The sequence below is a fragment of the Mesorhizobium sp. M0185 genome, assembly GCF_040322175.1.
Classification (GTDB): domain Bacteria; phylum Pseudomonadota; class Alphaproteobacteria; order Rhizobiales; family Rhizobiaceae; genus Mesorhizobium.
Window position 1 is genome coordinate 57,447 of record NZ_JAMYSY010000005.1, and the last position, 113,612, is coordinate 171,058.

Genomic DNA, 113,612 nt, shown 5'->3' on the forward strand with positions numbered 1-113,612 from the left:
AACATCGCCGTGCCCGCAAGCATGGTGATGAAGGAATAGGTGTAGAGCACCAGTGCGAAGGGCTGGAACAGCATCAGGAAGCCGATGGCGATGATCGCGGTGGCGACGTTTTCCATCAGCCCGCGCCTGGCCCAGACGGGCCAGCGCGATTTGCGTTTTGCGATCATGCTCATTTACGCACCGCGCCAAAGGTGATGCCGCGCAGCAATTGCTTGCGAAGCAGGATGGTGAAGACCAGGATTGGCACCAGGAAGATCGTCGTGCCGGCCGCGACCGCCGGCCAGTCCTGACCGCCTTCGCCGATGATGGTCGGGATGAAGGGCGGCGCGGTCTGCGCCGTGCCCGAGGTCAGTAGCGCAGCGAAGGCATATTCGTTCCAGGCAAAGATCAGGCAGAAGATGGCGGTTGCGGCAATACCGGTGGTCGCCTGCGGCAGTACCGTGCGCCAGAACGCCTGCAGCCTGGTGTAGCCGTCGATCATCGCCGCTTCTTCATATTCGCGCGGGATCTCGTCGATGAAGCCTTTCAGCAGCCACACCGCCAAGGACACGTTGACCGCCGTATAAAGCAGGATCATGCCGAGAGCCGTGTCCGACAGGCCAAGCTCCCGGTACATCAGGTAGATCGGGATGGCGACGGCGATCGGCGGCATCATCCGCGTCGACAGGATGAAGAACAGAAGGTCGTCGGCGAGCGGCACCTTGAAGCGCGAAAAACCATAGGCCGACAGCGTGCCGAGGAACACCGCGCAAAACGTCGAGCCGAACGCGATGATCAGCGAATTGACGAAGCGCGGCATGAAGTTGGACGGGCCGGCGATCACCATGTTGCGCTTGCGCACCGTCTCGTCGCACAGGCCCGTCGCCGGTCCCAGCGAGTTGATGTATTCCGGTGTTTGCCGAGTCCGGGTCGAGAACAGGTTGCAGTAGCCCTCGAGGCTGGGCTGGAACAGGATCTTCGGCGGATAGGCGATCGAATCCGGCGGCGTCTTGAAGCTGGTGGCGAAGATCCACAGCAGCGGCACGATCGAGATCAGCGCGTAGGCGACGATGATCGTGCCGGCGACGCGCTTCGACGTGGCCGACGGCGCGACAACGGAATGGGCTGACGTCAGGCTCATCTCTGCTTCACCTTGTTGAGCGCCTTGACGTAGATGTTTGCGAGGCCAAACACTGCGACGAACAGGATGATGGCGAAGGCCGAGGAATAGCCCGTCCGCCAGCTTTCGAAGGCCTGCCGCTTCAGCGTGATCGAGGCCACTTCGGTGGTCGATCCCGGCCCGCCGCCGGTGAGCAAATTGACCATGTCGAACATCTTGAAGTTCTCGATGCCGCGAAACAGCACCGCCAGCATGATGAAGGGCAGCGCCATCGGCAGCGTGATCGACCAGAACTGCCGCCAGTTGGAGGCGCGGTCGACCTCGGCCGCTTCGTAGATGTATTCGGGGATCGAGCGCAGGCCGGCGAGGCAGATCAGCATCACGTAAGGCGTCCACATCCAGGTGTCGACGATGATGATCGACCATGGCGCCAGTGACACGTTGGAGAGCATGCTGATTTCGGTTGCCGGAATGCCGGTGACGAACGAAACGGCATAGGCGAACAGCCCGATCTGCGGCTCGTAGAGGAAGCGCCAGAAATTACCGACCACCGCCGGCGACAGCATCATCGGCACCAGGATGATTGTCGTCCAGAAGGCGTGGCCGCGAAACTTGCGGTCGATCAGCCAAGCCAGCGTGAAGCCGATCAGCGTCTGCAGCAGGATGGTCCAGAACACGAAATGCGCCGTCGTCTGCATGGCGATCCAGATGTCCTGGTCGGCGAGGATGCGCTTGTAGTTTGCCAGCCCAAGGTTCTTCACAACCTCGTTGGGCCGATTGGCGCGAAAATTGGTGAAGGACAGATAGATTGCCCAGAACAGCGGAAAGATGTTGATAGCTAAAAGCAACAGGATCGTCGGCGAGATGAACAGCCAGGCGAGGCCCTTGTCGCTGATGCCCCGGACCTTGCGGGCCAACGGCTCGGGCGTAGCCCGGGCAACGCTGTCCGCCGTCCGATTGAGCATGGTCAGTCCTGCTTCGGTCACTTGGCTCGTCTCGACAATGGAATTTATCTGAACTGTGTCCCGTGCCAAGTGGCACGGGACGGTTCGGTCACGGGCTCGGGAGGAGCCGGTTACATCTTGCCCCGGCTACATCTTGCCATCGTCCTGGAAGACCTCGGTCCAGTCCTTGACGAGGCCGTCGAGCGCATCCTTGGCTGAGCCTTGCCCGGCAACGACATAGTCGTGGAAGCGCTTCTGCGATGCCTGCAACAGCGGGGCATAGCTCGGCTCGGCCCAGAAGTCCTTCACGATGGCCATCGAGTCGAGGAAGGTCTGCGCGTAGGGCTGGCTGGCCGGGAAGGCCGGGTCCTTGACGACCGCGTTGAGGCAGGAATAGCCGCCGAGCGACCACCATTTGGACTGCACGTCCTTGTTGGCGAACCATTTGATGTATTTGAGCGCGGCTTCCTGCTTGTCGGAATAGGAGACCACCGAGATGCCTTGGCCGCCGAGCTGGGCGAACTGGTCCCCGTCCGGACCTTTGGGATTGACGAAATAGCCGATCTTGTCGCCGCCGACATTCTCGTCCTTCTGCAGGCCTGGCCAGGTGAAGGCGAAGTTCATGTGCATCGCCACCTGGCCGGATTTGAAGGCATCGACGCCTTCGCCCATGTAGCTGTTCGAGGCGCCGGGAGGGGTGCAGCAATCGTAGAGGGCTTTGTAGAACTCCAGGCCCTTCACCGATTTATCGGAGTTGACGAAGCCTTCCATCTCGTAGGGCTTTTTCGGGTTTTCGTACTGGAAGCCGAAGCTGTAGAGCACGTCCATGGCGCCCATGGTGATGCCTTCCGAGCCGCGCTCGGTGTAGATCGACGCGCCATAGACGGTCTTGCCGTCGATGTCGCGCTTCTGGAAGAATTCGGCGATCTGCTTCAATTGGTCGAAGGTCGTCGGCGGGCCGAGATCCCAGCCGTACTTTTCCTTGAATTCCTTCTGCAGCTCCGGCTTGGAGAACCAGTCCTTGCGGTAAGTCCAACCGACGACGTCACCCATGGCCGGCAGCGCCCAGTAATTCGGCGAGTTCTTCGGCCATTCCGAATAGCCGACGACGGTCGCCGGCACGAAATCGTCCATGCTGATCTTCTCCTTGTCGAAGAAGTCGTTCAGCTTGACGTAATGGCCGTTCTCGGCGGCACCGCCGATCCACTGGCTGTCGCCGATGATGAGGTCGCACAGCTTGCCGTGCGAATTCAGCTCGTTGAGAAAGCGATCGGCATAGTTGGTCCACGGCACGAATTCGAATTTCATGCCGATGCCGGTTTCCTTGGTGAAGTCCTTGGACAATTCCACAAGCGCGTTGGCCGGGTCCCAGGCTGCCCAGCAAAGCGTCAGATCTTCTGCCTGCGCGACATTCGAAACGGCTGTCGACGCAAAGAGTGTCGATGCCAGTCCCAACGCCAATTTCAAGGTCGATTTCATGCCTTCCTCCCATTTGCGAAACGCGTCCGGATGACGGTTTCAAGAGCCCGCTAAACCCCTCCTCCGGGGCCCAAACACAACGACGCGGCGGCGCACCGGATGTTTAGTAATTTGTTTAGTGATGCAATTTTTACTAAACAAGGCAAGCGAATTCGTTGCTGCATCGCAGCATGCTGGATAGGAAAGCAACGTGAGAAGTTGCGGCGACCTGCCTAGGTCACCGTCTTGTTGCTGACGGCCACCGGACGGATCACTGGGGCCGGCGGCAGCAGCGCGCGGATATCGGCGAAGGGGAAGACTGGCTCGAAGCGGAAGGCCTCGGCGAACGATCCGGCTGGGCCGTTGCACTGGCCGGCGCGAAAGGCGTTCTGCGTGCGCGCCGCGTCGACGAAACGCTCGGGATCCTGCGACTGGTGCGCCCGGATCGCCTCCGCCTTGAGATCGAAATGCCTGGAGGTATCGACGTAGTGCGTTGGCGAAAACCCGGTGCCGCCGAACGTGTCGGCATGTAGCACCGGCACCGAGAATGACGCTGCGATGCGCACGCCATCCGACAGCGCGCGGTGGTCGCCATGATAGTCGTTCGGCGCATGCGTTATCACCAGATCCGGCCCTATCTCGCCGATCAGTGCTTTGAGCGCCCCGATCAGCGCGGCATCCGCGACCAGCCCGCCATCGGGAAAGTCGAGGAAGCGCGGCGTCACGCCAAGCAGGCCGGCCGCCGCCGTCGCCTCCTTGCGGCGCGTGCGGGCAAGTGCGGCCGGATCGCCATAGCCGCCCCTGGCGCCATCCGTGGCTATGGCAAAAAAGAGTTCTGCGCCTTGCGCGGCATAGGCGGCCATCGTACCGAACATGAAGATCTCGATGTCGTCCGGATGCGCGCCAAGCGCCAATATCTTCACTCTCATCTCTCCCGGAAATGGAAAAACGTGCCCAACGGAATTCTGCTCGCGCTCATCGCCTATGCAAGCTATTCGTGCAGCGACGCGGTTGTCAAAAGCCTGGGCGGGCAGTTCAACGTCTTCGAGATCGGCTTCTTCTCGACATTGTTTGCCGGCTGCTTTCTGCTCTTTGCCAGGCCGGCAGGCGAGCGCTGGCTCGATTTCTGGCGCACCAACCGGCCCTGGGCGGTACAGGCCCGGGCCTGGGCCGGCATCGCCTCGGGCGTGCTCAGCGTCTATGCCTTCACCACCATCCCGCTGGCGGAAGTCTATGCGCTCATCTTTCTGGCGCCGCTGTTCGTCACTATCCTGGCCACGCTGGTCCTCAAGGAAAAGGTCGGCCCATGGCGGTGGCTGGCGGTCGTCGCCGGCTTTGCCGGGGTCATGCTGGTCGTCAGGCCGGGGTTTCGCGAATTGCATCTTGGTCATCTGGCGGCGTTCACCATCGCCTTCCTGGCCGCCACCAATGTCATCCTGATGCGTTCGCTCGCCGCGCAGGAAAAGCGCACAACGATGCTCGGCGTGCTGATCGGCTACGGCCTGCTCTTCAACGGCGTCGGTGCGGCGGCTACCTCGTTCTCGCTGCCGGATGGCAGGCAATGGGCCTGGCTGGTGCTGGCCGGCGGCTTTACCGCCGGCGGCCAGCTGCTGCATCTGCTGGCGGTCAAATACGCGCCGGCCAACCGCATCGCGCCGACGCATTACTCGCAGATCGTCTGGGCGGTGGTTCTAGGTGCGCTGTTCTTCAGGGAATATCCGGATTTTCTGTCGCTGGTCGGCTTGGCCGTGGTCGGCGGTTCCGGCCTGCTGACGATGGTGCGCGAGGAGGTGCGGCTCGGCACGGTGCGCTGGAACCCGTTTTCGCGGACCAGGCTTTGAGTCGGCGCCGAGGTTGCGTCGCGACCGCCACCGCTGATATGCGGTCGCTGCCAACTGGCTGCACAGCATAGCACAATGACGACAAAACCCTTGCCGGACCTGCCGGTCTCCGTTGTCTTGCCGGCGCTCAATGAAACGCTGAGCCATGGTAACAGCGCCGTGCTGGTGGCGCCGCCCGGTGCCGGCAAGACGACGCTGGTTCCACTGGCGCTGCTCGACGCTGAATGGCTCGGCGCCGGAAAGATCATCCTGCTCGAGCCGCGCCGCCTCGCCGCCCGCGCTGCCGCCCGCCGCATGGCCGAATTGCTCGGCCAAGAGCCCGGCGAAACCGTCGGCTATGCCATGCGCATGGAAAACCGCAGTTCCGCAAAGACCAGGATTCTCGTCGTCACCGAAGGCGTGCTGTCCCGCATGATCCTCGACGACCCGGAACTGCCTGGTGTCGCGGCGGTGCTATTCGACGAGTTCCACGAACGCTCGCTCGACGGCGATTTCGGGTTGGCGCTGGCGCTCGACGTGCAAGGTGCGCTGAGGCCCGATCTCAGATTGCTGGTGATGTCGGCAACGCTCGACGGCGCGCGTGTCGCAAAATTGCTGTCCGGCACGCCGGTGATCGAGAGCGCAGGCCGCGCCTTCCCGGTCGACATCCGCTATGACGAGCGGCCGGCCGGCGTCACCATCGAGGACGCCATGGCCAAGGCGATCCGCTCGGCGCTTGCCGGGGAGGAGGGCAGCGTGCTCGCTTTCCTGCCCGGCCAGCGCGAGATCGAGCGCACCGCCGAGCGGCTGGCGGGCAAGGTCGGCGCCGATACCGACATCGTGCCGCTCTATGGTATGCTCGACAACAAGGCGCAGGACGCTGCGATCAAGCCGGCGCCGCTCGGCCGCCGCAAGGTCGTGCTGGCGACGTCGATCGCCGAAACCTCCATCACCATCGACGGTGTGCGCGTCGTCATCGATTCCGGCCTGTCGCGGCTGCCGCGCTATGAGCCGGCGAGCGGCCTGACGCGGCTGGAGACGGTAGGTGCTTCCCGCGCTTCCGCCGACCAGCGCGCCGGCCGTGCCGGGCGCACGCAGCCGGGCGTCGCCATCCGGTTGTGGCGGGCCGAGCAGACGGCGGCCCTGCCGGCCTTCACGCCGCCGGAAATCCTCGAGGCCGATCTTTCCGGCCTGTTGCTCGATAGCGCGGCGTTCGGCGTCGCCGATCCGACCAGCCTGTCCTTCCTCGACCCCCCGCCGGCTCCGGCGCTCACCGAGGCGAGGGTACTGCTACGTGCGCTCGATGCTGTCGATGCGGCAGGACGCCTGACGGATGCCGGTGCCGCGATGCGCAGGCTGGCGCTACCGGTGCGGCTCGCCCACATGGTCGCCGAGGCGGCAAGGACCGGAGAGGCGCTCGAGGCGGCGATGCTCGCCGTATTGTTGACCGAGCGTGGCCTTGGCGGCGATGGTGCCGATCTCGAACGGCGGCTGCTGCGCTTTCGCGCCGAAAGATCGCCGCGCGCCACCGCCGCCCGGCAGCTGGCTGAGAGGCTGGCAAAGCAGGCTTCACCCTCCCCCTCGAGGGGAGGGTCGGCGAGCGAGCCGAGCGCAGCGAGACGAGGGAGACGGGGCGGGGTCGTCGATGGCGTGCCCGAACCGACCCCACCCCGATCCGCTACGCGGATCGACGCGCCGGGGCGAGCCACGGGTCTCGCCCGTCCTTCCGACCCGCTCAAGGGGGAGGGCAGCACAGCCGGCGCTCTCCTCATCCATGCCTGGCCGGATCGGGTCGCCAAAGCGCGCGGCGAGCGTGGCCGCTTCGTGCTTGCCAACGGCTCGGGCGCCATGCTCGACGCCTCCGATCCGCTGGCCGGCGAGACCTGGCTCGTCGTCGCCGACCTGCAGGGCAAGGCACAGAACGCCCGCATCACCGCAGCGGCAGCCATCGATGAGGCCGACATCCGCACTGCGCTGGCGGAAAAGATCGAGACCCGCCGCGAGGTGAGCTTCGATCGCGACAGGCGCGCGGTGCGGGTGCGCGAAACGGTTCGCCTCGGCGCCATCACGCTGTCCGAACGCATGCTGCCGGCGCCGACCGGAGCCGACGCGGATCGCGCCATCCTCGACGCCTTGCACGAACACGGCCTGTCCCTGTTGCCGTGGAACAGGGAGGCGGAGATGTTGCGGCAGCGGCTCGGCTGGCTGCATCGCGGCCTCGGCGTGCCATGGCCCGATGTCTCCGATGCCGCGCTCGTCGAGCGCCTCGACGACTGGCTGCTGCCGTTCCTTTCCGGCGCGGCATCCTTTGCGGCAATCGATCCCAGCGTGCTTTCGCAAGGCCTGATGACGCTGGTGCCGCACGAATTGCAGCGCAAGATCGACACATTGGCGCCGACCCATTTCGACGCGCCGTCGGGCAGCCGGCTGCCGATCCGCTATGACGGCGAATGGCCGGTGCTGGCGATCCGCGTGCAGGAACTGTTCGGCTTCGACCGGCATCCGGCGATCGCCAACGGCACTGTGCCGCTGACGCTCGAATTGCTGTCGCCGGCTCACCGGCCGATCCAGACGACGCGCGACCTGCCCGGCTTCTGGCGCGGCTCCTGGGCCGATGTGCGGGCAGAGATGCGCGGCCGCTATCCCAGGCATGTCTGGCCGGAGAACCCGCTTCTCGCCGCCGCCACCAGCCGCGCCAAGCCGCGCGGTACCTGATGCTTCCAGACTGTCATCCCGAACCGAGGGCCGGCTTCGGCGGTTTTCGGAAAAGACCTCCGACTGTTTCCCCTCTATAATCACTGGCCATGATAAACATCCTGCACGCACCCGACTTCCAGCAAAGCCAGCGGCTGCGCCTCAACACGCTGATCAGGTTGCGCTGGCTTGCCATCGTCGGCCAGAGCCTGACCGTGCTTGTCGTCGCTTACGGGCTGAAATTTCCGCTGCCGGTCAGCATGTGTTTTGCGCTGATCGCCTGTTCGGCCTGGATGAACCTTTTGCTGACCTTCCGCTATCCGGCGGCGCATCGGCTTACCCCGTTCTCGGCCTTCGCCATCCTGACCTTCGACAGCCTGCAGCTTGCCGGCCTGCTCTACATGACCGGCGGACTCACCAATCCGTTTTCGCTGCTGATGACCGTGCCCGTCGTCGTCTCGGCGACGTCGCTGCCGCTGCGGCTGACCGCCATGCTCGGCGCGCTGGTGATCGTGGCGGCGACGCTGCTGGTCTTTTACCACCTGCCGCTGCCATGGCATGAGGGCGCGCCATTGGCGATGCCGTTCATCTATGTCGCAGGCATGTGGATGGCGGTGTTCTGCTCCATCGCCTTTACCGCGATCTATGCCTTCCGGGTGGCCGAGGAGGCGCGGCTGCTTGCCAACGCGCTTGCCGCCACGGAATTGGTGTTGCAGCGAGAGCAGCATCTCTCTGCCCTCGACGGCCTCGCCGCGGCCGCCGCGCACGAGCTCGGCACACCGCTCGCCACCATCACACTTGTCGCCAAGGAAATGGAGAAGGCGCTTGGCGAAGATCCGAAATACGGCGAGGACGTGAAGCTGCTGCGTTCGCAGAGCGAGCGCTGCCGCGAAATCCTGAAGCGCCTGACCAGCCTGTCCTCCGAGAGCGAGGTGCACCTCTCGCGCCTGCCGCTGACCTCGCTGGTCGAGGAGGTGACGGCGCCGCACCGCGATTTCGGCATTTCGATCAAGCTTCGGCCGGGCGAGCGCATCGGCCCGGAACCGGTGGGCCGGCGCAATCCCGGCGTCATTTACGGCCTTGGCAATCTGGTCGAGAACGCGGTCGACTTCGCCCGCAACAGCGTGACAGTGCGCTGGAACTGGAATGAGGCCGCCGTCAGCTTCTCGATCATCGACGACGGGCCGGGCTTTCCACCGGAGATCATCGACCGTATCGGCGAACCCTATATGTCGACGCGACAAGGCACCGAAGCCGGCGGCGGCCTCGGCCTCGGCCTATTCATCGCCAAGACCTTGCTCGAACGCTCCGGCGCGACGCTCGATTTCCGCAATTCAAGCGAGCCCGGCGAGGGCGCTATCGTGCAGATATCGTGGCCGCGCAGCGTCTTCCTCAATCCCGAGCAGGCTTCGGCCACCATGTTCGACACGGCCTAAATTGGACAATAGCGTTGCGAAACTATATTTGCGTAAAAATCAGGCAGCAGGATTTTCAGCACGATGAGTACTGACGAAACAATTGGCGCAATGGTCGAAGGCGAGGATACCTCGCTGCTGATCGTGGACGACGACAAGCCATTCCTGACGCGGCTTGCCCGCGCCATGGAAACCAGGGGTTTCGTGGTCGAGACGGCGGAGAGCGTCGAGGAGGCGGTTGCCAAGGCGCGCGCCAATCCGCCGGCCTATGCGGTGGTCGACATGCGGCTGGCCGACGGCAACGGCCTCGACGTCGTCGCCGCGATTCGCGAGAAGCGCGACGATGCCCGCGCCATCATCCTCACCGGCTACGGCAACATTGCCACCGCGGTGACGGCGGTAAAGCTCGGCGCCATCGACTATCTGTCGAAGCCGGCCGATGCCGATGATATTTTTGCCGCCCTGACCCGCACCGCGGGCGAACGCGCAGCGCCGCCAGAAAATCCAATGTCGGCCGATCGCGTGCGCTGGGAACACATCCAGCGCGTCTACGAAATGTGCGACCGCAACGTCTCGGAAACCGCACGCCGCCTGAACATGCATCGCCGCACGCTGCAACGCATCCTCGCCAAGCGCGCGCCGCGCTAAAGGGCTCTCATTACAGGCTTGCCCGGCCAGCGCTGTTTGCGCATCATCGCTTGGCGGTGTCGGACCTTGCCGCTGATACGACGGAGGCGACATGCAGGACGAAAAGCGGCTGGTCTCCATGCTGCGCGAATTCCTCGACAGCGAGGCGGCCGGCGGCCTCATCCTGATGGCTGCGGCGGCCTTGGCCCTGATCGTCGCCAATTCGCCGCTGGGCGAGGCTTATTTCTCCGCCCTCCATGCCTATCTCGGACCGCTCAGCGTCTCGCACTGGATCAATGACGGCCTGATGGCGGTGTTCTTCCTGCTGGTCGGCCTCGAGATCAAGCGCGAAATGCTTGACGGCCAGCTGTCGACCTGGCCGCGCCGCGTGCTGCCCGGCATCGCCGCCGCCGGCGGCATGGCAGCGCCGGCACTGGTCTACGTCGCCATCAACCGCAACAATCCAGCCGCTCTGTCCGGCTGGGCGATCCCAACCGCCACCGATATCGCCTTTGCGCTCGGCGTGCTGTCGCTGCTCGGCAGCCGCGTCCCGGGCTCGCTGAAGATATTCCTCACGGCGCTCGCCATCATCGACGATCTCGGCGCGGTGCTCATCATCGCGGTGTTCTATACCAGCGGCCTCTCGCTCGCCTATCTCGGCGCCGCCTTCGCCGTGATCGCGCTGCTGGTGGTGCTCAACCGCATGCGGGTGCTGACGCTGCTGCCGTACATCTTGCTCGGCATCGTTCTGTGGGTTTTGGTGCTCAAATCGGGCGTCCATGCGACGCTCGCCGGCGTCGCGCTGGCCCTCACCATACCGCTGAAGATATCGCCGGGCAGCGGCCATGATCTCGACCATTCGCCGCTGCACCGGCTCGAACACGGCCTGCACAAAGTCGTCGCCTTTTTCGTCATCCCGATTTTCGGCTTTGCCAACGCCGGCGTCTCGCTCGCCGGTCTCAGCGCTGCCGCCCTGGCCGAGCCGCTGACGCTCGGCGTCGCCGCCGGCCTCGTCTTGGGCAAGCTGGTCGGCGTGTTCGGGTCTTCCGCGCTTGCCATCCGGCTTGGCTTCGCCGATCTGCCGGTCAATGCCGGCTGGCTGCACATGGTCGGCATTTCGCTGCTCTGTGGCATCGGTTTCACCATGAGCCTGTTCATCGGCCTGCTCGCCTTCGCCAGCGACGCCGCCCTGCAGGACGCGGTCAAGGTCGGCATCCTCGCCGGCTCCTTCATCGCCGCGCTCCTCGGCGCCGCTGTGCTGCTGGTGGCGCCGGCCGCAGGCGAGGCGGAGGAGGCGGAAGAATAGGCGTCTCCTCGCGGGCGCTACCCGTGAGCGACCATGACGTGGCGGACGGCGGTATAGTCCTCCAGCGCGTAGAGCGACATGTCCTTGCCGTAGCCGGATTGTTTTAACCCGCCATGCGGCATCTCGTTGGTCAGCATGAAATGGGTATTGATCCAGGTGCAGCCATATTGCAGCCGGGCCGCCGTCGCCATGGCGCGCGAAACATCCTTGGTCCACACCGACGACGCCAGGCCGTAGTCAGAGTCATTGGCCCAGTTCACCGCTTCGTCGACTTCGGAAAAGCGGGTGACCGAGACCACCGGACCGAACACTTCGCGGCGCACGATCTCGTCCTCCTGCAGCGCGCCGGCGACGACGGTCGGCTGGTAGAAGAAGCCGGAGCCCTCGCCCGGCTTGCCGCCCGTGGTGATCTCGATGTGCTTGAGCTCAGAGGCGCGCTCGACGAAGCTCGAGACGCGGTCGCGCTGGCGACGCGAGATCAGCGGGCCGATCTCGTTTTCGGTATCGTCAGGACGATCATACTTGATGGTCGAGACGGCAGCGGAGAGGTCGGCGACGAGCTTGTCGTAGATCTTCTTGCCGGCGTAGATGCGGCAGGCGGCGGTGCAGTCCTGGCCGGCATTGTAATAGCCGAAGGCGCGCAGGCCGTTGACCACCGCGCCGAGATCGGCGTCGTCGAAGACGATGACCGGCGCCTTGCCGCCGAGCTCGAGATGCGTGCGCTTGACCGATTTGGCGGCAGCCTGCAGCACCTTCTTGCCGGTGGCGACGTCGCCGGTGATCGAGATCATGTTGACCTTCGGGTGGTTGATCAGCGTGTTGCCGACGCTGTCGCCGCGACCGAGCACGACGTTGACGACGCCTTCCGGCAGGATCTCGGCAAGGATTTTCGCCAGCTTCAGCGCGGTCAGCGGCGTCTGTTCCGACGGCTTGAAGACGACGGTGTTGCCGCCGGCAATCGCCGGCGCCAGCTTCCAGGCCATCATCATCAGCGGATAGTTCCACGGCGCGATCGACGCGACAACGCCGATGGCGTCGCGGCGGACCATCGAGGTGTGGCCGGGAATGTATTCGCCGGCGACCTGGCCGGGCATCGAGCGGACCGCGCCGGCAAAGAAGCGGTAGCAGTCGACGATCGCCGGGATCTCGTCATTGAGCACGGCATTGATCGGCTTGCCACAGTTCAGCGCCTCGAGCGCCGCGAAATCCTGTGCAGCAGCCTCGATGCGATCGGCGATCTTCAGGAGATAGCCGGCGCGCTGCGCCGGTGTTGTGCGGGACCAGGTGACGAAGGCTTTTTCGGCAGCAAGCACGGCCGCCTCGATCTGCGCTGGGCTGGCCTCAGGCAGATTGAGGATGGTCGCCCCGGTCTTCGGGTTGAGGATCGGCTCCTCGGTCTCGGTGCCTTTTTCGAATTTCGAGCCGATCAGCATCTGCTTGTCCATGGAAGTCTCTCCCTTATGAACGAGATCATTTGCCCGAACCGGCGATCTGGTCGCCGTCGCGGGTCAGGTAATAGGCAGCGAGGATGGGGAGCAGCGTCACCAGCACTACCACCATCGCCACGACATTGGTGACCGGACGCTGGCGCGGACGGATCAATTCTTCGAGCATCCAGATCGGCACCGTCTGCTGCTGGCCGGCGGTGAAGGTGGTGACGATGACCTCGTCGAAGGACAGCGCAAAGGCAAGCATGCCGCCGGCCAGCAGCGCGGTAGCGATGTTGGGCAGCACGACATGCCGAAAGGTCTGGAAACCATCGGCGCCGAGATCCATCGACGCCTCGATCATCGAGCCGGACGTGCGGCGGAAACGGGCGACCGCGTTGTTGTAGACGACGACCACGCAGAAGGTGGCGTGGCCGAGCACGATCGTCCAGAACGAGAACGGGATTTCGGCCAGCGCGAAGGCCGAGCGCAGCGCGATGCCGGTGATGATGCCGGGCAGCGCGATCGGCAGGATGACCAGCAGCGAGATGGTTTCGCGGCCGAAGAATTTTGTGCGGGACACGGCGGCTGCGCACAGCGTGCCGAGGATCAGAGCGATGGCAGTCGAGATCGCCGCGACCCGCACAGACAATGACAGCGCCTGCCAGACGTCGGGGCGGTTCCAGGTGACGGCGAACCATTGCGTGGTCAGGCCCGGCGGCGGCCAGACGAAGCTCTTCTCCTCGGTGGTGAAGGCATAGACGAAGATCAGCAGGATCGGCAGGTGCAGAAAGAGCAGGCCGCCGGTGGCAGCGAGCTTCAGGCCGATCGGCGCAGATGGGCCACGGTCAGAGCGCATCGAAAGCCCCCATGCGCTTGGCGCCCCAGAGATAGAAGCCCATGATGACGATGGGCACCACGGTAAAGGCGGCGGCGAGCGGGATGTTGCCGGCGGTGCCTTGCTGCGAATAGACGGCCTGGCCGATGAACAGCCGCGAGGTGCCGATGATCTGAGGAATGATGTAGTCGCCGAGCGTCAGCGAGAAGGTGAAGATCGAGCCGGCAACGATGCCGGGCAGCGCCAGCGGGAACAGCACGTTGCCGAAGGTCTGGCCGGGCGAGGCGCCGAGATCGGACGAAGCCTCGACCAAATTGCCCGGCACGCGCTCGAGTGCGGCCTGCACCGGCAGGATCATGAATGGCAGCCAGACATAGACGAAGACGACGAAGGTGCCGGTTGAGGAGACCGACAATGAGTTGCCGCCGACGATCGGCAGCGATAGCCAGGCATCAAGCAGCCAGAGAAGATGCAATTTGGCCAGCAGCCATGTCAGGATGCCTTCCTTGGCCAGGATCAGCTTCCAGGCATAGATCTTGACCAGGTAGCTCGACCACAGCGGCAGCATGACGCCGAGATAAAACAGCGCCTTCCAACGGCCACGCGCATAGCGCGCCGCGTAATAGGCGATGGGAAAGGCGATGACCGCCGCAGCCAGCGTCACCAGCGCCGCCATCGTCACCGTGCGCAGGATGATGTCGAGATTGGCGGCCTGCAGCAGGTCGCCATAAGTCTTCAGCGTGAACTCGCGGTTGATGAGGCCGGAGAACTCATCGATCGAAAAGAAGCTCTGCAAAAGCAGCGCAAACAGCGAGCCGATATAGACGATGCCGAGCCAAAGAACCGGGGGTAGCAGCATCAGGAGCAGCAAGAATTGCGGCCGGCGCCAGAAGAGATCGGAGAGCCCGCCGCGTACGCCGCCACTACCCGGCAGGATGGCGGGGGCCGTGGCCCGCGGCATGGCAGCGTCCAGGCTCATCCTGGCTCGTCCATCAGATGCAAATGCTCGCGGTTGAAGGTGAGCACCACCGCCTCGCCTTCCCGGGGCAAGGCAGCACCCGCCGGCACGATGGCATGCAGCCGCAAGCCCTCTGCATCGAGCGCCAGTCTTGTCGTGGCGCCGAGATAGTTGGTCGAGACCAGGCGGGCGGCAACCCCTTCGCCGTTGGCCCGGCCAATACGGATGGATTCGGGCCGCAGGCTGCCCCAGCGATGCTGGCCGGCATAGCGCTGGACGAAATCCGGCGGCAGCACGTTGGACGAGCCGACGAAATCGGCGACGAAGCGGGTCTTGGGGCGCTGGTAGATGTCTTCCGGCGTGCCGATCTGCATGATCTTGCCGTCATTGAAGACGGCCACGCGGTCGGCCATCGACAGCGCTTCGCCCTGGTCGTGGGTGACGAACACGAAGGTGATGCCGAGCGCCTTCTGCAGCGATTTCAACTCCTCCTGCATGTTTTCGCGAAGCTTGAGGTCGAGGGCGCCGAGCGGCTCGTCGAGCAACAGCACCTTGGGCTGGTTGACCAGCGCACGGGCGAGCGCGACGCGCTGGCGCTGGCCGCCGGAAAGCTGGCCAGGGCGACGGGCGCCGTAGCCGGGAAGCCGCACCAGCGCCAGCGCTTCTTCCGCCGCCTTTTGCCGCTCCGGTCTGCCGACGCCCTTGACCATCAGCCCATAGGCGACGTTGTCGAGCACGTTGAGATGCGGGAACAGCGCATAATCCTGGAACACGGTGTTGACGTTGCGGCGATAGGGCGGCACGCCCTCGGCGCGTTCGCCGAAGATCGAGATCGAGCCCGCCGTCGGCTGCTCGAAACCGGCGATGAGGCGCAGGCACGTCGTCTTGCCCGAGCCGGAAGGCCCGAGCATGGCGAAGAACTCGCCCGGCACGATGTCGAGATCGACCGCGTCGACGGCACGCACGCTGCCGAAATGGCGAGAGACGTTTTGGAAGGAAACGGCGGAGGTCATGGGGCTGTCCTGATCTGTCAGGCTCATCAAATTTCAGGCGGTAGTGCTGCCTCTCATCCGCCTGCCGGCACCTTCTCCTCGTATAGTGGACGGGGAGAAGGGAGGTGCTCCAACGCTGGCGACCCCCCGTTCTTCACGGGGAGAGGGTAAGGGTGAGGGGCAGCGCCGAGCTTCGTAGGTGAGGCGAACTCACCGCCCGCCGATGACGCCGATATAGTCCGACACCCAGCGGTAATAGGGCACGCACTGGTCGTTCTGGGTGGCGCATTTCGAGACCGGCGTCTTCCAGAACTTGATCTTGTCGAAATTGTCGTACCCGTTGGTCTTGCAGCCTTCTTCGCCGAGCAGTTCGTTGCCCTTGCAGGCGGCGGGCACCACCGGCAGCGAGCCGAACCAGGCGGAGACGTCGCCCTGCACTTTTGGCGACAGCGAATGCTCCATCCACATGTAGGCGCAGTTCGGGTGGGCAGCATCGGCCTCCATCATCGTGGTATCGGCCCAGCCGGTGACGCCCTCCTCGGGGATAGTCGAGGCGACCGGCTTCTTGGCCGCGATCAGCGTGTTGACCTGGTAGGGCCAAGAACCGGAGGCGACGACGCCTTCGTTCTGGAAATCGTCGACCTGGATGGCGGCGTCGTGCCAATAGCGTCCGACCAGCGTACGCTGGACCCGCAGCAGGTCGAGCGCCGCCTTGTACTGATCCTCGGTCAGTTCGTACGGATCCTTGATGCCGAGCTCCGGTTTGTGAGCCATCAGGTAATTGGCGGCGTCGGCGATGTGGATCGGCCCGTCATAGGCCTGGACGCGGCCCTTGTTCGACTTGCCGTCGGGAAGCTTCATTTCCTCGAAGACCACGTTCCAGCTCTTCGGCGCCTCCTTGAACACTTCGGTGTTGTACATCAGCACGTTCGGCCCCCACTGATAGGGGACGCCGTAATGGACTCCGCCGACGGTGAACCAGGGCGCATCCTTCAGCCGGTCGTCGACCGTCTTCCAGCTCGGGATGAGGTCGGTGTTGATCGGCTGGACGCGCTTGCCGGCGACCAGACGCAGCGAGGCATCGCCCGAGGCGGTGACCAGGTCGAAACCGCCCTCGTTCATCAGCGAGACCATCTCGTCGGAGGTGTTAGCGGTCTTGACGTTGACCTTGCAGCCGGTTTCCTTCTCGAAGGACGTGACCCAATCATAGCCCTTGTCGGTTTCGCCGCGCTCGATATAGCCCGGCCAGGCGACGATATTGACCTCGCCTTCGCCTTTGCCGAGCTCCTTGACCTGGGCGATGGCCTGGCCGGAGAAGCTCAGCGCGACCGTTAAGGCAGTGCATGATTTCAGCAATGAATTCATCGTCGATCTCCCATTTTGCATGACCTCGAAACCGGTTTCGGGTTTCGGAAGAAGATCATGCGCCCGTTCAAAAACGTTGGATGCGCGGCTCTGAAAGCCCGATGCGAAAACTAAAAGTCTTAGAGCGTACTATGTGCGTCCAATTGGACGCACGTCGCTCTAACGGCAGCTTTGTTCCCTGACCGAAAAGTGCTGCGAAATTTCCGGTTTCGCAAATTCATTTATCAGAAAGCCGATATCGGTTTTTCCGATACGTCAGCGGCCGATCTTCTCGGGCCGTTGGCGCACCATGCGCTGCGACTGGGCAAGTCCGATGAAGTCGCGCGCCGCCTGCGGCAGGCCGGAGCCGCGCCGCCAGACCATGCCGACCTGGACGACTGGTAACGACCCCGAAATATCGCGCGATTCGATGCGGTCGCCTTCCAGCGACCATGGCCGGTAGACGAGGTCGGGCAGCAGCGCCACGCCGGCGCCGGTAGCGACGAGGCTGCGCACCGCTTCGACCGAGCGGGTGCGGAAGGCGACATGCGGCTTGGCGCCGATTGCCGTCAGCAGCTTTCCGGTGTTCTCCTCGATCTCGTCGACGGTCAGCATGATCAGCGGTTCCGAGGCGATGTCGCCGATGCCGATGATGTCGGCACCGGCCAAGGGATGGCCGAGCGGCAGCCACAGCCGATAGGCCGAGACTTCGAGGATTTCGCACTGCAGTGCCGTGCGGTCGCGCAGGTTCGAGGTGACCATGACGGCAATGTCGAGCTTGCCGCCAATTAACAGGTGCTCGAGATAGTCGCCATTGTCCTCGATCGCCGAGACCTCGACACCCGGATAGGCGCGGCGGTAGCGGGCAAGAAGATCGGAAAGCACATAGCCGGCGACCAGCGAGGTGACGCCAAGTTGCAGCCGCCCGCTTGCCGCGGCCTGTTCGCCGAAGAAGGCGCGGCGCGCATCGGAAACGTCGGCCAGGATCTTTCTCGCATGGCGCAGGAACTGGTGGCCTTTGTGGGTGATGTTCAAGCCGCGCGGGTGGCGCTCGAACAGCTCGACGCCGAGATCGTGCTCCAGCTCCTTGATCGCCTCGGTGACCGAGGATTGCGAGATCGACAGGTTCTGGGCGGCGCCCGACACTGTGCCCTGCTCGGCGACGGCGATGAAGAACTGCAATTGGCGGATGGTGAAAGCCATGGCCGGACTAAACACGGCAGAGGCGGCGCTGGGAAGTGGGTGCTGGCGCAGATCTCCCGATGGTGCTCCCGATAGAGCTCAGCCCTCGCTTCCGCCATCGGCAATGCTGAGCCGTGCGCCGGCCTGGGCAAGGGCGGCGGCGATGTCGTGCGGCGGCGGACGGTCGGTCGCGAGTTCGGAAAAGCCGCCGAAGCCGCAGACCTGAACAAGGCCCTGGCGGCCGAATTTGCTGTGGTCGGTGACGACAAGCGAACGCTGGCCGCGCGACAGCACCATGCGGGCGAATTCGGCCTCTTCCAGATCATAGTCCATGACGCCGGTGACGGCATCGACCGCACCGGTCGATATCACTGCATGGCTGACGGAAAAGCGGCTGACGAATTCGATGGCCGAGACGCCGAAGGCAGCACCGGAATCGCTGCGCAGCTCGCCGCCGGCCATGTAGACCTTATTGCCGTTGACGGTGGCCAGCGTGCGGGCGATGTCGGAGGAGTTGGTGACGACCGTCAGCCGCCGGTGGCCGAGCAGTTCCCGGGCCAGGAAAGAGGTGGTGGTGCCGGTGTCGAGCATGATCGATTCGCCGTCGCGGATGGTGGCGGCGACCATGCGCGCTATTGCCCGCTTGGCATCGGCGTTCTCGCGCATGCGCCGCTCGAACGGCGCTTCGCCGGCAATCGACGGCAGGCCGACGGCGCCGTGCATCTTGAGGATGGAACCGTCGCTGGTCAGTGGCTTGACGTCGCGGCGTACTGTCTCCAGCGAGACGCCCAGCCGGTTGGCCAGGCTCGCAATGGTCACGGTGCCTTCCTCCTTGAGGAGGCGCAGGATTTCGCCATGCCGCTTCGAGTGGACCATCGGCTCCATCCGGTCGGATTGTTGCACCGCTGACCGCTTCTACGGCATAAATGCCACTAACTCCAAGGAATTTAGCAAAATTCGGGCAAAAAACCAGAAAATACCACAATTTCGCGTTGACAACGCCTCCAGCGTGGCGCGACATTATCGCTGTGACAGGCTCGGAACGGAGGACGGAGGCTGAGCCGCACGAAAAATCGCTTGCCCGAACACCCGGGAGATCGTCGGGTGCAAGGGTACCGAAATTCAGGATCCGCGGGGGCGGATGCCGGCGTCGAAGAACCCGGCACAAAGGGGCTCGTCGGTGCGGTGCGGGATACCGATCCCGAGATCTGCACCGACGAGATCTTCGCGTTGCCTCCATTCCTCCGTCCGATTGTCATCGCTGGCCAGCCGTGACATGCGTGGAAAATTGACCCAATGTTGGACGAGATCGTGACTGTCGAAGACCGCATCCGTGCGCTGCCTTGCTGGACCGGCAGCATCGACATCGCGCCGCTGCCGGGCGGGCTGAGCAATGCCAATTATCTGGTCAAGGACGCGGCCGGGCGGCACGTCGTGCGGCTCGGCCAGGACTATCCGTTCCACCATGTCTTTCGCGAGCGCGAGATGATGACGGCGCGGGCAGCGCACGCGGCAGGCTTCGCTCCGGCCGTCCACTACACTGGACCCGGCGTCATGGTGACGGAGTATCTCGGCGCCAAGGCCTATGTCGCGCAGGACGTGCGCGCCGATCTCGGCCGCGTTGCCGCGTTGCTGCGCGGTTTCCACCGGGAGATGCCCGGTCATGTCTCCGGCGCCGGCTTCATGTTCTGGGTATTCCATGTCATTCGCGACTATGCGCGCACGCTGGAGGAAAGCCGCAGCCGCAAGCTGGGCGAACTGCCGCGCCTGCTGACGCTGGCGGACGAGCTCGAGCGCGCGCAAAAGCTGCTGCCGATCGTCTTCGGCCATAATGACCTCTTGCCGGCTAACATAATCGACGACGGTCACAGGCTGTGGCTCATCGATTTCGAATATGCAGGCTTCAACACCGCGATGTTCGACCTTGCCGGCGCGGCGTCGAATGCAGGCATGAGCGACGAGGAGTCCTTCGCCTTCCTGACCGTCTATTTCATGAAGGAGCCAGACCCGGCGATACGGCGCTCGCACGCCGCCATGCAATGCGCGTCGCTGCTGCGTGAGGCGATGTGGGGCATGGTTTCCGAGCTTTACCTCGACGCGCCCGGTGTCGACTACGCCGCCTACGCCGACGAAAACCTGGCGCGGCTCGAAGCCGCCCTGGAAAACTACAGGACAAAATACGGGACGCGGACATGACCTTGCCCGCCCAGGCCGGGATCGTCGTCATCGGCGGTGGCATCATCGGCTGTTCGACGGCCTATCATCTGGCGCGCGACCACAAGGCCGAAATCGTGCTGCTCGAACAGGGCAAACTGACCTCGGGTTCGACCTGGCATGCTGCCGGGCTGGTCGGCCAGCTACGCTCGTCGGCGTCGATCACGCGCGTGCTCAAATATTCGGTCGATCTCTACAAGGGGCTGGAAGCCGAAACCGGCCTCGCCACCGGCTGGAAGATGACTGGCTGCCTGCGCCTCGCCACCAATGCCGACCGCTGGACCGAGTATAAGCGGCTGGCAACGACGGCCAAGAGCTTCGGCATGGACATGCATCTGCTGTCGCCGGCCGAGGTCAAGGAGATGTGGCCGCTGATGGAAACCGGCGACCTCGTCGGCGCGTCCTGGCTGCCGACCGACGGTCAGGCAAGCCCTTCCGACATCACCCAGTCACTGGCCAAGGGCGCGCGCATGCATGGCGCCAAATTGTTCGAGGAGGTGCGGGTCACCGGCTTTGAAATGAGAGACGGCCGCATCACCACGGTAAAGACCAGCAAGGGCGATATCGCCTGCGACAAGGTGGTGAACTGCGCCGGGCAATGGGCGCGGCAGGTGGGTGCGCTGGCCGGCATCAACGTGCCGCTGCAGCCCGTGAAGCACCAGTACATCATCACCGAAAAGATTGATGGCCTGCCGACCGACGCGCCGACAATTCGCGACCCCGATCGCCGCACCTATTTCAAGGAGGAGGTCGGCGGGTTGGTGATGGGCGGCTACGAGCCGAACCCGCAGGCATGGACGACCGGTCTGCCGGGCGGCGATGTGCCGGACGATTGGGAGTTCCGGCTGTTCGACGATGATTACGATCATTTCGAGCAGCATATGAGCCAGGCGATCGAGCGTGTCCCGGCGCTCGCCAATGCCGGCGTCAAGCAGATGATCAACGGGCCGGAGAGCTTTACGCCGGATGGCAATTTCATCCTCGGTGTGGCGCCGGAATGCGCCAATATGTTCGTCGGCGCCGGCTTCAATGCCTTCGGCATCGCGTCCGGCGGCGGCGCCGGCTGGGTGCTGGCGCAATGGGTCGTCGATGGCGAGGCGCCGCTCGATCTGTGGGTGGTCGACATCCGCCGCTTCTCCGATCTCCACCGCGACCGGCAATGGGTCCGCGACCGCACGCTGGAAGCCTATGGCAAGCACTACACGATCGGCTTCCCGCATGAGGAATATGTCAGCGGCCGGCCGCGCATCGTGTCGCCTTTGTACGAGCGGCTGCAAAAACATCGCGCCGTGTTCGGCTCGAAACTTGGCTGGGAGCGGCCGAACTGGTTCGCGCCGGAAGGCATTGAGCCGAAGGACGTCTATTCGATGGGCCGGCAGAACTGGTTCCCGGCGGTTGGCGACGAACACCGCCACGTGCGCGAAAAGATCGGCATTTTCGACCAGTCGTCTTTTGCCAAATACGAAATGATCGGACCGGACGCGCTGAAGGCGCTGGACTGGATCTGCGCCAACGACGTCGCCAAGCCGGTCGGCCGGCTGACCTACACGCAGCTCCTCAATACGCGCGGCGGCATCGAGGCCGATTTGACCGTGGCGAGGCTCGGTGAGGAAAAATTCTACGTGGTCACCGGCACCGGTTTCCGCACGCATGATTTCTCCTGGATTGCCGATCATATCGGCAGGGAGTTCGACGTGATGCTGACCGACGTCACGGAGGATTTCGGCACATTGTCGCTGATGGGGCCGCGCGCCCGTGACGTGCTGTCAGCGGTGACCGATGCCGACGTCTCGAATGCCGCCTTTCCATTCGGCCATGTTCGCGAGATCGCCATTGCCGGTCATGCCATCCGGGCACTGCGCGTCACCTATGTCGGCGAACTCGGCTGGGAACTGCATGCGCCGATCGCGGCGACGGGCGAGGTTTTCGACGCGCTGATGACGGCGGGCGCTGTCCACGACATTCGCCCGGTCGGCTATCGGGCGCTGGAATCGCTGCGGCTGGAAAAGGGCTACCGCGCCTGGGGCGCCGACATCACGCCCAACGACACGCCGCAGGAGGCCGGCCTCGGCTGGGCGGTGAAGCTCAGGAAGAACACCGATTTCCTCGGCCGGCGGGCTCTGGAAAAGCTCGACGGCGCGGCGCTCGGGAAACGCTTTGCCGGCTTCACTGTCGATGATCCGGACGTCGTGCTGCTCGGGCGCGAGACCATCCTGCGCAACGGCGAGGCGGTCGGTTATCTCACCAGCGGCGGCTATGGCTACACCATCGGCAAGAACATCGGCTACGGCTATGTGCGCAATGCCGATGGCGTCAACGATGATTTCCTCACTTCCGGCAACTACGAGCTGGTGGTGGCAATGGAACGGACGCCGGCTAAGATACACCTCGAGCCGCTTTACGATCCGGCAGGAGCAAAGGTGAAGGCGTAGAGCCTTTCGGTTTCAGCCTCAGTTCACGATGAGCACCAGCCCCCGGCTCGGCACGGTATCGGCCTCGCCTGGCATCGAAACATAGGACGGCGTCTCTTCGGCGCGCGTGACGGTGCCTTGCGCCTCGAGATCGGCGATCCGCGCGGCAAACCCGGCATCCCACAGCGTGTTCTTCACTGTCAGCACGATCACCCCGCCCGGCCGGCAGATGCGGATCAGCTCGTCCAGACCCTCGGCCCCGACATGACCGGACGTGAAGACGCCGGCTGAGATGATCCCGGCATAGGCGTCGTCCACGAAGGGCAGCGGTCCGCCAAGCGCCAGGCAGTGCAGCGCCGAATAGACGCCCTTGCGCGCGGCTTGCGCCAGCATGCCTTCCGAGATGTCGAGCGCCTCGACCTGCGGATAACCGGTAATGGCAAGCCATTCGCCGATGAGCCCGGTGCCGGCGCCGGCATCGAGCAGAGGAGCGGCGCCGCGCGGCAGATGGCGGGCCAGCAAGGCAAGGCAGATGGTGGGATGGCGATAGCCAGCCGCCGACATGTCGGCGTCATAGGTGCCTGCCCAACTGTCGTAGAGCGCCGCGACGTCTTCCGGCCGCTTCGCCGCATAGGCTGCGGCGAGTGCGCTCTGCTGATTGCTGTCCGTCATCGCTTTCCGTCGCCTGGTATCGATCCGCAACGCGATCATAGCCAAACGGCGAAAACTGTGGAACCGTCGTGGTCCCAATAACACGGGGAAAGGAGCGAAATCCATGGCGGACGACCGGGCGCGCGCCGCACTTGCGGCCATTCCGATGCTGGCCGGCTATGACGGCCCTCTGGAACGGCTCGGCGGTCTCACCAACCTCGTCTTCAGGGGTAAGGATTTCTGCCTGCGTATCCCCGGCAAGGGCACCGAGGAATACATCAACCGCGCCAACGAGGCAGTGGCGGCGCGGGAAGCGGCGAAGGCAGGCGTCAGTCCCGAAGTGCTGCATGTCGATGCCGAGACCGGCGTGTTGGTGACCCGCTTCGTTGCCGGTGCCGAGACGATGTCACCGGAAAAGTTCAAGACTCGGCCGGGCAGCCCGGCACGCGCCGGCAAGGCCTTTCGCAAACTGCACACATCCGGCGCGGTGTTCCCCTTCCGCTTCGAGCTGTTTGCGATGATCGACGATTATCTGAAAGTGCTGTCAACCAAGGACGTCGCCCTGCCTGCCGGCTACCACGATGTGGTCCGCGAGGCGGAGGCAGTGCGCTCAGCACTTGCGGCTCAACCTCTGCCGATCGTCGCCTGCCACTGCGACCCGCTCTGCGAAAACTTTCTCGATACGGGCGACAGGATGTGGATCGTCGACTGGGAATATTCCGGCATGAACGATCCGCTCTGGGATCTCGGCGACCTCAGCGTGGAAGGGCAATTCGACGCCGCGCAGGACGAGGAGATGACGCTGGCCTATTTCGGCGGCGAGCCGAGACCGGCGGAGCGCGCCCGCATCGTCATCTACAAGGCGATGTGCGACCTGCTGTGGACGCTGTGGGGACTGATCCAGCTTGCCAACAAAAATCCGGCCGACGACTTTCGCGCCTATGCCGACGGCCGGTTTGCGCGCTGCAAGGCACTGATGGAGATGCCGGAATTTTCGCGGCATCTCGCAGCGGTGCGCCGGGGTTAATTCACACCCTTCGGAACGTTTTCGGGCGGTACCGTGTCGACCACCTTCTGGCGGTGGAAGATGAACAGGCCGGCCAGCACGACGATGGCCGAGCCGACCAGGATACGCGGCCCAGGCACATCGCCGAAGAAGGCCAGGCCGAAGACCACTGCCCACAATAGCAGGCTGTAATGCAGCGGCGCCAAGGTCGAGGCAGGGGCAAGCTTCAACGCCCGGGTGATCATCAGGTGCGCGCCGCAGGAGACGACGCCGAGAAGCAGCATGGCGCCGAAATCGAGCGATGACGGCGTCTTCCAACTGCCTATGGTCAACGCAGCGCCGACCAGCAGCGTGCCGATGGTTTGCCAGGTGACCAGCGAAGTGTCGCTGGTGCCGCGCAGCCGCCGGTTGAGGATGATGGCGAAGGCAAATGAAATGCTGCCGGCGAGCGCGAACATCGACGACAGGGAGAACGCGGCCGAGGATGGCTTCAGCATGATCAGCACGCCGCAGAAACCGACCAGGATAGCCGCCCAGCGGCGCCAGCCGACCCTTTCGCCGAGCAGGAAGTGCGACAGCGCCGCGACATAGATCGGCCCGGCCATGTAAAAACTCATCACATCGGCGAGTGGCAGATAGACGACCGCCGCGTAGAACAGCGCCGTGTCGAGCGTCGTCATCACCACGCGAAGCAGCTGCAGCTCCGGCCGCTCCATGCGAAACAGCTTGGCCGCACCCTGATGTGCAATCATCGGCCCGAGTATGAAAAACGCGCCGATCGAGCGGATCAGCACGACCTGGCCGACGGAAAAACTGGCGACCAGCCACTTGCCCATCGCGTCGTTCAGCGCAAACAGGAAGTCGCCGGCGAGCATCAGCAGGATGCCGGCCAGCAGCACGTTCATGATCGTTGAGTACTGGGCTGCGGGCTGCGCCATTCCGTTACCGGTTCTCGCCGTGGGGTACGGTGACCCGCGTCGTAGTCGCAAGCTGCGGCCATGACGAGGCGAAAATCGAGAATTCGGTAAGACCAGCGCCGGAAATCGGCTGGACTAATGCATGTCGCGCAAAAGTGTGCAGCGGTTTTGCGATAACGACACGCTTAAAAACAAGACCTTAAAGCGCGTCGCGTGGGTCCGTTCAAACGCGACGCGCTTTAAGCGTGGCGCCGGTTCACCGTGCCCGGCCTTCCGGCGATCGAAAGCCGCGTGTCCTGCCGGCTCCGCTCGCCCACCACCTTGCCTCTGGCGATGACGCAGAGGCGCTCGGGGCGCAGCCGCAGCGCTTCGACCGGATTGCCGGCATCGAGAACGACCAGGCTGGCGCGCTTGCCGACGGCCAGGCCAAGGTGATCGAGGCCCATGATGGCTGCATTGACGTTGGTGACCATGTCGAAGCAGCGCGCCATCTCGGCCGGGCTCGACATCTGCGCGACATGCAGGCCCATGAAGGCGACGTCGAGCATGTCTGCGGTGCCCAGCGAATACCAGGGGTCGAGCACGCAATCCTGGCCCCAGCCGACGCGGATGCCTTGCGCCAGCATCTCCTTGACCCGCGTCAGTCCGCGGCGCTTGGGAAAGGTGTCGTGGCGGCCCTGCAGCATGATGTTGATCAGCGGATTGGGGATCGCCGAAACGCCGGCCTCGGCAATCAGCGGCAATAGCTTCGAAACGTAGTAATTATCCATCGAATGCATCGATGTCAGGTGCGAGCCGGCCACTCTGCCCTGCAACCCGAGCCGTTGCGTCTCATAGGCAAGCTGCTCGATGTGGCGCGACAGCGGATCGTCGGTCTCGTCGCAATGCAAGTCGACCATCAGGCCGCGCTTCGCCGCGATTTCGCAGAGCTCGGTGACGGAGCGCGTACCGTCGGCCATTGTGCGCTCGAAATGCGGAATGCCGCCGACGACATCGACGCCTATGTCGAGCGCCCGGATGGTGTTGTCGCGCGCCGTCGGCGAGCGGTAAAACCCGTCCTGCGGGAAGGCGACCAGCTGCAGGTCGATATAGGGGCCAACCGTCTTCTTCACATCGAGCAGCGCCTCGACCGCCAGCAGGCGGTCGTCGCAAACATCGACATGGGTGCGGATGGCGAGCAGGCCCATCGACACCGCCCAGTCGCAATAGGCGAGCGCACGGTCGCGCACCGCTTCGTGGGTCAGAAGCGGCTTCAACTCGCCCCAAAGCGAGATGCCTTCGAGCAGCGTGCCCGAGACATTGATGCGCGGAATGCCGAGCGAAAGCGTGGCGTCCATATGGAAATGCGGATCGACGAAGGGCGGCGAGACCAGATTGCCATGGGCATCGATCGCCGTGCCGGCGCTGACGTTCAGCTCGGGCTCTATCGCTGCGATCGTTTCGCCGACGATGCCGATATCCGCGATCCTGCCGTCGGGCAGCGTCCCGCCGCGCACCACAAGGTCAAAATCCATCTAGCGCCACCTCGTTCAAAAAAGCCGTTTCTTTCCATGCAGCCGTGCTGCCGCAAGGCACAACCTTCAGGCGCGGCCCTTCCCTTCTCCCCTTGTGGAAGAAGGTAGCCGCGAAGCGGCCGGATGAGGGGTGTTCCAGCTTGGCGCCGACGACACTCCGTCCAGCACCCCTCAACCGTCTTGGCGCTGCGCGCCAATCCACCTTCTCCCAGAAGGGGAGAAGGAAAAGCCTCTATTCCGGCACGTACCGCACCGCCCCCTTGGCGGCACTTGTCGCCATCGCCGCATAGGCGCGCAAGGCCGTCGTCACCTTGCGCTTGCGCTTTTCTTCGGGCTTCCAGGCAGCCGTTCCCCTGGCCTCCATCGCGGCGCGACGGGCGATGAGTTCGGCGTCGTCGACAGCAAGCCTGATGGTGCGGTTGGGGATATCGATCTCGATCGTGTCGCCTTCCCTGACCAGCCCGATCAGACCGCCTTCCGCGGCTTCCGGCGAGACATGGCCGATCGACAGGCCGGAGGTGCCGCCGGAAAAACGACCGTCGGTGATCAGTGCGCAGGCTTTGCCGAGGCCTTTCGACTTCAAATAGCTGGTCGGGTAGAGCATTTCCTGCATGCCGGGTCCGCCGCGTGGCCCTTCATAGCGGATGACGACGACATCGCCGGCCTTGATCTCGTTCGACAGGATCGCCTTGACGCTGGCGTCCTGACTTTCGAACACTCTTGCCGGACCGGTGAATTTCAGGATCGATTCATCGACGCCCGCCGTCTTCACGATGCAGCCATCGAGTGCCAGATTGCCTTTCAGCACGGCAAGGCCGCCATCCCTGGAGAAAGGATGTTCGGCCGAGCGGATGACGCCCTTCTCGCGGTCGAGATCGAGATCGTCCCAGCGGCGGTCCTGGCTGAACGCGACTTGCGTCGGCACGCCGCCGGGTGCCGCCAGGAAGAAATCGCGGACATTCTGGCTGGTGGTGCGCGAAATGTCCCAATGATCGAGCGCTTCGCCGAGGCTTGCGGTGTGCACCGTCGGCAGGTCGCGGTTGATCAGCCCGGCGCTATCCAACTGGCCGAGGATGGCCATGATGCCGCCGGCGCGATGGACATCCTCCATGTGGACGTCAGCCTTGGCCGGAGCCACCTTGCACAGCACCGGCACCCGCCGCGACAGCCGGTCGATATCCTCCATGGTGAAGTCGACCTCGCCCTCATGTGCCGCGGCGAGGATGTGCAGGACCGTGTTGGTCGAGCCGCCCATGGCGATGTCGAGCGTCATGGCGTTCTCGAAGGCGCCCTTCGAGGCGATGCTGCGCGGCAGCGCGGTGTCATCGTCCTGCTCGTAATAGCGCTGGGCGAGATCGACGATCAGATGACCGGCCTCGACAAACAGCCGCTTGCGGTCGGCGTGCGTGGCCAACGTCGAGCCGTTGCCGGGCAGCGAGAGGCCGAGCGCCTCGGTCAGGCAGTTCATCGAATTGGCGGTGAACATGCCGGAGCAGGAGCCACAGGTCGGACAGGCCGAGCGCTCGATGATCCTGACGTCCTCGTCGGACACCTTGTCGTCGGCGGCTGCGACCATGGCGTCGACCAGGTCAAGCGCCTGGGTCTTGCCGGCGAGCACCACCTTGCCGGCCTCCATCGGCCCGCCGGAGACGAAGACGGTCGGGATGTTGAGGCGCAGCGACGCCATCAGCATGCCGGGCGTGATCTTGTCGCAATTCGAGATGCAGACCATCGCGTCGGCGCAGTGCGCGTTGACCATGTATTCGACCGAGTCGGCGATCAATTCGCGCGACGGCAGCGAATAGAGCATGCCGTCATGGCCCATGGCGATGCCGTCATCGACGGCAATGGTGTTGAACTCCTTGGCAACGCCGCCGGCTTTTTCGATCTCGCGGGCAACCAGCTGGCCGAGATCCTTCAAATGGACATGGCCCGGCACGAATTGGGTGAAGGAATTGACCACGGCAATGATCGGCTTGCCGAAATCCGAATCCTTCATGCCGGTAGCGCGCCACAGGCCGCGGGCGCCGGCCATGTTGCGGCCATGGGTGGTGGTGCGGGAACGGTAGGCGGGCATTGAACTGTCCTTGCTGTCTGCGTCGCGCCCAAAGGTGCGGAAAACCGGAATTGAGCCGCAGGCCTTATAGACGGCACACTCTGGTCTGGCCACAATTTTGCGCTGCGCCAGGATGCGGAACGAGCGGCCAGCCAAAGACGCAGCCGGTCCAGGCCGTAAAAAAGTCAGAAGCGCTGTCGGATCGTGGTTTGCTCGAGCGTCCTTGAGCAGACGGCGGACCGGGCATCAATTGCCAGCCGGCCGTTTGCGAGCGAAACAAGCCAAAACCAGCCCGAGGAGCAAGCGAATGCAAAAGATCACCCCCTGCCTGTGGTTCGACGACCAGGCCGAGGAGGCCATGAACCATTACATCTCCATCTTCAAGAATTCGAAGGTGCTGAGCGTGATGCGCTGGCCCAAGGGCAGCGGCGATAATGAGGGCAAGGTGCTGATGGTCTCATTCGAGCTCGACGGCGTTCAGTTCCAGGCGCTCAACGGCGGCCCGCAATTCAAGTTCACCCAGGCAGTCTCGCTCTCCATCGACTGCAAGACGCAGGAAGAGGTCGACTATTTCTGGGACAGGCTCATCGCGGGCGGTGGCCAGCCCAGCCAGTGCAGCTGGCTGAAGGACAGATTCGGCCTCTCCTGGCAGGTCGTTCCCGAACAGCTGCCCAGGCTGCTGCTGGACCCCGACACGGAAAAGGCTGGCCGCGTGATGCAGGCGATGATGCAGATGAGCAAGATCGACATCGCCAAGATCGAAGAGGCAGCCAAGGGGTGAATGGAACGCGATCTTGCCTTCTCCCCCTGTGGGAGAAGGTGGATCGGCGCGAAGCGCCGAGACGGTTGAGGGGTGTGGGACGGAATGAGACGTTGGTGTTTTCTGGAACACCCCTCATCCGTCGCCTTCGGCGACACCTTCTCCCACAAGGGGAGAAGGGAAAACCAACAGCTCAAGCCGCCCTGTCGCGGACCTGATAATCCTTGACCGCGGTGAAGCGGATCGCCTTCCAGCGCTCGGCCTCGTAGTTGAGTGAGAAGGCGTGCTGGGCGAGGAACACCGGATCGTTGTCGAGATCGCGCGCGATGTCGCCGCGATGCGCCTCGATGAAGCGCTGGAGTTCGGCCTTGTCGTCGGCCGATATCCAGCGGCAGACGGAAAAGCGCGACATCTCGAAATCGACCGGCAGTGTGTATTCGAAGTTTAGCCGCTCCTTCAAGACGTCGAGCTGCAGGGCGCCGACGACGCCGACGATGGCTGGCGAGCCGTCCTCCGGCGAGAACAATTGCACGACGCCTTCCTCGGCCATCTGGTGCAGCGCTTCCTTGAGCTTCTTGGCTTTCATGGCATCGCCGAGGCGAACGCGGCGCAGGATTTCAGGCGCGAAATTCGGCACGCCGCGAAACAGGATCTCCTCGCCTTCGGTCAGCGTGTCGCCGATGCGCAGCGTGCCGTGGTTGGGGATGCCGACGACATCGCCGGCGAACGCCTCGTCGGCCGTGACGCGGGTGCGGGCGAAGAAGAATTGCGGTGCCGACAGGCTCATCGGTTTTCCCGTGCGCACCAGCTTGGCCTTCATGCCGCGCTCGAGCTTGCCGGAGCAGACGCGGACGAAAGCGATGCGGTCGCGATGGTTGGGGTCCATATTGGCCTGGATCTTGAAGACGAAGGAGGTCATCTTGTCCTCGGTCGCCTCGACCTTGCGGCTGTCGGCCTCCTGCGCGCGCGGCGGCGGCCCGTAGGCGCCGAGCGCCTCGATCAGGTCGCGCACGCCGTAATTGCGCAGCGCCGAGCCGAAATAGACCGGCGTCAAATGGCCCTCGCGGAAGGCATCGAGGTCGAGCGGGCGACAGGCCGCGCGCGCCAGCTCCAGCTCCTCGATGAAGGCCTCGCGCTCGTTCTCCGGCAACAGGCCGGCGACGCGGTTGGAATCGGGTCCATTGACCGGCGTGCGCTCCTTTTCGGCGTCGCCCTTGCGCACCGCGTTCAGCGCCAGATGGTAGGTCCCGGAAAAGGTCTTGCCGCGGCCGATCGGCCAGGTGATCGGTGCTGTATCCAGTGCCAGCTTCTGCTCGATCTCATCGAGGATGTCGAATGGATCTCGGCTTTCGCGGTCCATTTTGTTGACGAAGGTGATGATCGGGATGTCGCGCAGCCGGCAGACCTCGAACAGTTTCAGCGTGCGCGGCTCGATGCCCTTGGCGGCGTCGATCACCATGACGGCGCTGTCGACCGCCGACAGCGTGCGATAGGTGTCGTCGGCGAAATCCTCGTGGCCGGGCGTGTCGAGCAGGTTGAAGACGGTGTCCTCGTATTCGAAGGTCATCACCGAGGTGACCACCGAAATGCCGCGCTCGCGTTCGATCTTCATCCAGTCCGAGCGGGTCTGGATGCGGTCCTTCTTGGCCTTGACCTCGCCGGCAAGCTGGATGGCGCCGCCGAACAAAAGCAGTTTTTCGGTGAGCGTCGTCTTGCCGGCGTCGGGGTGGGCAATGATCGCGAAAGTGCGGCGGCGCGATACCGCTTGTTCGATGTCTTCAGCCAATTTCATGGAATCCTGTCTGTGGCGCGGGCTTCTAGCAGCGCTTTTCCGGCCTGTCGAACGGAAACACCGCTGATACCCCGGGCAGCAGGTTCAGTCTCTGACGATAGCCGCCTGCGTGACCGAGCCAGCGTCATCCAGGCGCATAACCAGCCATTCAGAATCGATCGAAAAAAATCCTCTTTCCGAACCAAGAATATAAACCAGACTCCATTTCTCGAAATAGTCCGTCTTCGGCGGCTCGCCGAGCATGGCAACAACTTCTGCCCGCGATTTCCCAACCAACGCCCCGGTCAGCACCAAACCGTCAGCAATGCGATGGGCTTATGCAAAGGATCCAGCCAGTTGTCGTCCTGCCACCAAGATCGAACGATCGGCAGCGGGCCGAAGAAGACGGCATAGACAATGGCGGCTCCGGCTGCAGCAAAAACCAGCCCTTTTATCCAGCGGCGCAAATGACCCTCATGTGATTGAGCTGAACGTTTCCAGTGAGGCGATCGTCATCGACCCGCTTCGAGAGCGGTCCCGGCAACGCTCTTGGCAAGTCTGTAGCATGGTGGCAATGAGGGCAAGAAGTCCTGGGCGTTTGAAGGTACACGGCCGCGAGCAAGAACATCATCGTCATTGGATCCGGCATCATTGGCGCCTCCATCGCTTGGCACCGGGAGAGCTAAGCTGTCGACCTCTCCGGCTGCCGCAGCCGCCGGTTCACATCCCGACCTCAGGCCGATTCGGTCGCTCGGCTCTCGAAGGCCACCTCCGGAATCCACTCGGCAATTGCGGCGCCGATCCTGTCGGCATGGTCCTCCTGCAGATAATGCGCGCCGGGTCCGAGATCGATCAACCGGCAGTTCTTCAGGCCGGCCGCGAATTCCCGTGCCGCCTGCGGCGAAACGAGGGCCCCCGGATCGCCTGAGAAAAGCAGCTTCGGGTAGGAGGAGAGCCGGAGCGCCCGATGGTCGTGCTCGCTGATGGCAGCGACATCGGCGGGCTGGCCTTCAATCGGCAGGTCGCGCGGCAGCCGCAGGATCGGCTTGCGCGATTGCGGCGTCGGGAACGGTGCCCGGTAGGAGGCTATTTCCTCATCGCTCATCGTGCGCAGCACCGCAGCCGGCAGCACCTTTTCGACGAAGACGTTGTCTTCCAGGACAAGCTTCTCACCGTCGCCAGGCGTGCGCATTGCCTTGAACAATTCGCGCGCCTGCGGACGCTGGTGAAAATCGTCCCAACTCTCGAAGGGGCGGATGAATTCCATGAAGGCGAGGCCGAGGATCCGCTGCGGCCGCCGGGCCGCGAGATGGAAGGCGAGCGCGGTGCCCCAGTCCTGCGCGACGACCACCACGTCGGTGATGCCAAGCGTCTCGATGAAGGCGTCGAGATAGCGGACGTGGTCGAAGAAGCGATAGTCGATGTCCGGCTTGCCGGATTGGCCATAGCCGATCAGGTCGGGCGCAATGCAGCGGCCGAACGGCGCCACATGCGGGATGATGTCGCGCCAGATGTAGGACGACGTCGGGTTGCCGTGCAGGAAGAGCACCGTCGGACCGGCAGTACCTGCCTCGACATAGGAGATGGTGGAATCGAGTACCGCGACTTGCGAGCGCGGCACCGTTGTGCGGGATTGCTGCTTTTCGAGTTTCGGGTTCATCGGATCAGCTCCTTTTTGCGAAGACTGTTTTGAGGACGATATTCTTGAAACGCTCGAGCGGTTCGGGACTGCGCTCCACCTTCATGCGCAGCATCGCGCCTTGCCAGGAACTCAACAGGAAATCGGCGAGGTCCTCGGCATCGAACGCGTCGGTGATGTCGCCAGCCGCCTGGCCCTCGGCGATGCATTCGGCAAAGGGCTTACGCCAGCGTTCGAAAATGGCGACGAGTTGCAGCCTCAGCGCCTCACTGTGAGCCGCCGTCTCGAGGCTGAGATTGCCGATCATGCAGCCCCGTGCCCAATCATGCGCCTCCAGCTTCGACGTGATGATTTCGAGATAGCCGCGCAAGCGCCCGACCGGGGGCGTGCCGTCCCGAGCAAGGGCCTGCTCCGCCAAACCGCTAACATAGGCGAAATAGCGGTCCAGCACCTCGCCGGTGAACGCCTCCTTGGATGCAAAATGATTGGTGAAGGACCCCGGACGGGCATCGGCCGCGGCGACGATGTCGCGTACGCCGGCGGCCGAATAGCCGGAACTCCAGATGGTTTTGAAACCGGCGTCGAGAAGTTTTTCGCGAAGTGAATGTCTAGCCATCGCGGTATAATACGTACGTACGTATTTAAAATCAAGAGGCATATTTGGTACCGCGCGCTCTTGGCAGAACCCACGGGCGATGGCATCGCAGTGGTGGCGTTGGAACGAGGAGTGAAGCATGACAGCGGCGAAACAAGTCATCGTCATCGGCGCCGGCATCATCGGCGCCTCCATCGCCTGGCACCTGACCAGGGCCGGAGCAAAGGTGACGGTCGTTGCCGGCAGCGGCGCCGGCGGCGTCGCGACACCGAATTCCTTTGCCTGGATCAATGCCAGCTGGGGCAATCCGGAGGTCTATTTCCGCCTGCGCATTCGGTCGATGGCCGAATGGACGCGATTGGCGAACGAGGTGCCCGGCATCCCGTTGCAATGGCGCGGTGGCCTATGCTGGGACCTGCCACGTCCCGAACTTGAGGCCTATGCGGCCGAGCACTCCGCATGGGGCTACGGCATCGAGCGTGTCGACCGTGCCGGAGCGGCGCGCATCGAGCCCAATCTGGCCGAGCTTCCCGATTTCGCCCTTTATGTCGCCGAGGAAGGCTTTGCCGAGCCGGTCGCCGCCACGCAAGCACTGCTGGCCGATGCCGAACGGCGCGGCGCGCGAATTGTAGCCGGGACGACCGTCACCGCTCTGGTGCAAGCCAACGGCAGGATTGCCGGCGTCGATACATCCGGCGGGCGGATTGCTGCCGACGAGGTGGTGATCGCGGCCGGAGCCGGCTCTCCGGCACTAGCTGCAACAGCCGGGATAGAACTGCCGATCGAGACACCACCCGGCCTGATCGTGCATTCGCGGCCGTACCAAAAGCTGCTCAACGGCCTGGTGATCGGCGACCGCCTGCACATGCGCCAGACGGCGGAGGGACGCATCATCGCCGGCTCGGATTTCGGCGGCGCCGATCCGGGCATGGATGCCGCAGCCACCGCCCGCAACCTGTTTGCGGCGATGAAGGCCATGCTGCGCGGCGCGGACGGGCTGGAACTCGATTTCCACACCGTCGGCTATCGGCCCACGCCGGTCGATGGCTTTCCGATCATTGGCCGCGCCGAAGGCACGAGCGGCGTCTACGTCGCGGTCATGCATTCCGGCATCACGCTGGCACCGGCCGTCGGCCTGTTCGCCGCCCGCGAAATCCTCGACGGCGAGCGCGATCCTCTGCTTGATCCCTACGGGCTGGCGCGGTTTACTCAATAACCGGACGGGCGGCGAAAGCCGCCGGCTAGCGGCTCGATTGCCCTGGCGATCCCGAGCAGGCGCGACTCCGACCAGCGTTTGCCAACAATCTGTAGTCCGATGGGCAGGCCGTCGCGATCTTGTCCGCAGGGCAGCGACAGTGCCGGATGGCCGCTGTAGTTGAACACCGCGCCATAGGCCGGCAGCATCCAGTAGCTTTGCTCGCTACCGTCGACCCCGATCGGCGTTCCTGGCTCGCAATGCGGGAAGGCGGTGGCCATGGCGACCGGGCACAGCAAGGCGTCGCAGCCGTCGAAGAACCGTTCCCACGCCAGGATGGGGCGGTCGCGGCGGGCGAGCGCCTCGAACCAGCGCGAGACCGGTGTCGGCTTCTCCCGCGGTTCGGGCTGCGCCGACTCCAGCATCATGCCGATCAGCGCGCCGCCTTGCTCCAGATCGTCGTGCAGGTCGAGCTTCGGCAATTTGGCCTCCTCGACGATCGCGCCTGCCGACTGAAGCTCCTTTGCCAGGCTTTCGACCGCCGCGCTGATTTCGCCGGCCACCGGAAAGCCCGGAAAGGACGGCGCGACGGCAATCCGCAAATTTCTGAGATCCAGCTCCGGCATGGTTTCGACCGGTACCGGCGCAAGGTCGGTATCGCTTCCATCCGGCCCGGCAATGAGGCCGTAGATCAGTGCCAGGTCCTCGACGCTGCGCGCCATCGGTCCGAGGCAGGAGATCAGCCTCACGCTGCGCGGCGCCCCGCCTGGATCGGGGAAGGCGCCGGCGAGCGAGACGCGGTGCTCGGTCGGCTTGAGGCCGTAGACGCCGCAAAAGGCAGCGGGCAGCCGGATCGAATCCTGCATGTCGGTGCCGACCTCGAACGGCGTCATACCGGTGCTGAGTGCCGCCGCCGCACCGCCGCTGGAGCCGCCGGCGGTGCGCTGGAGGTTCCAGGGGTTGCCGGTGCGGCCGAACAGCGGATTGTCAGACTGCCAGTCACCGAGCATTGTCGCCACGTTCGTCTTGCCCACCAGTATGCCGCCTGCCGCCTTCAGCCGGGCAACGACCGGACTGTCTGCCCTCGGGGCATAGTCGGCGAAAGCCGGGAAGCCGACAGTGGTTCTCATGCCCGCTGTTTCGTGCGTGTCCTTCAGTGTGAACGGCACGCCGTGTAGCGGCCCAAGGGCCTCGCCGCGCGCCTGGGCTTCGTCGGCCTTGCCGGCGCGTTGCCGCGCACCTTCCCGATCGAGGGTTACGACTGCGTTGACCGCCTCATTGTGCCTGTCGATCTGCGCCAGATGCGCATCCAGCGCTTCCACAGCGGAAATCTTGCGGTCGCGAATGGCGGCAGCCAATTCTGTCGTCCGGGAAAAGACAATATCCATCGTGGATGCTCCGGGCTATCGCGCCGCGATCCTCAAAATGGCGGATTGGCGCGTGGATGCAAGCCTGGCTCGGCATTCGACGATGGCGGCGCTTGATCGGGATTGCGCTGCGGGGCCTGTTGGGGGGCGGCCCTGTCCAGCGGCCTCGCTGCGCTCGGTACCTCTACGGCTTACCGTCCTCTGTTATGCGTCCGCTCATAGAGCTCACGGATGATGCCGCTTGCCGTGGTCTCGAACAGAAACGGCAAGAAAGCATGAATGAGCGCGGCAAAGGCCGCCATGAACAATCGCGACGAGAACCATGCGGCGAAAGCCATATGGCCGAAATAGCTCTCGCCGACCGCGGCCGGGTGAGAGGTGAAAAGTCTTGCGAGCCGTGCGGTCATGTCAATCCCTCCTGCCGGCATGAAGAGCCGGCGATGAGTATACTGGCACTGGTGTTCGGTTCATCGGTCTCAAATTGTCCTTGTGAAAGGCTGAATTTTGGGACAAACATCCCACATGGCGCAGGAAATCGACGAAATAGACCGGAGATTGCTGGCCGAGCTGCAACGCGACGGCACGCTGTCCGTCGACCAGCTCTCGGCAAGAATATCGCTGTCGCGCAATGCCTGCTGGCGCCGGGTCAAGCGGCTGGAGGAAGACGGCGTCATCACCGGCCGGGTGGCGCTGGTCGACGCCGACAAGCTTGGGCTCGGCCTTTCGGTGTTCATCCTGATCCGCACCTCCAACCACGATCCGGACTGGCTGCAACGATTCCGAGCGGCGGTGACTGGCTTTGCCGAGATCACCGGCGCTTACCGCATGTCCGGCGATCTCGACTATGTCCTGCGCGCCCGCGTCGCCGATGTGAAGGCCTATGACCGGCTCTATCAACGGCTGATCGCCAAGGTGGCACTGTCGGACGTTTCGGCCTCCTTCGTCATGGAGGAGATCAAGGAGACCACGGTCGTTCCGATGGAACTGCGCTGAAGCGGAACTGTGCTGAAAGAAAGCCGTTGATAGCATTGCCGCCGAGTTGACTGAACCGGCGTTCGCGACGATAGGATCAGCCTCATGCGCGCAGCACTTTATCCCACCTCCGTCATCGGTCCGGCTGTCGGCTTCGTCAGGCTGCCGCATGGCGAGGGATTGCCGCTTCCTGCCTATGAGAGCTCGGGCGCCGCCGGCATGGACCTGCGCGCCGCCGTCCCGGACGACAGGCCGCTTTTGATCCTGCCGGGAAAGCGCGCGCTGGTGCCGACCGGGCTGGTCCTGGAAATTCCGGAGGGCGTCGAAGGCCAGGTCCGGCCGCGTTCCGGCCTCGCCTTCAAGCACGGGCTCACCTGCCTCAACACGCCGGGCACCATCGACAGCGACTATCGCGGCGAGGTCAAGGTGCTGCTGATCAATCTCGGCGACGAGGATTTCGCGGTGACGCGCGGCATGCGGATCGCCCAGATCGTCTTCGCCCCGGTGACGCAGGCGACCGTCGAGGAGCGCACATTGGCTGGCGGTACGGCGCGCGGCTCGGGCGGCTTCGGATCGACCGGCACGGCCTGATGAAAATACCCAAGCTCGTCATCTTCGATTGCGACGGGGTTCTGGTCGACACCGAGAACCTGGCCAATCGGCGCCTCGCCGAATGGCTGACCGCGGCCGGCTTTCCGGCCAGCTTCGAATATTGCCGCAAGAATTTCTCCGGCCGCAGCATGGTCTCGGTGCAGAAGGAAGTCGAGGCGACCGGCGTCAGCCTCGGCGCCGATTTCGTCGAGCGCTGGAACGCCGGCCTGCCGGACCTGTTCGCGCATGGCGTCGAGGCCATCCCCTACGTTCGCGAGTTCATCGAAACCGTGCACGCCGCCGGCATCGCCACCTGTGTCGCGTCGTCGGCACGGGTGTCCAAAATGCACATCACGCTCGGCCAGACCGGGCTGCTGCCGCTATTCGAGCATGCGCTGTTCAGCTCGACCATGGTCTCGCGTGGCAAGCCGTTCCCCGACCTCTTCCTGCATGCGGCAGCGACGATGGGCTTCGCGCCCGCCGACTGCATCGTCATCGAGGACAGCGTCGCCGGCACGGCAGCCGGCATCGCCGCCGGCATGCGCGTCTATTCCTACCACGGCGACCCGCTTTCCGACCGCGACGGGCTGATCGAAGCCGGCGGCATCCTGTTCGACGACATGCGTAAACTGGCCGGGCTGGTGCCGATCCACTGATCGCCTTTGCGCAGGCTGCATGCGCGCCCGATCTCAGACCGGGCGCGGCGCTCCAAGTACTCGGTCGACCGTGTCGCACATGAGACTGCGCAGATTGGCCGGCCTGTCGAGATGACTGACGACAAGCAGGCCGTCGGCCGCCACCGTTAGCGCGTCCGCGGTGCGGTCCGGATCGCGATTTGCGTCAGCGATCAGCAGATCCCTTAGGATGCCCCACTTCCAGTGACGATGCTTATCGATTGCCTGGCGAACCGGGCTCCTCGGGTCGGGGTATTCGGCCGCGGCATTCTGGAACGGGCAGCCGCGGTAGCCCGGCTGATCCGCCGCGTCGGCGATGAGATCGAATATGGCAAGGATCATCTGGCGAGGTGGCCGCCGGCCAAGGCTCGCGATTGCCGCCCGTCCTCCCTTGCTGAGCTCCTCGATGTAGGCGCGGACGAGATCGTCCTTGGCCGCGAAGTGATGATAGAACGTCGCCTTCGCAACGCCGGCCTCGGCGATGATGCGGTCGATGCCGACGGCACGGACCCCCTCCAGAGAAAACAGCGCGGTCGCCGTATCGACGACGCGGCGGCGCGCAAGGCTTTCGGGACGATCGTTGATTCGGGCTGTGGACATGCCTTGACTATAGCAGACAGGTCTGTATATATCCACATTGTAGACAGACAGGTCTACCTACTAGCGGAGGAAAAACGAACATGGCTTCGATAGTCAGGGAAATCATCGTAGATGCTTCACCGGAAAGCGTATGGGCGACGGTGGGCGACTTCGCCGGCGGCGCCCAACGGATAGCCCCAGGCGTTTTCGTCGACTGCCGGGTGGACGAGGGCGACGTGCGGGCCCTTACTTTCGCCGACGGCAAGATCGTGCGAGAGCGGCTCATCGCCCGCGACGAGCAGAGCCGGCGGATCGTATGGGGATGGCTCGGCGATGAGGTCACCCACGATAACACCTCCATGCAGGTCTTTGCCGAGGGCGAGGGCCGGAGCCGCCTGGTCTGGATCCACGACACTCTGCCCGACGAACTCGGCGCGTGGCTCGCAGCCGCCATGGATCAGCTGGTGCCGGTTTTCCGGCAGACCCTGGCGAGCCAAGCCAAGCCAACATAGTGAGGCAACGCCAGGGGTTTCCTCTTGGTCGCAAAATGCTCTAGCTTGCGCGCGCCCGACATAACGAGCGCGCGCATGACCTTCTCCCTGCTTCGTTTCATCTTTGCCTGCCTGCTGCTGCCTTGTCTTTGGACGACGGCCAGCGCGGAGGCCGTCAGCTTCCCGGAGCTCGGTAGCGCCGTCCCCGGCCACGGCGATCTCACCTATCTCGATCTCGCCAGGATGGTCATTCCCGATCTGGCGGCGGACAAGGACGGCTTTTTCCGGGGTTCGATTCCGATCGAGATGCGCCACATCGCTGGACCGGACTACGACGGCTCGCCGCCGGCGACGTCGGGTCTTTCCAGCGGCGACGTGCTCGACATCAAGGCCGGCGCCAAGGACCGGCTGGCGATGCTGCTCGACCTCGGCGACTCGCCTGACAGCGCCGAGGGTTATGCAGTGCTGGCACTCTACGACATCACCGGCAAGCCGGCCTTGCTCGACGCGGTCAATGTTGCCGTCGACCGCAGCACCTACTTTCGCGATCCGGGCAAGCTGTCGATCGGGCCCGGCGATGACGTCATCATCACCACGAGCACGCATTTCAATTCGAGCCAGGGCTATGTGATCACGCCGCTGGTCATGGTCCGCAACGACAGGTTCGAGCTGATCGACATGATCTATACGTTCGACGAAAACCTCTGCACCAACCGAAGGACGCAGAATGTGGCCTTCCAGGCGATTGCCGACAGCCAGCCCTATGCAGCCATCAAGGTCACGGTGACCGACGCGACAGTGCCGGGCGATGAAAGCTGCGACGGCCAGCCGCCGCCAGAGGCGTCTTCGCGCGACATTTCCGTCACCTATCATTGGGACAAAATCGCTTCGCGCTACGTCAAGGATTCCGATGCGCTGGACCGATTGGCGGATGAGAACGCCAAACGCTTCTGAGCCAACCGCATTTGTTTGCCCGGCGCGTTCCGCCGGGCTAGAATTTGCCTCACATTCTGCACTGGAGGGGAGCATCCATGGACAAGGGCAAGATTTTTCGCGACCTGCATGCCTCGATCTTCGTCATGGCCAATTCCTGGGACGTTGGCACGACCAAGCTCTTGGCCTCATTCGGCTTCAAGGCGCTGGCCACGACCAGCGCCGGCTTTGCCTTTTCGCGCGGCCTGCCCGACGGCGCGGTGACGTTCGAGGCGATGATCCATCATTGCCGTGAAGTGTCAGCGGCGACCGGGCTGCCGGTTTCGGCCGACCTCGAAAAGGGCAAGGGCGACGGCGCGACAAGTGCCGGCGAGACCATCTTCGCCGCCGAGGCGGCTGGCCTCGCCGGCTGCTCGATCGAGGACCATACCGGCGAGCCCGCCAAGCCGATCTATGATTTTTCGCATGCCGTCGATCGCGTCGCGGCGGCGGCGGAAGCGGCACGGGCACTGAAACGCGATTTCGTCTTCACCGCGCGGGCCGAGAATTTCCTGTGGGGCAAGCCCGATCTCGACGACACGATCAAGCGGCTGCAGGCCTTCGAGAAGGCCGGCGCCGACGTGCTCTATGCACCGGGGCTGGGCGACATCGAGATGGTGCGAACCGTCTGCTCGGCGCTGACCAAGCCGGTCAACGTCATGGCCAGGCCCGGCTTCACCATCGCCGACCTGGCCATGGCGGGGGTAAAGCGCGTCTCGCTCGGCCCATGGCTGACCAATTTCGCCTTCGGCATGCTGGAGACCGCGGCGCGCGAGATCCAGCAGGATGGCACGTTCGGCTTCATCCGCGCCGCCATGCCGTTCGGCAAGCTGCAGGCGCTGTTTGCCAAATCTTCAGCCTAGGTCGGGCCCGGCGAATGACGCTCACCGTCGTCGACATGCACACCGGCGGCGAGCCGCTGCGGATCGTCACCGGCGGCTACCCCGACATTCCCAAGGGCACGATCCTCGAAAAGCGTGCCTATGTGCGCGACTATCTCGATCATCTCAGAAAGATCCTGATGTTCGAGCCGCGCGGCCATTACGACATGTATGGCGCGCTGCTGGTGGAGCCCGACCTGCCGGGCGCCGACCTCGCGGTGCTGTTTATGCACAATGAGGGCTATTCGACGATGTGCGGCCACGCCATCGTCGCGCTCGGCCGCTACGCGGTCGACGAACGGCTGGTGGCGCCACGCGAGCCGCTGACGACGGTCAACATCGAAGCGCCATGCGGGCTGATTTCGGCTGCGGTCGAGGTGAGGGACGGCAAAGCCGGTGCGGTGTCCTTCGAAAGCGTGCCGGCGTTTCTGTTTGCCGGCGACCAGCGGATCGAGCTGCCGGGCTATGGTCCGGTCGGCTTCGACGTCGCCTATGGCGGCGCCTTCTATGCGCTGGCCGAATGCCGCCAGTTCGGGCTGGAATTCGGCAGGAACCGCGTCCGCGATTTCGTCGATGCAGCGACCGCGCTGACTGATAAGCTGAAGGCCGAATTGCCGCTGTTGCATCCCGACCACGCCGATCTCGCCTTTCTCTACGGTACCATCCTGACCGACGGACAGGATGCGTTCTCCGATACGCCGACCAAAAACATCTGCGTTTTCGCCGAGGCCGAGGTCGACCGTTCGCCGACCGGCTCCGGCGTCACCGCGCGGCTGGCGGCCATGCACGCCAAGGGCCAGATCGAGATTGGCCGAACGCGGCTGTTCGAGAGCATCGCCGGCTCGCGCTTTTCCGGCGCCGTCGTACGCACGGCCACAGCCGGGCCGCATGACGCGATCATCGCCCGCGTCGGCGGCCGCGCCTATTACTCAGGGCGGGCCGAATTCATCGTCGAGGACGATGATGAACTGGGGCGCGGCTTTCTGCTGCGCTAGCTCCCTTCCCGTGCCGAGATCGCCTTGTGCAGATGCACCATCATGGCGGCGGCGAACAGCGGCGTCAGAAGGTTGAGCAGCGGCACGGCGAGGAAAGCGGCGACCACCAGCCCGGCCAGGAACACGGCGATGGAGTGCTTTCTGCGCAACGCCTTGGCCTCGGCCTCCGGGCGAAAGCGCATGGCGGCGAACTCGAAGAATTCGCGCCCGAGCAGATAGCCGTTGACGACGAAGAAGGCGGCAATGTTGATGCCCGGCACCAGGAGCAGCAGCAGGGCGACGATATTGCCGAGGATGACGACGCCGAAGAACCGGATCGCCAGCACCAGCGAGCGCAACGCCGGCACGGCGCGGCCGGGCGGGTCGTTTGGATAATCCGTGCGCTCGACCACTTCGGCGACGTCGTCGAGGAACAGGCCGGCGATGATCGCCGTCACCGGCGCGATGAGCAGCGCCAAGCCCAGCGCAAGGCCGATGCCGGCGACGACGGCGCCCAGCCATCCGGCCCAGGAGGGTAGGGCGGGCAGCCATCCATCGATCCACGGCCAGGCCAGCCATTCGAACAGGCTCTTGATCCCGAACCAAAGCGCCGCCAGCGCCAGCAAGGTCAGCGCCAGCGTCTTCAGGAACACGGAACGGAATTCGGGCGAGAACAGCCGGCTCAAGGCGGCGCGGGCGGCGTCGAGGATCACGGCGTTTCCAATTCCATGTCAAACGAGGCCCATGGGCGATATTTCGGGATAGGCGGAGACAGGTCGCGAGACAAGCGCAAACCGCGCGATACGAAGCATCTGCGTTCTGCCCGGATTTATAACTCGCGGCCTAGGCAAAGCCGCATCAAACCGCTAGACCCGCCCGCGCCCGGCGTGGCAGAAAGCCGGTGGGTTTTTGGCGGAGACATGAATTGATGCCGGACTATGACGTGCTTTGTATCGGGAATGCCATCGTCGACATCATCGCCCAGTGCGACGAGGCGTTCCTGGAGACGAACGGCATCATCAAGGGCGCGATGAATTTGATCGACACGAGGCGCGCCGAACTGCTCTACAGCCGCATGGGCCCGGCCATCGAAGCCTCGGGCGGCAGCGCCGGCAACACGGCGGCGGGCGTCGCCTCCTTCGGCGGCCGCGCCGCTTTCTTCGGCAAGGTCTCCAACGACGCGCTCGGCGAAATCTACGCGCATGACATCCATGCCCAGGGCGTCGCCTTCGACACCAGGCCGCTTAACGGCGAACCTCCGACAGCGCGCTCGATGATCTTCGTCACGCCCGACGGCGAGCGCTCGATGAACACCTATCTCGGCGCTTGCGTCGAGCTCGGCCCGGAGGACGTCGAGGCCGACAAGGCGTCGGGCGCCGCCGTCACTTATTTCGAGGGCTATCTGTGGGACCCGCCGCGCGCCAAGGAGGCGATCCGGCAGACGGCGAAGCTCGCCCATGCCGCCGGGCGCGAAGTGTCGATGACATTGTCGGACTCGTTCTGCGTCGACCGCTACCGCGACGAGTTCCTCGATCTCATGCGATCCGGCACCGTCGACATCGTCTTTGCCAACAGCCACGAGATCAAGTCGCTCTACCAGACCGCGTCGTTCGACGAGGCGCTGGCCCAGATCCGCAAGGATTGCAAGATCGCCGCCGTCACCCGCTCGGAAAAGGGCTCGGTGATCGTGCGCGGCGACGAGACCGTGACCATCAATGCGACCAGGATCCGCGAGCTGGTCGACACCACCGGCGCCGGCGACCTCTATGCCGCCGGCTTCCTCTACGGCTACACGCAAGGCCGCAGCCTGAAGCAGTGCGGCGATCTCGGCTCGCTAGCGGCCGGGCTGGTCATCCAGCAGATCGGCCCAAGGCCACGCCAGAATTTGCGCAGAGAGGCCGAGCAGGCGGGGCTGCTGTAGCGGCACCTCTTCCTTCTCCCCCTGTGGGAGAAGGTGGATCGGCGCGCAGCGCCGAGACGGTTGAGGGGTGCTGGACGGAGTGCTGCCGGTGCCAAGCTGGAACACCCCTCATCCGACCGAGCTTCGCTCGGCCACCTTCTCCCCCAGGGGGAGAAGGGAGAGGCGCTGCTGCTGCCCCCGCTCGTCAAGCTCCCGCGCTATACGCCGCAATCGCTGCCATGTTGACGATGTCCGAATCCTTGGCATTGAGCGAGACGATCTGAACCGGCTTGTTCAGGCCGACCAGCAGCGGGCCGATGACGGTCGAGCCGCCGAGCTCCTGCAGCATCTTGGTCGAGATCGAGGCCGAGTGGAAGGCCGGCATGATCAGCACATTGGCCGGGCCGGTCAGCCTGATGAACGGGTACTGCGCCATGGCGCGGGCGTTGAGCGCCACGTCGGCGGCCATCTCGCCGTCATACTCGAAATCGACGCGGCGCTTGTCGAGGATGCGCACCGCTTCCTGGACGCGCTCGGAGCGCTCGCCCTGCGGATGGCCGAAGGTTGAATAGGCGAGCATGGCGAGCCTCGGCTCGTAGCCCATGCGGCGGGCGAAACCGGCGGCCTCCTCGGCGATGTCGGCGATCTCGACGGCATCCGGCATGTCATGCACCGCGGTGTCGGCAACGAGGACGGTGCGACCGCGCGCCAGCACGATCGACACGCCGATGACGCAATGGCCAGGCCTTGCGTCAATGACGCGGCGGATGTCGTCGAGCGCCGTCGAATAGTTACGGGTAACGCCGGTGACAATGCCGTCGGCATCGCCCAGCGCCACCATGCAGGCGGCGAAATGGTTGCGGTCGTTGTTGATCAGCCGCTGGCAGTCGCGGAACAGAAAGCCTTTGCGCTGCATGCGCTCGTAGAGATAGTCGGTGTAGACCGAGTTGCGCCGCGACAGCCGCGCATTGATGATCTCGATGCCTTGCTTGCCGAGATCGATGCCGGCGTTCCTGGCGTTTTCCTTGATGATGTCGTCGCGGCCGAGCAGGATGGCGGTGCCGAGCCGCTGGTTCACATAGGAGACGGCGGCGCGCATCACCTGCTCCTCCTCGCCCTCGGCAAAGACGATGCGCTTGGGCTGGCGGCGCACCCGGTCGTAGATGCGCTGCAGCGTCGAGGCGATCGGGTCGCGGCGCGCGGAAAGCTCCTGCGCGTAGCGGTCGAGATCGAGGATCGGCTTGCGCGCGACGCCGGAGTCCATCGCCGCTTTGGCCACCGCAATCGGGATGGCCGAGATCAGGCGCGGATCGAACGGCACCGGGATGATGTAGTTGGGGCCGAATTTCGGCCGCATGCCCTGATAGGCGGCGGCGACGTCGTCGGGCACGTCCTGGCGCGCCAGTTCGGCGAGCGCTTTGGCCGCGGCGATCTTCATGTCGTCGTTGATGGTGGTCGCCCGCACATCGAGCGCGCCGCGGAAGATGTAGGGGAAGCCAAGCACGTTGTTGACCTGGTTGGGATAGTCGGACCGTCCCGTCGCCATGATGGCGTCGGTGCGGATCTCGGCGACCTCCTCAGGCGTGATCTCGGGGTCGGGATTGGCCATGGCGAAGATGATCGGGTTCTTGGCCATCGACTGCACCATTTTGGTGGTCAGCGTGCCTTTGGCCGAGAGGCCGAGGAACACGTCGGCGCCGTCCAGCGCCTCGGCCAGCGAGCGCGCGCCGGTTTTCACGGCGTGCGCCGACTTCCACTGGTTCATGCCTTCGGTGCGGCCCTGGAAGACGACGCCCTTGGTGTCGCAAAGGATGATATTCTCAGGCGCAAAGCCCATCGCCTTCATCAATTCGATGCAGGCGATGCCGGCAGCGCCGGCGCCGTTGCAGACCATTTTGGTGGTCTTCATGTCGCGGCCGGTGATTTCCAGCGCGTTGATCAGGCCGGCAGCCGAGATGATGGCGGTGCCGTGCTGGTCGTCATGGAAGACCGGGATATCCATCAGCTCGCGCAGCCGCTGCTCGATGATGAAGCATTCCGGTGCCTTGATGTCCTCGAGGTTGATGCCGCCGAAGGAGGGGCCAAGGAAACGCACGCAGTTGATGAATTCGTCGGCATCCTCGGTGTCGACCTCGAGGTCGATGGAATCGACATCGGCGAAGCGCTTGAACAGCACCGCCTTGCCTTCCATCACCGGCTTCGAGGCCAGCGCGCCGAGATTGCCGAGGCCGAGGATGGCGGTGCCGTTGGAGATGACGGCGACCATGTTGCCGCGAACCGTGTAGTCGAAGGCGCGGCTCGGGTCCTCGGCGATGGCGAGAACCGGCACGGCGACGCCCGGCGAATAGGCAAGGCTGAGATCGCGCTGCGTCGCCATCGGTTTTGTGGCGACGATCTCCAGCTTGCCCGGACGGCCCATGGCGTGGAATTCCAGCGCCTCCTGGGCGCTGACGGAGGGCCCGTTGCTTTCGGTTTTCTTGGCCATGGTACTTTCGGTTTCCTCGCCCGTACGGCACCGCTTGAGATGGGTGCGCATGCTTTCTTTTGTGGAAGGTTCGGGATTAAGGCTACACTTCGCCGCTGTAAACCGCCAAGCATGGCTTGCAAAATTTTGGAAGCAGCTTCTTGAACGACGAGACGCCCATTCAAAGCGACAATGCCACGCCGGCCTTCGCGCCGGCGACGCCGATGATGGAGCAGTATATCGAGATCAAGGCGGCGAATCCGGATTCGCTGCTGTTCTACCGCATGGGCGATTTCTACGAGCTGTTCTTCGACGATGCCGAGAAGGCGAGCCGGGCACTCGGCATCGTGCTGACCAAGCGCGGCAGGCACCAGGGGCTCGACATCCCGATGTGCGGCGTGCCGGTGCATGCCGCCGACGACTATCTGCAGAAGCTGATCGGCCAGGGGTTCCGCGTCGCTGTCTGCGAACAGATCGAGGATCCGGCCGAGGCCAGGAAGCGCGGCGGCAAATCGGTGGTGCGCCGCGACGTGGTGCGGCTGGTCACCCCAGGCACCATCACCGAGGACAAGTTGCTGGCGCCGTCGGAATCGAGTTTTCTGATGGCGCTGGGACGGGTTAAGGGCGGGGCCGAGCATTCCTTTGCCTTGGCCTGGATCGAGATCTCGACCGGTGTCTTCCGCGTCGCCGAGACAACCACCGACCGGCTGCTCGCCGATGTCTTCCGCGTCGACCCGCGCGAGCTGATCGTCGCCGAGCCGGTGTTTTACGACCCGGAGCTGAAACCGGTGTTCGACGTGCTCGGCCGCGTCGCCAGCCCGCAGCCGCCGTCACTGTTCGATTCGGCTTCGGCCGCCGGCCGCATCGCCCGCTTCTTCGAGGTGGCAACGCCGGATAGTTTCGGCTCGTTTTCGCGCGCCGAGCTGTCGGCGATCTCGGGCGTCATCGCCTATGTCGAGAAGACGCAGAAAGCCGAGCGGCCGCCGCTGTCGCGGCCGCAGCGCGAGGAGCAGGGCTCGACGCTGTTCATCGACCCGGCGACGCGCGCCAATCTGGAACTGCTGCGCACGCTGTCCGGCAGCCGCGACGGGTCGCTGTTCAAGGCGATCGACCGCACGGTGACCGGCGGCGGTGCAAGGCTGCTCGCCGACCGCTTGATGGCGCCGCTGACCGACCCGGCGGCAATCGCTGCAAGGCTGGACTCGGTGTCGTTCTTCCGCTCCGAAACGCGCCTCTGCCAGGCGGTGCGGGCAAGCCTGAAGAGCGTCGCCGACATGCCGCGGGCGCTGTCCAGGCTGGCGCTCAACCGCGGCGGCCCGCGCGACCTCGGCGCGCTGCGCGCCGGTTTCGAAGCGGCCGGCGCCATCGCCGAACTGTTCGGCCAAACCGCATTGCCGGCCGAACTGACTGCGGCGTTGGGAGCTATCAAGGCACTGCCCAGTGAACTGGCGACGCATCTGGCACAGGCGCTCAGCGACGAGCTGCCGTTGCTCAGGCGCGACGGCGGCTTCGTCCGCGGCGGCTACCACGCCGAACTCGACGAGATGCGGGCACTGCGCGACGAGTCGCGAAAGGTGATCGCCGGGCTGGAGCGTTCGCTGATCGACGAGACCGGCATCCGCTCGCTGAAGATCAGGCACAACAATGTGCTGGGCTATTATATCGAAGTCACCGCTAACCACCATGCGCTGATGACCGGCAGCGACGGCGCCAAGGCGCGCTTCATCCATCGCCAGACCATGGCCAACGCCATGCGCTTCACCACCACGGAACTCGCCGAACTGGAAACCAAGATCGCCAACGCCGCCGACCGGGCGCTGGCGATCGAGCTTGCCGCTTTCGAGGCGCTGACGGCGGAAGTGGTCGGCCAGGCCGACACGATCCGTGCCGGCGCCGAAGCGCTCGCCGTGCTCGACGTTTCGGCCGCACTTGCCTTGCTTTCCGAGAGCGAGGCCTGGTGCCGGCCGCTGGTCGATGCGAGCCTTGCCTTCGAGATTTCGGGTGGACGTCATCCGGTGGTCGAACAGGCGCTGCGGCGTTCCGGCGAAGGCCCGTTCGTCGCCAATGATTGCGATCTGTCGCCGCAAGGCGATGCCAAGGCCGGCGCGATCTGGCTGCTGACCGGCCCCAATATGGGCGGCAAATCGACCTTCCTCAGGCAAAACGCGCTGATCGCCATCCTCGCCCAGACCGGCTCCTTCGTGCCGGCGGCATCAGCCCATATCGGCGTCGTCGACCGGCTGTTTTCGCGGGTCGGCGCCTCCGACGATCTGGCGCGCGGCCGCTCCACCTTCATGGTCGAGATGGTCGAGACGGCGGCGATCCTCAACCAGGCAGGCGAACGCGCACTGGTCATCCTCGACGAGATCGGCCGCGGCACCGCCACCTTCGACGGCCTGTCGATCGCCTGGGCGGCGGTCGAATATTTGCACGAGAAAAACCGCTGCCGGGCGATCTTCGCCACGCATTTCCACGAAATGACGGCGCTGGCCGGAAAACTGCCGCGGCTCTCCAACGTCACCATGCGGGTCAAGGAATGGGAGGGCGACGTGGTCTTCCTGCACGAGGTCGGCAAGGGTGCCGCCGACCGTTCCTACGGCGTCCAGGTAGCGCGGCTGGCCGGCCTGCCAGAGGCCGTCGTCGGCCGGGCCAAGGAAGTGCTGCACCAGCTCGAGGCCGACGAGGTCTCGGGCAAGGCCAACCGCCTGGTCGACGACCTGCCGCTGTTTTCCGTGGCAGCGAAGCGGGAGGCGCCCAAGCCGGCGAAGAGTGATGGGCTGGGTTTGGCGCTAGCGGAGATCAATCCCGACGAGATGACGCCAAGGGAGGCGCTGGAGGCGCTGTACAGGCTGAAGGGGATGGCTGGGAAGTAGTGCTCGTCTGATAGCGCTCTACGGCACCCCCCTCTGTGACGGAACGCTGCTTTGGCTTGCCTTCCGCCCCACCCCTCAAATCATCGCCAGGCCCGACTTCCGCCTCGGCGGCGGAAAAGCGCGATCAATTTCGGCGAAATCTTCCCTCGTGAGCGCGATGTCCAACGCCGCGACATTCTGCCGGATATGCTCCGGGCGGCTGGCCTTCGGAATGGCGATGATGCCGTCCTGCGCCATCACCCAGGCAAGCGCGATCTGCGCCGGAGTCGCATCGTGGCGAGCGGCGATGGCATCTAACCTGGCGTTGCGCGCCAGTACCCCCTGATCGACCGGCGAATAGGCCATCAGCGGCATGCCGCGTTGCCGGCTCCACGGGGCGAGGTCGAACTCGACGCCGCGCTGCGACAGATTGTAGAGCACCTGGTTGGTCTGGACGTTGCCGCCGGCCGGCAACCGGACCAGCTCCTCCATCTCGCCGGTATCGAAATTGCTGACGCCCCAGTGGCGGATCTTGCCGGCTGCCTTCAACGCTTCGAACGCCTCTACCGTTTCCGTCAAAGGCACGCTGCCCGGCCAATGCAGCAGATAAAGATCGATTCGGTCGGTGGCGAGATGCCTCAGGCTGTTCTCGCAGGCCCGTTTCACGCCGGCGCGCGAGGCATTGGACGGCAGCACCTTGGAGACCAGGAAAACCTCGTCGCGGCGACCGGCGATGGCCTCCGCCACCACCTCCTCGGCACCGCCGCTGGCATACATTTCGGCGGTGTCGATGAGCGTCATGCCGAGATCCAGCCCGAGCTTCAGGGCATTGGCCTCGTCGCCACGGCGGCGAGCGTCTTCGCCCATCTTCCAGGTGCCCTGGCCGAGCACCGGCACGGCTTCGCCGCAGGGCAGGGAGGTCGTTCTTATCGTCGATGGCATGGCATGCTCCAGTCCGAGGCCCGGATAGCACCATAGCCGCCAAGGGAAATCCAGGCGAAGCAGAAATCCAGGTGAAGCCTCTCGCCCGGATTCCCCGACAGCGTCACGCCTACTTCACCGGATGGGCAGCGAGCCAGTCCTGCATCTGCTTGATCTCGGCTTGCTGCGCGGCGATCACTGCTTCCGCCAGCTTGCGGATTTCCGGGTCCTTGCCATTGGCGAGCTCGACCTTGGCCATGTCGATGGCAGCCTGGTGATGCGGGATCATGCCGCGGGCGAAATCGACATCGGCATTGCCGGAATATTCGATTGCCATCATGTCGGTATGCATCTTGTCCATCGCCGCCTTGTAGCCCTCGGTCGAGGGGCTCTGCGCGCCCATTGCGCCCATGTCGTGCTTCATCTCCTCGGCTTGTGCCGGAACACTTTCGAGGAAAACGGCAAGCAGCATTCCCGCCGCCATCATCAGCAGCACGATCTTCTTGGCCAAGGTCATTCATCGTCTCCTTTTTTGAACAGGGTCTATCTGGAATGTTTACTCAGAGTTTCAACGTCCTGAGCCGCAATGCGTTGGCGATCACCGAAACCGAAGACAGGCTCATCGCCGCCGCCGCGATCATCGGCGACAGCAGCGTGCCGGTGAGCGGATAAAGCACGCCGGCAGCAACCGGCACGCCGAGCACATTGTAGAGGAAAGCAAAAAACAGGTTCTGGCGGATGTTGCGGATCGTCGCGCGGGCCAGCGTCCTCGCCCTGACGATGCCGTTGAGATCGCCCTTGACCAGCGTAATTCCCGCACTTTCGACCGCAACATCGGCGCCTGTGCCCATGGCGATGCCGACATCGGCGGCGGCCAGTGCGGGCGCATCGTTTACCCCGTCGCCGGCCATGGCAACGCCGGCACCGCCGGCGCGCAATTCCTCGACCAGCGCGTTCTTCTGTTCGGGCAAGAGCCCGGCACGCACCGCGTCGATGCCGAGCTTGGCGGCGATGGCCTTGGCGGTGCGCTCGTTGTCGCCGGTCGCCATGACGATCTTCAGCCCGCTGTCATGCAGCGCCTTGATCGCCTCGGCGGTGGTCGCCTTGATCGGGTCGGCAACGGCGACGAGGCCGGCGAGCCGGTTGCCGACAGCAACGAACATCGCGGTCTTGCCGTCGGCCTGCAGCGCCTCGGCGCTGGCCAGGACCGCCGCCGTGTCGATGCCGAGATCGGCCATCATCGCGGCATTGCCGAGCGCCACCTTCTGCCCCGAAACCGTGCCGGAAACACCCTTGCCGGTGACGGCCTCGAAACCGCCGGCGTCCGGGATATTCACCCCGCGTTCGCGGGCGCCGTCGACGATCGCCTCGGCCAGCGAATGCTCCGAGCCTTTTTCCAGCCCGGCGGCGAGCGCCAGCAGCTCGTCCTGCGCCATGCCTTCGACGGCAACGACATCGGTCAGTCGCGGCCGGCCTTCGGTCAGCGTTCCCGTCTTGTCGACGATCAGCGTATCGACCGAGGCGAAGCGTTCGAGCGCCGCCGCTTCCTTGATCAGCACGCCGGCATGCGCGCCGCGCCCGGTGGCGGTCATGATCGACATTGGCGTGGCAAGGCCGAGCGCACAGGGACAGGCGATGATCAGCACCGAGACCGCCGAGACGATGGCAAAGACCAGGCTGGGTTCCGGTCCGACGATCGCCCAGGCGACGAACGCAATGATCGCAACCAGAACGACGGCCGGGACGAAGTAGAACGAGACGCGGTCGGCCAACCCCTGGATCGGCGCGCGTGAACGCTGCGCCTTGGCGACCAGCTCGACGATGCGCGCCAGCGTCGTCTCGGCGCCGACTTTGTCGGCGCGCATGATCAGCGAGCCGTTCTTGTTGAGCGTACCGCCGGTGAGGTTGTCGCCGTCGGTCTTTTCGACCGGCAGCGGCTCGCCTGTGATCATCGATTCGTCGATGGAGGAGCGCCCTTCGAGCACAATGCCGTCGACCGGCACGGCGTCGCCTGGGCGGATGCGCAAGCGGTCGCCGGCCTTGACGGTTTCGAGCGGCACGTCGTCTTCGGAACCGTCCGCGCCGATCAGCCGCGCCGTCTTCGGCGCCAGGTCGAGCAGCGCACGGATCGCCGAACCGGTTTTCTCGCGGGCACGCAATTCCAGCACCTGGCCGAGGAACACCAGCGCGACGATTACCGCCGCCGCCTCGAAATAGACCGGTACGGTGCCGTCATGGCCGCGGAACTGGTGCGGAAAGAGGCCTGGAAACAGCGTGGCGATGACGCTGTAGAGGTAGGCGGCACCGACGCCGAGCGAAATCAGCGTCCACATATTGGGGCTGCGGTTGAGGATCGAATCCCAGCCGCGGTGGAAGAACGGGAATGCCGCCCACAGCACCACCGGGCTGGCCAGCGCCAGCTCCAGCCAGACCTTCGCGCGGTCGTCGATGAAGGCCTGAAACGTCAGGCCGAGCATCGGCGCCATGGCGATGAGCAGCAACGGCACGGACAGCACCGCGCTCACCCAAAAGCGCCTGGTGAAGTCGACCAGTTCCGGGTTAGGTCGCTCGTCGCCGGTCGGCACGCCCATCGGCTCCAGCGCCATGCCGCAGATCGGGCAGGAGCCGGGCTTGTCGCGGATGATTTCGGGATGCATCGGGCAGGTGTATTGCGTGCCCTTGGGCATCGGCTGCGGCGCCGGCCTGTCGCCGAGATATTTTGCCGGCTCGGCTTCGAACTTCGCCTGGCAAGCGGCCGAGCAGAAATAGAAGCCTCGGCCCTCGTGCCGCAAAAAGTGCTTGGCCGTGGCGCGATCGACGCTCATGCCGCAGACGGGATCGGTTGCGGTCAGGTATTTTTCCGGCTCGGCGACGAATTTCGCGCGGCAGCCCTCGCTGCAGAAATGATAGCGATGGCCGTCATGCTCGGTCGTCGGCTTGCCGGCAGCCGGATCGACGGTCATGCCGCAGACCGGATCGCGGACGACGGCGTCCGCAGCAGAGGAGGCGCCTTTTGCCGAGCAGCAGCTGCCATGGGCGTGATGATGGTGATCGGAATGCGTCATGCCGAAAGCCCCTGTATTTCGATGTTGCGGCGGAGGTAGTGCTTCCAGTAACTGGAAGGTCAAGGGCTGATTTCGATTTTTCGTGGCCAGGCCCAAACTGCACCGGCCGCGGGCATGAGACGATCGTCCCGTTCCACGGCTGCGGAGAACGCGTCCGTCCGCCCCATACCCAGCGCCGCGAAAACGCGCTATAGACGCCGCCGAAACGGCGAGGCCGAACGGCATTTATGGCAAGAATATCCCTGAAGCTCGAGGAACTGATCGACGGCGAAGCCTTGCGCCGCGAGATGACCGAACTGACCGCGGCCACGGCAGGCGACGGCTCCGGCAAGGCCGCGCGCAGCGGCGTTCTCAAGCTTCTCAAAAGCCGACTCGCCGACGGCCGCACGGTCGCCGAACGCATGCTGATGGACGATGGCAGCGGTACCGCCTGCGCCGCCCGGCTGTCGCATCTGATGGATGAGATCATCCGCGCGCTCTACGACTTCGCCGCCACCCATGTCTATCGCGTCAAAAACCCGTCATCGGCCGAGCGCATGGCGGTCGTGGCCGTCGGCGGCTATGGCCGTGGCACGCTGGCGCCCGGGTCCGACATCGACCTGCTGTTCCTGCTGCCCTACAAGCAGACGCCATGGGGCGAGCAGATCGTCGAATACATGCTCTACATGCTGTGGGACCTCGGGCTGAAGGTCGGCCATGCCACCCGCAACATCGACGAGTGCCTCAGGCTGTCGCGCACCGACATCACCATCCGCACCTCGATCCTGGAGGCGCGCTTCCTGTGGGGCGAGCAAAAGCTCTATGACGAGCTTTTGCAGCGCTTCGACCACGAGGTGGTGCGCACCACCGGCCCCGAATATGTCCAGGCCAAGCTCGCCGAACGCGACGAGCGCCACGCCAAGGCCGGCGAGAGCCGCTATCTGGTCGAGCCCAACGTCAAGGACGGCAAGGGCGGCCTGCGCGACCTGCAGACGCTGTTCTGGATCGCCAAATATTTCTACCGCGTGCGCACCGGCGAGGAACTGGTCGACAAGGGCGTCTTCACCGACGCCGAATACAGGGAATTCCAGAAGGCCGAGGATTTCCTATGGGCGGTGCGCTGCCATATGCATTTCCTCACCGGCAAGGCCGAGGAGCGGCTGCATTTCGACATCCAGCGCGACATTGCCGAGCGGCTGGGCTACACCACCCATCCCGGCCTGTCGGCGGTCGAACGCTTCATGAAGCACTACTTCCTCGTCGCCAAGGATGTCGGCGACCTGACCCGCATCTTCTGCGCCGCGCTGGAAGAAGAGCAGGCCAAGCATGTGCCGGGCTTCAACCGCATCTTTCTCACCTTTTCGCGCCGCAAGCGCAAGCTCGCCGGCACGGCCGATTTCATCGTCGACAACCACCGCATCAACATTGCCGACGACGAGGTGTTCGAGCGCGATCCGGTTAACCTGCTCAGGCTGTTCTGGTTTGCCGACAAGCATGGCCTGGAATTCCACCCCGATGCGCTGAAGCTTTTGACCCGCTCTCTCGGCCTCGTCGGCAAGGCGCTCAGGCGCGACGAGGAGGCCAACCGGCTGTTCCTCGATATCTTGACCTCGGACCGCAACGCCGAGCTCAATCTGCGGCGCATGAATGAGGCCGGACTGCTTGCCAAGCTGATCCCGGATTTCGGCAAGATCGTCGCCATGATGCAGTTCTCGATGTACCACCACTACACCGTGGACGAGCATTTGATCCGCTGCATCGGCGTGCTGGCCGAGATCGAGCGCGGCGACGGGGAAAAGATCCATCCACTCGCCCACTCGCTGATGCCGGGGCTGAAGAAGAGCCGCGAGGCGCTCTATGTCGCCGTGCTGCTGCACGACATCGCCAAGGGCAGGCCGGAGGACCATTCGCAAGCCGGCGCCAGGATCGCCCGGCGCATCTGCCCGCATATGGGGCTCTCGCCGGCAGACACCGAAACGGTCGCCTGGCTGGTCGAGAACCACCTCGTCATGTCGATGACGGCGCAGACCCGCGATCTCAACGACCGCAAGACGATCGAGGATTTTGCCGCCATCGTGCAGTCGGTCGAACGGCTGAAGATGCTGCTTGTGCTTACCGTCTGCGATATCCGCGGCGTCGGGCCTGGGGTCTGGAACGGCTGGAAGGGCCAGTTGCTGCGTACGCTCTATTACGAGACCGAGCTTTTGTTGACCGGCGGGTTTTCGGAGGTGTCGCGCGCCAAACGGACGGCGGCGGCGCGCGAACAACTGGCCGAGGCGCTTGCCGACTGGCCGGAAAAGGCCCGCAAGCGTTATGTCGGCCAGCACTACGAGAACTATCTGCTGGCGGTCGATCTTCCCGACCAGCTCCGCCATGCCGAATTCATCCGCGAGGCCGATCACGCCGGCAAGAAGCTCGCCACCATGGTGAAAACCCACCAGTTCGAGGCGGTGACCGAGATCACGGTGCTGGCGCAGGACCATCCGCGCCTGCTTTCGGTGATTGCCGGCGCCTGTGCCGCGGCCGGCGGCAACATCGTCGACGCGCAGATCTTCACCACCTCGGATGGTCGGGCGCTCGACACCATCCTGATCTCGAGGGAGTTCGACCTCGACGAGGACGAGCGCCGCCGTGCCGAGCGCGTCGGCCGGCTGATCGAGGACGTGCTGTCGGGCAAGAGCTGGCTGCCCGAAATGATCGAGAAGCGGACCAAGCCGCGGCGCGGCGCCAAGGTTTTCCGTATTCCGCCACGCGCCGAGATCCGCAACAAGCTGTCGAACCGTTTCTCGGTCATCGAGGTCGAGGGGCTGGACAGGCCGGGCCTTCTGTCGGAGATCACCGGCATGTTGTCGGACCTGTCGCTCGACATCGCCTCGGCCCACATCACAACCTTCGGCGAAAAGGTCATCGACACGTTCTACGTCACCGATCTCACCGGCCAGAAGATCGACAGCCCGTCGCGCACCGCGACTATCCGCAACAGGCTGATCGCGGTGCTCGAGGGCACGGCGTCTGAGCGCGGCAAGACCAAAACGGCCGCCGAGTGACTGTTACCTTCCATTTGCCCCAATCGCACAGGCAGTCTTCAAGCGCATGAGCCTTGTCAAGAAATTCGCCACGGTCGCTTCCGGCACGCTGATGAGCCGCGCCCTCGGTTTCGGCCGCGAGATGCTGATGGCTGCCGCACTCGGCACCGGGCCGATCGCCGACGCCTTCAACGCCGCCTTCCAGTTCCCCAACACCTTTCGCCGGCTGTTTGCCGAAGGCGCTTTCAACGCCGCCTTCGTGCCGCTGTTCGCCAAGGAGATCGAGACGCACGGCACCGACGGCGCCAAGCGCTTTTCCGAAGAGGTGTTCGGCGTCTTGTTCACGGCGCTTCTGGCGCTGACCATCGCCATGGAACTGGCGATGCCGCTGATCGTGCGCTACCTGGTGGCGCCGGGCTTTGCCGACACGCCGGGAAAATTCGAGACGACGGTGGCGCTGGCGACCGTCATGTTCCCCTACCTGATCTGCATGTCGCTCGGCGCCATGATGGCCGGCATGCTGAATTCGCTGCGCCGCTATTTCGCCGCTGCGGTGGCGCCGGTGTTCCTCAACGTCATCCTTATCGCCGTGCTTGCCTTTGCCTGGTACAAGGGTTCGGACGCCCGCACCGTCGGGTTCGGGCTGGCCTGGGGCGTGCTGGCGGCCGGCCTGGTGCAGCTGGCGATCGTCTGGGCGGCGGTGCGCCATGCCGGCATTTCGATCGGCTTCCGGCGGCCGAAGATGACGCCGAACGTCAAGCGGCTGCTGATCCTGGCGCTGCCGGCGGCGATCACCGGCGGCATCACTCAGATCAACCAGCTGATCGGCACGGCGATCGCGTCGGCGCAGGACAGCGCGGTGTCGTCGCTGGCCTATGCCGACCGCGTCTACCAGCTGCCGCTGGGCGTCGTCGGCGTCGCCGTCGCCATCGTGCTTTTGCCGGAACTGTCGCGGGCGCTGAAATCAGGCAATCTGGTCGAGGCCGCCAATCTGCAGAACCGCTCGGTCGAGTTTACCCTTTTCATGACCTTGCCGGCGGCGGCCGCGCTGCTGGTCATGTCCGAGCCGATCGTGCGGCTGGTCTATGAGCGCGGCGCCTTTGCCGCCAACAATTCGACGCCGACGGTCGCGGCAATCCTGGCGATCTTCGGCCTCGGCCTGCCGGCCTTTGTGCTGATCAAGGCGTTCACCCCAGGCTATTTCGCCCGCGAGGACACGCGCACGCCGATGATTTTTGCCGCCATCTCGGTGGCGGTTAACATTACGACGGCGCTGACGCTGTTTCCGACCATGGGCGCGCCCGGCATTGCCGTTGCCTCCGCTGTCGCCGGCTGGGTCAATGCGGCGATGCTGCTCGCCGTTCTGATCCGGCGCGGCCATTGGGGCCGCGACGTGCCGCTCATGAAACGTATCCCGCGGCTGATGCTGTCGGCGGCGGTGATGGCCGCGGCGCTCTATTTTGCCGAACACTGGTTCGCCGCAAGTCTCGGCTCCGGCTCGCCGCTGGTGATCAAGGCGGTAACGCTGCTAGCGCTCGTCGCCGGCGGGGCGCTGCTTTACTTCGTCACCGCCTTCGCCATCGGCGGTGCCGATTTCGGCATGATCCGCCGCAATATCGGGCGCAAGGGCTCCCAGCCGGTCAAGCAACAGTCTCCAGATCCGTGAAGCGGAATTCGTCCGCCGTCGAAAGCATCGGAACGGCGTAGTAGCGCGCGCAAGCGTAGTGGAAACAGTCGGCCATGTTGAGGCGGCCAGCGTTGTTGCGAAACCGCGACGCAGCCTCGACTGACAGAGATGCTGCGTCAGAGGCAGGCGGAAGCTCCCGCAAGGTGATTCCACGCTCTTCGAGAAAACGGCTGACTATCTTGAAGCTTGTGGCGACCGGGACGGCTAGCTTTTCCGATCGCGAAAGCGCCATCGCGGCTTCCCAAACCGCGATCGCCGACGTGAACGGAGCCGACGCCTTCATGACCGCCTGCGCGCAGCGCGGGGCTTCGGTCTCGTTGCTCAGTATTGCAACGATAGCGGCTGCATCGATGAACATCAGTCTTCGCCGGACAATTCGTCGTAGACCGAGCGCGGCAGCGGCTTGCGCGCCTGCTCGCTCAGCTCAATCCCGAACTCGGCCCGGAGCCGTGCCGCCGTCTCCAGCGGCGTCTCGCGATTGCGCCGGCGCTCCAAGGCTTCGCGCATGGCGATCACGATCGCCTCGGTGATCCCGACACCTTCAAGCCTGGCAAAAGCCCGCGTCAGGCTGTCCGCTTCCTTGTTGTTGATGTTGATCGTCATTGTTTTGCTTCCGCTGTGTAGCAAATATTATGTAGCTACCTACATCAGTCCGTCAATGTGGCCCTGAGCCAAATCGAAGCGATTGCCGAGGCGAGCTATTTTGTTCTTGCTTTGTGCCGGCAGCTATGCTACTAATTTGAGTATGGTGCTGATTCGCACCGACGACCCCGCCGCAAGGCGGGGTTTGTGATTCTGGTCGGCGCCATCCCTTCAAACAGCCTTCTGCGGCGTCTTGCTCGGCCACGGCCAAGGCCCTGCGCGGCCCTAGCCAATACCCCTCTTGATCGCCTCCTCGCTCTCGTCCATAAGCGCGCCGTCGCAAGACTTTCGCCGCGCGCGAAACGGCCCTCCACAAGCCAGGGAAACACTATGACCGACCTCAACCAGCCCGCCTTCAAGCCGCTCGTCTTTTCCGGCGTCCAGCCAACCGGCAATCTGCATCTCGGCAATTATCTCGGCGCCATCAAGAAATTCGTCGCCCTGCAGGACACTTCCGACTGCATCTATTGCGTCGTCGACCTGCATTCGCTGACCGCACAGCTCGTCTATGAGGATCTTCAGGACCAGACGCGTTCGATCACTGCGGCGTTTCTCGCCTCCGGCATCGACCCGACCAAGCACATCGTCTTCAACCAGTCGCGGGTGATGCAGCACGCCGAGCTTGCCTGGATCTTCAACTGCGTGGCGCGCATCGGTTGGATGAACCGCATGACGCAGTTCAAGGACAAGGCCGGCAAGGACCGCGAGAACGCCTCGCTCGGCCTGCTCGCCTATCCCTCCCTGATGGCCGCCGACATCCTCGTCTACCGCGCCACCCACGTGCCGGTCGGCGACGACCAGAAGCAGCATCTGGAGCTGACCCGCGACATCGCGCAGAAATTCAACAACGACTTTTCGGACCGCATCGCAGCGCTTGGCGTCGGCGTCGAGATGCAGGTCGGCGAAGAGACGGTGAACGGCTATTTCCCGCTGACCGAGCCGGTCATCGGCGGCCCGGCAGCGCGCATCATGTCGCTGCGCGACGGTTCGAAGAAGATGTCGAAATCCGATCCGTCAGACCTGTCGCGCATCAACCTGACCGACGATGCCGACGCCATCTCGAAGAAGATCCGCAAGGCCAAGACCGACCCGGAGGCTTTGCCCGGCGAACTGGACGGGCTTGCCGGCCGGCCGGAAGCGGAAAACCTCGTCGGCATCTATGCCGGCCTCGCCGAAATCTCGAAAGAGGCGGTGCTGAAGGAATATGGCGGCCAGCAGTTTTCGGTGTTCAAGCCCGCGCTGGCCGACCTTGCGGTGGAAAAACTGGCGCCGATCGCCGGCGAGATGCGCCGCATCTCCAGTGACCGCGCCTATGTCGACGCGGTGCTGCGGGATGGCAGCGAGCGTGCCGGCACATTGGCCGAAGCGACCATGAAGACCGTGCGCGACATTATCGGCCTGCTGCAAGGCTAATGCATGTCGCGCAAAAGTGTGCAGCAGTTTTGCGATAACGATATGCATAAAACAAGAACCTGAAGCGCGTCGCTGGTCGAACGCGACGCGCTTTAAGCTGCACCAGCATTGCCACAGCCGCCGGTCGCTTGCGGGCGGGCTGTGGCGGTGGCAGATTGCGACCGAAACCATCGAACAGGGTGAATATGGTCTCCAAACGCCTCAGCCGCGAAGCCGGTCATCGCCGCAAGTTCCTGGCGATCATCGACGACACGCCCGAATGCGAGCGCGCCGTCGCCTACGCCTCGAAGCGGGCGCAAAGCACGGGCGGCGTACTGGTGCTGCTCTATGTCATCGAGCCGGATGATTTCCAGCACTGGCTGGGCGTCGAGAAGATCATGCGCGAGGAGGCGACCGCCACGGCGCGTGCCGCACTGGACAGCTACGCCAACAAGGTGCGCCAGAAGCTCGGCATCGAGCCGGAACTGGTGGTGCGCGAAGGCAAGCCGACCGAAGAGATCCACAAGCTGATCGAGGAAGACCAGGACATCGCCATCCTGGTGCTGGCGGCAGGCGCCGGCAAGGAAGGGCCTGGGCCGTTGGTCGGCGCGGTCGCCGGCAAGGGCGCCGCCTTTCCGATTCCCGTCACGGTGGTGCCGCAGAACCTGTCGGACGAGGAGATCGACAGCCTCGCCTGAGATGTGCTGATATTCAGGTGAGGCCGGCCTGCAAATGGCGGCTTCCTGCGCTTCCGGTGCTCACGTACCAAAAGTACGCTCCGCTCCGGTTCTCGGAAACCACCCAGTTTGGTCGCTTCGCGCCCGTCTTCGACTCCGGCTCGGCCTGACCTGAATCTCAACACATCTCCAATCGTTTCAGCGAACTAGCAAAACATTCCGCCTGCCGCTACCGCCGACGATGCCTTTCGCTTGAATGTCGGGCGGATAAAGCCTAATTAGAATTATTCCAAACTAGCTGCCCGAAACGGGCACGGAGACGGCCATGTTCATCCAGACCGAGTCGACGCCAAATCCGGCGACGCTGAAATTCCTGCCCGGCAAGGAAGTGCTGCAAGAAGGCACCGCCGATTTCCGCGATGCCGACAGTGCCGCGACGGCTTCGCCGCTCGCCGGCCGCCTGTTCGAAATCCCCGGCGTCACCGGCGTCTTCTTCGGCTATGATTTCATCACCGTGACCAAGGACGGCCCCGACTGGCAGCATCTGAAGCCGGCTATCCTCGGCGCCATCATGGAGCATTTCATGTCCGGCGCGCCGGTGATGGCCAAGGCCGGCCCCGCCGCCGAGACCAGCCAGACCGGCGAATTCTACGACAAGGCCGACGAGGAGCTGGTCGTCACCATCAAGGAGCTGCTCGACACGCGGGTGCGCCCGGCGGTGGCCCAGGACGGCGGCGACATCACCTTCCGCGGCTTCGAGAACGGCACCGTGTTCCTGCACATGAAGGGCGCCTGCGCCGGCTGCCCGTCGTCGACGGCGACGCTGAAGCACGGCATCCAGAACCTGCTCCGGCACTTTGTGCCGGAAGTGCAGCATGTCGAACAGGTCTCCTGACGCGACGTTCCATCGTCAACGTCGATAGACAACAAAAAACCGGGCCAAAGTGCCCGGTTTTCTGTTTGCGACGTCTGTGTTGTTGCCTAGACGGTCCGCGTATAAGGGTTTTATATCACAATGACCTTGGCGCCGACCGAGGTGCGGTCGTAGAGGTCGATAATGTCCTGGTTCATCAGCCGGATGCAGCCCGACGACATCGCCTTGCCTATCGAATTCCATTCCGGGCTGCCATGCAGGCGATAACCCATGTCGCCGCCCTTGTTGAACAGGTACATGGCGCGCGCGCCGAGCGGGTTCTTCAACCCCGGCTCCATGCCACCGGCAAACTTGGCCAGCTCCGGCTGCCGCTTGATCATCTGCGAAGGCGGTGTCCAGGTCGGCCATTCGCGCTTCAGCGCGATATGGGCGGTGCCGTGCCATTCGAAACCCTCACGGCCGACGCCGATGCCGTAGCGCATCGCTTCGCCGTCGCCCATGACGAAATAGAGGAACTTGTTCTGCGTATCGACGATAATGGTGCCCGGCTTTTCCCTGGTGTCGTAGTCGACGATCTGCCGGCGGTATTTGAACGGCACCTTTTCGATCGGAACGCGCGGCAGGTGATAGCCGGCGTCGGTCACCGCGCCGTAGTTGTTGGTGAAGATCTGCGAGCCGATGGTGCTGCAACCGGCGACAGCCGTCGACAGCGCCAGGGCCGCGACGATTGCAAGTGACTTCATGCGCATGAAAAGGTCCGATGCCTGCCCAAACAACAGCGGCTCGAGTCGGCCGCTTTTTTCATCTTCATTCATGCTGGCATTTGCTTTGCTTGCCAAGCGGGCGATGCCTATATCCTTGGGCTTGCGTGCCGGTAAACCTGCGACTATGGCATTTCGGCAACAGCCCCGGCAGGATTATGTTGCAAAATCAATGGGCCAAGAACAAGAACCAGGAGACGAAGAAATCACCCATGAATGTCGGTGACGCTGCCCGGCGCTCTGGCCTGCGGCCAAGACCATCCGTTGCTACCAGGAGATCGGCCTGAGACGCGGCCGCCGCAGGGGAAAGTCCAGACGGGCCGGGTTTAATAAAGGACGCCGCGAAGCACGGTCCAAGCCAGAAGCCCGAACGTGCCGATCACCACCAATGCACCAAGGGCCGTGCCGATCGTTTCAGGCAGTCCATCGGGGCGACCAGGACCGTCGGCCATTCAACTATCGATCATGACGTAGGCCGCACCAAATACGGCAACGATAATTGCCCCAAGCACCGCCCATCCTCTGATAGCCGGGCGGATTTCCTCCGGCGTCGCTGATTTCCGGTCGTCATCTTCCGTCATCTAATGCTCCTCGTAAAACACCGTAGCCGACATTGAAAGCGCAAGCTGCCGGCGCTGCCAAGAGCCGCAGTGGACTCTTTTGCGCAAAAGTTTAGGAACGTGCGCAGTTCGCGAGCAAGCGTTACCAGCCTTCGACACTCCGCAAAGCGCGGGCGGCGGTCACGATCCCGGCGGGCGGTACCGGATCGACTTCGCTTTGCCAAGCGCGTCCATCGTCTCTTCGACACTTAACAGGACGGTGGTCTGGTACGAGCTGAGCGCGCCTCCCGCGCCGATGGCGAGCATGACGGAGGCCATGGACACATTGTCCGGCGCCTCCCACAGGTTCCAGCCATCGTACTCTCCGAAGGCATACCAGAACCCGTGCAGCTTTCCGCCGACCGACTCGATGTAGGAACGGGCAGCCTCGCGTCTATCCTCGGGATTATCCATCAAGCGCGCCCAGGTTTCGGGCCTGTAGCTGAATCGCGTGAGATACATCGGCATGGTTCGTCTCCTCCCAGAGCTGCCCCCACCAAGACAGTTAAGCGCCCCAATCCCGGAGAACGCGAGTCGTTTCCGAGGCGTAGTACCGCTGGCTTAGTTGCGGGGCCGCTAATAGACCTGTTTCAATGTTTTTTTCAGGGAGTAAGGTCAATGGCCGCATATCTCATTGCTGATGTAGACATAACCGACGCCGCCGTTTTCGAGGAATACCGCCGGGACGTGCCGGCAACCGAAGCCCGCTACGGGGGGAGGTACATCGCTCGCAGCGGAGCCACCAAAGTTCTGGAGGGCGATTGGGAACCTCATCGCCTCGTCATTGTCGAATTCCCGGACATGGCGTCCCTCCTGGCATGGTACGACTCTCCAGAATACGGCCGCCTCAAAGCCATCCGCGAACGCTGCGCAAAGACGAGAATTATTGCCCTGGAGGGCATGATGCCGGTTAGCTGAGGGCCGGGTCGATGACAATGGCAAGTCTGAGTTGCCATATCTGGTGCGGCCCGGCGACGGGACAGGAGCATTCTGATATGAATCAGCAAGCTTTAGACTTGCGGGCGGGAAATGACGGCCAATGATGGGAGGATGACGCCGGAAGCACCCATTGAACGGGACCTACAAATCAATATGACCCAACACCCGATCGGCAGGCGGTGTTACAGCGTGACCTAGGGTTGTGTCATGGCGTTGAAAATGCCGGCGACAACTATCGCACATAAGGCTGCGGCCCCAAGCCCTCCCACAATGATGCACCACCAGGCGCGGCCATTTCCCCGAAGCACGGGATTCATTTTTATCATCCTTCGCGCCAGAAGCCCTTGGTAGAGTGCATAAGAAGACCCGAAACCGGCTAGCCAAATAACAGAAAATACGACGCCCCGCGTGAGCATCCTATTGAGCCTAGTCTGCTCGACCGTCAATCTTGCATTCTCAGTAACCATGCTTCGCCACCTTGTTGATTATGCTGCGACCACTATCGGGCCTGCAGCGGTGAATATTAGATCAACCGCGACGCCTCGCGAAAACATAGCTCCCCTCACCAGTAGGAAACGCATTCATAACGCGAGCGGCCCGCCTTGTGAAAGGGCGGGCCTTTATCGTTTCTCAAAAGGCAATTATGTACTTTACAAACAGGAAGGCCTGAAGACGCGGGTAGGCCCTTCTTCGGGGTCGATCACCAGCACAACGTTTTCTGGGTTTTGCCAAGGCAACAACATCACGTAGGCCGCAAAATCGTCTTCAGGGAAATGGTTGAAGCCACCACCGGCTACAAACATTTGCGGGTGCTTGCTGCCGCCAAAGCTATCCTCGACGCTGTTAAGTTGTTGGAAGGGGGCGCGCTCTGCCAGCCATTCCTGTATGCTCTCGAAGAGAATGGGCAGGCCGTTCGGGCTCGATAGATCTTCAGCAGAAGACGTACAAAGCACCACACCGCTCACGACGCTCATTGTGACTCAGCCATTGCCTAACGGGCCTTCTTGCCCGTCTCCAGCCGTTCGAAAGCAGCTTCTTCGTTGTGGAAGTGTGGCTCGAAAAGGACACTCATAACCCGGATTCCTACTGTGGATTCAAAGTATCAGGCACGTCGCCGTGTTTGTAAAGTGCGTAATCGCCCCGCAAAAACCGGTTCAAACCGTGAACAAAATCTGCCATTGTATCCGCCATGCCGATCATCTCACCTCTACCCCTCAATCCGCTCATCGACGGCCGCCAGTCGGAGCGTGCCATGCTGGTCAGGCGTGGCGTGCAGCGGCTGCTCAGGCAGATGGGTGCGCATGTTTTGCCCGAACTGTCGCTGGCCACCGGGCGCCGCGCCGATCTCGTGGCGCTGACCCGCCACGGCGACATCTGGATCATCGAGATCAAGTCCTCGGTCGAGGATTTCAGGGTCGACCGCAAATGGCCGGACTACCGGCTGCATTCCGACCGTTTCTTCTTCGCCACCCATCCCGGCGTGCCTTCAGAAATCTTTCCGGAGGAATGCGGCTTCATTCTCTCCGACGGTTACGGCGCCGAGATTTTGCGCGATGCGCCCGAGCACCGCATGGCGGCGGCAACGCGCAAGGCGCTGATGCTGAGGATCGCACGCGCCGGTGCGTCGCGGCTGCTGGCGGCGGAGCTTGCCGGCGTGTCGGTGCCCGCGCTGGACGGCGAGAGCGAATAGAAGTTTGCGCTCTCCGTACTTATAGACGTCGCGCTGCCCCTCATCCGGCTGCCGCCACCTTCTCCCCGTAAGTGACGGGGAGAAGGGAGTAAGCCGGACTGCTATTCCACGATGCGGTAGATGTTCCACAGGCTGGTGCCCGACACGACATAGGGCTCCATCTCCTTGCCCCATTTGGCGTGCGCGGCGATCTTGCCGATCCTGGCGAAGAACGCCTCCAACTGGCGAGGCTTTTGACCTGGTGATGTGACCCGACCGTCGCTTCCCGCGCGCCGTTCGATCCGGTCATGATCTGGAACTTGAGATCGTCGAGACCGACCTGCGAGCCGATCTCGCGTTCTCATTCTTTAACAGTTCGAGCACGGTCTGCTTGTGGCCGAATTTTGCGTCGATCTGCCATCTGGCACTGAACATCGCCGCCTCCTTATTCGTCCCAGGCCTGCACGACCGTCTGCCGTGCGATCTGGCCGTTCTTCAGCTCCAGCATCGCCGCGCAGAATACCTTGGTCCCGTCCGGATAGGAGCAGGCCTGGGTGAAGGCGAGATTGTTGCCGTCGGCGATGGTGGTGTCGACCTTGTGGGTCATCGCCCGGCTGCAGATGTCGTCCCAGAACGTGGTGATCGCAGCGCGCCCGCGGATTTCGCGCGGCTTGCTCGGCGGGTTGTTGCGGTCGATCACCCGCACCAATGCGTCGTCGGCATAGAAGCTCGCCAGCAATTTTCCATCACGGCCCTCAATCGCCTTCTTGATCGCAGCGCCGTCTATCGTCTGTGTCTTGGTCAGCATTTTTTCCTCCATAGGCCCGTTTTCTCGGATCGGGTGGTTGCTTGATCATGCACTGCCCGGCGCTCGCCGCCGGGCAGTGGCTTCTTCACTGCGACTTCGCCTTGACGGCCGCGAACACCTCGTCGGACTGTTTCTTGAAAGTGGCGAGATCGACCTGGCTGCCGTTGAGCATCGTCGACCAGTGGCGCACGATCGCCGCCATCGCCACCGCCTCCTTGATCTCCTCGTCGCTGGCGCCATTGAGCTTGGCCGCCTGCGTGTGGAAATAGATGCAGTACTGGCAGGGGATCTGCGAGGCGACGGCGAGGCCTATCAATTCCTTGGTCTTGCCGTCGAGCGCGGTGTTCGGGTTGAGCTGCACGCCCTTGATCTCGGCCCAGGCGCCGGCAACGGCGACGTCCGGCAGCGTCTTGAACATGTCCGGTACCGAGCCGAGCGTTGCCTGGATGTCCTTGTAGGCAGCCGTCGCCGAGGCGTCTTCGGCCTTGGCAGGAACGATCGCCAACAGCGCGCCAACGCCTGCCGCCAGCACCAGTGATTTGAGTGTCGACTTCAGCATTTTATTCCTCCCTTCGCAGCACCTTTCCCGGCGACATCCGCCTGGCCTGCATGGGACGAAGTGATAGCGCTTACGCATGCCTGGCCGCTTCGCCCGAAAGCGCCATGGCTCCTATGGCCCGTGCGGGCCAGCGTGCCGGGCCGAGAACGCCGCCGCCGCCGCCCGCGACGGCAGGTCCAGCTTGAGCAGAATATTGGCGACGTGGCGCTTGACGGTGTGTTCGCTCAGCCCGAGTTCGGCGGCGATCGCGGCATTGCTCTTGCCATCGGCGATGAGGTTCACCACCTCGCTTTCGCGCGCCGTCAGTGCGGCCGGCTCGGCAGCCTTAGCCTTCGGCCGGCAGGCCGGCTCCAGATGCTGTTCCGAGGTCGCCTGCACCAGCGCCAGCGGCTCATCCAGCTCGTCAAGCGCGATGCGCCCGGCGTCATTGAAATGAAGGCCTGAACCGGCGGCGAGGTCGGCGACCAGCCGCGAAGCGAGGATGTCGCCGCGCCCGGCATGCGCGGCAAGCTGCATCGTCACGCGCGCCGTCAACCCCGTCGGCGGTCCGCGCAACTCGACCTCGCCGACATGCACGCCCTGCGCGCTGGCGACGCCGATCTCCTGCGCCGCATCGCGCAGGGCCGCCGCGCAGCGTACGGCCCGCGCCGGGCCGTCGAAGCGCGCCATCATCAGCTCGCCATGCGTGCCGGCCGGCCGGCCGCCATGGCGCCCGACCGTAAGCCGCCATGTTTCCTGAAAACGCTGGCTACGCTCGCTCCACATGCGGTCGCCAAGCCGCGCCGTGTCGTAGATCCGGGTGACCAGCAGTGCAGCCAGCACGCGCTCGGCCTCGGCAACGGCGCGCGCTCCGGTCAGGAATTCCTCGATCAGATCGGCCACCCGGTCGACATCGCCGGTCCAGATCGGGTGGTCGCGCCCGGCCACCTCGACCAGCCGCGAATTCGGGATCTTCCTTGCCAGGAAGCGGCTGGCCTCCGGGTCGACGCGCGCATCGTTGCGGCGATGGACCAGCAGCGTCGGTGCGCTGATCGCCGCCAGCACGCCGCGCACGTCGATAGCTGCATTCATGCGGGCCAGGGCGATTGCCGCGGTCGGGCTCGCCGACAGCCGCTCGAAGCGCGCCCACCATGTGGCGAAACGCGGATCGTCGACGCGGCCGGGCGCGAAATGCGGCAGGGTGGCGCCGGTGCCCCATGCGGTCTCCGCCGTCGCGATGAACGCCTCAAGGCGTTCCGGCGGCATCACCCATTTGTGGAAATGCGCATAGCCGCCATAAAGCGCCAGCGCCCGCGTCCGCTCCGGGTAGGTGGCGGCGAACAGCATTGCCATCGGCGCGCCTTCCGAAGCGCCGAGCAAGGCGGCGCGGCCGCTGCCGGTCGCATCCATCACCGCGCGTACATCGTCCATGCGGGTTTCGAGGCTGGGCAGATGGTGGGCATCGACGCGATCGGACAGACCGGTGCCGCGCTTGTCGAACAGGATCAGCCGCGAGAACGCGGAAAGCCGCTTCAACAGCCGGGTGTAGCCCTCGTCTTCCCAGTGCAGGTCGAGATTGGAAATGAAACCCGGCACGAAGACGAGATCGAGCGATCCCTGGCCGACCACCTGATAGGCGATCCGCACGTCGCCACTGAGCGCGTATCGAGTTTCGATCGGCCTCACGAGGTTTGTCCGCCCGACCCGACGATTTCCTGTCGCCGATCATAGCAGAGGCGCGTAGCTTGCGGCAGATGAAACCTTAGAGCGAGTGAATATAGGCCGGCGGCGGCTACTTCTGTGACGCGGCGGTCTCGGTGTTCGCTCCGCCGACGCTAAAACCTGCGTCCTCCGGCGCGCCCGGCCGCTTGATGTGTGGCGCGGCCGCGACGACAAGCTCGTTGAACCCTTCGCCGCCGCTGTCAAGCATCTCGAACAATTGCCGGCGCATCCTCGGCTCCCAGAACTTGTTGATGTGCTCGGCGACGCCGGCAATGCCTTGCTCGCGCGGCTTGGAGTGGAAAAAGGCGGCGATCTGGTTGGCCATGCGAACCAGCTTTTCGCTGGTGCTCATGAGGTGGCCCTCGTCATGCGACATGCTTGGCAACTCCGGAAACCACTCGGTCAGGATGGGTGAAAATATCGAAATCGTCGCCGCGCACCAGCGCCACCAGCGTCATGCCGGAATCGTCCGCGGTGCGGATGGCAAGTGCGGTCGGCGCCGAGACGGCAATGATGACGGCCGAGCCGATCGCCGCGGTCTTCTGCACCATCTCGACCGAAACGCGCGACGTGACGACGACGGCCCCCGACCTGCCGTCGATACCGGCTTTGGCCAGCGCGCCAGCCAGCTTGTCCAGCGCGTTATGGCGGCCGACATCCTCGCGCGCCATGACGATGCCCTTGCCGGGAAGGTAAAAACCGGCGGCGTGGACGGCACCGGTCTCGGCGTGCAGCGGCTGCAGCTTCGACAAAAGCTTGACCGAGCGGACGATGTCATCGGCCTGAAGTGTAAGTTGCGACGCACCGACCGGGTTTACCGAGCGCATTGCCTCCTCGATGGATTCGATGCCGCACAGCCCGCAGCCGACCGGGCCGGCCAGCCGTCTGCGACGCGCTTCGAAGCGGGTGTTGGCGCTGTCCTTCAGCCGGATCTGGATATCGATGCCGGCGCCGTGATCCTCGACCTCGATCGCTTCGATTTCGTCCGGCGAGGCAATGATGCCTTCGGTCAGCGAGAAGCCGAGCGCGAAATCCTCGAAATCAGCCGGGCTTGCCATCATCACCGCATGCGTGGTGCCGGCAAAGGAGAACGCCACCGGCGTCTCTTCCGGCACCATGCGGTTGGCGGCCGCAGTGCCGCCGGCGCGGCGCGCGAGGCGCGAGATCTGCGCAATGGCTTTGCGGCGCGCGGTCAAGGACTACTCCGCCGCTTCCAACTTCGCGATGCGGCGGCTTTGCTTTGCCTGCTCGTCATAGTCGCGCTGCCATTCCGACGGGCCGTTGGATGCACCCACCTGCACCGCGGTCACCTTGTATTCCGGGCAGTTGGTCGCCCAGTCGGAGAAGTCGGTGGTGATGACGTTGGCCTGGGTGTCGGGATGGTGGAAGGTCGTATAGACGACGCCCGGCGACACCCGCTCGGTGATCAGCGCGCGCAGCGTCGTCTCGCCGGAGCGGCTGGTCAGCCGCACCCAGTCGCCGTCGCGCAGGCCGCGATTTTCGGCATCGTGCGGATGGATCTCCAGCCGGTCCTCGCTATGCCAGACCACATTGTCGGTGCGCCGGGTCTGCGCGCCGACATTGTATTGCGACAGGATGCGGCCGGTGGTCAGCAGCAGCGGGAAGCGCGGTCCGGTCCTTTCGTCGGTCGCGACGTATTCGGTGCGGATGAACTTGCCCTTGCCGCGCACGAAGCCGCCGATATGCATGATCGGCGTGCCTTCCGGCGACTTCTCGTTGCAGGGCCACTGCACCGAGCCCACCCGGTCGAGAAGGTCGAAGGAAACGCCGGCGAAACTTGGTGTTGTCTTGGCGATCTCGTCCATGATCTGGGACGGATGCGTGTAGTTCCAGCCGAGGCCGAGCGCCTTGGCGAGCTCCTGCGTCGCTTCCCAGTCGGCATAGCCGCATTTCGGCTCCATTACCTTGCGCACCATGTTGATGCGGCGCTCGGCATTGGTGAAGGTGCCGTCCTTCTCGAGGAACGTCGAGCCGGGCAGGAACACATGCGCGTAGTTGGCCGTCTCGTTGAGAAAGAGGTCGTGCACGACGACGCATTCCATCGCGGCGAGACCGGCGGCGACATGCTTGGTGTCGGGGTCCGACTGCAGGATGTCCTCGCCCTGCACATAGAGCCCCTTGAACGAGCCGTCGACGGCCGCATCCAGCATATTGGGGATGCGCAGGCCGGGCTCGTCGTCGAGCTTGACGCCCCACAGGCTCTCATAGATGGCGCGCACCGCGTCGCCTGAAATGTGGCGATAGCCGGGAAGCTCGTGCGGGAACGAGCCCATGTCGCAGGAGCCCTGCACATTGTTCTGGCCGCGCAGCGGGTTCACGCCGACGCCCGGCCGGCCGATATTGCCGGTCGCCATGGCGAGGTTAGCAATGGCGATGACGGTGGTCGAGCCCTGGCTGTGCTCGGTCACGCCGAGGCCGTAATAGATCGCGCCGTTACCGCCGCGGGCGTAGAGCCGCGCCGCGCCGCGTATGTCGTCGGGATCGACATTTGCAAGCTGGCCGACCACTTCCGGGCTGTTTTCCGGCAGCGCCACGAACGATGCCCAGTCCTGGAACTCGTCCCAGTCGCAGCGCTCGCGGATGAAGGCCTCGTCGAACAGGCCCTCGGTGACGATGACATGGGCAAGTGCGGTCAGCATGGCGACGTTGGTGCCCGGCTTCAGCGGCAGATGGAACTGCGCCTCGACGTGGGCCGAGCGCACGATGTCGGTGCGGCGCGGATCGAGCACGATCAGCTTGGCGCCCTCGCGCATGCGCTTCTTCATGCGCGAGGCGAACACCGGATGCGCATCGGTCGGATTGGCGCCGATCAGCAGGATCACGTCCGTCTGCTCGATCGAATCGAAGTCCTGCGTGCCGGCGGAGGTGCCGAAGGTCTGGCCGAGACCATAGCCGGTCGGCGAATGGCAGACGCGGGCGCAGGTATCGACATTGTTGTTGCGGAAGCCCTGCCGGACAAGCTTCTGGACGAGGTAGGTCTCCTCGTTGGTGCAGCGCGAGGAGGTGATGCCGCCGATCGAGGTGCGGCCGTACTGGTACTGGATGCGGCGGAATTCATTCGCCGTGTGGGTGAGCGCCTCTTCCCACGACACTTCGCGCCACGGATCGCTGACCTTCTCGCGGATCATTGGTTTCAGGATCCGGTCCTTGTGCGTCGCATAGCCATAGGCGAAGCGGCCCTTGACGCAGGAGTGGCCGTGGTTGGCCTTGCCTGCCTTGTAGGGCATCATGCGGATGACCTCGTCGCCCTTGACCTCAGCCTTGAACGAACAGCCGACGCCGCAATAGGCGCAGGTGGTGACGGTCGAGCGCTCGGGCAGGCCTTTCGCCAGCACGGTCTTTTCTCTCAGCGCATCGGTCGGGCAGGCCTGCACGCAGGCCCCGCACGACACGCATTCGGAATCGACGAACGCCTCGTGCATGCCGGCCGAGACCCTGGATTCGAAGCCGCGGCCCTCGATGGTCAGCGCGAACGTGCCCTGCACCTCCTCACAGGCGCGCACGCAGCGCGAGCAGACGATGCACTGCGTAGGATCGTAGGTGAAATACGGGTTCGATTCATCGCGGGCGATGTAATCGATGGTCAGCGAGCCATGGCCGGGCGCCACGCCGTTTTCCTGCTTGACGTGGTTGCGGCCGTCCACGCCATAGCGGTTCTCGATCAGGCCGACCGTCCTGACGATCTTGTCGAACTCGCTGGCGCCAGTGCCGGCCTTCTCGCCCCACGCCGCAGGATGGTCGGAGACGTAGAGTTCCATCACGCCGCGGCGAATGGCGTCTAGCCGGTCGCTCTGCGTATGCACGACCATGCCTTCGCCGACCGGCGTCGTGCATGAGGCCGGCGTGCCGCCGCGCCCGTCGATCTCGACGAGGCAGACCCGGCAGGAGCCGAACGAGTCCAGCATGTCGGTGGCGCAGAGTTTCGGGATTTCGACGCCCGCTTCCATCGAAGCGCGCATGATCGAGGTACCGGCCGGCACCGTTATCGACTTGCCGTCGACGGTCAGCGTCACTTGCTGCTCGGCTTCAGAGGCGGGTGTGCCGTAGTCGATTTCCTGGACCAGCGATTTGATGTCGAATGCCGCGTTCATACCTGTCCGCTCCTATTCCGCTGCTTCGGCGACCGGCGTCGGCCGAAAGTCGTCCGGGAAATGGTTGAGTGCACTCATCACTGGATATGGGGTGAAGCCGCCGAGAGCGCAAAGCGAGCCGAACTTCATCGTGTTGCAAAGGTCGGTGACCAGCGCGATCTGCTTTTCCGGTTCGACGTTCTGGGCGAGCCGGTCCAGCACCTCGACACCGCGCGTCGAGCCGATGCGGCACGGCGTGCACTTGCCGCAGCTCTCGATGGCGCAGAATTCCATGGCAAAGCGTGCCTGCTTCAGCATGTCGGCGCTGTCGTCGAAAACGACGATGCCGGCATGGCCGATCAGCCCGTCCTTGGCGGCAAACGCTTCGTAGTCGAACGGCGTGTCGAACAGCGCGCGCGGGAAATAGGCGCCGAGCGGGCCACCCACCTGCACCGCTTTGACCGGGCGTCCCGTCGCCGTGCCGCCGCCGATATCGTCGACGATCTCGCCCAGCGTCATGCCGAACGCCGCCTCGTAGAGACCGGGATACTTGACGTTGCCGGCAATCTGGATGGGGATGGTGCCGCGTGAACGGCCCATGCCGAAATCCTTGTAGAAGGCGGCGCCCTTGTCCATGATCACCGGCACCGAGGCCAGCGAGATGACGTTGTTGATCACTGTCGGCTTGCCGAACAGGCCCTTGTGCGCCGGCAGCGGCGGCTTGGCCCGCACCTGTCCGCGCTTGCCTTCGAGGCTGTCGAGCAGGGCGGTTTCCTCGCCGCAAACATAGGCGCCGGCGCCGACGCGCACTTCCATGTCGAATGAATTGGCCGAGCCGAGCACATTGACGCCGAGCACGCCGGCCTTGCGGGCGATCTCGACGGCCTTCTGCATCACCGCCACCGCGTGCGGATATTCGGAGCGGATATAGATAAAGCCCTTGGTCGCGCCGGTGGCGATGCCGGCGATCGCCATGCCTTCGATCAGCACGAAGGGGTCGCCTTCCATGATCATGCGGTCGGCGAACGTGCCGGAATCGCCTTCATCGGCATTGCAGACGATGTATTTGCGGTCGGCCGACGTATCGAGCACAGTTTTCCATTTGATGCCAGTCGGGAAGCCGGCGCCGCCACGACCGCGCAGCCCGGACTCGGTCACCTGCTTGACGACCTCGGCCGGCGTCATCGCCACTGCATTCTGCAGGCCCTTCAGCCCGCCATGCGCCTTGTAGTGATCGAGCGACAGCGGATCGGTGACGCCGCAGCGCGCAAAGGTCAGCCGCGTCTGCCTGGCAAGGAACGGGATCTTGTCCGGTGCGCCCAGCCAGCGCTTGTGGTGGCCGCCGGTGAGAAAGCCGCAGTCGAACAGGCTTTTGACGTCGGAGGGCTTCACCGGCCCATAGGCGACGCGGCCACTAGCTGTTGCCACTTCGACCATCGGCTCGAGGAAATAGGCGCCGCGCGAGCCGTTGCGCACGATCTTGGCCTCGATGCCGCGCTCGGCCAGTTCCGCCCGAATCGCCTTGGCGACCTTTTCCGCGCCGAGCGCCAGCGCGCCGGAATCGCCGGGAATATAGATACGCGGGATCATGAGCGCACCTCGGCAACGATCTCGTTGAGCTTTTCGTCGTCGAGCCGACCGATCACCTCCCCGTCCAGCATCGCCGACGGCGAGCAGGCGCAAAGGCCGAGGCAATAGACCGGCTCCAGCGTCACCGAACCGTCACGGGTTGTCTCGTGGAAGCCGATGCCCAGCAATGATTTGAGCTTGGCGGCGATCGCATCCGAACCCATCGACTGGCAGGCTTCCGCCTGGCAGAGCTTCAGCACATGGCGGCCAGCCGGCTGGCTGCGATAATCGTGATAGAAGGTCACGACGCCGTGCACCTCGGCCCTGGAGATGTTCAGCGCCTCGGCGATGACCGGAAGCGCGTCCTGCGGCACATAACCGAACTCTTCCTGGATGCCGTGCAGGATCGGCAGCAGCGGGCCTTCGAGGCCTTTCAGCTCGTGGATGATCGCCGCGGTGCGCGATGCGATCTCGGTACTTGCAGGCTGCATCGTCATGCAGCGCCCTCCCTGGTCGTGGCGGTCTTCCGCTAAGTGCTTAGGAAATCAGAGGAAACCCGCTAAATCAATAAAGCCGATCCGTTGCTCGATAGAAATTTTCTATCGTTCGCAGTCACCAGCATTGTCTAGCCTAGCGGCGGCCGCGGAAATCGTCCGCCAGCGCCATTGCCTCGTCCAACAGCGCCGAGACGAGCGGCGTGTGCGGTTCGCGCCGCGCCGCCACCAGCCCGACCGTGTGGCTTGCGTCGGGCTCGACGATCGGGATCGCCCGGATCGGCTCGGAAAAACCGAAGGTTTCCGAGAGGTTAAGCGGCATGATCGACGACCATTTGCCGGTGCGGATATGCGAAAACAGCACGATCATCGAGTTGGATTCCAATGTCGGCCGCACCTGCACGCCGGCTTCGGCCAGATGCTGGTCGATGATGCGGCGGTTCTGCATGTCCGGCGTCAGCAGGCAGAGCGGCAGCTGGCTGAGTTCCGCCCATGTCACTTTGTCGCGGTCGGAATAGGGGTTCCCGACGGCGGTGATCAGTTGGTAGCGCTCGTCGTAGAGCGGCACGCTGGTGACGCGTCCGAGCGGCTCGTTGTCGAGATAGGTGACGCCGGCGTCGATGTCGAAATTGCCGAGCAGCGACAGCACCTCGATCGAGGTCCGCGACAGCACCGAGAAGGTGACGCCGGGGTGCTTTGCCCGAAACGGCGTCGTCAGTCGCGCCACCATGGCCAGCGCCGTCGGGATCGCGGCGATGCGGATGCGCCCTGACAGGCCGTGGCGTGCCGCCCGCATCTCCTCGCGCATGGTCCTGCTGTCGCCGACGATGCGGCGCGCCCACACCAACACCTGCTTGCCTTCCGGCGTCAATCCCTGGAAGCGCGAGCCGCGCAGCACCAGCATCACGCCGAGCTGGCCTTCCAGCTGCTTGATGCCGGCCGAAAGCGTCGGTTGGGTGACGCCGCACACCTCCGCCGCCCGACCGAAATGTTCTTCCCTGGCAAGTGCTATGAAGAATTCCAGCTTGTCGATCATGCCGTCGGGAGCCTGTCACGGACGCTGTGTCCGATTGTAGCGCGCAACGTCGTGGAAATCGCCTTCGGCCGCAAGCCGCCTGTGTAAATCGCCCGCATCCACATCTTTCAGCCGGCTTACTGTTTCCCGCGATGGAATGCGGCGCTATGTGGATGAGACGGGGGTCGTGGACTGGACACGACGGGAGATCGAACATGCTGGGCTGGTTCCGCAAGCTTTTGCCGCGCGAAGATCGCTTCTTCGACCTGTTCGAGCGGCATTCCCGCACCGTGGTCGGTGGCGCCGAGGCACTGCAGCAGCTTTTGCAGGGCAACGACATCGACCGCTGGTGTCAGACGATCATCGATCTCGAGGACGAAGCCGATCAGATCACCGCGGAAGTGCTGCTGGCCGTGCGCCGCTCCTTCATCACGCCCTTCGACCGTGGCGACATCAAGGACCTGATCCAGTCGATGGATGATGCCATCGACATGATGCACAAGACCGTCAAGACGGTAAAGCTGTTCGAAAAGAAGGAATTCGACCCGCTGATGCAGGAAATGGGGGGCGTCATCGTCGAGGCCGCCAAGTTGGTGGCCGAGGCGATCCCGCTGCTCGGCAAGGTCGGGGCGCATACGGTGCGCCTCAACGCCATCGCCGAGGAAGTCATGCGCGCCGAAGGCCGGGCCGACGACCTGCACGAACAGGGCCTGAAGGACCTGTTCAAGCGGCACGGCCGCAGCGATCCGATGGCCTATCTGATCGGCAGCGAGATCTACGGCCAGCTGGAAAAGGTGGTCGATCGCTTCGAGGACGTCGCCAACGAAATCAGCGGCATCGTCATCGAGAACGTATAGTGGAAGCCGCAATAGCCTTTCCCGTACTGGTCGGCCTTGTCGCCGTTGCACTGTTCTTCGATTTCCTCAACGGCCTGCACGATGCCGCCAACTCCATCGCCACCATCGTCTCGACCCGCGTGCTGAGGCCGCACTATGCGGTGTTCTGGGCGGCTTTCTTCAATTTCATCGCCTTCATGTTCTTCGGTCTTCACGTGGCGGAGACGCTCGGAACCGGCATCATCGACGCCAGCATCGTCACGCCGGCAGTGATCTTCGCAGCACTTGTCGGCGCCATCGTCTGGAATATCGTCACCTGGCTCGTCGGCATCCCGTCCAGCAGCTCGCACGCTCTGATCGGCGGTTTGGTCGGCGCCGGCGTTGCCAAGGCAGGCACCGGCGCCATCGTCTGGACCGGGTTGGGCAAAACGACGGCGGCCATCGTGCTATCGCCGGCGGCAGGTTTTCTGCTGGCGCTCGTCCTGATCCTCGCGGTCTCCTGGCTGTTCGTGCGGCGGACGCCGTTCGCCGTCGACAGCACCTTCCGCGTCATGCAGTTCTTTTCCGCCTCGCTCTATTCGCTCGGCCATGGCGGCAACGACGCGCAGAAGACTATGGGCATCATCGCCGTGCTGCTCTATTCGCAAGGCATGCTCGGCGCGAATTTTTACGTGCCGCTGTGGGTCGTCATCACCTGTCAGTCGGCGCTGGCGCTGGGCACGTTGCTCGGCGGCTGGCGCATCGTCCACACCATGGGCTCGAAGATCACCCGGCTGAACCCGATGCAGGGTTTCTGCGCCGAGACCGGCGGAGCGATCACCCTGTTCGCCGCCACCTGGCTCGGTATTCCGGTATCGACCACGCACACGATCACCGGCGCCATCATCGGCGTCGGCGCCGCCCGCCGCGTCTCCGCCGTTCGCTGGGGCATTGCCGGTAACATCGTGGTGGCATGGATCGTCACCCTGCCGGCAACCGCGGCGATCGCGGCTCTCACCTACCTCGCGGTCGGCCTGGCATGGTGACAGCACCGTAGCACTGCGCGGCAGGCGATGCGCCGTATCTACCTATCCACAAGGTTCAGGATGTTGCCGTCCGGATCCTTGAACCATGCGACCTTCATGCCCTGACCGACATGAACATCGCCCTCCAGCGTCAGGCCTGGCATGTCGTAATGCTCGAAGGTCACGCCCTTCGATTTCAATGCCTCAACGATCTTGCCGAGTTCGTCGCCGACCGTCCATGTCACAGCCGTCGCCTTGTTGGTCCCAGCGAAGTTCGAACGGTAGACGTTGATGCTGGTGTCGCCGCTTTTATAGACGATCAGTTCGCCACCTTCATTGTGCACCTCTTTCAGGCCAAGGACCCCTTCGTAGAATGCCTTGGCCTTGGCCAGGTCCTTCACGGCGAGATTGGCCGTCGCGTTGCTGTTTGCGAGCATGATTCGTCTCCTTCCCTGGCTGTCATTCCATGCTCATGAAATAGGCTGCGTTGACGATTTGGCGACGGCTGCTCCCACTGGAAATGCCGTCATATGCTCGCTGCCTCCCCGATACGCCGCTGCAATTGGTGGTCCATCGCTTGGTTCTGTTCCGGAACTGCATTATCTGGAGCGGAAAAGTAGAGGAAAAACTCATGCCCGCCGCCAATGAAAACGTGACCAAGGAAATCGTTATCGAGCGCCTGAAGACGGTCAATGGGCCGGATTTCACCGGCAATATCGTCGACCTCGGCCTGGTTTCCGAGATTTTCATTGCCGATGCCAAGGTGTTCTTTTCGATCACCGTTCCCGCTGCCCGTGCCCAGGAGATGGAACCGCTGCGTGCGGCGGCCGAACGTGTCGTCAAGGCGATCCCCGGTGTTGCCGGCGCCGTGGTCGCGCTGACGGCGGAAAAGAAGGGCGGCGGCATGGAGGCGCCGGTTCCGCAAAGACCGGCTCAGAGGCCCGCTCCGCCGGCCGCACCTGCGCGTCCCGCGCCGCAGGCGCCCGCCTCGCACAGCCAGGGCAAGCGCGGCGTACCCGGCATCGAAGCGATCATCGCCGTCGCTTCCGGCAAGGGCGGCGTCGGCAAGTCGACCACCGCCGTCAATATCGCCCTTGGGCTTGCCGCCAACGGGCTGCGGGTCGGGGTGCTCGATGCCGACATTTATGGCCCTTCCATGCCGCGTCTGCTCAACATTCGTGGCAGGCCGCAGACCGTCGACGGCAAGATCCTGAAGCCGATGCAGAATTATGGCCTCAAGGTCATGTCGATGGGCTTCCTCGTCGATGAGGAGACGCCGATGATCTGGCGCGGGCCGATGGTGATGTCGGCATTGACGCAGATGCTGCGCGAGGTCGAATGGGGACCGCTTGATGTGCTCGTCGTCGACATGCCGCCCGGCACCGGCGACGCCCAGCTGACCATGGCCCAACAGGTGCCGCTGGCCGGCGCCGTCATCGTCTCGACGCCACAGGACCTGGCCCTGATCGATGCGCGCAAAGGCCTCAACATGTTCAGAAAGGTCGACGTGCCGCTATTGGGTATCGTCGAAAACATGAGCTATTTTCTCGCCCCCGATACGGGAAAACGCTACGACATCTTCGGCCATGGCGGCGCGCGCCGCGAGGCCGAGCGTCTCGGCGTCACCTTCCTTGGCGAAGTGCCGCTCGAGATGGGCATCCGCGAAAGCTCCGATGCCGGCACGCCAGTGGTGGTCTCCAAGCCGGATGGCGCTGAGGCGAAAATCTATCGCGACATCGCCGCCAGGGTCTGGGACCGCGTCAATGAAGAGCGCGGCGCGGCCGAGGCTGCAGTGCCGAGCATCGTGTTCGAGTGATGCGGATGTCCCTCCCCAAGTGGGCCTCTTGAGGGGGAGGGTGGCCGGAAGGGTCAGGTAGGGTCCGCGGCGACGCGCTCCAACTCTCCGGGATGGCGGGCTGACAAACCACGATCCCGTCTAGCGCGGAGGCAGATGTATGTCTTTCGTACCAAAGAGCGGATTCGGATGGCGCGTGCCCCTTGCCTGCTCCCGCGCGTTGTCATATCGATTTGTCATACAAATACGGAGACCACGATGGCAGGCGCCCCCACCCACAAGAAAAAATTTCGCTCGCAAGAGTGGTTCGACAATCCCGACAATCCGGGCATGACGGCACTCTATCTGGAGCGCTACCTGAATTACGGGCTGACGCGGGCCGAACTGATGTCCGGCAAGCCGCTGATCGGCATCGCCCAGACCGGCTCGGACCTGTCGCCCTGCAACCGCCATCACATCGAACTGGCCAAGCGCGTGCGCGAAGGCATCGTCTCGATGGGTGGCATCCCTTTCGAGTTCCCTTGCCACCCGATCCAGGAGACCGGCAAGCGGCCGACTGCTGCACTTGACCGCAACCTTGCCTATCTCAGCCTGGTAGAGGTGCTCTACGGCTATCCGCTCGACGGCGTGGTGCTCACCATCGGCTGCGACAAGACGACGCCGGCCATGCTGATGGCCGCGGCCACCGTCAACATTCCGGCTATCGCGCTTTCGGTCGGCCCGATGCTCAACGGCTGGCACAAGGGCAAGCGCACCGGCTCCGGCACTATCGTCTGGGAATCGCGCCAGCGCCTGTCGGCCGGCGAGATTGGCTATGACGAGTTCATGGATATCGTTGCCTCCTCGGCGCCGTCGACCGGCTATTGCAACACGATGGGTACCGCCACCACGATGAATTCGCTGGCCGAGGCGCTCGGCATGCAATTGCCGGGCTCGGCCGCTATCCCCGCCCCCTATCGCGAGCGCGGCCAGATCGCCTACGAGACCGGAAAGCGCATCGTCGACATGGTGCATGAGGATCTGAAGCCCTCCGACATCATGACCCGTAAGGCCTTCGAGAACGCCATCGTCGTCAACTCGGCGATCGGCGGCTCGACCAATGCGCCGATCCACCTCAACGCCATCGCCCGCCATCTCGGCGTTTCGCTCGACAATGACGATTGGCAGAAGGTCGGCCTCAACATACCGCTCATCGTCAATCTGCAGCCGACGGGCGAATATCTCGGCGAGGACTATCACCATGCCGGCGGCGTGCCGGCCGTGGTCGCCGAACTGATGAAGGGCGGCCTGCTGCCCTATCCGGATGCCATGACAGCTAACGGCAAGACCATCGGCGACAATTGCAGCGGCGCCGTCAACGAGAACCTCGACGTCATCCGCACGGTTGCCGAGCCGTTGAAAGCCAATGCCGGCTTCATCAATCTCAAGGGCAATCTGTTCGATTCGGCGATCATGAAGACCAGCGGCATCTCGCCCGAATTCCGCGAGCGCTATCTGTCGAACCCGAAGGACCCCGAAGCCTTCGAGGGCAACGCCATGGTCTTCGACGGCCCCGAGGACTATCACGCCCGCATCGACGACCCGGCACAGGGCATCGACGAGCACACCATCCTGTTCATGCGCGGCGCCGGCCCGATCGGCTATCCCGGCGGCGCCGAAGTCGTCAACATGCAGCCGCCTGCCTATCTGATCAAAAAGGGCATCCACGCGCTGGCCTGTATCGGCGACGGTCGCCAGTCGGGCACGTCGGGCTCGCCATCGATCCTCAACGCCTCGCCGGAAGCCGCCATCGGCGGCGGCCTGGCGCTGCTGAAGACCGGCGACCGCGTCCGCATCGACCTGCGCAAGGGCACCGCCGACATCCTCGTCAGCGACGACGAGATCACGCGGCGCCGCGCCGAGCTGCAAAACAATGGCGGCTATCAGTATCCGAAGCACCAGACGCCCTGGCAGGAAATCCAGCGCGGCATGGTCGACCAGTTTTCCGAAGGAATGGTGCTGAAGCCGGCGGTGAAATACCAGGATGTGGCTCATACAAGCGGCGTGCCGAGGGACAATCACTGACCAGGGTCCGTCGCACGAGCCAGCCGCCGATGCAGGCAATTTGCCGAGGTCAGCGCCAGGAGGTGTAGGGGTGGGGGTACATCGTAGAGCGAAAGCCTCGGCTTTCCACCTGCGATAGCCTGCCGTTAATGGGCAGAAATGCCCGGCACAGGGTTGGACGCGGTCATTTGTCAACAGCGATTGCTCCCGCGAGAACGGCAATGCTTGACAAGCGGGCGTGACAAATCCACGATCATCGCAAGGGGTGCATCGCGACGACCCCGTGAGGCGTCAGCCCAACGTTCGCGTCCAAGCTTCTCTTTCAAGGAGGTGGACGCCATGCCGTCAACAACCGCTATCACTGTATCGCAACTGTCCCGTCTGATTGGGCTGCCGGGTGCACCCGCAATCATCGACGTCCGCATCGATGATGACTACAACGCCGATCCGCGCCTGCTGCCGGGGTCGGATCGTCGTGATTTCAGGAGTGTCTCGAACTGGGCTGCCGACTTCGCCGGCAGGCAAGTGACAGTTGTCTGCCAACAGGGAAAAAAGCTCTCGCAAGGCGTGGCCGCATGGCTACGGCAGGAGGGCGTTGCCGCCGAATCGCTCGATGGCGGGTTTGAAGCGTGGCGCGATGCCAAGGGCCTTCTCGTTCACGCCGACAAGATACCGCCCGCCGATGCCAAGGGCCGCACCGTTTGGGTGACGCGTACGCGCCCGAAGATCGACCGCATCGGCTGCCCCTGGCTGATCCGGCGCTTCATCGATCCTCACGCGGTCTTTCTCTTCGTCGAGCCGGCCGAAGTGGCGGCCGTCGCCGATCGCTTTCAGGCCATCCCCTTCGACATCGAGAACGTGTTCTGGAGCCACCGCGGCGAACGCTGCACCTTCGACACCATGATCGAGGAGTTCGGGCTCAAATCCGAAGCGCTCGATCGCCTGGCCACGATCATACGCGCTGCCGATACTGCGAGCCTCGATCTTGTTCCACAGGCGGCCGGGTTCCTGGCCGCCTCGCTTGGCCTGTCACGGATGTTTCGCGACGATCTGGAGCAGCTCGAGGCCGGCATGCTGCTTTACGATGCGTTCTTCCGCTGGTGCCGCGATGCCACCGAGGAGACGCATAACTGGCCGGTCGCCGGCGCAGTCAGTCTCGGCACAGGCAAACCATCGTGAGCGCCGTCCTTTCGAAAAAGCCGGCGGAGATTCAGGAGCCCGCTGTGCCGAGCTTCCGGCAGGCCGTGAAGGTCTGGGCAAAAATCGGCGTGCTCAGCTTTGGCGGCCCGGCCGGGCAGATCGCGCTCATGCACAAGGAACTGGTCGAGGAACGGCGCTGGATCGGCGAACAGCGCTTTCTGCATGCGTTGAACTACTGCATGCTGCTGCCTGGCCCCGAGGCCCAGCAACTCGCCATCTATATCGGCTGGTTGCTGCACAAAACGGCCGGCGGCCTTGTTGCCGGCATTCTCTTCGTCGTGCCGGGCGCGCTTGTCATGCTCGTCCTGAGCAGCCTCTATGCGCTCTATGGCGATGTACCGCTCGTCGCGGCGCTGTTTTTCGGGGTCAAGGCGACCGTGCTCGCCATTGTCATCGACGCGGTGATCCGGATTGGCAGACGCGCGCTGAAAAACCCGGTCATGGTGTCGATCGCACTCGCCGCCTTCATTGCCATCTACGCGTTGAACGTGCCGTTTCCGCTGATCGTGCTGCTTGCCGGGCTGGCAGGCTGGATCGGCAACCGTAGTGCGCCGGCAGTTTTTTCCGGCGCCTCGCATGGCAAGGGCGATGTTCCCGACATAAAGGGCGTGGTCGATCTGATGTTCGAGCGCGGTGAACTGACCCACGTCAGGCCGACACGATGGCACGCGCCGCGCACTTTGGCGATCTGGCTGCCGATCTGGCTGGGGCCTGTTCTGCTGGTCTGGGCTTTCACCGGCCCTGCCAGCGTTTGGACTCAAATCGGTGGCTTCTTCAGTGTCATGGCGGTCGTCACCTTCGGCGGCGCCTACGCAGCCCTTGCCTATGTCGCGCAGGCAGCGGTCGAGTACTTCGGCTGGCTGGCACCCGGTGAAATGGTCGACGGCCTCGGACTTGCCGAAACCACGCCGGGTCCGCTCATCCTGGTCTTGCAGTTCGTCGGCTTCGTTGCCGCGTTCCGCCAGCCGGGCTTGCTGGCGCCGCTGCTTGCCGGACTGTTTGGCGGGCTGTTCACGCTGTGGGCGACGTTTACCCCATGTTTCCTATGGATATTCCTTGGGGCGCCTTACATCGAAGCGCTGCGCGGCAACAAGGCGCTGTCGGCGGCGCTCGGTGCGATCACCGCCGCCGTCGTCGGCGTCATCATGAATCTCGCTCTATGGTTCGGCTTGCACGTCATCTTCGGCGAAGTGCGCAATGTCGGGCTTGGAATGGACGTGCCGGTGCTTTCATCGATAGACTGGCGCGCGGCGCTGCTTTCCTGTGCCTCGATGATCGCCATTCTGAAGCTGAAGATCGGTATGCTGCCGACGCTTGCCGGATCGGCGCTGGCCGGTGTCTTGTTGCTGGCGGCGAGCGGGTAACGCTCAGCCGCCCATTCTGCTTCGCGGCAGCTTGATCATATCGCCGAAGCGGGCGCGCAATTTGTCGTCGACCGGCTTTGGCACATGGCGCGGGAAGCGTTCGGCAAGCACGCGTTTCTTCTCGATGATCGCCCGCTGCAGGATATCGGGCCTGCCTTTCTCATTCCATTCCTTCGGCGAAAAGCGGTCGCCGACGGCCGGATAGAAATATTCGGTCTGCATCAGCCGCAGCGTCTGCTCGTTGCCGAGATAATGGCCCGGGCCCTTCAGGCAGACATCGGCAATCGTGTCGATCGACAGCGACTCGTCCGTCACTTCGATGCCGCGCACGCAGCGCAGGCAGTGGCCGAGCATGTCGTTGTCGATGATCAGGCTCTCAAGGCAAAAGCCGAGCAGCGAGGCGTGCATGCCGGCCGATTCGTAAACCAGGTTGAGGCCGGCAAGACCGGCCATCACGTCGGTTATGCCCTTTTCGTAGCCGGACTGAATATCAGGCAGTTTCGAATCTGTCATGCCGGCGGCCGAACCACCCGGCAGGTCGTAAAATTGCGCCATCTGCGCGCAGGCCGCGGTCAGCACCGCCTGCTCGGCCGAACCGCCCGACATGGCGCCGGTCCGGAGATCCGAGACAAACGGCCAGGTACCGAAAATCGCCGGATGGCCTGGCTTGATGGCGTTGACGTAGATGAGGCCGACGAGCACTTCGGCGACCGCCTGCACCACGGCGCCGGCAATCGCCGCCGGTGCCGTCGCACCCGCCTGTCCTGCCGACAGCAGCAGGATCGGAATGCCGCCCTCGACGCAGGCTTCGAGAACGCCACAGGCGTCCTCGGCAAACTTCATCGGCGGCACGACAAAGCAGTTCGAATTGGAGACGAAAGGCCGCGCGCGAAAATTCTCTTCGCCGCCCGCGATCGCATAGAGCATGTCGAGCGCCGGCTTGACGTTCTCACGCACGGTAAACGAGGTGCCGACATGCTTCGACGTGCCCATGACGCAGGCGTAGAGCGTGTTGAAATCCATATCGAGCGGGTCGGGAATGTCGCGCGGCACCATCGGCCGCTGGAAGAAATGGATGTTGTCGAGCCCTTCGACCAGGCGCGCGGCATCGTAAATGTCCTGCAGCAGCGACTCGCGATACTCACGCTTTTCGACATCGACAAGATGCACCGCAGCACCGGCCGTGCCGTAGTGCACACGCTTGCCCTGGATCACCATGTCGTGCTTCGGATCCTGGCCGTGGAGGGTGAAATGCCGCGCCGCGTTCTTGATGGTGTCGAGCACAAGGCCGCGAGGAAAGCGCAGGCGGCCGTCCTCACTGAAGGTCGCGCCGGCTTTGGTCAGCGCCTCGATGCAGGAGGGGATGGCGTTGGCGAAGCCGACCGTCTCCAGAAGGGTAAGCACGGCCTCGTGGATACGTTCGCAATCGCTGCCGCTGAGCGGGCTGTAGCTTCCGCCTTCGAGGCCGGCACGCACCGGCTTGACGTCGTCGGCAAGCGGTGCCGCCCGCATGGCGCGGCGCGCCTCGCGCCCGCCGGACCGCCGCGAACGCTGGTCTGCGGACACGTCCTGCTTCTCATGGGCCATTGGCATGAAGGCACTCCAACTTTAGCTGCGGAGCGGGCGCGGCGGTTGGTCCACCATCGGCCTGCTCCGTCCCCTCTATACAGCGACTATGCCGCCGGCTTTGGCACAGCCTATGTGCCAGCCGGTCCCGTCGCATATGCCAAGGAGCTAAAGAACCGGAGCCGCACGACATGCGCCAGGCTCCGGTCGGGGAAGGGAGATCAGGCCGCTGCCGGCCTGCGTCCAGCTGCCGTCGCCAGTTCGCGGATGCCGGGTTCGATGTGCTGCAACGCGATCGAGGAAATGCCCAAGCGCATGAAACGCGATGGCTTTTCGGTGCGGTCGAAGAAGCGGTCGCCAGGCTCGATGATGACGCTGCGCGAGGCCGCGGCCTCCGCCAGCCCGCGCGAATCGGTGCCGCGCGGCCCCTCGAGCCAGAGCGACGTGCCGCCGGCCGAATCGGTCGAGCGCCACTCCGGCAGGAAGGCGGAAATCGCATGGACCAGACGCTTGCGCCTCTCGTCGAAGGCGCTCGACAGCCGCCGCACCAGCGCCTCGTGATGGCCGAGCGACAGGAACAATGCGACGGCGCGCTGGTTGTTCGCCGGCGGATGGCGCAGCATGAAGCGGCGTAGCGCCCGAAGCTCGGAGATCAGCCCGGCCGAGGCGACGATGTAGCCGAGCCTGAGGCCGGGAGCCAGCGTCTTCGACATCGAGCCGACATAGACGACGCGGCCGGAGCGATCGAGGCTCTTCAGCGCCTGCTGCGGCGCCTCGTCCAGGAGCTGGCTGTCATATCCGTCCTCGATGATGATCTGGTTGTGCCGGTTGGCGCGCGCCAAAAGCTCCTGCCGCCGCTCTGCCGACAGCGGCACCATGGTCGGGCAATGGTGGCTGGGCGTGACGAAGACGAAGCCGGAATCATTGGGAATGGCCGAGGTTACGATGCCGGAGTGGTCGACCGGAACCGGCTGGATCTCGGCGCCGGCCAGCCGGAAGATCGAACGTGCATCGGGATAGCCCGGGTCCTCCATCGCCACCTTGGAGCCCTTGGTCATCAACAGCGTCGCCAGCATGTAAAGCGCGTTCTGGGCGCCCAACGTCACGATGATCTCGTCCGGATTGGCGAAGATGCCGCGTCGCGGCAGCAGCCGTGCCTGGATCTGCTCGATCAGGAGCGGATCGTCGCGGTCGACCATGTCGGATGCCCAGTTGCGGATTTCGAGCACCGCCAACGCCATGCGGTTGCACTCGCGCCATTCGGCGGTCGGGAACAGCGCCGGGTCGAATTGGCCATAGACGAAGGGGTATGACGACTTGATCCAGTTGTCGTGCTTGGCCGGCGGCGGCATGTCGCTCGCCGCGATCTGCCGACGCGCCTTCCAGTCGATCTCGTTGGCCTGGTCGGGCGCCTTCTGATGCGGCTTGGCCGGCGTCGCCAGCACTTCGGGATTGACGAAATGGCCGCGGCGCTCGCGCGCCACCAGGAAGCCCTGGTCGACCAGCTGCTGGAAGGCCAGCACCACGGTGCCGCGCGCCACGCCGAGTTTTTCGGCAAGAATCCGGCAGGACGGAAGCGGCATGGAAGCCGCGATCTGCCGGTCGAGGATGGCGGCGACGATCGCCTGGCGGATCTGCGCCTGCAGGGTCTGACCGGATTCCGCCGAAATCCGGAACAGGCCGGACCATATGGCCGTGTCGTTTCGCTGTGGCATGGGAGATGTTCCTCGATGGCCAGCTTTTTTCACTTGGCTGGACCAGTCGAATGTACCGGTGGCACAAGGTGTTGCGCCAATCAATTTTTCTGATCGCTGGGATTTATGCCAGTGATCCTTTGAGCCGGCCCACGCTGCGCTGCGGCATCGCTGCGCATTGAAACAGATGGAATTCGACCCGATAGTTTGCCGCGACGACACGCGCCGGAAACATCCGGCCTGATAAGATGCACCTCAAGAACCGGAGCGAAGCAGTGGATCAATCGTCCTTTCAAAAGCAGCTCGACGCGTTGCGCGATCATCGTGCGGCCAAATCGGGCTCGATGCGCGAGGCTTTCGCTGCCGATCCGCAGCGCTTCGAGAAATTCTCCGCCAGTGACGGCGACCTGCTGCTCGACTGGTCGAAATGCGCGGTCGATGCGCGGACTATGGAGTTGCTGGAGAAGCTGGCTGAGGCCGCTGACCTCGAAGGCCGGCGCGACGCGATGTTTGCCGGCAAGAAGATCAACGTCACTGAAGGCCGTGCCGTGCTGCACACGGCGCTGCGCAACCTGACCGGCAAGGGCATCGTGCTCGACGGCCAGGACGTGAACGCGGAAGTCCTTGCCGTACTCGACGCGATGGGTGCCTTCGCCGACGCGGTGCGTTCCGGCAAGGCGGCCGGCGCGACCGGCAAGAAAATCACCGACATCGTCAACATCGGCATCGGCGGCTCCGATCTTGGCCCGGCCATGGCGACGCTGGCGCTGGCGCCCTATCATGACGGGCCGCGCGCGCATTACGTATCCAATATCGACGGTGCCCATATCCACGACACGCTGAAGGGTCTTTCCGCCGAAACCACCCTGTTCATCATCGCCTCCAAGACCTTCACCACGGTCGAGACGATGACCAATGCCGAAACCGCGCGCAGATGGGTCGAGAAGGCGCTCGGCAAGGAAGCGGTCGGCAAGCATTTCGCCGCTGTCTCGACGGCGCTCGACCTAGTCGCCAAATTCGGCATCGCGCCCGATCGCGTCTTCGGCTTCTGGGACTGGGTCGGCGGCCGCTATTCCGTCTGGGGTGCGATCGGTCTGCCGGTGATGATCGCCATCGGCCCGAAGGATTTTCGCGCCTTTCTCGACGGCGCCCATGAGATGGACGAGCATTTCCGCACCGCGCCGCTGGCGAAGAACCTGCCGGCGCTGATGGGGCTGATTGGCTGGTGGCACCGCGTGATCTGCAAATACCCCGCTCGCGCCGTCATCCCCTACGATCAGCGTCTGTCCAGGCTGCCGGCCTATCTGCAGCAGCTCGACATGGAATCGAACGGCAAGAGCGTCACCCTGGACGGCGGCGCTGCAACGACGCCGACCGGCCCGCTGGTCTGGGGCGAGCCCGGCACCAATGGCCAGCATGCCTTCTTCCAACTTCTGCATCAGGGCACCGATTTCATTCCGGTCGAATTCCTTGCCGCTGCCGTCGGCCACGAGCCGGAACTGAAGCATCACCACGACCTTCTGCTTGCCAATTGCCTGGCGCAGTCGGAAGCCTTCATGAAGGGCCGCACGCTTGAGGAAGCCCGAGCGCAGATGCTGGCGAAAGGCATGAAGCCGGCCGATGTCGACAGGATTGCTCCGCACCGTGTCTTCTCCGGCGACCGCCCCTCAGTGACGATCCTCTACAGGAAACTCGACCCCCACACGTTCGGACGGCTGATTGCGCTTTACGAACACCGCGTCTTCGTCGAAGGCACGCTGTTCAACATCAACTCCTTCGACCAGTGGGGCGTCGAGCTCGGCAAGGAACTGGCGACCGGGCTGCTGCCCGTCGTTGAAGGCAAGGAGAACGCCGCAAAGCGGGATGCCTCGACTGCCGGACTGGTGGAATACATCCACCGCTTGCGCGGCCCGGAGTGAAAAGCTTGGCGGACATTAAGGGAATATTGTTCGACAAGGACGGCACGCTCGTAGATTTCAACGCGACATGGCTGGGCATCGCCGACTTCATGGCGATGGATGCGGCCGAAGGCGATCGCTGGAAAGCAGACAGGCTGCTTGCGGCGGCGGGCTTCGACTTCGCCACCAAGCGCTTCAAGCCGGATTCGATTTTTGCCTCCGGCACCAACATGGACGTCGTCGAGCTGTGGTTTCCACGGCTGTCCGACGAGGACCAGATGCTTGCCGTCGCCCGCTTCAACGCCATCACTTCGGCGCAGGGATCGGCAATGGCGGTGGCGCTGCCGGGTGTGGTCGAGACGCTTGGCCTGCTTCACAGAAAATCCTACCGGCTTGGCGTCGCCACCAACGACTCGACCAGCGGCGCGGAAAAGACCTTGGTCACTCTGGGCGTCGCGCAGCTTTTCGAAGCCGCCTATGGTTACGACGCGGTGGCCAATCCAAAACCGGCGCCGGATACGATCCTTGCCTTCTCGGACCTGACAGGGCTCAGGCCGGCGGCGATCGCAATGGTCGGCGACAATCGCCACGATCTGGAGATGGCGCGCGCCGGCGGCTGCGGCCTGGCGATCGGCGTGCTGTCCGGCACCGGCACACGGGAATCGCTGTCGCAGATCGCCGACGTCATCCTGGATTCGGTTGCCGATCTGCCCGATTTTCTTGCGGCGCGGGTCAGCGAGACAGTCTAGACTCGCAGCTAGCTGGTCCGAACGAGAACACGCCGCTCGGTTTCATCGCCGCATTCCTGCCTTCGCCGACATCCGGCACCTCGTATTCGGCCAGCAGGCGAAGCCGCGAGCGGGGCAGATAGGCGCGGCCCGGATCGCCGATCAGCACGGCGATGCCGGCTGCAAGGCAGCGGTCGAGGAAAGAAAGGGCCCGGCCGGCAAGATCATGGGCGTAAAACAGGTCACCGACCACCACGACATCCACCGGTGGCGGCGGACCGCTGGTGATGTCTTCGCCAATGATCATGATAGCGACGCCGTTCGCAGTCGCGTTGAGGCCGAGCGCAACCACACCAATGTGATCGATCTCGGCCGCGACGACCTCGCTGGCTCCGGCTTTTGCCGCCGCGATACCGACGAGACCCGAACCGGCGCCGAGGTCGAGCACGCGACGCCCGGCCACGGTCTCCGGCCGGTCGATTATGTAGCGGGCAAGCACCGCGCCGCCGGCCCAGACATAGGCCCAGTACGGTGGCTCCGGTTCAGGTCCGTCTTCTTCGGTCGCATGTTGGTTCCATTCGAGAAGCCGCCTGAGCCCGCTTCCCGGATGGGCGGTGTAAAGCCGGATTTCGGGAAGCGCGGGCACGGGGGCGATCCGCATGTTCGCCCGGATGAACTCTGCCGGGTCCGGGCGCGAACCTATACTCACGGCGTTGGCGCCGGCGATGCAATCGCTCAAGCTGCGCCTAGCCCCGCAATGCCCGTCGCAGGATCTTGCCGACCGGTGTCTTCGGCAGCTCGGTGCGGAACTCAATATACCTGGGACGCTTGTAGCCGGTCAGGTTCTCGCGGCAATAAGCCGTCAGCATGTCGGCGGTCAGTGCCGGGTCCTTCTTGACGACGAACAGCTTCGGCACTTCACCCGAATGCTCGTCCGGCACGCCGATCGCCGCCACTTCGAGTACGCCTGGATGCTGCGCCACCACTTCCTCGAGTTCGTTCGGATAGACGTTGAAGCCGGAAACCAGGATCATGTCCTTCTTGCGGTCGACGATCTTGGTGTAGCCAAGCTCGTCCATGAAGCCCATGTCGCCCGATTTGAAGAAGCCGTCCTCGGTCATCACCTTGGCGGTCTCGTCCGGCCGGTTCCAGTAGCCGGCCATCACCTGCGGTCCGCGGATGCAGATTTCGCCGACTTCGCCGAGCGGCAAATTGTTGCCGTCGTCGTCGCGGATGGCGATCTCGGTCGAGGGCAGCGGCAGGCCGATCGTGCCGGTGTAAACGCCGTCGCTGAATTTGTTGATGGTTGTCCCCGGCGAGGTCTCGGTGAGCCCGTAGGCCTCGCTGATCGGGCAGCCGGTCAGCGCCTTCCAGCGTTCGGCGATGGCCCTCTGCACCGGCATGCCGCCACCCAGCGTCAGGATCAGCGGCTTGAAATCGAGCTTGCGAAAATCCTCATTATTGAGCAGCGCATTGAACAGCGTGTTGAGGCCCGGAAAGATGTGGATCGGGTATTTCTGCAGCTCCTTGACGAAGCCGGGAATGTCGCGCGGATTGGGGATGAGGACATTCTGCGCGCCTTGCTGCATGCCTACCAGCACGTTCGCCGTCAGCGCAAAAATGTGATAGAGCGGCAGCGCGCAGAGGAAGTTCAGATGCGCCGGCTTCGGCTTGACGGTAAAAGCGTCTTCGGCCCACAGCGCGTTCTGCGCGACGTTCGCCAAAATGTTGCTGTGCAAAAGCATCGCGCCCTTGGAGATGCCGGTCGTGCCGCCCGTGTATTGCAGGAAGGCGATGTCGTCGGCCGCGACCTTTGCGGGCCTGAAGGCCATGCCGGTGCCGGCCTTCAGCGCGGCGTTGAACTTGACATGGCCGGGCAGCGACCATGCCGGCACCATCTTCTTGACGCGGCGTACAACGAAGTTGACGATCGTTCCCTTGAGCCCGCCGAGCATGTCGCCCATCGAGGCGACCACGACATGCTTGACTGCGGTCCTGGCGATCACCGCCTGCAGGGTGCAGGCAAAATTTTCGAGGATGACAATGGCTTGAGCGCCGGAATCCTTGAGCTGGTGCTCCAGCTCGCGCGGCGTGTAGAGCGGATTGATGTTGACCACGACATAGCCGGCGCGAAGCACTGCCATAATCGCCACCGGATATTGCAGCACATTCGGCATCATCAGGGCGACGCGCGCGCCCTTCTGCAGCCCCGTTGATTGCAGATAGGCGCCGAAGGCGGCCGACTGTCGCTCGAGGTCGGCATAGGTGATCGATTTGCCCATGCAGACGAAGGCCGGCCGATTCGCAAACTGCTTGCACACGGCGACGAGAAAGTCGCCGATCGAGCTGGAGGGCAGGTCGCCAATCTCGGCCGGCACGATCTTTGGGTAACTCTGGAGCCACGGTTTTTCAGGCAGGCCAGCGGCCAGTGCGGTGATCGCCCTCGGTAATCTCTTGGCCGGACCTGCCGGCGGTCGTGGCGCTGTCGGCACTGCCTTCGCCGCCCGCTTGGCGGCAGATTTTGCAGCAGGCGCAGTCTTGCCGGTTGCCGCTTTAGCAGCCGTTCCAGCCGTGGTCTTCGCCGCCGGCTTCGCGCTTGCCTTCGCGGTAGCCGTCGGCTTGGCGGCGGCCGCTTTTGACTTGACCGCTTTCGATGTTGCCTCGGCCTTTGCTTTCGCCGCGTTGGTTGTCTTTGCCGGTTTTGCCACCTGTCGCTCCCTCAATCGTTCTTATTGTTTCGGCATGCTTGCGCGCCACCACCGCCCTGATCAACAAAGATATCCCACCGCTTGCCGCAAATATCCGGAACCTGGGAAAATCCGGCACGCTGCCCATCTATCTATGTATTGCCACCTATCTATGTATTGCCACAAGCGGCGGCCGTGCAAGCCTCGCCACCTGGAGTGCGGTAAGACTTGCCGTCAAACCTCTTGGCCGCGACCGGTTTTCGGACGCGCATCTCTTGAACCGAACGGCTCGATTCCCCCAATCGGCGGCATTACCGATCAACAAAAAATTGAAGTCGCTAATAATGTCGTGATCTGCGGATTCGGCTCGTTTTTTCCACAATTTGCCGCGTGCCGGAAATTTTTTCTGCTTCCCGTGGGTTAGGCAAACAAGCAGTTCCAAAGCTAGAAAAACGGTGCTTATATGCGGCCTTCGCGAGCCTGACAGAGGGGCTTGGAAGAACATCAGGGAGTGCTCAATGAAAAAGAAACTGACTTTTGCAGCCGCGTTGCTGGCTGCAAGCGTCCTCGGCGGCGTGGCCAATGCAAAACAACTGGTCTATTGCTCGGAGGCTTCGCCGGCCGGCTTCGACCCGTCGCCATGGAGCGGCGGCAACGACTTCGACGCCTCGTCGCGCACCATCTATTCGCGCTTGGTCGAGTTCGAGCATGGCAAGACCACCATCTCGCCCGGCCTGGCCGAGAGCTGGACGGTTTCCGATGACGGTCTCGAATACACCTTTAAACTTCGCCCGGGTGTGAAATTCCAGACGACCGATTATTTCACGCCGACGCGCGACCTCAACGCCGACGACGTGATCTTTTCCTTCGAACGCCAGTGGAAGAAAGAAAGCCCGTGGTACAGCTATCTGGAAGGCACCGGCTGGGAATATTTCACCGGCATGGGCTTCCCCGATCTCCTGAAGGAAATCGTCAAGGTCGACGACCTGACGGTGAAATTCGTGCTGAACAAGCCTGAAGTCGCGTTCCTGCCGGACCTCGGCATGGATTTCGCCTCGATCGTTTCCAAGGAATATGCCGACCAGCTCGACAAGGCCGGCACCAGGCAGCAGTTCACCCAGAAGCCGGTCGGCACTGGTCCGTTCCAATTCGTCGACTATCAGGTCGATGCGGTCGTGCGCTATGCAGCATGGGACGGCTACTATGGCGGCCGCCAGAAGATCGATGATCTGATCTTCGCCATCACGCCCGACCCCGCCGTGCGCGCGCAGAAGCTGAAGGCAGGCGAGTGCGATATCATGTCATACCCGGCGCCGGCCGACATTGCCGGACTGCAGGCTGACGCGAACCTCAAGGTCGACGAGCAGGAAGGCCTGAACATCGGCTACATGGCTTACAACACGACGCAGCCGCCCTTCGACAAGGTCGAGGTCCGCAAGGCCCTCAACATGGCGGTAAACAAGAAGGCGATCATCGACGCGGTCTATCAGGGCGCCGGCGCGCCGGCCATCAACCCGATCCCGCCGACCATGTGGTCCTATAACAAGGACATCAAGGACGATCCCTATGATCCGGAGGCGGCCAAGAAGATGCTGGCCGATGCAGGCGTCAAGGATCTGTCGATGAAGATCTGGGCTATGCCGGTCAGCCGCCCCTACAACCCGAACGCCCAGCGCGTCGCCGAGTTGATCCAGGCCGACTATGCCGCCGTCGGGGTCAAGGCGGAGATCGTCAGTTACGAATGGACAGAGTATCGCCAGCGCGGCAAGGCTAAGGATCGCGATGGCGCCTTCCAACTGGGCTGGACCGGTGACAATGGCGATCCGGACAACTTCTTTTTCCTGCTCGGTTGCGATGCCATCGGCCAGTCCAATTATGCGATCTGGTGCAACCAGGAATTCGAAGCCCTGCTGAAAAAAGGCAAGGCGACGACGGACGTCGCCGAGCGCACCAAGATCTACGAGGAAGCTCAGGTGGTGTTCAAGCGTGAGGCTCCGTGGCTGACCATCGCCCACTCCAAGGTCTTCATGCCGATGAACAAGAAGGTGTCGGGCTTCGTTATGGACCCGCTCGGCATTCATCGGTTTGACGGCGTCGACGTCACCGAATAAGTCCTGAGAAATTGAACGGCGGCGCTGGACTTCCCGCGCCGCCGTTCTATGAAGCAAGATGCTCCGTTATCTCCTCCACAAGCTCGCTTTGATCATCCCGACCGTGTTCGGCATATCGCTGGCGGCGTTTGCTTTCGTCCGGCTTCTGCCAGGCGATCCTATCCTGGCCCTGGCGGGCGAGCGCGGCGTCAGCCCCGAGCGCTACGCCCAGCTCATCGAGCAGTTTGGCTACAACCGGCCCTATGTCATCCAATACCTGGAATATATCGGCAGGGTCCTGACCGGCGATTTCGGCATATCTATTGCCACCAAGCGGCCAGTGCTCGGCGAATTCCAGGCGCTGTTTCCAGCCACGCTGGAACTGGCGACAGTGGCGTTGATCATCGCCGTCCTGCTCGGCATTCCTGCCGGTATCTTCGCCGCGGTCAAGCGCGGCTCGTGGTTCGACCAGGCGACGATGGGTGTCGCGCTGACCGGCTATTCGATGCCGATCTTCTGGTGGGGGTTGCTGCTCATTATCTTCTTCTCCGGCTATCTCGGCTGGACGCCGGTTTCCGGCCGCATCGGCCTGCAGTATTTCTTCAGGCCGACGACCGGGTTCATGCTCATCGACAGCCTGATCTCCGGCAGGAGCGGCGCTTTCAAATCTGCCGTCAGCCATTTGATCCTGCCGTCGATCGTGCTGGCGACGATCCCGCTTGCCGTCATAGCGCGCCAGACGCGCTCGGCGATGCTCGAGGTGCTGGGCGAGGACTATGTCCGCACCGCGCGCGCCAAGGGCCTGGCGCCGCGCCGCGTCATCGGTCTGCACGCTTTTCGCAACGCGCTGATCCCGGTAGTCACCACCATTGGACTGCAGGTCGGCACCTTGATGGCGGGCGCCATTCTGACCGAGACCATTTTTTCCTGGCCGGGCATCGGCAAATGGATGATCGATGCCATCGGCAAGCGCGACTATGTCGTCGTCCAGAGCGGATTGCTGATCATCGCGCTGATCGTCATGGCGGTGAACCTGATCGTCGACGTGCTCTACGCCGTCATCAATCCGCGCATCCGGGTGCAGTGAGATGACCGACGAATCCGCCGCCGAAGCTACCGCCGCCTCCATCCCGACAGGCGGCAGGCAACGCGCTTTCGCCGAGTTCTGGCACTACTTCTCGATGAACACCGGCGCGGTCATCGGCCTTGTCGTGTTTTCGGCGCTGGTGCTGGTGGCGATCTTTGCGCCGTTCGTCGCCCCACATTCGCCCGACGAGCAGTTTCGCGATGCGCTGCTGGCACCCCCTGCCTGGCAGGAAGGCGGCAAATCGATGTTCCTGCTCGGCACCGACGCGGTCGGCCGCGACATGCTTTCGCGGCTGATCTTCGGGGCGCGTTTCTCGCTGTTCATCGGCCTGGTGGTCGTCGTCTTCTCGCTCACCAGCGGCATCGTGCTTGGCGTGCTCGCCGGCTATTTCCGCGGCTGGGTCGACACGCTGATCATGCGCATCATGGATATCATCCTGGCCTTCCCGTCGCTGCTTCTGGCGCTCGTGCTGGTGGCGATCCTTGGCCCCGGCCTGTTCAATGCCATGCTGGCGATCGCGCTGGTGCTGCAGCCGCATTTTGCGCGCCTCACCCGCGCCGCCGTGATGGCCGAAAAGAACCGCGAATATGTCATCTCCGCCAAGGTGGCTGGTGCCGGTCATCTTCGCTTGATGGTGAGGACGATCCTGCCGAACTGCCTGGCACCGCTGATCGTGCAGGCGACGTTGTCCTTCTCCAATGCTATTCTCGAGGCTGCGGCGCTCGGCTTCCTCGGTGTCGGTGCGCAGCCGCCGACGCCGGAATGGGGCACGATGCTCGCCTCGGCGCGCGAGTTCATCCTGCGCGCGCCTTGGGTGGTGACCTTCCCCGGCCTTGCTATCCTGATCACTGTGCTGGCCATCAATCTGATCGGCGATGGCTTGCGCGATGCCTTCGATCCCAAGCTGAAGAGGTCATAATCCAATGCCTCTTCTCGAGATCAAGAACCTGACCGTTTCCTTCGACACCGCCGCTGGACCATTCATGGCGGTACAAGGCATCGACCTGTCGGTCGAACCGCGCGAGGTGCTGGCGATCGTCGGCGAATCCGGTTCGGGCAAGTCGGTGGCGATGCTGGCGGTGATGGGGCTTTTGCCCAACACCGCGACGGTGAGGGCCGACCGCATGGCCTTCGACGGCATCGACCTGCTCAAGCTCGGCCCATCCGAGCGGCGCAAGATCGTCGGCAAGGACATTTCGATGATCTTCCAGGAGCCGGTCGCCAGCCTCAACCCGTGCTTCACCGTCGGCTTCCAGATCGAGGAGGTGCTGCGCTTCCATATGGGCATGGACCGCGCCCAGCGCCGGGCGCGTGCCATCGAATTGATGAAGTTGGTCGGCATCGCCGACCCCGAGGAACGGCTGGGCTCCTTCCCGCACCAAATGTCGGGTGGTCAGTGTCAGCGCGTCATGATCGCCATCGCCATCGCCTGCAATCCCAAGCTTTTGATCGCCGACGAGCCAACCACGGCGCTCGACGTCACCATCCAGAAGCAGATCCTCGATCTGCTGGTCGGCCTGCAGGCCAAATATGGCATGGGCCTGATCATGATCACCCACAATATGGGGGTGGTTGCCGAGACCGCCGACCGTGTCATCGTCCAGTACAAGGGCCGCAAGATGGAAGAGGCCGACGTGCTGTCGCTGTTCGAGTCCCCCAAGAGCAACTACACGCGCGCGCTCCTGTCGGCGCTGCCGGAAAATGCCGTCGGCGACCGATTGCCTACTGTTTCCGACATGCTGTTCGAGCCGGCCCCATCTGTAGTCGCAGCCCGGTCCGCAGGAGGAACCGCCTCATGAGCGTGACGGTAGTCGAAGGCAAGAACATCGTGCGCGACTATCATGTCGGTGGCGGGCTTTTCCGCCCCTCCCGTACGGTTCATGCGGTCAAGGGTGTTTCGTTCAGCGTCGACAAGGGCAAGACGCTGGCCATCGTCGGCGAGAGCGGCTGCGGCAAGTCAACACTCGCCCGCATCATCACCCTGATCGACCCGGCGACCTCCGGCGAGCTTTTCATCGACGGCAAGAAGGTAGACATCGGCAGGAACGGCCTGTCGAAGGAAATGCGCCGCAAGGTCCAGATCGTCTTCCAGAACCCTTATGGTTCGCTCAATCCACGCCAGAAGATCGGCGACGTGCTTGGCGAGCCGCTGCTCATCAACACCGACAGCACGGCCGACGAGCGGCGCGATCTTGCCATGAAGATGCTAAAGAAGGTCGGTCTCGGCCCCGAGCACTTTAATCGCTACCCGCATATGTTTTCGGGCGGCCAGCGCCAGCGGATCGCCATCGCCCGCGCGCTGATGCTCAACCCCAGCCTTCTGGTGCTGGACGAGCCGGTCTCGGCACTTGATCTTTCGGTGCAGGCGCAGGTGCTGAACCTGCTCGCCGACCTGCAGGACGAGTTTCAGCTGACCTATGTTTTCATCAGCCACGACCTGTCGGTGGTACGCTACATCGCCGACGACGTGATGGTAATGTATTTCGGCGAGGCGGTCGAATACGGCTCGCGCGACGAGGTCTTCGCCGACCCCAAGCACAGCTACACCAGGACGCTATTCGCGGCGACGCCGCGTGCCGACGTTGCCAGCATCAAGGCAAGGTTGGCGAAAAAGAAGGCCGCCTGATCCGGCGAGGTTTGCCGGCCGGCTACCGCTTCTCGATCCCCGGAATGCCGGAGATCTGCTCGGCGAGAAAGTCGACCAGCAGCCGCACCCGGGCAATGCCCGCACGCTCCGGAACGATCAGCATGCTCAGCGGGACGGGAGGCGGAAAATAGCCCGGCAGGACCACTTCCAGCCGGTCGGCCGCCAGAAGATCGTCGACAAGCCAGTGGTGGGCGGGTGCGATGCCGCGTCCGGCGACAAGGGCTTCGCGCGCAGCAAGCCCATGGTCGACCAGAAATCTGCCGCCAAAGGGCACCGCAAAGGTCTCGCCGCCCGGCCCCTGTAAGGTGAGCGTGTCGCTTCCCGCGATGTTCGACATCCGGATGCCTTCATGGCCAGGCAGATCCTGCGGGACAGCGGGTCTGCCCCGCGCCGCCAGATAGGCCGGCGCCGCCACCAGCAGACGCCGGGACTGGCCGAGCGCCCGCAGTTTCATTGAGCTGTCGGTGAGCGGGCCGAGGCGAAGCGCGATGTCGACGCCCTCCCGCACAAGGTTGATGCGCTCGTCGGTAAGGCTGAGATCGATGCCGATGTAGGGATAGCGGTCCTGAAAGGCGAAGATCAGCCGGCTGACATGCAAGACCCCGAGCGCCGCCGTGCAGGATATCCGGATCGTGCCGGCCGACGCGCCGCGCGTGCCCCGCGCCTCATCGCCGGCCTGCTCGACGAGGCGCAGGATCTGGACGCTGTCGGCATAGTAACGGCTGCCTTCATCGGTCATCGTGACGCGCCGGGTAGTCCTGCTGAGCAAGGGCACTCCGACGGCCTCCTCGAGTTCTCGCAAATGCCGTGTGACCGTCGACTGCCCAACTCCGAGCTCGCGCGCCACCGCCGAGAGGCTGCCGCGCTCGGCGACGCGAACGAAGGTGCGCATGCGCTCGAGAGTGACGTCCGATCTATCCATTATTCGGCATTATCTTATACATTTCCTACATATAGTGGATCAGCCCGCGGCTGGCTACCTTTGGTGTCTATCGTCCTTCTTCGGAGTAGACCCATGAAAGTCCTGCTTGTTTTTGCTCATCCTGAACCGCGTTCGCTCAACGGCGCGCTGCGTGACGTCGCCATCAGGGAACTCGAGGCCCAAGGCCACGAGGTGCGGGTGTCGGACCTCTATGCCGACGGCTGGAAAGCCGAGGTAGACCGTGCCGACTTTCCGTCGTGGCCGCCTGAAGCACGTTTCCCGCCGGCCGGCGCCTCCAAAAAAGCTTTTGCGAGTGGCACTCTGACCGATGACGTCAAAGCGGAGATCGACAAGCTGCTATGGGCCGACACCCTGATCCTCCAGTTCCCGCTGTGGTGGTACGCCATGCCGGCGATCCTCAAGGGCTGGGTCGATCGCGTGTACGCCTACGGCTTCGCCTATGGCGTTGGCGAGCACAGCGACAAGCGGTGGGGTGACCGCTTTGGTGAGGGAATGCTCGCCGGCAAGCGCGCAATGCTGATCGTGACCACCGGCGGCTGGGAGGAGCATTATTCCGCCCGCGGCGTTAACGGCCCGATCGACGACCTGCTGTTCCCGATCAATCACGGGATTCTATACTATCCGGGCTACGACGTGCTTCCGCCGTTCGTGGTTTACAGGGTGGACCGTTTCGGGGAGGCGGACTTCGAGCCTGTCGCGGAGCGACTGCGCGAAAGGATGCGAACGCTCGAGACAATGCGGCCCATTCGTTATCGGCAGCAGAATGGCGGCGATTACTTGATCCCAAGCATGCAATTGCGCCCCGGCTTGGAGAACCCGGGTGCGACCGCCTTTGCGCTTCACGAGGATCGCGCCGGCGCCGCCGCCGAGTCCGATCAGGACAGCCGGGCGATGATGGTGCGCAGCGCCTCGCCGAAGCGCCGGACTTCCTCGATCGTATTGTAATGCACCAGCGAGGCGCGCACTGCGCCGCTGTCCATGCTGAGGTTGAGCCGCTTCATCAGACGCGGCGCATACATGTGGCCGTCGCGAATGCCGATCTGCATCTCGGCCATTTCCTCGACGATCCTCTGCGGCGACAGCGTGCCGACATTGAAGCAGAAGGTCGGCACGCGCTCGCTGAGGCGTGCCTCTTCGGCCACGCCGTAGATCGTCGCGCCGCAATCTTTGAGCACCGCCAGCATTTCGCGCGCCAGCACCTGTTCGTAGTCGCGGATGGCATTCATGCCGGCGACGATGTTGTCGCGGCGCGACCGGTTATTCTCTGACAAGAAATTGCGGCCGATCGATTCGAGGTAGCGCACCGCGGCATCCATGCCGGAGACGTTCTCGTAAATGAAGGTACCGGCCTCGATCTTGTAGGGCGGCTCGTCGGGGATGAAATCTTCGCGGAAGGTCGGCAGGCGCTTCAGAGTTTCGAAGCGGCCCCACAGGAAGCCCATATGCGGCGAGAAATTCTTGTAGCCGGAGCAGACCAGATAGTCGCAATCCCAGGCCTGCACATCGATCAGCCCGTGCGGCCCGTAATGCACGCAGTCGAGGAACACTTCGGCGCCTGCCGCATGCGCAATCCCAGCCACGGAGGCAACGTCGACAATCGAGCCGATCGAATGCGCCGTTACCGTGCAGGCGACGAGCCGGGTGCGCTCTGAGACCAGCGGGCGCAAATCGTCGACATGCAGATTGCCGTCCTCGCGCATCCGCCACCATTTGAACTTGGCGCCGGCGGGCGCCAGCGCCAGCCACGTCGCGACATTGGCGTCGTGATCCATGTCGGTGATGACGATCTCGTCACGCTCCCCGTTTGGGCGCTCGGAAAGCATCTGGCCGATGCCGAGGCTGACCAGGCGGATGAACGAAGTGGCGTTCATGCCGAAGCAGATCTCCGCCGGGTTGGTGGCGTTGATCAGCAAGGCCACGCTTTCGCGAGCGCCGGCGACGGCTTGGTCGACGGTGACGCTGCGGCCATAGCGGCCGCCGCGCTGCACATTATGCGCGACCAAATGGTTGGTGACCGCATCGAGCACGCTTTGCGGGATCTGCGCGCCGGCGGCATTGTCCATGAAGACGAAGTCCCCGGCTTGCTGCAAGGCGGGAAACATGGCGCGGATCGTCTCGACCGGGAAAGCTGCGGCATCGCCGGTTTTCGAAATCTGATGCTGGTTCAAGGTCGTCTCCTGCGAAGTGCGCTGACAGATTAGCGGGTCTTTTCGGTTTGAAAGCGGCGTTCAAGGAGGCTGACGAGACGGACCATCGGCCAGAGAAAGATGAGATAGACCAGCGCCGCGCCGATCAGCGGTGAAGGATTGGCATAGAGCGATTGCGCGTTGGTCGCTTCCTTCAGCAGTTCGGGCAGCGCCACGGTGGAAGCGAGCGAGGTATCCTTGAACATCGAAACGCAATTGCTGGTCATTGGCGGAATGACGACGCGGATCGCCTGCGGCAGCACTACCTTGCGCAAGGTCAGCAAGAACGGCAGGCCGAGCGCCTGCGCCGCCTCGAACTGGCCGCGCGGAATGCTCTCTATACCGGAGCGGAACACCTCGGCCGAATAGGCCGCCATGATGATGGCGAAGGCCATCACCGCGGACGTCCACGATGACAGGCGAATGCCGAGGAACGGCAGCGCATAGTAGATCAGGATCAGCACGACCAGCACCGGCATCGCCCGGAAAATGTCAATGTAGCCGACAGCCAGCAGCCGAAGCGGCTTTGGCGCATAGAGCCGCACCAGGCTGATCGCGAGGCCGACGGGAATACCGATGCCGATGCTCATGATTCCGAGCAGCAGGGTGTTCAGGAAACCGCGCAGCAGCGCCGGCAGGCTGGAGACCATGACGTCGGCGTTGAAGAAGGTGTCCAGCAGCGACATCGCAGCATTTCCGAAACGTTTGGCGTCCCGCGACGCTCGAGCCCGAGCCCGAAATCCGAAATCGTGCCGGCATCGAAAGCCGGCACGACATTTAAGCGCGAACTGCCGCTCAGGCCTTCGGCATAGGCATTTCCTTGACGGTCGAGGAATCGGCAGGTGCGTCGCTGCCGAACCACTTCTTGTGGATCGCGGCCAGCGTGCCGTCCTTCTTCATCGCGGTCACCGCGTCGTTCAGCTTGCCGAGCAGCGGGTGGTCCTTGGTCATCATCAGACCGTACTGCTCGCCGGTCTTGATGCGCTCTTTTACGGCGAGATCCTTCATCCTGGTGAAAGAATATTCCAGGCCCGGAATATCGCTGACCGCCGCATCGACGCGGCCGGAGCTGAGATCGAGCAGCAAATTCTGCTGCGTGTCGTAGCCCTTGACGTCACTGAACCCGTCCGCTTCCTGGTGGGCCTTGACCCAGGCTTCGCCGGTCGAGCCGGACAGCACGCCGACGATCTTGCCCTTGAGGTCGGCCTCGGCCTTGATCGGGCTGTCGGCCTTCGCGGCGATACCCATGTCGGAATCATAGTAGGGCTGCGTGAACGACTGAGACTTCAGCCGCTCCGGCGTGATGGTGATCGACGAGATGGCGACGTCGATGCGCTTCGAGGTGGTGGCGGCGAACAGCGCCTGGAAACCGAGATCGGCGATATCTGTGGTCATGCCGACACGCTTTGCCGCCTCATTGATGATGTCGACTTCGAAACCCTCGAACGTGCCGCTCTCGTTCTTGTATTCAAAAGGCGGATTGGTCGGATAGGCGCCGACATTCAGCGTGCCTTCGGCGTAGGCCGGGCCGCCGGCGATGCCGATGGCAGCAGCAAGAAGCAGCAGGTTGCGACGGGTGAAGTTCATTTTCGTTCCCTCTGGTTGTGATCGGACGGGTTTGGCCCCGCACGGTTTTGATGCGCCAAGTGACGGGACTGCCGGAAAGCCCTCCCGGCACGGCAGTCGCAAGACATCGGATGCTATCCAAAGTGCCGCGCTTTTCAAGGCGAAAGTTTTAAGCTTAAAAAATTGCCACGTGTTGCCGTCACTCCGGAATAACCGCCGTGGCCTGGATCTCAACCTTGGCGCGATCCTCGACCAGCGCCATCACCTGCATGGCGGCCATCGCCGGAAAATGCCGGCCGATCACCTCGCGATAGACCTCTCCGATCCCCTTGAGATTGGCCAAATATTCCGCCTTGTCGGTAAAGTACCAGGTCATCGAGGTGATATGTTCCGGCTTGGCGTCGGCCTCGACGAGCACAGCAACAATATTGGCCAGCGTCTGCCGCACCTGGCCGACAAGCTCATCGGTCTCGAAGCGGCCCTGTCCGTTCCAGCCGACCTGCCCGCCGACGAAGACAAGCTGCCCACGCGCGGCGACGCCATTGGCGTAGCCGACGGGTTTCGCCCAGCCTTCCGGCTGCAGGATGGTGTGCATGTCAAAACCTCCCAATGCTCAAATCCGGTCGTTCAAAACTCGAAGACAATAATTTTCACGCAAACTCCTGTCTCAGGCCGCTCCCATCACTTGCCGTGCAATCACCACCTTCTGCACGTCGGACGCTCCCTCGTAGATGCGCAGCGCCCGGATCTCGCGATACAGGCTTTCGACGATATGGCCCTTGCGGACGCCGTCGCCGCCATGCAGCTGCACAGCCTTGTCGATCACCTCCTGCGCTTTGTCGGTAGCGAACAGCTTGGCCATGGCGGCTTCGCGGGTAACCCGAGGCGCGCCCATGTCCTTGGTCCAGGCGGCACGATAGACCAGCAACGCGGCGGCATCGACATCCAGCGCCATGTCGGCGATGTGGCCCTGCACCATCTGCAGCTCGGCCATCGGCGCACCGAACAGCCTGCGCTCGGCCACTCTTGTGATGCTTTCGTCCAGCGCGCGCCGGGCAAAGCCGAGCGCCGCTGCGCCGACGGTCGAACGGAACACGTCGAGCACGGACATGGCGATGCGAAAACCGTCACCGGGTTTGCCGATCAGCGCCGAGGCTGGAATGCGTGCATTGTCGAAGGACAGCCGGGCGAGCGGGTGCGGCGCGATCACCTCCAGCCGCTCGGCAACGATCAGCCCCTCGGTGTCGGAAGGCACGACAAAGGCGGAAAGCCCCTTGGCGCCGGGCGCTTCGCCGGTGCGGGCAAAGACAGCATAAAAGTCAGCGATACCGCCGTTGGAGATCCAGGTCTTTTCGCCGGACAAGAGATAGCTGTCACCGTCACGTGTAGCCGTCATTTCCATATTGGCAACGTCCGAGCCCGAGCGCGGCTCCGACAGTGCGAAAGCCGAAATCGCCTTGCCGGCCCGTGTCTTCGCCAGCCAGCTCTGCTGGTCGGGCGAGCCGAACAGGCTGAGCGCGCCAGTGCCGAGCCCTTGCATGGCGAAGGCGAAATCGGCCAGCCCATCATGCCGGGCCAGCGTCTCGCGCGTGAGGCAGAGCGTGCGCACGTCGAGCGGTCCCGGATTGTCCACATCGAACGCCGTTGGCTTCAGCCAGCCGTCTTTGCCAAGCCTCGCCACCAGCTCGCGGCAGGCCGCGTCGACATCGTGGTGGTCGACCGGCAGGTTCTTCGCGCACCAGGCGTCAAGTTGCTCCGCAAGTTCGCGATGGCGGTCCTCGAAGAAGGGCCAGTTGAGGAAAGAGGGATCAGGCATTTCTGCCTCCGCTGTTCTCCGGACCTTGCGTTCTACGGCGCCCCCCTCTGTCCTGCCGGACATCTCCCCCTCTAGGGGGGAGATTGGACGTCGCCTCTGCTTTCGCCAATTGGCGGCGTTGCAGGAAAGGCGCTGCGAGCGAAACTGCCAATCTCCCCCCTAGAGGGGGAGATGTCCGGCAGGACAGAGGGGGGCGCTGTCCCGCCAACATCTCTATTGAATGGGTCATCCTAATTTCCCTCGAACACCGGCTTCTCCTTAGCCACGAAAGCCTCGTACGCCCGCTCGAAATCGCGGGTCTGCATGCAGATCGCCTGCGCCTGCGCTTCCGCTTCGATCGCCTGGTCGAGACCCATCGACCATTCCTGGTTCAGCTGCGTCTTGGTCATGCCATGGGCGAAGGTCGGGCCGGAAAGGATGCGCGCGGCCATGTCGAGCGCGTCGGCCTCAAGCGTTGCGGTATCGACCAGCCGGTTGTAGAAGCTCCAGCGCTCGCCTTCCTCGGCACTCATCGTGCGGCCGGTATAGAGCAGCTCGGCGGCGCGGCCCTGGCCAATGATGCGCGGCAGGATCGCGCAGGCCCCCATGTCGCAGCCGGCAAGGCCGACGCGGGTGAACAGGAATGCTGTCTTGGCCTGGGGCGTTGCGATGCGGATATCGGAGGCCATGGCGATAATGGCGCCGGCGCCGACCGCCACGCCATCGACCGCCGCAATAATCGGCTTGCCGCAATTCAGCATCGCCTTGACGAAATCGCCCGTCATGCGGGTGAAGGCGAGCAGCGCCTTCATGTCCATCTTGACCAGTGGGCCGATGATTTCGTGGACATCGCCGCCCGAGCAGAAATTGCCGCCATTGGGCAGGAACACCACAGCATCGACATCATCGGCGTAGACAAGGTCGCGAAATATGTCGCGCAATTCGGCATAGCTGTCGAAGGTCAGCGGGTTCTTGCGCTCCGGTCGATCGAGCCGGATCTTTGCGATCTTGCCTTCGACCTGCCAGAGGAAATGCTTCGGCTTGCGGCCGGCCAGCTTCGTCATTCCCGTCCCTCCCAATTGCTGCGGAAGGAGGTCAGCATGCCGGTCAGCCGGCGCGCCTCATCCTCGCTCACATTGCCCAGCAACTCGCCGACCCATTTTTCATGCGCGGCGGCGATCACGGCGAAAATCTTCGATCCCTCTTCCGTCAGCCGCACCATCGAGGTGCGGCGGTCGCCATTGCGTCGGGCCCGCATCACCAACCCTTCCGAGACCAGCCGGTCGATGATGCCGGTAACATTGCCGTTGGACACCAGCAGGAAGCGCGAAAGATCGCTCATCAGCATGCCCTCCGGCGCGCGGTAGAGCGCGGCCATCACGTCGAAGCGTGGCAGCGTCGTGTTGAACTCTTGCCGCAGTCGTTCGCGCAGCTCGGCCTCGATGGTGCGCGAGGCGCGCAGCAGGCGTATCCACAGCCGCAGGCGGTCCTTGCCGGGTCCGGACGGGGCGGGCAGGGGACCGGCTACCATGTCTCACCTCCGGAGATCGAAATCGTCTGCCCGGTAATCGACCGGGCGGCGTCGCCACACAGATAAAGTACCGCGGCCGCAATTTCTTCCGGCTGGATGAAGCGGCCTTGCGGGTTGGTCGCGGCTAGGCTTGTCCGTGCCTGCTCGGACGAGCGGCCGGTCGTTTGGACGATGCGCTGGACGGTGCTCTCCAGCATCTCGGTTTCGACAAACCCTGGGCACACGGCATTCACTGTTATGCCGGACTTGGCGGTCTCGACGGCGAGTGCCCGCATCAGGCCGACGACGCCATGCTTGGCGGCAACGTAAGCTGCGACATAGGGATAACCTTTCAGTCCGGCGGTGGAAGCGACGAAGATGATACGGCCAGTCTTGCGCACTGCCATGCCGGCCAACGCCGGCTTCACCGTCAGGAACGCACCGGTCAAGTTGACGTCGAGCGTGCGCTGCCAGTCTGCCAGCGAGGTCCGCTGCGCCGGGGCACTGCCGGACATGCCGGCATTGGCAACGACGATGTCGAACGCTCCGCGTGCCGCTTCCGCTGCCTCGTAGAGCGACGCCATCGACGTCTCGTCGGTGACGTCGGCGGCAATGGCGAAGATGGACTTGTTCTCCGCGGCGACCTCGGCAAGCGGCTCCACGCGCCGGCCGCAGATGGTCACGTCAATGCCCCCGCCGGCCAGCGCCAGCGCGATCGCGCGGCCGACGCCGGAGCCGCCGCCGGTGACCAGCGCATGACGCCCCGAAATCGTCGCCGCGGCACTCATACTTTCAACCCCGCTGCCGCTTCGCGTTCGGCCAGCCGGTAGAGCTGGTCGCGGCCGGGCAGATAGGGATCCGGCCATTTGACGCCGCGATCGCCAAGCGTTACGGCCGCGTGCAGCGTCCAATACGGATCGGCAAGATGCGGCCTAGCCAGTGCGACGAGATCGGCGCGGCCCGCCATCAGGATCGAGTTGACGTGGTCCGGCTCATAGATATTGCCGACCGCCATCGTCGCCATGCCGACCTCGTTGCGGATGCGATCGGAAAACGGCGTCTGGAACATGCGGCCATAGACCGGTGTTGCCACGGCCGAAGTCTGGCCGGCCGATACGTCGCAGATGTCTACGCCGGCCTCATGCAGCAGCCGCGCGATCTCTACGGCATCGGCCGGCGTCACGCCTTCGATGCCCAGCCAGTCATTGGCGGAGATGCGCATCGAGATCGGCTTCTCGGCCGGCCACGCGGCGCGCACCGCATGAAAGATTTCCAAGGGGTAGCGCATGCGGTTTTCCAGCGAGCCGCCATAGGAGTCGGTGCGCCGGTTGGTCAAGGGCGTGATGAAGGAGGACAGGAGATAGCCGTGCGCGGCGTGGATTTCGAGCATGTCGAAGCCGCAGCGCGCCGCCATCTCGGCCGAAGCGACAAACTGGTCGCGCACCATATCCATGTCGGCGCGGTCCATCGCCTTCGGCACCTGGTTTTCCCGCGACCACGGCACGGAAGACGCTGCCATGACGGGCCAATTGCCTGAGGGCAGCGGCACGTCGGTTCCCTGCCAGCCGAGCCTGGTCGACCCCTTGGCACCGGAATGGCCGATCTGGGCGCAGATCTTGGCCTCGGTTTCGGCATGGACGAACTCGACCAGCCGCTTCCAGGCGACCTCATGCTCGGGCGCATAGAAACCAGGGCAGCCAGGCGTGATGCGGCCCTCCGCGCTGACGCACGTCATCTCGATGTAGAGGAGACCGGCGCCGCCCTTGGCCCGTTCGGCGTAATGGGCGAAATGCCAATCGGTCGGACAGCCGTCGACCGCTTTGTACTGCGCCATCGGCGAGACGACGACGCGGTTCTGCAGCGCCATGCCGCGCAGCCGGAACGGCGCGAACATCGGCGCGCGACGCAGATTGTTGCCCCCGGCGCCGGCCTGGCGCTGGAACCACTCCTCGGCGCCGGCCAGCCATTCGGCATCGCGCAGCCGCAAATTCTCGTGACTGATGCGTTGCGAACGCGTCAGCAGCGAATAGTTGAACTGCACCGGATCGAGGCCGAGATAGCGCTCGACCTCCTCGAACCATTCGAGCGAATTGCGCGCCGCCGACTGCAGCTTCAGCACTTCGGTGCGGCGGGCGTCCTCATATTTGCTAAAGGCGGCCTCGAGGTCTGGCTCGGACTCGACATAGTCGGCCAGCGCCACCGCGCTTTCCAGCGCCAGCTTGGTGCCGGAACCGATCGAGAAATGCGCGCTCGCCGCCGCGTCGCCCATCAGCGCCAGGTTCTTGTAGGACCAGCGTTCGCACAAGACGCGCGGGAAATTGATCCACGCCGAGCCGCGGATATGATTGGCGTTGGTCATCAGCGCGTGGCCGCCGAGATGGCGGGCAAAGATGCGCTCGCAGACGGCAATCGATTCCTGCTGCGACATCGCGCCGAAGCCGAAGCGCTGCCAGGTCTGCTCGCTGCATTCGACGATGAAGGTCGCGGTATCGCTGTCGAACTGGTAGGCATGCGCCCACACCCAGCCATGCTCGGTCTTTTCGAAGATGAAGGTGAAGGCGTCGTCGAATTTCTGGTGGGTGCCGAGCCAGACGAACTTGCATCTACGGATGTCGATATCGGGCTTGAACACGTCGGCGAAGGCGCTCCGCGCTTTCGAGTTCAACCCGTCGGCGGCGACAACCAGGTCGTGCGTCTCCATATATGGCTTGGGATCGGCGATGTCGGTTTCGAAGACCAGCTTGACGCCGAGTTCGCGCGCCCGCCGCTGCAGCAACGTGAGCAGCCGCTTGCGGCCAATGCCGCAAAAGCCGTGACCGGTCGAGACCGTGCGCACGCCGTCATGGATGACGGCGATATCGTCCCAATAGGCGAAATGCTTGCGGATCCAGACGGCGCTGACCGGGTCGTTTTTGGTCAGGTTCTCCAGCGTTTCGGCCGACAGCACGACGCCCCAGCCAAACGTATCATCGGCACGGTTGCGCTCGAACACCGTGACCTCATGCGCGGCATCCCTGAGCTTCAGCGAGATTGCAAAGTAGAGCCCGGCTGGTCCGCCGCCGAGAACCGCAACTTTCATCGTGCGATCTCCTCTTCGCTTCTGTTTGTCGAGTTTACGCCTGAGACGGATTAATTCAAGCTTGAAGTTTCAGGATTGAAACAATCCGCCCCAGAAATCCAGCTTGCCGGCAGTCGGCTTGCGCAGGCCAGGGACGCCCCGGGGCTATTTTTCCGGGTTCTTCGGGCTCCACAGCACCGTCTCCGCATCTTTTTCATAGGCCATGCCATTGGGATAGCTGATCGCTTCCAACTGCAAGCCCCAGGGCGCCTGGAAGTAGAGGATGGTCTGGCCGGCGGCCGGGCCTTCGGTAACCGGCAGCGGCCCCATCCGCGTCTTGACGCCCTTGCCGTCAAGATAGGCTTTTGCGGCGGCGATGTCGTCGACATAGAAGGCGATATGGAAGCCGCCTATGTCGCTGTTGCGAGGCCTCAGGTCCTTCTGGTCCGGCGCGGTGTATTTGAACAACTCGATGTTCGACCCGTGTCCGCAGCGGACCAGGGTGATCTCCTCAATCACCGCCTTGGGATCGACGCCCAGCAGATCCTGCATGAATGTGCCCTTGTCGTCGGCGAACGGGCCGAACGACATCGCCTTCTTGCAGCCAACCACCTCGGTGAAGAAATCGACCGCCTGCTCCATGTCGGGGACGGTGACGCCGGTGTGGTCGTGGCCACGCATGCCGGGAATGGAACTGGCGTAAGCCGTGCCGATGCCTCCCAGCACGGTGGCGGTGAGCACTGCGTAGCGGATTGCATTCTTCATGTCAGTCATCCTCAATCGCGGGACATTTTGCCGGGTGCACGCCCGAGGCCCGCTCTTTAGCGTGCGAATAGGATTGTGTTTCATGCCGGCGCCTTTGCGGCGGGAAGTAGCCAGGCATCATCGATCTCGGGCAGCGGAATGGCGGCGAGCAGATCGCGCGTGTAGCCCTGCTGCGGCTGCTCGAACAAAGCGTCGGTCGCACTGGCTTCGACGATCGCGCCTTCGCGCATGACGATCACTTGCCGGCAGAGCCGCCGGATCACCGACAGGTCATGGCTGATGAAGGCAACGGTCAGGCCCATTTCGGCGGCGAGTTTTTCCAGCAGCGTCAGGATCTGTGCCTGCGTCGACACGTCGAGGCCTGAGACGATTTCGTCGGCCAGCACGAATTTCGGCGACAGCGCCAGCGCGCGGGCAATGCCGACGCGCTGGCGCTGGCCGCCCGACAATTCATGACGATAGCGGCTGGCGAAGCCTTGCGGCAGGCCGACGCGCTGCAATGCCTCCGCGACACGCCCCTTGAGATTGTCGCCAAGCCCGTTCTGCTTGAGCGGTGCTGCGATGATGCTGAAGATGGTGCGGCGCGGGTTGAGCGACGACATCGGATCCTGGAAGATCATCTGCAGATTGCGGCGCAGCGGCCGGAGCTCGGCCTCAGGCAGATGTGTGATGTCGCGGCCGTCGAAGATGACCTTGCCGGCGCTCGGCTCAAGAAGCCGCACTAAGGCGCGGCCAAGCGTCGATTTGCCGGAGCCGGATTCGCCGACGATGCCGGTCACCGATCCCTTTGGCAGGTCGAAATCCAGCCCTTTCAGGATCTCGGCCAAGGGCGCGCGGCCGATCAGCGGCTTGCGCGTCATGTCGGGCAGCGCGACCTTCAGCCCACGCACGGAAAACAGCGGCTCAGCCATGCGGGCGCCTCCAGGCCTGATCGGCGGCGGCGATCTCCGAAGCAAGCCCGGCCAGCACCGCCTCGTCCACCGGCTTCAGCGAAGCGAAGGGGTCGGTGTAGCGTGGCGTCGCGGCCATCAGCGCTCGCGTGTAGGGGTGCTGCGGAGCGGCGAAGAGAGCGGCCGTTTCGGCCTCCTCGACCACCTTGCCGGCATAGAGCACCGAGACCTTCTGGCTGATCTTGGCGACGACGCCGAGATCATGGGTGACGAACAGGATCGCCGTGCCGTGCTCGCGCTGCAGCTGCGCGATCAGCCGCAGGATCTGCTTCTGCACGGTCACGTCGAGCGCCGTGGTCGGCTCGTCGGCGACGATCAGCCTTGGTTCGGCCGCAAACGCCGCGGCGATCAGCACGCGCTGGCGCATGCCGCCGGACAGCTCGTGCGGATAGCATTTGAGGACACGCTCGGGGTCGCGGATCTGCACCTCGTCCAGCAATTGGCGAATGCGTGTATCGGCCTTCTCACCGCTCCAGCCGAGGATGCGCACCAGCCGGTCGGTCATCTGCGGGCCGATGCGGCGTGACGGGTTGAGCGCGGTCAGCGGGTCTTGCGGGATCAGCGCGGTGCGCGCGCCGATCAGCGTGCGCCTTGCCTTTGGCTGAAGCTTGCCGAGGTCCTCGCCCTCCAGCAGCATGTCGCCTTCGACGATGCGCACGCTCGAGGGCAGCACGCCAAGCACCGCCTTGCCGATCATCGTCTTGCCGGCGCCGCTCTCGCCGACCAGCGCGCGCACCTCGCCGGGCTCGACGGCGAGCGACACCGAGCGCAGCACGCGCAAGCCATTAGGCAGCACCGCGGTAAGGCTGCGTATGTCAAGGCAGGGTTTCGCCAGCGCGTTCATCGCAGCACCGGATCGAAACGTGCCCTGAGACCTTCGCCGAACTGGCTGAACGACAGCACTGTCAGGATCAGCGTGACCAGCGGGAACACCAGCACCCACCAGGCCTGATGGATCGACAGGCGGCCCTCGGCGATGATGCCGCCCCAGGTTGGGTCGTCGGTCGAGATCGACAGATTGACGAAGGACAGGATCGCCTCGACGATGACGGCAATGCCCATCTCCAGCGACAGCAGCGCGACGATCGACGGCACCACATTGGGCAGCACTTCGCGCAGCATGATGCCGATGCGGCCGTAGCCGGCGATGCGGGCGTTCTCGACATAGTCCATGCGCGACTGGCCCAACGTCTCGGCGCGGATCACCCGGCAGAAGCGCGTCCAGTCGATGACGGCAATGGCAATGATAACCGAGCTCAAGCCGGTGCCGAGCACTGCGACCAAAAGGATGGCAAACAGCACCGGCGGAAACGCCATCCAGACATCGACGATGCGCGAGATGATGCGGTCGGCCCAGCCGCCGAAATAGCCGGCGATCAGCCCCAGCGTCGAGCCGACCAGGCAGGCGGCAAGGGCTGCCGCGAAGGCGACGATGAAGGCGATGCGGGCACCGAAGATCAGCCGTGACAGAAGATCGCGGCCGAGGCTGTCGGTGCCGAGCCAGTAGCCGGGCTCAGCACCGCTCAGCCAGAACGGCGGCAGCCGCTCCAGCATCAAATCCTGCGCCAGTGGGTCCTGCGGCGCGACCAACGGCGCAAAAATCGCGGCCAGCAGCGCAATCAGCAGCCAGCCGCCGGCCAGCCACAGGCGTGCCCGCGAGCCATGTCTCGAAATGCGGGCCTCATCCATGGCGCAGCCTCGGATTGAGCAGGGCGTACATCATGTCGACGGCAAGGTTGATCAGCACGAACAGCAGCGCGAAGACCAGCACGATGCCCTGGATCAGCGGCAGGTCGCGGTTGATGACGGCATCGATCGCCATGTTGCCGAGACCTTCATAGGAAAACAGCCGTTCGACGATGACCGTGCCGCCGATGAGGAAGGTGAACTGCACGCCGACCAGCGTCAGCGTCGGCAGGGCCGCGTTCTTCAGCGCCTCGCGCAGGATGACCTGCGTTTCCGAAAAGCCCTTTACCCGCGCCAGCACGACGTAGTCGAGGTCGAGCACTTCCTTCAGCGACTGTTTCAGCAGCTGCGAGATGATCGCGGCCAGTGGCAGCGCCAGCGCAATCGCCGGCATCAGCATGTGTGCCAGCAGGTCCCTGGTCAGGTCGAAGCGCAGCCGTACGATGCTTTCGAACAGATAGAATTGCGTGACGAAGGGCAGATCGAGTTGCGGCGA

106 protein-coding genes (2 of these 106 cut by a window edge) are annotated in these 113,612 nt (G+C 63.8%); 41 read left to right on the forward strand and 65 right to left on the reverse strand.

Annotated features, from left to right (window positions below; genetic code table 11):
- From NKJ20_RS06005 to NKJ20_RS06025, 5 genes are all read right to left on the reverse strand, one after another.
- Positions 1–173: the 5' portion of a hypothetical protein gene (locus NKJ20_RS06005; RefSeq protein WP_352743061.1), read on the reverse strand. The gene continues 28 nt to the left of window position 1, outside the view; only the first 173 of its 201 coding nucleotides appear in the window; the start codon lies at positions 171–173; its stop codon lies beyond the left edge, outside the window.
- Positions 170–1,120, reverse strand: a complete 951-nt coding sequence (locus tag NKJ20_RS06010) for a carbohydrate ABC transporter permease (protein WP_023676335.1) — start codon at positions 1,118–1,120, stop codon at positions 170–172. Before NKJ20_RS06010 ends, NKJ20_RS06005 begins: the two co-directional genes overlap by 4 nt.
- The gene (locus NKJ20_RS06015) at positions 1,117–2,064 is read right to left on the reverse strand and encodes a carbohydrate ABC transporter permease (protein WP_031211681.1); all 948 of its coding nucleotides are present in this window, start codon (positions 2,062–2,064) and stop codon (positions 1,117–1,119) included. Before NKJ20_RS06015 ends, NKJ20_RS06010 begins: the two co-directional genes overlap by 4 nt.
- A gap of 126 nt (positions 2,065–2,190) precedes the next feature.
- Positions 2,191–3,522 carry an ABC transporter substrate-binding protein gene (locus NKJ20_RS06020; protein WP_352454682.1) on the reverse strand — a complete coding sequence of 444 codons (1,332 nt, stop codon included), beginning with the start codon at positions 3,520–3,522 and terminating at the stop codon, positions 2,191–2,193.
- Between the two features lie 212 nt (positions 3,523–3,734).
- A complete protein-coding gene (locus NKJ20_RS06025; RefSeq protein ID WP_352743063.1) occupies positions 3,735–4,424 on the reverse strand; it encodes a PIG-L deacetylase family protein in 690 nt (229 codons plus the stop codon).
- A 27-nt stretch (positions 4,425–4,451) separates the two neighbouring features.
- Here NKJ20_RS06025 and NKJ20_RS06030 point away from each other — a divergent pair, with 27 nt between their 5' ends.
- The 5 genes from NKJ20_RS06030 to nhaA all read left to right on the forward strand — a co-directional run bounded on the left by NKJ20_RS06030 (position 4,452) and on the right by nhaA (position 11,363).
- Positions 4,452–5,342, forward strand: coding sequence for a DMT family transporter (locus NKJ20_RS06030; RefSeq protein WP_352743064.1), 891 nt, complete (start codon positions 4,452–4,454; stop codon positions 5,340–5,342).
- A 75-nt stretch (positions 5,343–5,417) separates the two neighbouring features.
- Entirely contained in the window at positions 5,418–8,036 is a 2,619-nt protein-coding gene (gene hrpB / locus NKJ20_RS06035) for an ATP-dependent helicase HrpB (protein WP_352743066.1), read from the forward strand.
- 89 nt (positions 8,037–8,125) lie between these two features.
- The gene (locus NKJ20_RS06040) at positions 8,126–9,451 is read left to right on the forward strand and encodes an ActS/PrrB/RegB family redox-sensitive histidine kinase (RefSeq protein WP_352448476.1); all 1,326 of its coding nucleotides are present in this window, start codon (positions 8,126–8,128) and stop codon (positions 9,449–9,451) included.
- A 63-nt stretch (positions 9,452–9,514) separates the two neighbouring features.
- Positions 9,515–10,078, forward strand: a complete 564-nt coding sequence (locus NKJ20_RS06045) for an ActR/PrrA/RegA family redox response regulator transcription factor (RefSeq protein ID WP_023676342.1) — start codon at positions 9,515–9,517, stop codon at positions 10,076–10,078.
- 91 nt (positions 10,079–10,169) lie between these two features.
- Positions 10,170–11,363, forward strand: a complete 1,194-nt coding sequence (nhaA, locus tag NKJ20_RS06050) for a Na+/H+ antiporter NhaA (RefSeq protein ID WP_352454677.1) — start codon at positions 10,170–10,172, stop codon at positions 11,361–11,363.
- 17 nt (positions 11,364–11,380) lie between these two features.
- Here the strand turns inward: nhaA and NKJ20_RS06055 are convergent, their stop codons facing one another.
- The 7 genes from NKJ20_RS06055 to NKJ20_RS06085 form a co-directional block, all read right to left on the reverse strand.
- Positions 11,381–12,808 (reverse strand): gamma-aminobutyraldehyde dehydrogenase, encoded by a 1,428-nt coding sequence (locus tag NKJ20_RS06055; RefSeq protein ID WP_352743068.1) that lies wholly within the window; start codon positions 12,806–12,808, stop codon positions 11,381–11,383.
- A 25-nt stretch (positions 12,809–12,833) separates the two neighbouring features.
- Positions 12,834–13,649 (reverse strand): ABC transporter permease, encoded by an 816-nt coding sequence (locus NKJ20_RS06060; protein WP_023676345.1) that lies wholly within the window; start codon positions 13,647–13,649, stop codon positions 12,834–12,836.
- Complete coding sequence (locus NKJ20_RS06065; RefSeq protein ID WP_352448480.1) at positions 13,639–14,589, reverse strand: ABC transporter permease; 951 nt, start codon at positions 14,587–14,589, stop codon at positions 13,639–13,641. The genes NKJ20_RS06060 and NKJ20_RS06065 overlap by 11 nt, the downstream gene beginning before the upstream one ends.
- A 14-nt stretch (positions 14,590–14,603) precedes the next feature.
- Positions 14,604–15,599 carry an ABC transporter ATP-binding protein gene (locus tag NKJ20_RS06070; RefSeq protein ID WP_352448481.1) on the reverse strand — a complete coding sequence of 332 codons (996 nt, stop codon included), beginning with the start codon at positions 15,597–15,599 and terminating at the stop codon, positions 14,604–14,606.
- Positions 15,600–15,788: 189 nt separating this feature from the next.
- A complete protein-coding gene (locus tag NKJ20_RS06075; protein WP_352448482.1) occupies positions 15,789–16,943 on the reverse strand; it encodes an ABC transporter substrate-binding protein in 1,155 nt (384 codons plus the stop codon).
- A 255-nt stretch (positions 16,944–17,198) separates the two neighbouring features.
- Positions 17,199–18,125: a LysR family transcriptional regulator gene (locus NKJ20_RS06080; protein WP_352743071.1), complete on the reverse strand. Its 927-nt coding sequence runs from the start codon at positions 18,123–18,125 to the stop codon at positions 17,199–17,201.
- Between the two features lie 78 nt (positions 18,126–18,203).
- Positions 18,204–18,980, reverse strand: a complete 777-nt coding sequence (locus NKJ20_RS06085) for a DeoR/GlpR family DNA-binding transcription regulator (protein ID WP_352743073.1) — start codon at positions 18,978–18,980, stop codon at positions 18,204–18,206.
- Positions 18,981–19,415: 435 nt separating this feature from the next.
- Here NKJ20_RS06085 and NKJ20_RS06090 point away from each other — a divergent pair, with 435 nt between their 5' ends.
- Positions 19,416–20,300 (forward strand): phosphotransferase, encoded by an 885-nt coding sequence (locus tag NKJ20_RS06090; protein WP_352743193.1) that lies wholly within the window; start codon positions 19,416–19,418, stop codon positions 20,298–20,300.
- Positions 20,297–22,750, forward strand: coding sequence for a GcvT family protein (locus tag NKJ20_RS06095; protein ID WP_352743075.1), 2,454 nt, complete (start codon positions 20,297–20,299; stop codon positions 22,748–22,750). Before NKJ20_RS06090 ends, NKJ20_RS06095 begins: the two co-directional genes overlap by 4 nt.
- An 18-nt stretch (positions 22,751–22,768) precedes the next feature.
- Here the strand turns inward: NKJ20_RS06095 and NKJ20_RS06100 are convergent, their stop codons facing one another.
- Positions 22,769–23,401, reverse strand: a complete 633-nt coding sequence (locus NKJ20_RS06100) for a class I SAM-dependent DNA methyltransferase (RefSeq protein ID WP_352448485.1) — start codon at positions 23,399–23,401, stop codon at positions 22,769–22,771.
- 103 nt (positions 23,402–23,504) lie between these two features.
- Between NKJ20_RS06100 and NKJ20_RS06105 the strand changes: the two genes are divergently transcribed.
- Positions 23,505–24,407, forward strand: coding sequence for a phosphotransferase (locus tag NKJ20_RS06105; protein WP_352591155.1), 903 nt, complete (start codon positions 23,505–23,507; stop codon positions 24,405–24,407).
- On the opposite strand, the gene NKJ20_RS06110 is transcribed toward NKJ20_RS06105, so the two are convergent.
- From NKJ20_RS06110 to ilvD, 3 genes are all read right to left on the reverse strand, one after another.
- Complete coding sequence (locus NKJ20_RS06110; protein WP_352591158.1) at positions 24,404–25,324, reverse strand: DMT family transporter; 921 nt, start codon at positions 25,322–25,324, stop codon at positions 24,404–24,406. The two genes, NKJ20_RS06105 and NKJ20_RS06110, sit on opposite strands and share 4 nt — an antisense overlap.
- 218 nt (positions 25,325–25,542) lie before the next feature.
- Positions 25,543–26,817: an amidohydrolase family protein gene (locus tag NKJ20_RS06115; RefSeq protein ID WP_352743078.1), complete on the reverse strand. Its 1,275-nt coding sequence runs from the start codon at positions 26,815–26,817 to the stop codon at positions 25,543–25,545.
- Between the two features lie 232 nt (positions 26,818–27,049).
- On the reverse strand, positions 27,050–28,894 hold the full coding sequence (gene ilvD, locus NKJ20_RS06120) for a dihydroxy-acid dehydratase (protein WP_352743079.1): 1,845 nt from the start codon (positions 28,892–28,894) through the stop codon (positions 27,050–27,052).
- 286 nt (positions 28,895–29,180) lie between these two features.
- Here ilvD and NKJ20_RS06125 point away from each other — a divergent pair, with 286 nt between their 5' ends.
- Positions 29,181–29,654: a VOC family protein gene (locus NKJ20_RS06125; RefSeq protein ID WP_352743080.1), complete on the forward strand. Its 474-nt coding sequence runs from the start codon at positions 29,181–29,183 to the stop codon at positions 29,652–29,654.
- Between the two features lie 172 nt (positions 29,655–29,826).
- On the opposite strand, the gene NKJ20_RS06130 is transcribed toward NKJ20_RS06125, so the two are convergent.
- The 5 genes from NKJ20_RS06130 to NKJ20_RS06150 form a co-directional block, all read right to left on the reverse strand.
- Positions 29,827–31,419, reverse strand: a complete 1,593-nt coding sequence (locus tag NKJ20_RS06130; protein WP_352540500.1) for a peptide chain release factor 3 — start codon at positions 31,417–31,419, stop codon at positions 29,827–29,829.
- 90 nt (positions 31,420–31,509) lie between these two features.
- Positions 31,510–31,716: a hypothetical protein gene (locus NKJ20_RS06135; protein WP_352448491.1), complete on the reverse strand. Its 207-nt coding sequence runs from the start codon at positions 31,714–31,716 to the stop codon at positions 31,510–31,512.
- Complete coding sequence (locus NKJ20_RS06140; RefSeq protein ID WP_352448492.1) at positions 31,710–31,871, reverse strand: hypothetical protein; 162 nt, start codon at positions 31,869–31,871, stop codon at positions 31,710–31,712. Before NKJ20_RS06140 ends, NKJ20_RS06135 begins: the two co-directional genes overlap by 7 nt.
- 266 nt (positions 31,872–32,137) lie before the next feature.
- Positions 32,138–33,064, reverse strand: a complete 927-nt coding sequence (locus tag NKJ20_RS06145) for a haloalkane dehalogenase (protein ID WP_352743083.1) — start codon at positions 33,062–33,064, stop codon at positions 32,138–32,140.
- A 4-nt stretch (positions 33,065–33,068) separates the two neighbouring features.
- Positions 33,069–33,659, reverse strand: coding sequence for a TetR/AcrR family transcriptional regulator (locus tag NKJ20_RS06150; protein ID WP_352743195.1), 591 nt, complete (start codon positions 33,657–33,659; stop codon positions 33,069–33,071).
- A 118-nt stretch (positions 33,660–33,777) separates the two neighbouring features.
- Here NKJ20_RS06150 and NKJ20_RS06155 point away from each other — a divergent pair, with 118 nt between their 5' ends.
- Positions 33,778–34,854 (forward strand): NAD(P)/FAD-dependent oxidoreductase, encoded by a 1,077-nt coding sequence (locus tag NKJ20_RS06155; protein WP_352743085.1) that lies wholly within the window; start codon positions 33,778–33,780, stop codon positions 34,852–34,854.
- Here the strand turns inward: NKJ20_RS06155 and NKJ20_RS06160 are convergent.
- On the reverse strand, positions 34,848–36,221 hold the full coding sequence (locus NKJ20_RS06160) for an amidase (RefSeq protein WP_352448495.1): 1,374 nt from the start codon (positions 36,219–36,221) through the stop codon (positions 34,848–34,850). The two genes, NKJ20_RS06155 and NKJ20_RS06160, sit on opposite strands and share 7 nt — an antisense overlap.
- Positions 36,222–36,391: 170 nt before the next feature.
- Positions 36,392–36,607 (reverse strand): DUF6356 family protein, encoded by a 216-nt coding sequence (locus tag NKJ20_RS06165; protein WP_023717932.1) that lies wholly within the window; start codon positions 36,605–36,607, stop codon positions 36,392–36,394.
- A gap of 115 nt (positions 36,608–36,722) precedes the next feature.
- Between NKJ20_RS06165 and NKJ20_RS06170 the strand changes: the two genes are divergently transcribed.
- The 3 genes from NKJ20_RS06170 to NKJ20_RS06180 all read left to right on the forward strand — a co-directional run bounded on the left by NKJ20_RS06170 (position 36,723) and on the right by NKJ20_RS06180 (position 38,419).
- Positions 36,723–37,193, forward strand: coding sequence for an Lrp/AsnC family transcriptional regulator (locus NKJ20_RS06170; RefSeq protein WP_352448497.1), 471 nt, complete (start codon positions 36,723–36,725; stop codon positions 37,191–37,193).
- Between the two features lie 84 nt (positions 37,194–37,277).
- Positions 37,278–37,763 (forward strand): dUTP diphosphatase, encoded by a 486-nt coding sequence (gene dut / locus NKJ20_RS06175; protein ID WP_352448498.1) that lies wholly within the window; start codon positions 37,278–37,280, stop codon positions 37,761–37,763.
- On the forward strand, positions 37,763–38,419 hold the full coding sequence (locus tag NKJ20_RS06180) for an HAD family hydrolase (protein ID WP_352743087.1): 657 nt from the start codon (positions 37,763–37,765) through the stop codon (positions 38,417–38,419). Before dut ends, NKJ20_RS06180 begins: the two co-directional genes overlap by 1 nt.
- A gap of 33 nt (positions 38,420–38,452) precedes the next feature.
- On the opposite strand, the gene NKJ20_RS06185 is transcribed toward NKJ20_RS06180, so the two are convergent.
- The gene (locus NKJ20_RS06185) at positions 38,453–39,037 is read right to left on the reverse strand and encodes a TetR/AcrR family transcriptional regulator (protein WP_352448500.1); all 585 of its coding nucleotides are present in this window, start codon (positions 39,035–39,037) and stop codon (positions 38,453–38,455) included.
- An 80-nt stretch (positions 39,038–39,117) separates the two neighbouring features.
- On the opposite strand from NKJ20_RS06185, the gene NKJ20_RS06190 reads away from it, so the two are divergent.
- The 4 genes from NKJ20_RS06190 (at position 39,118) to NKJ20_RS06205 (ending at position 42,355) form a co-directional block, all read left to right on the forward strand.
- Positions 39,118–39,528: an SRPBCC family protein gene (locus NKJ20_RS06190; protein ID WP_352448501.1), complete on the forward strand. Its 411-nt coding sequence runs from the start codon at positions 39,118–39,120 to the stop codon at positions 39,526–39,528.
- Between the two features lie 75 nt (positions 39,529–39,603).
- Positions 39,604–40,461: a hypothetical protein gene (locus NKJ20_RS06195; RefSeq protein ID WP_352448502.1), complete on the forward strand. Its 858-nt coding sequence runs from the start codon at positions 39,604–39,606 to the stop codon at positions 40,459–40,461.
- Positions 40,462–40,538: 77 nt separating this feature from the next.
- Positions 40,539–41,342: an isocitrate lyase/PEP mutase family protein gene (locus NKJ20_RS06200; RefSeq protein ID WP_352743088.1), complete on the forward strand. Its 804-nt coding sequence runs from the start codon at positions 40,539–40,541 to the stop codon at positions 41,340–41,342.
- A 14-nt stretch (positions 41,343–41,356) separates the two neighbouring features.
- Entirely contained in the window at positions 41,357–42,355 is a 999-nt protein-coding gene (locus NKJ20_RS06205) for a proline racemase family protein (protein WP_352448504.1), read from the forward strand.
- Here the strand turns inward: NKJ20_RS06205 and NKJ20_RS06210 are convergent.
- Complete coding sequence (locus NKJ20_RS06210) at positions 42,352–43,047, reverse strand: sulfate transporter family protein (RefSeq protein ID WP_352448505.1); 696 nt, start codon at positions 43,045–43,047, stop codon at positions 42,352–42,354. The genes NKJ20_RS06205 and NKJ20_RS06210 overlap by 4 nt on opposite strands.
- 215 nt (positions 43,048–43,262) lie before the next feature.
- On the opposite strand from NKJ20_RS06210, the gene NKJ20_RS06215 reads away from it, so the two are divergent.
- Entirely contained in the window at positions 43,263–44,255 is a 993-nt protein-coding gene (locus NKJ20_RS06215) for an adenosine kinase (protein WP_352448506.1), read from the forward strand.
- Between the two features lie 184 nt (positions 44,256–44,439).
- On the opposite strand, the gene NKJ20_RS06220 is transcribed toward NKJ20_RS06215, so the two are convergent.
- Positions 44,440–46,719: an NADP-dependent malic enzyme gene (locus NKJ20_RS06220; RefSeq protein ID WP_352448507.1), complete on the reverse strand. Its 2,280-nt coding sequence runs from the start codon at positions 46,717–46,719 to the stop codon at positions 44,440–44,442.
- A 203-nt stretch (positions 46,720–46,922) separates the two neighbouring features.
- On the opposite strand from NKJ20_RS06220, the gene mutS reads away from it, so the two are divergent.
- Positions 46,923–49,571: a DNA mismatch repair protein MutS gene (mutS, locus tag NKJ20_RS06225; RefSeq protein WP_352743196.1), complete on the forward strand. Its 2,649-nt coding sequence runs from the start codon at positions 46,923–46,925 to the stop codon at positions 49,569–49,571.
- Between the two features lie 75 nt (positions 49,572–49,646).
- On the opposite strand, the gene NKJ20_RS06230 is transcribed toward mutS, so the two are convergent.
- The 3 genes from NKJ20_RS06230 to NKJ20_RS06240 all read right to left on the reverse strand — a co-directional run bounded on the left by NKJ20_RS06230 (position 49,647) and on the right by NKJ20_RS06240 (position 53,536).
- The gene (locus NKJ20_RS06230; RefSeq protein ID WP_352743089.1) at positions 49,647–50,492 is read right to left on the reverse strand and encodes an aldo/keto reductase; all 846 of its coding nucleotides are present in this window, start codon (positions 50,490–50,492) and stop codon (positions 49,647–49,649) included.
- A gap of 109 nt (positions 50,493–50,601) precedes the next feature.
- Entirely contained in the window at positions 50,602–50,988 is a 387-nt protein-coding gene (gene copM, locus NKJ20_RS06235) for a CopM family metallochaperone (RefSeq protein ID WP_023676379.1), read from the reverse strand.
- A gap of 43 nt (positions 50,989–51,031) precedes the next feature.
- A complete protein-coding gene (locus NKJ20_RS06240) occupies positions 51,032–53,536 on the reverse strand; it encodes a heavy metal translocating P-type ATPase (RefSeq protein ID WP_352743090.1) in 2,505 nt (834 codons plus the stop codon).
- Positions 53,537–53,763: 227 nt separating this feature from the next.
- On the opposite strand from NKJ20_RS06240, the gene NKJ20_RS06245 reads away from it, so the two are divergent.
- Both NKJ20_RS06245 and murJ read left to right on the forward strand, forming a co-directional pair.
- Positions 53,764–56,562: a [protein-PII] uridylyltransferase gene (locus tag NKJ20_RS06245; RefSeq protein WP_352743091.1), complete on the forward strand. Its 2,799-nt coding sequence runs from the start codon at positions 53,764–53,766 to the stop codon at positions 56,560–56,562.
- Between the two features lie 46 nt (positions 56,563–56,608).
- The gene (gene murJ, locus NKJ20_RS06250) at positions 56,609–58,207 is read left to right on the forward strand and encodes a murein biosynthesis integral membrane protein MurJ (protein ID WP_352455042.1); all 1,599 of its coding nucleotides are present in this window, start codon (positions 56,609–56,611) and stop codon (positions 58,205–58,207) included.
- On the opposite strand, the gene NKJ20_RS06255 is transcribed toward murJ, so the two are convergent.
- Positions 58,182–58,586: a type II toxin-antitoxin system VapC family toxin gene (locus tag NKJ20_RS06255; protein ID WP_352743092.1), complete on the reverse strand. Its 405-nt coding sequence runs from the start codon at positions 58,584–58,586 to the stop codon at positions 58,182–58,184. The two genes, murJ and NKJ20_RS06255, sit on opposite strands and share 26 nt — an antisense overlap.
- Positions 58,586–58,831 carry a type II toxin-antitoxin system VapB family antitoxin gene (locus NKJ20_RS06260; protein WP_023676383.1) on the reverse strand — a complete coding sequence of 82 codons (246 nt, stop codon included), beginning with the start codon at positions 58,829–58,831 and terminating at the stop codon, positions 58,586–58,588. The genes NKJ20_RS06255 and NKJ20_RS06260 overlap by 1 nt, the downstream gene beginning before the upstream one ends.
- Before the next feature lie 369 nt (positions 58,832–59,200).
- Between NKJ20_RS06260 and trpS the strand changes: the two genes are divergently transcribed.
- The 3 genes from trpS to NKJ20_RS06275 all read left to right on the forward strand — a co-directional run bounded on the left by trpS (position 59,201) and on the right by NKJ20_RS06275 (position 61,834).
- Complete coding sequence (trpS, locus tag NKJ20_RS06265; RefSeq protein WP_352743093.1) at positions 59,201–60,283, forward strand: tryptophan--tRNA ligase; 1,083 nt, start codon at positions 59,201–59,203, stop codon at positions 60,281–60,283.
- Between the two features lie 185 nt (positions 60,284–60,468).
- Positions 60,469–60,960: a universal stress protein gene (locus tag NKJ20_RS06270; protein ID WP_023717912.1), complete on the forward strand. Its 492-nt coding sequence runs from the start codon at positions 60,469–60,471 to the stop codon at positions 60,958–60,960.
- Positions 60,961–61,264: 304 nt separating this feature from the next.
- Complete coding sequence (locus tag NKJ20_RS06275) at positions 61,265–61,834, forward strand: NifU family protein (protein ID WP_023676386.1); 570 nt, start codon at positions 61,265–61,267, stop codon at positions 61,832–61,834.
- A gap of 110 nt (positions 61,835–61,944) precedes the next feature.
- Here the strand turns inward: NKJ20_RS06275 and NKJ20_RS06280 are convergent, their stop codons facing one another.
- The 4 genes from NKJ20_RS06280 to NKJ20_RS06295 all read right to left on the reverse strand — a co-directional run bounded on the left by NKJ20_RS06280 (position 61,945) and on the right by NKJ20_RS06295 (position 63,641).
- Positions 61,945–62,562 carry a L,D-transpeptidase gene (locus NKJ20_RS06280; RefSeq protein ID WP_352448678.1) on the reverse strand — a complete coding sequence of 206 codons (618 nt, stop codon included), beginning with the start codon at positions 62,560–62,562 and terminating at the stop codon, positions 61,945–61,947.
- 338 nt (positions 62,563–62,900) lie between these two features.
- The gene (locus NKJ20_RS06285; protein WP_352743094.1) at positions 62,901–63,026 is read right to left on the reverse strand and encodes a hypothetical protein; all 126 of its coding nucleotides are present in this window, start codon (positions 63,024–63,026) and stop codon (positions 62,901–62,903) included.
- Entirely contained in the window at positions 63,027–63,155 is a 129-nt protein-coding gene (locus NKJ20_RS06290) for a hypothetical protein (RefSeq protein WP_023676389.1), read from the reverse strand.
- Between the two features lie 159 nt (positions 63,156–63,314).
- Positions 63,315–63,641, reverse strand: coding sequence for a GYD domain-containing protein (locus NKJ20_RS06295; protein ID WP_023676390.1), 327 nt, complete (start codon positions 63,639–63,641; stop codon positions 63,315–63,317).
- A 150-nt stretch (positions 63,642–63,791) separates the two neighbouring features.
- On the opposite strand from NKJ20_RS06295, the gene NKJ20_RS06300 reads away from it, so the two are divergent.
- Entirely contained in the window at positions 63,792–64,091 is a 300-nt protein-coding gene (locus tag NKJ20_RS06300) for a DUF1330 domain-containing protein (protein WP_352743096.1), read from the forward strand.
- Between the two features lie 671 nt (positions 64,092–64,762).
- Here NKJ20_RS06300 and NKJ20_RS06305 read toward each other — a convergent pair.
- Positions 64,763–65,086, reverse strand: a complete 324-nt coding sequence (locus NKJ20_RS06305) for a hypothetical protein (protein WP_352743097.1) — start codon at positions 65,084–65,086, stop codon at positions 64,763–64,765.
- A gap of 215 nt (positions 65,087–65,301) precedes the next feature.
- Here NKJ20_RS06305 and NKJ20_RS06310 point away from each other — a divergent pair, with 215 nt between their 5' ends.
- Entirely contained in the window at positions 65,302–65,802 is a 501-nt protein-coding gene (locus NKJ20_RS06310) for an MmcB family DNA repair protein (RefSeq protein ID WP_352743099.1), read from the forward strand.
- A gap of 424 nt (positions 65,803–66,226) precedes the next feature.
- Here the strand turns inward: NKJ20_RS06310 and NKJ20_RS06315 are convergent, their stop codons facing one another.
- The 9 genes from NKJ20_RS06315 to NKJ20_RS06355 all read right to left on the reverse strand — a co-directional run bounded on the left by NKJ20_RS06315 (position 66,227) and on the right by NKJ20_RS06355 (position 76,039).
- A complete protein-coding gene (locus NKJ20_RS06315; RefSeq protein ID WP_352448516.1) occupies positions 66,227–66,589 on the reverse strand; it encodes a nuclear transport factor 2 family protein in 363 nt (120 codons plus the stop codon).
- Positions 66,590–66,674: 85 nt separating this feature from the next.
- Positions 66,675–67,148: a carboxymuconolactone decarboxylase family protein gene (locus NKJ20_RS06320; protein ID WP_352743101.1), complete on the reverse strand. Its 474-nt coding sequence runs from the start codon at positions 67,146–67,148 to the stop codon at positions 66,675–66,677.
- Positions 67,149–67,259: 111 nt separating this feature from the next.
- Positions 67,260–68,813, reverse strand: a complete 1,554-nt coding sequence (locus NKJ20_RS06325; RefSeq protein ID WP_352743103.1) for an alpha/beta fold hydrolase — start codon at positions 68,811–68,813, stop codon at positions 67,260–67,262.
- Positions 68,814–68,919: 106 nt separating this feature from the next.
- Positions 68,920–69,225, reverse strand: a complete 306-nt coding sequence (locus NKJ20_RS06330) for a formate dehydrogenase subunit delta (RefSeq protein WP_352455048.1) — start codon at positions 69,223–69,225, stop codon at positions 68,920–68,922.
- Positions 69,215–70,045, reverse strand: a complete 831-nt coding sequence (gene fdhD, locus NKJ20_RS06335) for a formate dehydrogenase accessory sulfurtransferase FdhD (RefSeq protein ID WP_352455049.1) — start codon at positions 70,043–70,045, stop codon at positions 69,215–69,217. Before fdhD ends, NKJ20_RS06330 begins: the two co-directional genes overlap by 11 nt.
- 3 nt (positions 70,046–70,048) lie before the next feature.
- A complete protein-coding gene (gene fdhF, locus NKJ20_RS06340; protein ID WP_352743105.1) occupies positions 70,049–72,961 on the reverse strand; it encodes a formate dehydrogenase subunit alpha in 2,913 nt (970 codons plus the stop codon).
- A gap of 12 nt (positions 72,962–72,973) precedes the next feature.
- Complete coding sequence (locus NKJ20_RS06345; protein WP_352448522.1) at positions 72,974–74,530, reverse strand: formate dehydrogenase beta subunit; 1,557 nt, start codon at positions 74,528–74,530, stop codon at positions 72,974–72,976.
- Complete coding sequence (locus tag NKJ20_RS06350; protein WP_352448523.1) at positions 74,527–75,006, reverse strand: formate dehydrogenase subunit gamma; 480 nt, start codon at positions 75,004–75,006, stop codon at positions 74,527–74,529. Before NKJ20_RS06350 ends, NKJ20_RS06345 begins: the two co-directional genes overlap by 4 nt.
- Positions 75,007–75,139: 133 nt before the next feature.
- Positions 75,140–76,039, reverse strand: coding sequence for a LysR family transcriptional regulator (locus tag NKJ20_RS06355; RefSeq protein WP_352448524.1), 900 nt, complete (start codon positions 76,037–76,039; stop codon positions 75,140–75,142).
- A gap of 194 nt (positions 76,040–76,233) precedes the next feature.
- On the opposite strand from NKJ20_RS06355, the gene NKJ20_RS06360 reads away from it, so the two are divergent.
- Complete coding sequence (locus NKJ20_RS06360; protein WP_023676807.1) at positions 76,234–76,875, forward strand: DUF47 domain-containing protein; 642 nt, start codon at positions 76,234–76,236, stop codon at positions 76,873–76,875.
- Positions 76,875–77,879, forward strand: a complete 1,005-nt coding sequence (locus NKJ20_RS06365; protein WP_352743107.1) for an inorganic phosphate transporter — start codon at positions 76,875–76,877, stop codon at positions 77,877–77,879. The genes NKJ20_RS06360 and NKJ20_RS06365 overlap by 1 nt, the downstream gene beginning before the upstream one ends.
- Before the next feature lie 38 nt (positions 77,880–77,917).
- Here the strand turns inward: NKJ20_RS06365 and NKJ20_RS06370 are convergent, their stop codons facing one another.
- The gene (locus NKJ20_RS06370; RefSeq protein WP_023676809.1) at positions 77,918–78,295 is read right to left on the reverse strand and encodes a VOC family protein; all 378 of its coding nucleotides are present in this window, start codon (positions 78,293–78,295) and stop codon (positions 77,918–77,920) included.
- 194 nt (positions 78,296–78,489) lie between these two features.
- On the opposite strand from NKJ20_RS06370, the gene NKJ20_RS06375 reads away from it, so the two are divergent.
- The 4 genes from NKJ20_RS06375 (at position 78,490) to chrA (ending at position 84,260) form a co-directional block, all read left to right on the forward strand.
- Positions 78,490–79,674, forward strand: coding sequence for an Mrp/NBP35 family ATP-binding protein (locus NKJ20_RS06375; protein WP_352448527.1), 1,185 nt, complete (start codon positions 78,490–78,492; stop codon positions 79,672–79,674).
- Between the two features lie 237 nt (positions 79,675–79,911).
- Positions 79,912–81,717 carry an IlvD/Edd family dehydratase gene (locus NKJ20_RS06380; RefSeq protein WP_352743109.1) on the forward strand — a complete coding sequence of 602 codons (1,806 nt, stop codon included), beginning with the start codon at positions 79,912–79,914 and terminating at the stop codon, positions 81,715–81,717.
- A gap of 318 nt (positions 81,718–82,035) precedes the next feature.
- On the forward strand, positions 82,036–82,875 hold the full coding sequence (locus NKJ20_RS06385; RefSeq protein WP_352743111.1) for a chromate resistance protein ChrB domain-containing protein: 840 nt from the start codon (positions 82,036–82,038) through the stop codon (positions 82,873–82,875).
- Positions 82,872–84,260, forward strand: a complete 1,389-nt coding sequence (chrA, locus tag NKJ20_RS06390) for a chromate efflux transporter (RefSeq protein WP_352448530.1) — start codon at positions 82,872–82,874, stop codon at positions 84,258–84,260. The genes NKJ20_RS06385 and chrA overlap by 4 nt, the downstream gene beginning before the upstream one ends.
- 3 nt (positions 84,261–84,263) lie before the next feature.
- Here chrA and NKJ20_RS06395 read toward each other — a convergent pair whose 3' ends face one another.
- Entirely contained in the window at positions 84,264–85,853 is a 1,590-nt protein-coding gene (locus tag NKJ20_RS06395; RefSeq protein ID WP_352448531.1) for a trimethylamine methyltransferase family protein, read from the reverse strand.
- Between the two features lie 194 nt (positions 85,854–86,047).
- A complete protein-coding gene (gene pdxR, locus NKJ20_RS06400; RefSeq protein WP_023676815.1) occupies positions 86,048–87,541 on the reverse strand; it encodes a MocR-like pyridoxine biosynthesis transcription factor PdxR in 1,494 nt (497 codons plus the stop codon).
- Between the two features lie 254 nt (positions 87,542–87,795).
- On the opposite strand from pdxR, the gene pgi reads away from it, so the two are divergent.
- Complete coding sequence (gene pgi, locus NKJ20_RS06405) at positions 87,796–89,439, forward strand: glucose-6-phosphate isomerase (protein ID WP_352743113.1); 1,644 nt, start codon at positions 87,796–87,798, stop codon at positions 89,437–89,439.
- 5 nt (positions 89,440–89,444) lie between these two features.
- Entirely contained in the window at positions 89,445–90,167 is a 723-nt protein-coding gene (locus tag NKJ20_RS06410; protein WP_352743115.1) for an HAD family hydrolase, read from the forward strand.
- Here NKJ20_RS06410 and NKJ20_RS06415 read toward each other — a convergent pair.
- The gene (locus tag NKJ20_RS06415; protein WP_352743198.1) at positions 90,151–90,807 is read right to left on the reverse strand and encodes a class I SAM-dependent methyltransferase; all 657 of its coding nucleotides are present in this window, start codon (positions 90,805–90,807) and stop codon (positions 90,151–90,153) included. The two genes, NKJ20_RS06410 and NKJ20_RS06415, sit on opposite strands and share 17 nt — an antisense overlap.
- A gap of 85 nt (positions 90,808–90,892) precedes the next feature.
- Entirely contained in the window at positions 90,893–92,524 is a 1,632-nt protein-coding gene (locus NKJ20_RS06420; protein ID WP_352743117.1) for a long-chain-fatty-acid--CoA ligase, read from the reverse strand.
- Positions 92,525–92,579: 55 nt separating this feature from the next.
- Between NKJ20_RS06420 and NKJ20_RS06425 the strand changes: the two genes are divergently transcribed.
- From NKJ20_RS06425 to NKJ20_RS06450, 6 genes are all read left to right on the forward strand, one after another.
- Positions 92,580–93,257 (forward strand): hypothetical protein, encoded by a 678-nt coding sequence (locus NKJ20_RS06425; protein ID WP_352743119.1) that lies wholly within the window; start codon positions 92,580–92,582, stop codon positions 93,255–93,257.
- A 94-nt stretch (positions 93,258–93,351) separates the two neighbouring features.
- On the forward strand, positions 93,352–94,944 hold the full coding sequence (locus tag NKJ20_RS06430) for an ABC transporter substrate-binding protein (protein WP_023676821.1): 1,593 nt from the start codon (positions 93,352–93,354) through the stop codon (positions 94,942–94,944).
- A gap of 58 nt (positions 94,945–95,002) precedes the next feature.
- On the forward strand, positions 95,003–96,010 hold the full coding sequence (locus tag NKJ20_RS06435; RefSeq protein WP_023676822.1) for an ABC transporter permease subunit: 1,008 nt from the start codon (positions 95,003–95,005) through the stop codon (positions 96,008–96,010).
- Position 96,011: 1 nt separating this feature from the next.
- Positions 96,012–96,929 carry an ABC transporter permease subunit gene (locus tag NKJ20_RS06440; RefSeq protein WP_023676823.1) on the forward strand — a complete coding sequence of 306 codons (918 nt, stop codon included), beginning with the start codon at positions 96,012–96,014 and terminating at the stop codon, positions 96,927–96,929.
- A gap of 4 nt (positions 96,930–96,933) precedes the next feature.
- Positions 96,934–97,809, forward strand: a complete 876-nt coding sequence (locus NKJ20_RS06445; RefSeq protein WP_023676824.1) for an ABC transporter ATP-binding protein — start codon at positions 96,934–96,936, stop codon at positions 97,807–97,809.
- A complete protein-coding gene (locus NKJ20_RS06450) occupies positions 97,806–98,636 on the forward strand; it encodes a dipeptide ABC transporter ATP-binding protein (protein ID WP_023676825.1) in 831 nt (276 codons plus the stop codon). Before NKJ20_RS06445 ends, NKJ20_RS06450 begins: the two co-directional genes overlap by 4 nt.
- 22 nt (positions 98,637–98,658) lie before the next feature.
- Here NKJ20_RS06450 and NKJ20_RS06455 read toward each other — a convergent pair whose 3' ends face one another.
- Positions 98,659–99,579: a LysR family transcriptional regulator gene (locus NKJ20_RS06455; RefSeq protein ID WP_352455059.1), complete on the reverse strand. Its 921-nt coding sequence runs from the start codon at positions 99,577–99,579 to the stop codon at positions 98,659–98,661.
- 93 nt (positions 99,580–99,672) lie between these two features.
- Between NKJ20_RS06455 and NKJ20_RS06460 the strand changes: the two genes are divergently transcribed.
- Positions 99,673–100,545: an NAD(P)H-dependent oxidoreductase gene (locus NKJ20_RS06460; RefSeq protein ID WP_352743121.1), complete on the forward strand. Its 873-nt coding sequence runs from the start codon at positions 99,673–99,675 to the stop codon at positions 100,543–100,545.
- On the opposite strand, the gene NKJ20_RS06465 is transcribed toward NKJ20_RS06460, so the two are convergent.
- From NKJ20_RS06465 to NKJ20_RS06530, 14 genes are all read right to left on the reverse strand, one after another.
- Entirely contained in the window at positions 100,476–101,768 is a 1,293-nt protein-coding gene (locus NKJ20_RS06465) for a cysteine desulfurase-like protein (RefSeq protein ID WP_352743123.1), read from the reverse strand. The two genes, NKJ20_RS06460 and NKJ20_RS06465, sit on opposite strands and share 70 nt — an antisense overlap.
- 29 nt (positions 101,769–101,797) lie before the next feature.
- The gene (locus NKJ20_RS06470) at positions 101,798–102,472 is read right to left on the reverse strand and encodes an amino acid ABC transporter permease (RefSeq protein ID WP_292656040.1); all 675 of its coding nucleotides are present in this window, start codon (positions 102,470–102,472) and stop codon (positions 101,798–101,800) included.
- 109 nt (positions 102,473–102,581) lie between these two features.
- Positions 102,582–103,373 (reverse strand): ABC transporter substrate-binding protein, encoded by a 792-nt coding sequence (locus NKJ20_RS06475; protein ID WP_352743125.1) that lies wholly within the window; start codon positions 103,371–103,373, stop codon positions 102,582–102,584.
- Between the two features lie 178 nt (positions 103,374–103,551).
- Positions 103,552–103,947: a RidA family protein gene (locus tag NKJ20_RS06480; protein ID WP_352743127.1), complete on the reverse strand. Its 396-nt coding sequence runs from the start codon at positions 103,945–103,947 to the stop codon at positions 103,552–103,554.
- A 72-nt stretch (positions 103,948–104,019) separates the two neighbouring features.
- A complete protein-coding gene (locus NKJ20_RS06485; protein ID WP_352743129.1) occupies positions 104,020–105,168 on the reverse strand; it encodes an acyl-CoA dehydrogenase family protein in 1,149 nt (382 codons plus the stop codon).
- 230 nt (positions 105,169–105,398) lie between these two features.
- On the reverse strand, positions 105,399–106,211 hold the full coding sequence (locus tag NKJ20_RS06490) for an enoyl-CoA hydratase family protein (RefSeq protein WP_352743130.1): 813 nt from the start codon (positions 106,209–106,211) through the stop codon (positions 105,399–105,401).
- Positions 106,208–106,678 carry a MarR family winged helix-turn-helix transcriptional regulator gene (locus tag NKJ20_RS06495; RefSeq protein WP_023676834.1) on the reverse strand — a complete coding sequence of 157 codons (471 nt, stop codon included), beginning with the start codon at positions 106,676–106,678 and terminating at the stop codon, positions 106,208–106,210. The genes NKJ20_RS06490 and NKJ20_RS06495 overlap by 4 nt, the downstream gene beginning before the upstream one ends.
- The gene (locus NKJ20_RS06500; RefSeq protein ID WP_352743132.1) at positions 106,672–107,445 is read right to left on the reverse strand and encodes an SDR family NAD(P)-dependent oxidoreductase; all 774 of its coding nucleotides are present in this window, start codon (positions 107,443–107,445) and stop codon (positions 106,672–106,674) included. The genes NKJ20_RS06495 and NKJ20_RS06500 overlap by 7 nt, the downstream gene beginning before the upstream one ends.
- Positions 107,442–109,736: a bifunctional salicylyl-CoA 5-hydroxylase/oxidoreductase gene (locus NKJ20_RS06505; RefSeq protein ID WP_352743134.1), complete on the reverse strand. Its 2,295-nt coding sequence runs from the start codon at positions 109,734–109,736 to the stop codon at positions 107,442–107,444. Before NKJ20_RS06505 ends, NKJ20_RS06500 begins: the two co-directional genes overlap by 4 nt.
- Before the next feature lie 144 nt (positions 109,737–109,880).
- Complete coding sequence (locus tag NKJ20_RS06510) at positions 109,881–110,480, reverse strand: VOC family protein (protein WP_352743136.1); 600 nt, start codon at positions 110,478–110,480, stop codon at positions 109,881–109,883.
- An 80-nt stretch (positions 110,481–110,560) separates the two neighbouring features.
- Complete coding sequence (locus tag NKJ20_RS06515; RefSeq protein ID WP_352743138.1) at positions 110,561–111,391, reverse strand: ATP-binding cassette domain-containing protein; 831 nt, start codon at positions 111,389–111,391, stop codon at positions 110,561–110,563.
- On the reverse strand, positions 111,384–112,274 hold the full coding sequence (locus tag NKJ20_RS06520; RefSeq protein ID WP_352743140.1) for an ABC transporter ATP-binding protein: 891 nt from the start codon (positions 112,272–112,274) through the stop codon (positions 111,384–111,386). Before NKJ20_RS06520 ends, NKJ20_RS06515 begins: the two co-directional genes overlap by 8 nt.
- Positions 112,271–113,119, reverse strand: coding sequence for an ABC transporter permease (locus NKJ20_RS06525; RefSeq protein ID WP_352681309.1), 849 nt, complete (start codon positions 113,117–113,119; stop codon positions 112,271–112,273). Before NKJ20_RS06525 ends, NKJ20_RS06520 begins: the two co-directional genes overlap by 4 nt.
- Positions 113,112–113,612: the 3' portion of an ABC transporter permease gene (locus tag NKJ20_RS06530; protein WP_352448553.1), read on the reverse strand. The gene runs 507 nt beyond the window's last position; the window shows 501 of its 1,008 coding nt (coding positions 508–1,008); its start codon lies off the right edge, out of view; its stop codon occupies positions 113,112–113,114. Before NKJ20_RS06530 ends, NKJ20_RS06525 begins: the two co-directional genes overlap by 8 nt.

Excerpts from the sequence above, each read along its gene's own strand:
- NKJ20_RS06010 (WP_023676335.1), bottom strand. The coding sequence starts at position 1,120 with ATGAGCCTGACGTCAGCCCATTCCGTTGTCGCGCCGTCGGCCACGTCG.
- NKJ20_RS06015 (WP_031211681.1), bottom strand. The coding sequence starts at position 2,064 with ATGCTCAATCGGACGGCGGACAGCGTTGCCCGGGCTACGCCCGAGCCG.
- NKJ20_RS06020 (WP_352454682.1), bottom strand. The coding sequence starts at position 3,522 with ATGAAATCGACCTTGAAATTGGCGTTGGGACTGGCATCGACACTCTTT.
- hrpB (WP_352743066.1), top strand. The coding sequence starts at position 5,418 with ATGACGACAAAACCCTTGCCGGACCTGCCGGTCTCCGTTGTCTTGCCG.
- NKJ20_RS06040 (WP_352448476.1), top strand. The coding sequence starts at position 8,126 with ATGATAAACATCCTGCACGCACCCGACTTCCAGCAAAGCCAGCGGCTG.
- NKJ20_RS06045 (WP_023676342.1), top strand. The coding sequence starts at position 9,515 with ATGAGTACTGACGAAACAATTGGCGCAATGGTCGAAGGCGAGGATACC.
- nhaA (WP_352454677.1), top strand. The coding sequence starts at position 10,170 with ATGCAGGACGAAAAGCGGCTGGTCTCCATGCTGCGCGAATTCCTCGAC.
- NKJ20_RS06055 (WP_352743068.1), bottom strand. The coding sequence starts at position 12,808 with ATGGACAAGCAGATGCTGATCGGCTCGAAATTCGAAAAAGGCACCGAG.
- NKJ20_RS06060 (WP_023676345.1), bottom strand. The coding sequence starts at position 13,649 with ATGCGCTCTGACCGTGGCCCATCTGCGCCGATCGGCCTGAAGCTCGCT.
- NKJ20_RS06065 (WP_352448480.1), bottom strand. The coding sequence starts at position 14,589 with ATGCCGCGGGCCACGGCCCCCGCCATCCTGCCGGGTAGTGGCGGCGTA.
- NKJ20_RS06070 (WP_352448481.1), bottom strand. The coding sequence starts at position 15,599 with ATGACCTCCGCCGTTTCCTTCCAAAACGTCTCTCGCCATTTCGGCAGC.
- NKJ20_RS06075 (WP_352448482.1), bottom strand. The coding sequence starts at position 16,943 with ATGAATTCATTGCTGAAATCATGCACTGCCTTAACGGTCGCGCTGAGC.
- NKJ20_RS06080 (WP_352743071.1), bottom strand. The coding sequence starts at position 18,125 with ATGGCTTTCACCATCCGCCAATTGCAGTTCTTCATCGCCGTCGCCGAG.
- NKJ20_RS06085 (WP_352743073.1), bottom strand. The coding sequence starts at position 18,980 with ATGGTCCACTCGAAGCGGCATGGCGAAATCCTGCGCCTCCTCAAGGAG.
- NKJ20_RS06095 (WP_352743075.1), top strand. The coding sequence starts at position 20,297 with ATGACCTTGCCCGCCCAGGCCGGGATCGTCGTCATCGGCGGTGGCATC.
- NKJ20_RS06100 (WP_352448485.1), bottom strand. The coding sequence starts at position 23,401 with ATGACGGACAGCAATCAGCAGAGCGCACTCGCCGCAGCCTATGCGGCG.
- NKJ20_RS06105 (WP_352591155.1), top strand. The coding sequence starts at position 23,505 with ATGGCGGACGACCGGGCGCGCGCCGCACTTGCGGCCATTCCGATGCTG.
- NKJ20_RS06110 (WP_352591158.1), bottom strand. The coding sequence starts at position 25,324 with ATGGCGCAGCCCGCAGCCCAGTACTCAACGATCATGAACGTGCTGCTG.
- NKJ20_RS06115 (WP_352743078.1), bottom strand. The coding sequence starts at position 26,817 with ATGGATTTTGACCTTGTGGTGCGCGGCGGGACGCTGCCCGACGGCAGG.
- ilvD (WP_352743079.1), bottom strand. The coding sequence starts at position 28,894 with ATGCCCGCCTACCGTTCCCGCACCACCACCCATGGCCGCAACATGGCC.
- NKJ20_RS06125 (WP_352743080.1), top strand. The coding sequence starts at position 29,181 with ATGCAAAAGATCACCCCCTGCCTGTGGTTCGACGACCAGGCCGAGGAG.
- NKJ20_RS06145 (WP_352743083.1), bottom strand. The coding sequence starts at position 33,064 with ATGAACCCGAAACTCGAAAAGCAGCAATCCCGCACAACGGTGCCGCGC.
- NKJ20_RS06150 (WP_352743195.1), bottom strand. The coding sequence starts at position 33,659 with ATGGCTAGACATTCACTTCGCGAAAAACTTCTCGACGCCGGTTTCAAA.
- NKJ20_RS06155 (WP_352743085.1), top strand. The coding sequence starts at position 33,778 with ATGACAGCGGCGAAACAAGTCATCGTCATCGGCGCCGGCATCATCGGC.
- NKJ20_RS06160 (WP_352448495.1), bottom strand. The coding sequence starts at position 36,221 with ATGGATATTGTCTTTTCCCGGACGACAGAATTGGCTGCCGCCATTCGC.
- NKJ20_RS06165 (WP_023717932.1), bottom strand. The coding sequence starts at position 36,607 with ATGACCGCACGGCTCGCAAGACTTTTCACCTCTCACCCGGCCGCGGTC.
- NKJ20_RS06170 (WP_352448497.1), top strand. The coding sequence starts at position 36,723 with ATGGCGCAGGAAATCGACGAAATAGACCGGAGATTGCTGGCCGAGCTG.
- dut (WP_352448498.1), top strand. The coding sequence starts at position 37,278 with ATGCGCGCAGCACTTTATCCCACCTCCGTCATCGGTCCGGCTGTCGGC.
- NKJ20_RS06180 (WP_352743087.1), top strand. The coding sequence starts at position 37,763 with ATGAAAATACCCAAGCTCGTCATCTTCGATTGCGACGGGGTTCTGGTC.
- NKJ20_RS06185 (WP_352448500.1), bottom strand. The coding sequence starts at position 39,037 with ATGTCCACAGCCCGAATCAACGATCGTCCCGAAAGCCTTGCGCGCCGC.
- NKJ20_RS06190 (WP_352448501.1), top strand. The coding sequence starts at position 39,118 with ATGGCTTCGATAGTCAGGGAAATCATCGTAGATGCTTCACCGGAAAGC.
- NKJ20_RS06195 (WP_352448502.1), top strand. The coding sequence starts at position 39,604 with ATGACCTTCTCCCTGCTTCGTTTCATCTTTGCCTGCCTGCTGCTGCCT.
- NKJ20_RS06200 (WP_352743088.1), top strand. The coding sequence starts at position 40,539 with ATGGACAAGGGCAAGATTTTTCGCGACCTGCATGCCTCGATCTTCGTC.
- NKJ20_RS06205 (WP_352448504.1), top strand. The coding sequence starts at position 41,357 with ATGACGCTCACCGTCGTCGACATGCACACCGGCGGCGAGCCGCTGCGG.
- NKJ20_RS06215 (WP_352448506.1), top strand. The coding sequence starts at position 43,263 with ATGCCGGACTATGACGTGCTTTGTATCGGGAATGCCATCGTCGACATC.
- NKJ20_RS06220 (WP_352448507.1), bottom strand. The coding sequence starts at position 46,719 with ATGGCCAAGAAAACCGAAAGCAACGGGCCCTCCGTCAGCGCCCAGGAG.
- mutS (WP_352743196.1), top strand. The coding sequence starts at position 46,923 with ATGATGGAGCAGTATATCGAGATCAAGGCGGCGAATCCGGATTCGCTG.
- NKJ20_RS06230 (WP_352743089.1), bottom strand. The coding sequence starts at position 50,492 with ATGCCATCGACGATAAGAACGACCTCCCTGCCCTGCGGCGAAGCCGTG.
- copM (WP_023676379.1), bottom strand. The coding sequence starts at position 50,988 with ATGACCTTGGCCAAGAAGATCGTGCTGCTGATGATGGCGGCGGGAATG.
- NKJ20_RS06240 (WP_352743090.1), bottom strand. The coding sequence starts at position 53,536 with ATGACGCATTCCGATCACCATCATCACGCCCATGGCAGCTGCTGCTCG.
- NKJ20_RS06245 (WP_352743091.1), top strand. The coding sequence starts at position 53,764 with ATGGCAAGAATATCCCTGAAGCTCGAGGAACTGATCGACGGCGAAGCC.
- murJ (WP_352455042.1), top strand. The coding sequence starts at position 56,609 with ATGAGCCTTGTCAAGAAATTCGCCACGGTCGCTTCCGGCACGCTGATG.
- NKJ20_RS06255 (WP_352743092.1), bottom strand. The coding sequence starts at position 58,586 with ATGTTCATCGATGCAGCCGCTATCGTTGCAATACTGAGCAACGAGACC.
- NKJ20_RS06260 (WP_023676383.1), bottom strand. The coding sequence starts at position 58,831 with ATGACGATCAACATCAACAACAAGGAAGCGGACAGCCTGACGCGGGCT.
- trpS (WP_352743093.1), top strand. The coding sequence starts at position 59,201 with ATGACCGACCTCAACCAGCCCGCCTTCAAGCCGCTCGTCTTTTCCGGC.
- NKJ20_RS06270 (WP_023717912.1), top strand. The coding sequence starts at position 60,469 with ATGGTCTCCAAACGCCTCAGCCGCGAAGCCGGTCATCGCCGCAAGTTC.
- NKJ20_RS06275 (WP_023676386.1), top strand. The coding sequence starts at position 61,265 with ATGTTCATCCAGACCGAGTCGACGCCAAATCCGGCGACGCTGAAATTC.
- NKJ20_RS06280 (WP_352448678.1), bottom strand. The coding sequence starts at position 62,562 with ATGCGCATGAAGTCACTTGCAATCGTCGCGGCCCTGGCGCTGTCGACG.
- NKJ20_RS06285 (WP_352743094.1), bottom strand. The coding sequence starts at position 63,026 with ATGGCCGACGGTCCTGGTCGCCCCGATGGACTGCCTGAAACGATCGGC.
- NKJ20_RS06290 (WP_023676389.1), bottom strand. The coding sequence starts at position 63,155 with ATGACGGAAGATGACGACCGGAAATCAGCGACGCCGGAGGAAATCCGC.
- NKJ20_RS06295 (WP_023676390.1), bottom strand. The coding sequence starts at position 63,641 with ATGCCGATGTATCTCACGCGATTCAGCTACAGGCCCGAAACCTGGGCG.
- NKJ20_RS06300 (WP_352743096.1), top strand. The coding sequence starts at position 63,792 with ATGGCCGCATATCTCATTGCTGATGTAGACATAACCGACGCCGCCGTT.
- NKJ20_RS06305 (WP_352743097.1), bottom strand. The coding sequence starts at position 65,086 with ATGAGCGTCGTGAGCGGTGTGGTGCTTTGTACGTCTTCTGCTGAAGAT.
- NKJ20_RS06310 (WP_352743099.1), top strand. The coding sequence starts at position 65,302 with ATGCCGATCATCTCACCTCTACCCCTCAATCCGCTCATCGACGGCCGC.
- NKJ20_RS06315 (WP_352448516.1), bottom strand. The coding sequence starts at position 66,589 with ATGCTGACCAAGACACAGACGATAGACGGCGCTGCGATCAAGAAGGCG.
- NKJ20_RS06320 (WP_352743101.1), bottom strand. The coding sequence starts at position 67,148 with ATGCTGAAGTCGACACTCAAATCACTGGTGCTGGCGGCAGGCGTTGGC.
- NKJ20_RS06330 (WP_352455048.1), bottom strand. The coding sequence starts at position 69,225 with ATGTCGCATGACGAGGGCCACCTCATGAGCACCAGCGAAAAGCTGGTT.
- fdhF (WP_352743105.1), bottom strand. The coding sequence starts at position 72,961 with ATGAACGCGGCATTCGACATCAAATCGCTGGTCCAGGAAATCGACTAC.
- NKJ20_RS06345 (WP_352448522.1), bottom strand. The coding sequence starts at position 74,530 with ATGATCCCGCGTATCTATATTCCCGGCGATTCCGGCGCGCTGGCGCTC.
- NKJ20_RS06350 (WP_352448523.1), bottom strand. The coding sequence starts at position 75,006 with ATGACGATGCAGCCTGCAAGTACCGAGATCGCATCGCGCACCGCGGCG.
- NKJ20_RS06355 (WP_352448524.1), bottom strand. The coding sequence starts at position 76,039 with ATGATCGACAAGCTGGAATTCTTCATAGCACTTGCCAGGGAAGAACAT.
- NKJ20_RS06360 (WP_023676807.1), top strand. The coding sequence starts at position 76,234 with ATGCTGGGCTGGTTCCGCAAGCTTTTGCCGCGCGAAGATCGCTTCTTC.
- NKJ20_RS06370 (WP_023676809.1), bottom strand. The coding sequence starts at position 78,295 with ATGCTCGCAAACAGCAACGCGACGGCCAATCTCGCCGTGAAGGACCTG.
- NKJ20_RS06375 (WP_352448527.1), top strand. The coding sequence starts at position 78,490 with ATGCCCGCCGCCAATGAAAACGTGACCAAGGAAATCGTTATCGAGCGC.
- NKJ20_RS06380 (WP_352743109.1), top strand. The coding sequence starts at position 79,912 with ATGGCAGGCGCCCCCACCCACAAGAAAAAATTTCGCTCGCAAGAGTGG.
- NKJ20_RS06385 (WP_352743111.1), top strand. The coding sequence starts at position 82,036 with ATGCCGTCAACAACCGCTATCACTGTATCGCAACTGTCCCGTCTGATT.
- NKJ20_RS06395 (WP_352448531.1), bottom strand. The coding sequence starts at position 85,853 with ATGCCAATGGCCCATGAGAAGCAGGACGTGTCCGCAGACCAGCGTTCG.
- pdxR (WP_023676815.1), bottom strand. The coding sequence starts at position 87,541 with ATGCCACAGCGAAACGACACGGCCATATGGTCCGGCCTGTTCCGGATT.
- NKJ20_RS06415 (WP_352743198.1), bottom strand. The coding sequence starts at position 90,807 with ATGCGGATCGCCCCCGTGCCCGCGCTTCCCGAAATCCGGCTTTACACC.
- NKJ20_RS06430 (WP_023676821.1), top strand. The coding sequence starts at position 93,352 with ATGAAAAAGAAACTGACTTTTGCAGCCGCGTTGCTGGCTGCAAGCGTC.
- NKJ20_RS06435 (WP_023676822.1), top strand. The coding sequence starts at position 95,003 with ATGCTCCGTTATCTCCTCCACAAGCTCGCTTTGATCATCCCGACCGTG.
- NKJ20_RS06440 (WP_023676823.1), top strand. The coding sequence starts at position 96,012 with ATGACCGACGAATCCGCCGCCGAAGCTACCGCCGCCTCCATCCCGACA.
- NKJ20_RS06445 (WP_023676824.1), top strand. The coding sequence starts at position 96,934 with ATGCCTCTTCTCGAGATCAAGAACCTGACCGTTTCCTTCGACACCGCC.
- NKJ20_RS06450 (WP_023676825.1), top strand. The coding sequence starts at position 97,806 with ATGAGCGTGACGGTAGTCGAAGGCAAGAACATCGTGCGCGACTATCAT.
- NKJ20_RS06455 (WP_352455059.1), bottom strand. The coding sequence starts at position 99,579 with ATGGATAGATCGGACGTCACTCTCGAGCGCATGCGCACCTTCGTTCGC.
- NKJ20_RS06460 (WP_352743121.1), top strand. The coding sequence starts at position 99,673 with ATGAAAGTCCTGCTTGTTTTTGCTCATCCTGAACCGCGTTCGCTCAAC.
- NKJ20_RS06470 (WP_292656040.1), bottom strand. The coding sequence starts at position 102,472 with ATGTCGCTGCTGGACACCTTCTTCAACGCCGACGTCATGGTCTCCAGC.
- NKJ20_RS06475 (WP_352743125.1), bottom strand. The coding sequence starts at position 103,373 with ATGAACTTCACCCGTCGCAACCTGCTGCTTCTTGCTGCTGCCATCGGC.
- NKJ20_RS06480 (WP_352743127.1), bottom strand. The coding sequence starts at position 103,947 with ATGCACACCATCCTGCAGCCGGAAGGCTGGGCGAAACCCGTCGGCTAC.
- NKJ20_RS06485 (WP_352743129.1), bottom strand. The coding sequence starts at position 105,168 with ATGCCTGATCCCTCTTTCCTCAACTGGCCCTTCTTCGAGGACCGCCAT.
- NKJ20_RS06490 (WP_352743130.1), bottom strand. The coding sequence starts at position 106,211 with ATGACGAAGCTGGCCGGCCGCAAGCCGAAGCATTTCCTCTGGCAGGTC.
- NKJ20_RS06495 (WP_023676834.1), bottom strand. The coding sequence starts at position 106,678 with ATGGTAGCCGGTCCCCTGCCCGCCCCGTCCGGACCCGGCAAGGACCGC.
- NKJ20_RS06500 (WP_352743132.1), bottom strand. The coding sequence starts at position 107,445 with ATGAGTGCCGCGGCGACGATTTCGGGGCGTCATGCGCTGGTCACCGGC.
- NKJ20_RS06505 (WP_352743134.1), bottom strand. The coding sequence starts at position 109,736 with ATGAAAGTTGCGGTTCTCGGCGGCGGACCAGCCGGGCTCTACTTTGCA.
- NKJ20_RS06510 (WP_352743136.1), bottom strand. The coding sequence starts at position 110,480 with ATGAAGAATGCAATCCGCTACGCAGTGCTCACCGCCACCGTGCTGGGA.
- NKJ20_RS06515 (WP_352743138.1), bottom strand. The coding sequence starts at position 111,391 with ATGGCTGAGCCGCTGTTTTCCGTGCGTGGGCTGAAGGTCGCGCTGCCC.
- NKJ20_RS06520 (WP_352743140.1), bottom strand. The coding sequence starts at position 112,274 with ATGAACGCGCTGGCGAAACCCTGCCTTGACATACGCAGCCTTACCGCG.
- NKJ20_RS06525 (WP_352681309.1), bottom strand. The coding sequence starts at position 113,119 with ATGGATGAGGCCCGCATTTCGAGACATGGCTCGCGGGCACGCCTGTGG.